Annotated in this window: 118 protein-coding genes, 4 tRNA genes and 1 pseudogene (2 of these 123 cut by a window edge); 60 read left to right on the top strand and 63 right to left on the bottom strand. The window is 68.5% G+C overall.

Going from position 1 to position 110813, the window contains the following annotated elements; genetic code table 11:
- From clgR to pspM, 3 genes are all read left to right on the top strand, one after another.
- A protein-coding gene (clgR, locus tag ACXYX3_RS10025) for a transcriptional regulator ClgR (protein ID WP_241207184.1) crosses the window boundary here: on the top strand, positions 1 to 71 show its 3' portion. It extends 247 nt beyond the left edge of the window; the window shows 71 of its 318 coding nt (coding positions 248-318); the start codon falls outside the window, past its left edge; the stop codon is at positions 69 to 71.
- Between the two features lie 120 nt (positions 72 to 191).
- A complete protein-coding gene (pspA, locus tag ACXYX3_RS10030; protein WP_241207185.1) occupies positions 192 to 1013 on the top strand; it encodes a phage shock protein PspA in 822 nt (273 codons plus the stop codon).
- A gap of 18 nt (positions 1014 to 1031) precedes the next feature.
- Positions 1032 to 1850, top strand: a complete 819-nt coding sequence (gene pspM, locus ACXYX3_RS10035; RefSeq protein ID WP_458611586.1) for a phage shock envelope stress response protein PspM — start codon at positions 1032 to 1034, stop codon at positions 1848 to 1850.
- A gap of 7 nt (positions 1851 to 1857) precedes the next feature.
- Here pspM and ACXYX3_RS10040 read toward each other — a convergent pair whose 3' ends face one another.
- Entirely contained in the window at positions 1858 to 2295 is a 438-nt protein-coding gene (locus ACXYX3_RS10040; RefSeq protein WP_458611587.1) for a limonene-1,2-epoxide hydrolase family protein, read from the bottom strand.
- Between the two features lie 43 nt (positions 2296 to 2338).
- On the opposite strand from ACXYX3_RS10040, the gene ACXYX3_RS10045 reads away from it, so the two are divergent.
- On the top strand, positions 2339 to 3511 hold the full coding sequence (locus tag ACXYX3_RS10045; protein ID WP_458611588.1) for a glycosyltransferase: 1173 nt from the start codon (positions 2339 to 2341) through the stop codon (positions 3509 to 3511).
- Positions 3512 to 3520: 9 nt separating this feature from the next.
- Positions 3521 to 3715, top strand: coding sequence for a DUF3046 domain-containing protein (locus tag ACXYX3_RS10050; RefSeq protein WP_143817609.1), 195 nt, complete (start codon positions 3521 to 3523; stop codon positions 3713 to 3715).
- A gap of 5 nt (positions 3716 to 3720) precedes the next feature.
- Here ACXYX3_RS10050 and ACXYX3_RS10055 read toward each other — a convergent pair whose 3' ends face one another.
- Positions 3721 to 4611, bottom strand: coding sequence for an alpha/beta hydrolase (locus ACXYX3_RS10055; RefSeq protein ID WP_458611589.1), 891 nt, complete (start codon positions 4609 to 4611; stop codon positions 3721 to 3723).
- A gap of 158 nt (positions 4612 to 4769) precedes the next feature.
- On the opposite strand from ACXYX3_RS10055, the gene recA reads away from it, so the two are divergent.
- Together recA and recX are read left to right on the top strand one after the other, a co-directional pair.
- On the top strand, positions 4770 to 5813 hold the full coding sequence (gene recA, locus ACXYX3_RS10060; RefSeq protein WP_143817607.1) for a recombinase RecA: 1044 nt from the start codon (positions 4770 to 4772) through the stop codon (positions 5811 to 5813).
- Positions 5779 to 6309 carry a recombination regulator RecX gene (gene recX, locus ACXYX3_RS10065; protein ID WP_458611590.1) on the top strand — a complete coding sequence of 177 codons (531 nt, stop codon included), beginning with the start codon at positions 5779 to 5781 and terminating at the stop codon, positions 6307 to 6309. Before recA ends, recX begins: the two co-directional genes overlap by 35 nt.
- Here the strand turns inward: recX and ACXYX3_RS10070 are convergent.
- The 6 genes from ACXYX3_RS10070 to ACXYX3_RS10095 all read right to left on the bottom strand — a co-directional run bounded on the left by ACXYX3_RS10070 (position 6306) and on the right by ACXYX3_RS10095 (position 10209).
- The gene (locus tag ACXYX3_RS10070) at positions 6306 to 6569 is read right to left on the bottom strand and encodes a hypothetical protein (RefSeq protein ID WP_241207191.1); all 264 of its coding nucleotides are present in this window, start codon (positions 6567 to 6569) and stop codon (positions 6306 to 6308) included. The two genes, recX and ACXYX3_RS10070, sit on opposite strands and share 4 nt — an antisense overlap.
- Entirely contained in the window at positions 6566 to 6967 is a 402-nt protein-coding gene (locus tag ACXYX3_RS10075) for a DUF1622 domain-containing protein (protein ID WP_241207192.1), read from the bottom strand. The genes ACXYX3_RS10070 and ACXYX3_RS10075 overlap by 4 nt, the downstream gene beginning before the upstream one ends.
- Complete coding sequence (locus tag ACXYX3_RS10080; RefSeq protein WP_458611591.1) at positions 6964 to 7842, bottom strand: amino acid ABC transporter permease; 879 nt, start codon at positions 7840 to 7842, stop codon at positions 6964 to 6966. The genes ACXYX3_RS10075 and ACXYX3_RS10080 overlap by 4 nt, the downstream gene beginning before the upstream one ends.
- A 91-nt stretch (positions 7843 to 7933) precedes the next feature.
- Positions 7934 to 8614: an amino acid ABC transporter permease gene (locus tag ACXYX3_RS10085; RefSeq protein ID WP_458611592.1), complete on the bottom strand. Its 681-nt coding sequence runs from the start codon at positions 8612 to 8614 to the stop codon at positions 7934 to 7936.
- 19 nt (positions 8615 to 8633) lie between these two features.
- The gene (locus ACXYX3_RS10090; protein ID WP_241207195.1) at positions 8634 to 9458 is read right to left on the bottom strand and encodes a glutamate ABC transporter substrate-binding protein; all 825 of its coding nucleotides are present in this window, start codon (positions 9456 to 9458) and stop codon (positions 8634 to 8636) included.
- Between the two features lie 22 nt (positions 9459 to 9480).
- Positions 9481 to 10209: an amino acid ABC transporter ATP-binding protein gene (locus tag ACXYX3_RS10095; RefSeq protein ID WP_458612037.1), complete on the bottom strand. Its 729-nt coding sequence runs from the start codon at positions 10207 to 10209 to the stop codon at positions 9481 to 9483.
- A gap of 122 nt (positions 10210 to 10331) precedes the next feature.
- Here ACXYX3_RS10095 and miaB point away from each other — a divergent pair, with 122 nt between their 5' ends.
- Positions 10332 to 11873 carry a tRNA (N6-isopentenyl adenosine(37)-C2)-methylthiotransferase MiaB gene (gene miaB, locus ACXYX3_RS10100; RefSeq protein ID WP_458611593.1) on the top strand — a complete coding sequence of 514 codons (1542 nt, stop codon included), beginning with the start codon at positions 10332 to 10334 and terminating at the stop codon, positions 11871 to 11873.
- A complete protein-coding gene (locus ACXYX3_RS10105) occupies positions 11870 to 12451 on the top strand; it encodes an Rv2732c family membrane protein (protein ID WP_241207196.1) in 582 nt (193 codons plus the stop codon). Before miaB ends, ACXYX3_RS10105 begins: the two co-directional genes overlap by 4 nt.
- A gap of 3 nt (positions 12452 to 12454) precedes the next feature.
- On the opposite strand, the gene ACXYX3_RS10110 is transcribed toward ACXYX3_RS10105, so the two are convergent.
- A complete protein-coding gene (locus ACXYX3_RS10110; protein ID WP_458611594.1) occupies positions 12455 to 13837 on the bottom strand; it encodes a DUF349 domain-containing protein in 1383 nt (460 codons plus the stop codon).
- A 170-nt stretch (positions 13838 to 14007) separates the two neighbouring features.
- Here ACXYX3_RS10110 and ACXYX3_RS10115 point away from each other — a divergent pair, with 170 nt between their 5' ends.
- Genes ACXYX3_RS10115 through hflX form a run of 5 tightly spaced genes read left to right on the top strand, consistent with a single transcriptional unit; the run spans position 14008 to position 18843 of the window.
- Positions 14008 to 14883: a DMT family transporter gene (locus tag ACXYX3_RS10115; protein ID WP_458611595.1), complete on the top strand. Its 876-nt coding sequence runs from the start codon at positions 14008 to 14010 to the stop codon at positions 14881 to 14883.
- 24 nt (positions 14884 to 14907) lie between these two features.
- Positions 14908 to 15594: a class III extradiol ring-cleavage dioxygenase family protein gene (locus ACXYX3_RS10120; protein WP_458611596.1), complete on the top strand. Its 687-nt coding sequence runs from the start codon at positions 14908 to 14910 to the stop codon at positions 15592 to 15594.
- A complete protein-coding gene (miaA, locus tag ACXYX3_RS10125) occupies positions 15591 to 16505 on the top strand; it encodes a tRNA (adenosine(37)-N6)-dimethylallyltransferase MiaA (protein ID WP_458611597.1) in 915 nt (304 codons plus the stop codon). The genes ACXYX3_RS10120 and miaA overlap by 4 nt, the downstream gene beginning before the upstream one ends.
- Before the next feature lie 4 nt (positions 16506 to 16509).
- Positions 16510 to 17385, top strand: coding sequence for a diaminopimelate epimerase (gene dapF / locus ACXYX3_RS10130; RefSeq protein ID WP_458611598.1), 876 nt, complete (start codon positions 16510 to 16512; stop codon positions 17383 to 17385).
- Between the two features lie 45 nt (positions 17386 to 17430).
- Positions 17431 to 18843 (top strand): GTPase HflX, encoded by a 1413-nt coding sequence (gene hflX, locus ACXYX3_RS10135; RefSeq protein ID WP_241207202.1) that lies wholly within the window; start codon positions 17431 to 17433, stop codon positions 18841 to 18843.
- Here the strand turns inward: hflX and ACXYX3_RS10140 are convergent.
- Entirely contained in the window at positions 18833 to 21112 is a 2280-nt protein-coding gene (locus ACXYX3_RS10140) for a molybdopterin guanine dinucleotide-containing S/N-oxide reductase (protein WP_458611599.1), read from the bottom strand. The two genes, hflX and ACXYX3_RS10140, sit on opposite strands and share 11 nt — an antisense overlap.
- A 129-nt stretch (positions 21113 to 21241) precedes the next feature.
- On the opposite strand from ACXYX3_RS10140, the gene ACXYX3_RS10145 reads away from it, so the two are divergent.
- On the top strand, positions 21242 to 22417 hold the full coding sequence (locus ACXYX3_RS10145) for an acyl-CoA dehydrogenase family protein (RefSeq protein ID WP_221359687.1): 1176 nt from the start codon (positions 21242 to 21244) through the stop codon (positions 22415 to 22417).
- Between the two features lie 137 nt (positions 22418 to 22554).
- On the top strand, positions 22555 to 24636 hold the full coding sequence (locus ACXYX3_RS10150) for an LGFP repeat-containing protein (RefSeq protein WP_458611600.1): 2082 nt from the start codon (positions 22555 to 22557) through the stop codon (positions 24634 to 24636).
- Between the two features lie 19 nt (positions 24637 to 24655).
- Here ACXYX3_RS10150 and lexA read toward each other — a convergent pair whose 3' ends face one another.
- The gene (lexA, locus tag ACXYX3_RS10155; RefSeq protein ID WP_241207205.1) at positions 24656 to 25363 is read right to left on the bottom strand and encodes a transcriptional repressor LexA; all 708 of its coding nucleotides are present in this window, start codon (positions 25361 to 25363) and stop codon (positions 24656 to 24658) included.
- A gap of 208 nt (positions 25364 to 25571) precedes the next feature.
- On the opposite strand from lexA, the gene ACXYX3_RS10160 reads away from it, so the two are divergent.
- Both ACXYX3_RS10160 and nrdR read left to right on the top strand, forming a co-directional pair.
- Complete coding sequence (locus ACXYX3_RS10160) at positions 25572 to 26060, top strand: LysM peptidoglycan-binding domain-containing protein (RefSeq protein ID WP_458611601.1); 489 nt, start codon at positions 25572 to 25574, stop codon at positions 26058 to 26060.
- Positions 26061 to 26217: 157 nt separating this feature from the next.
- Positions 26218 to 26682, top strand: coding sequence for a transcriptional regulator NrdR (nrdR, locus tag ACXYX3_RS10165; RefSeq protein WP_241207222.1), 465 nt, complete (start codon positions 26218 to 26220; stop codon positions 26680 to 26682).
- A 6-nt stretch (positions 26683 to 26688) separates the two neighbouring features.
- Here nrdR and ACXYX3_RS10170 read toward each other — a convergent pair whose 3' ends face one another.
- The 3 genes from ACXYX3_RS10170 to ACXYX3_RS10180 form a co-directional block, all read right to left on the bottom strand.
- Complete coding sequence (locus ACXYX3_RS10170) at positions 26689 to 27381, bottom strand: PhzF family phenazine biosynthesis protein (RefSeq protein WP_241207207.1); 693 nt, start codon at positions 27379 to 27381, stop codon at positions 26689 to 26691.
- Between the two features lie 57 nt (positions 27382 to 27438).
- Positions 27439 to 28461 carry an alpha/beta fold hydrolase gene (locus tag ACXYX3_RS10175; RefSeq protein ID WP_458611602.1) on the bottom strand — a complete coding sequence of 341 codons (1023 nt, stop codon included), beginning with the start codon at positions 28459 to 28461 and terminating at the stop codon, positions 27439 to 27441.
- A gap of 81 nt (positions 28462 to 28542) precedes the next feature.
- A complete protein-coding gene (locus ACXYX3_RS10180) occupies positions 28543 to 29532 on the bottom strand; it encodes a proteasome assembly chaperone family protein (protein WP_458611603.1) in 990 nt (329 codons plus the stop codon).
- Positions 29533 to 29717: 185 nt separating this feature from the next.
- Between ACXYX3_RS10180 and ACXYX3_RS10185 the strand changes: the two genes are divergently transcribed.
- On the top strand, positions 29718 to 30530 hold the full coding sequence (locus ACXYX3_RS10185) for a trypsin-like serine peptidase (RefSeq protein WP_458611604.1): 813 nt from the start codon (positions 29718 to 29720) through the stop codon (positions 30528 to 30530).
- Positions 30531 to 30547: 17 nt separating this feature from the next.
- Here ACXYX3_RS10185 and sthA read toward each other — a convergent pair whose 3' ends face one another.
- Positions 30548 to 31954 carry a Si-specific NAD(P)(+) transhydrogenase gene (sthA, locus tag ACXYX3_RS10190; protein ID WP_458612038.1) on the bottom strand — a complete coding sequence of 469 codons (1407 nt, stop codon included), beginning with the start codon at positions 31952 to 31954 and terminating at the stop codon, positions 30548 to 30550.
- A 170-nt stretch (positions 31955 to 32124) separates the two neighbouring features.
- On the opposite strand from sthA, the gene ACXYX3_RS10195 reads away from it, so the two are divergent.
- A complete protein-coding gene (locus tag ACXYX3_RS10195; protein ID WP_241207211.1) occupies positions 32125 to 33174 on the top strand; it encodes a DUF4192 domain-containing protein in 1050 nt (349 codons plus the stop codon).
- Positions 33175 to 33179: 5 nt separating this feature from the next.
- On the opposite strand, the gene ACXYX3_RS10200 is transcribed toward ACXYX3_RS10195, so the two are convergent.
- From ACXYX3_RS10200 to ACXYX3_RS10210, 3 genes are all read right to left on the bottom strand, one after another.
- The gene (locus tag ACXYX3_RS10200; protein ID WP_241207212.1) at positions 33180 to 33869 is read right to left on the bottom strand and encodes a metal-dependent transcriptional regulator; all 690 of its coding nucleotides are present in this window, start codon (positions 33867 to 33869) and stop codon (positions 33180 to 33182) included.
- A gap of 140 nt (positions 33870 to 34009) precedes the next feature.
- Positions 34010 to 34969: a sigma-70 family RNA polymerase sigma factor SigB gene (sigB, locus tag ACXYX3_RS10205; protein ID WP_241207213.1), complete on the bottom strand. Its 960-nt coding sequence runs from the start codon at positions 34967 to 34969 to the stop codon at positions 34010 to 34012.
- A 147-nt stretch (positions 34970 to 35116) separates the two neighbouring features.
- Complete coding sequence (locus tag ACXYX3_RS10210; RefSeq protein ID WP_458611605.1) at positions 35117 to 35536, bottom strand: DUF3099 domain-containing protein; 420 nt, start codon at positions 35534 to 35536, stop codon at positions 35117 to 35119.
- A gap of 59 nt (positions 35537 to 35595) precedes the next feature.
- On the opposite strand from ACXYX3_RS10210, the gene ACXYX3_RS10215 reads away from it, so the two are divergent.
- Positions 35596 to 35832, top strand: coding sequence for a DUF3039 domain-containing protein (locus tag ACXYX3_RS10215; RefSeq protein WP_241207215.1), 237 nt, complete (start codon positions 35596 to 35598; stop codon positions 35830 to 35832).
- On the opposite strand, the gene ACXYX3_RS10220 is transcribed toward ACXYX3_RS10215, so the two are convergent.
- Positions 35822 to 36838, bottom strand: coding sequence for a YihY/virulence factor BrkB family protein (locus ACXYX3_RS10220; protein ID WP_458611606.1), 1017 nt, complete (start codon positions 36836 to 36838; stop codon positions 35822 to 35824). The two genes, ACXYX3_RS10215 and ACXYX3_RS10220, sit on opposite strands and share 11 nt — an antisense overlap.
- Positions 36839 to 36865: 27 nt before the next feature.
- The gene (locus tag ACXYX3_RS10225; protein ID WP_143817575.1) at positions 36866 to 37057 is read right to left on the bottom strand and encodes a DUF7455 domain-containing protein; all 192 of its coding nucleotides are present in this window, start codon (positions 37055 to 37057) and stop codon (positions 36866 to 36868) included.
- Positions 37058 to 37189: 132 nt separating this feature from the next.
- Between ACXYX3_RS10225 and ACXYX3_RS10230 the strand changes: the two genes are divergently transcribed.
- A complete protein-coding gene (locus ACXYX3_RS10230) occupies positions 37190 to 37561 on the top strand; it encodes a DUF952 domain-containing protein (protein ID WP_241207217.1) in 372 nt (123 codons plus the stop codon).
- Here the strand turns inward: ACXYX3_RS10230 and ACXYX3_RS10235 are convergent.
- Positions 37558 to 37932, bottom strand: coding sequence for a RidA family protein (locus ACXYX3_RS10235; RefSeq protein ID WP_458611607.1), 375 nt, complete (start codon positions 37930 to 37932; stop codon positions 37558 to 37560). The genes ACXYX3_RS10230 and ACXYX3_RS10235 overlap by 4 nt on opposite strands.
- Positions 37933 to 38067: 135 nt before the next feature.
- Between ACXYX3_RS10235 and ACXYX3_RS10240 the strand changes: the two genes are divergently transcribed.
- On the top strand, positions 38068 to 39717 hold the full coding sequence (locus tag ACXYX3_RS10240) for a hypothetical protein (RefSeq protein ID WP_458611608.1): 1650 nt from the start codon (positions 38068 to 38070) through the stop codon (positions 39715 to 39717).
- Here ACXYX3_RS10240 and ACXYX3_RS10245 read toward each other — a convergent pair.
- From ACXYX3_RS10245 to ppgK, 3 genes are all read right to left on the bottom strand, one after another.
- Positions 39714 to 40751, bottom strand: coding sequence for a methyltransferase (locus ACXYX3_RS10245; RefSeq protein ID WP_458612039.1), 1038 nt, complete (start codon positions 40749 to 40751; stop codon positions 39714 to 39716). The two genes, ACXYX3_RS10240 and ACXYX3_RS10245, sit on opposite strands and share 4 nt — an antisense overlap.
- A 106-nt stretch (positions 40752 to 40857) precedes the next feature.
- Positions 40858 to 42321 carry an RNA polymerase sigma factor gene (locus ACXYX3_RS10250; RefSeq protein WP_458611609.1) on the bottom strand — a complete coding sequence of 488 codons (1464 nt, stop codon included), beginning with the start codon at positions 42319 to 42321 and terminating at the stop codon, positions 40858 to 40860.
- Positions 42322 to 42518: 197 nt separating this feature from the next.
- Positions 42519 to 43322, bottom strand: a complete 804-nt coding sequence (gene ppgK / locus ACXYX3_RS10255; RefSeq protein WP_458611610.1) for a polyphosphate--glucose phosphotransferase — start codon at positions 43320 to 43322, stop codon at positions 42519 to 42521.
- Positions 43323 to 43438: 116 nt separating this feature from the next.
- Here ppgK and ACXYX3_RS10260 point away from each other — a divergent pair, with 116 nt between their 5' ends.
- The gene (locus ACXYX3_RS10260) at positions 43439 to 44302 is read left to right on the top strand and encodes an inositol monophosphatase family protein (protein WP_458611611.1); all 864 of its coding nucleotides are present in this window, start codon (positions 43439 to 43441) and stop codon (positions 44300 to 44302) included.
- Positions 44303 to 44304: 2 nt separating this feature from the next.
- Here the strand turns inward: ACXYX3_RS10260 and cei are convergent, their stop codons facing one another.
- On the bottom strand, positions 44305 to 44961 hold the full coding sequence (cei, locus tag ACXYX3_RS10265; protein ID WP_241207842.1) for an envelope integrity protein Cei: 657 nt from the start codon (positions 44959 to 44961) through the stop codon (positions 44305 to 44307).
- A 179-nt stretch (positions 44962 to 45140) separates the two neighbouring features.
- Between cei and ACXYX3_RS10270 the strand changes: the two genes are divergently transcribed.
- Positions 45141 to 45443: a DUF4193 domain-containing protein gene (locus ACXYX3_RS10270; RefSeq protein ID WP_043408120.1), complete on the top strand. Its 303-nt coding sequence runs from the start codon at positions 45141 to 45143 to the stop codon at positions 45441 to 45443.
- Between the two features lie 4 nt (positions 45444 to 45447).
- On the opposite strand, the gene ACXYX3_RS10275 is transcribed toward ACXYX3_RS10270, so the two are convergent.
- Positions 45448 to 45927: a DUF3093 domain-containing protein gene (locus tag ACXYX3_RS10275; protein ID WP_241207843.1), complete on the bottom strand. Its 480-nt coding sequence runs from the start codon at positions 45925 to 45927 to the stop codon at positions 45448 to 45450.
- 25 nt (positions 45928 to 45952) lie between these two features.
- Here ACXYX3_RS10275 and dut point away from each other — a divergent pair, with 25 nt between their 5' ends.
- Positions 45953 to 46417 (top strand): dUTP diphosphatase, encoded by a 465-nt coding sequence (dut, locus tag ACXYX3_RS10280; RefSeq protein WP_458611612.1) that lies wholly within the window; start codon positions 45953 to 45955, stop codon positions 46415 to 46417.
- Positions 46418 to 46419: 2 nt separating this feature from the next.
- Positions 46420 to 47163, top strand: a complete 744-nt coding sequence (locus ACXYX3_RS10285; protein ID WP_241207845.1) for a DUF3710 domain-containing protein — start codon at positions 46420 to 46422, stop codon at positions 47161 to 47163.
- Here the strand turns inward: ACXYX3_RS10285 and ACXYX3_RS10290 are convergent, their stop codons facing one another.
- A complete protein-coding gene (locus tag ACXYX3_RS10290; RefSeq protein ID WP_458611613.1) occupies positions 47164 to 47874 on the bottom strand; it encodes an alpha/beta hydrolase in 711 nt (236 codons plus the stop codon).
- Between the two features lie 136 nt (positions 47875 to 48010).
- On the opposite strand from ACXYX3_RS10290, the gene ACXYX3_RS10295 reads away from it, so the two are divergent.
- Positions 48011 to 48382 (top strand): OB-fold nucleic acid binding domain-containing protein, encoded by a 372-nt coding sequence (locus ACXYX3_RS10295; protein ID WP_221359722.1) that lies wholly within the window; start codon positions 48011 to 48013, stop codon positions 48380 to 48382.
- Positions 48379 to 49080 carry a DUF3159 domain-containing protein gene (locus tag ACXYX3_RS10300; protein WP_458611614.1) on the top strand — a complete coding sequence of 234 codons (702 nt, stop codon included), beginning with the start codon at positions 48379 to 48381 and terminating at the stop codon, positions 49078 to 49080. Before ACXYX3_RS10295 ends, ACXYX3_RS10300 begins: the two co-directional genes overlap by 4 nt.
- Before the next feature lie 6 nt (positions 49081 to 49086).
- On the opposite strand, the gene ACXYX3_RS10305 is transcribed toward ACXYX3_RS10300, so the two are convergent.
- Both ACXYX3_RS10305 and ACXYX3_RS10310 read right to left on the bottom strand, forming a co-directional pair.
- On the bottom strand, positions 49087 to 49752 hold the full coding sequence (locus ACXYX3_RS10305) for a potassium channel family protein (RefSeq protein WP_458611615.1): 666 nt from the start codon (positions 49750 to 49752) through the stop codon (positions 49087 to 49089).
- A complete protein-coding gene (locus ACXYX3_RS10310) occupies positions 49749 to 50420 on the bottom strand; it encodes a potassium channel family protein (protein WP_241207850.1) in 672 nt (223 codons plus the stop codon). Before ACXYX3_RS10310 ends, ACXYX3_RS10305 begins: the two co-directional genes overlap by 4 nt.
- A gap of 119 nt (positions 50421 to 50539) precedes the next feature.
- On the opposite strand from ACXYX3_RS10310, the gene ACXYX3_RS10315 reads away from it, so the two are divergent.
- Positions 50540 to 52534, top strand: coding sequence for an APC family permease (locus tag ACXYX3_RS10315; protein WP_458611616.1), 1995 nt, complete (start codon positions 50540 to 50542; stop codon positions 52532 to 52534).
- Positions 52531 to 53736: a class I SAM-dependent RNA methyltransferase gene (locus tag ACXYX3_RS10320; protein WP_458611617.1), complete on the top strand. Its 1206-nt coding sequence runs from the start codon at positions 52531 to 52533 to the stop codon at positions 53734 to 53736. Before ACXYX3_RS10315 ends, ACXYX3_RS10320 begins: the two co-directional genes overlap by 4 nt.
- On the opposite strand, the gene ACXYX3_RS10325 is transcribed toward ACXYX3_RS10320, so the two are convergent.
- Together ACXYX3_RS10325 and ACXYX3_RS10330 are read right to left on the bottom strand one after the other, a co-directional pair.
- Complete coding sequence (locus ACXYX3_RS10325; RefSeq protein ID WP_241207853.1) at positions 53726 to 55015, bottom strand: ArsB/NhaD family transporter; 1290 nt, start codon at positions 55013 to 55015, stop codon at positions 53726 to 53728. The two genes, ACXYX3_RS10320 and ACXYX3_RS10325, sit on opposite strands and share 11 nt — an antisense overlap.
- 22 nt (positions 55016 to 55037) lie before the next feature.
- Entirely contained in the window at positions 55038 to 55481 is a 444-nt protein-coding gene (locus tag ACXYX3_RS10330; protein ID WP_241207854.1) for a CBS domain-containing protein, read from the bottom strand.
- Positions 55482 to 55712: 231 nt separating this feature from the next.
- Here ACXYX3_RS10330 and nhaA point away from each other — a divergent pair, with 231 nt between their 5' ends.
- The 4 genes from nhaA to ACXYX3_RS10350 all read left to right on the top strand — a co-directional run bounded on the left by nhaA (position 55713) and on the right by ACXYX3_RS10350 (position 60310).
- A complete protein-coding gene (gene nhaA, locus ACXYX3_RS10335; protein WP_458611618.1) occupies positions 55713 to 57020 on the top strand; it encodes a Na+/H+ antiporter NhaA in 1308 nt (435 codons plus the stop codon).
- A 28-nt stretch (positions 57021 to 57048) separates the two neighbouring features.
- Positions 57049 to 58962: a 1-deoxy-D-xylulose-5-phosphate synthase gene (gene dxs / locus ACXYX3_RS10340; RefSeq protein WP_458611619.1), complete on the top strand. Its 1914-nt coding sequence runs from the start codon at positions 57049 to 57051 to the stop codon at positions 58960 to 58962.
- A 116-nt stretch (positions 58963 to 59078) separates the two neighbouring features.
- The gene (locus ACXYX3_RS10345) at positions 59079 to 59846 is read left to right on the top strand and encodes a GntR family transcriptional regulator (protein WP_241207857.1); all 768 of its coding nucleotides are present in this window, start codon (positions 59079 to 59081) and stop codon (positions 59844 to 59846) included.
- Positions 59843 to 60310: a RidA family protein gene (locus tag ACXYX3_RS10350; RefSeq protein ID WP_458611620.1), complete on the top strand. Its 468-nt coding sequence runs from the start codon at positions 59843 to 59845 to the stop codon at positions 60308 to 60310. Before ACXYX3_RS10345 ends, ACXYX3_RS10350 begins: the two co-directional genes overlap by 4 nt.
- On the opposite strand, the gene ACXYX3_RS10355 is transcribed toward ACXYX3_RS10350, so the two are convergent.
- Positions 60288 to 60893, bottom strand: coding sequence for an SRPBCC family protein (locus ACXYX3_RS10355; RefSeq protein WP_458611621.1), 606 nt, complete (start codon positions 60891 to 60893; stop codon positions 60288 to 60290). The two genes, ACXYX3_RS10350 and ACXYX3_RS10355, sit on opposite strands and share 23 nt — an antisense overlap.
- A gap of 97 nt (positions 60894 to 60990) precedes the next feature.
- On the opposite strand from ACXYX3_RS10355, the gene ACXYX3_RS10360 reads away from it, so the two are divergent.
- The 13 genes and pseudogenes from ACXYX3_RS10360 (at position 60991) to ACXYX3_RS10420 (ending at position 76149) form a co-directional block, all read left to right on the top strand.
- Positions 60991 to 61989, top strand: a complete 999-nt coding sequence (locus ACXYX3_RS10360; RefSeq protein WP_241207860.1) for an LLM class flavin-dependent oxidoreductase — start codon at positions 60991 to 60993, stop codon at positions 61987 to 61989.
- A 333-nt stretch (positions 61990 to 62322) separates the two neighbouring features.
- Entirely contained in the window at positions 62323 to 63318 is a 996-nt protein-coding gene (locus ACXYX3_RS10365) for an ABC transporter substrate-binding protein (protein ID WP_241207861.1), read from the top strand.
- Between the two features lie 31 nt (positions 63319 to 63349).
- Complete coding sequence (locus ACXYX3_RS10370; protein WP_241207862.1) at positions 63350 to 64150, top strand: ABC transporter ATP-binding protein; 801 nt, start codon at positions 63350 to 63352, stop codon at positions 64148 to 64150.
- Positions 64147 to 64998: an ABC transporter permease gene (locus ACXYX3_RS10375; RefSeq protein ID WP_241207863.1), complete on the top strand. Its 852-nt coding sequence runs from the start codon at positions 64147 to 64149 to the stop codon at positions 64996 to 64998. Before ACXYX3_RS10370 ends, ACXYX3_RS10375 begins: the two co-directional genes overlap by 4 nt.
- The gene (locus ACXYX3_RS10380; protein WP_458611622.1) at positions 64995 to 65789 is read left to right on the top strand and encodes an ABC transporter permease; all 795 of its coding nucleotides are present in this window, start codon (positions 64995 to 64997) and stop codon (positions 65787 to 65789) included. Before ACXYX3_RS10375 ends, ACXYX3_RS10380 begins: the two co-directional genes overlap by 4 nt.
- Positions 65786 to 68110 (top strand): xanthine dehydrogenase family protein molybdopterin-binding subunit, encoded by a 2325-nt coding sequence (locus ACXYX3_RS10385; protein WP_458611623.1) that lies wholly within the window; start codon positions 65786 to 65788, stop codon positions 68108 to 68110. Before ACXYX3_RS10380 ends, ACXYX3_RS10385 begins: the two co-directional genes overlap by 4 nt.
- The gene (locus ACXYX3_RS10390; RefSeq protein ID WP_458611624.1) at positions 68107 to 68982 is read left to right on the top strand and encodes an FAD binding domain-containing protein; all 876 of its coding nucleotides are present in this window, start codon (positions 68107 to 68109) and stop codon (positions 68980 to 68982) included. Before ACXYX3_RS10385 ends, ACXYX3_RS10390 begins: the two co-directional genes overlap by 4 nt.
- The gene (locus ACXYX3_RS10395; RefSeq protein WP_458611625.1) at positions 68969 to 69484 is read left to right on the top strand and encodes a (2Fe-2S)-binding protein; all 516 of its coding nucleotides are present in this window, start codon (positions 68969 to 68971) and stop codon (positions 69482 to 69484) included. The genes ACXYX3_RS10390 and ACXYX3_RS10395 overlap by 14 nt, the downstream gene beginning before the upstream one ends.
- Positions 69474 to 70589 carry an FUSC family protein gene (locus ACXYX3_RS10400; RefSeq protein ID WP_458611626.1) on the top strand — a complete coding sequence of 372 codons (1116 nt, stop codon included), beginning with the start codon at positions 69474 to 69476 and terminating at the stop codon, positions 70587 to 70589. Before ACXYX3_RS10395 ends, ACXYX3_RS10400 begins: the two co-directional genes overlap by 11 nt.
- Positions 70586 to 71821: an amidohydrolase family protein gene (locus tag ACXYX3_RS10405; protein WP_458611627.1), complete on the top strand. Its 1236-nt coding sequence runs from the start codon at positions 70586 to 70588 to the stop codon at positions 71819 to 71821. The genes ACXYX3_RS10400 and ACXYX3_RS10405 overlap by 4 nt, the downstream gene beginning before the upstream one ends.
- Positions 71822 to 71848: 27 nt before the next feature.
- Positions 71849 to 73042, top strand: a complete 1194-nt coding sequence (locus ACXYX3_RS10410) for an acyl-CoA dehydrogenase family protein (protein ID WP_458611628.1) — start codon at positions 71849 to 71851, stop codon at positions 73040 to 73042.
- A gap of 16 nt (positions 73043 to 73058) precedes the next feature.
- A complete protein-coding gene (locus ACXYX3_RS10415) occupies positions 73059 to 75221 on the top strand; it encodes a thiamine pyrophosphate-dependent enzyme (protein ID WP_458611629.1) in 2163 nt (720 codons plus the stop codon).
- A gap of 21 nt (positions 75222 to 75242) precedes the next feature.
- Positions 75243 to 76149, top strand: a pseudogene (locus ACXYX3_RS10420) (alpha/beta fold hydrolase).
- On the opposite strand, the gene ACXYX3_RS10425 reads toward ACXYX3_RS10420, so the two are convergent.
- Both ACXYX3_RS10425 and ACXYX3_RS10430 read right to left on the bottom strand, forming a co-directional pair.
- A complete protein-coding gene (locus ACXYX3_RS10425; RefSeq protein ID WP_458611630.1) occupies positions 76133 to 77404 on the bottom strand; it encodes an HRDC domain-containing protein in 1272 nt (423 codons plus the stop codon). The pseudogene ACXYX3_RS10420 and the gene ACXYX3_RS10425 sit on opposite strands and share 17 nt — an antisense overlap.
- A gap of 4 nt (positions 77405 to 77408) precedes the next feature.
- Positions 77409 to 77945: a DUF3000 domain-containing protein gene (locus tag ACXYX3_RS10430; protein WP_241207876.1), complete on the bottom strand. Its 537-nt coding sequence runs from the start codon at positions 77943 to 77945 to the stop codon at positions 77409 to 77411.
- 130 nt (positions 77946 to 78075) lie between these two features.
- On the opposite strand from ACXYX3_RS10430, the gene hemE reads away from it, so the two are divergent.
- The 4 genes from hemE (at position 78076) to ACXYX3_RS10450 (ending at position 83151) form a co-directional block, all read left to right on the top strand.
- The gene (gene hemE / locus ACXYX3_RS10435) at positions 78076 to 79140 is read left to right on the top strand and encodes a uroporphyrinogen decarboxylase (protein WP_458611631.1); all 1065 of its coding nucleotides are present in this window, start codon (positions 78076 to 78078) and stop codon (positions 79138 to 79140) included.
- On the top strand, positions 79137 to 80477 hold the full coding sequence (locus ACXYX3_RS10440; protein WP_458611632.1) for a protoporphyrinogen oxidase: 1341 nt from the start codon (positions 79137 to 79139) through the stop codon (positions 80475 to 80477). Before hemE ends, ACXYX3_RS10440 begins: the two co-directional genes overlap by 4 nt.
- Positions 80478 to 80501: 24 nt before the next feature.
- Complete coding sequence (gene hemQ, locus ACXYX3_RS10445) at positions 80502 to 81206, top strand: hydrogen peroxide-dependent heme synthase (protein WP_458611633.1); 705 nt, start codon at positions 80502 to 80504, stop codon at positions 81204 to 81206.
- Between the two features lie 292 nt (positions 81207 to 81498).
- Positions 81499 to 83151, top strand: coding sequence for a putative bifunctional diguanylate cyclase/phosphodiesterase (locus ACXYX3_RS10450; RefSeq protein ID WP_458611634.1), 1653 nt, complete (start codon positions 81499 to 81501; stop codon positions 83149 to 83151).
- Here ACXYX3_RS10450 and msrB read toward each other — a convergent pair.
- The 4 genes from msrB to ACXYX3_RS10470 are packed head-to-tail and all read right to left on the bottom strand — an operon-like array spanning position 83145 to position 87218.
- Positions 83145 to 83555, bottom strand: a complete 411-nt coding sequence (gene msrB / locus ACXYX3_RS10455; protein ID WP_241207745.1) for a peptide-methionine (R)-S-oxide reductase MsrB — start codon at positions 83553 to 83555, stop codon at positions 83145 to 83147. The genes ACXYX3_RS10450 and msrB overlap by 7 nt on opposite strands.
- A gap of 9 nt (positions 83556 to 83564) precedes the next feature.
- Positions 83565 to 84818, bottom strand: a complete 1254-nt coding sequence (gene aftC / locus ACXYX3_RS10460; protein ID WP_458612040.1) for an arabinofuranan 3-O-arabinosyltransferase — start codon at positions 84816 to 84818, stop codon at positions 83565 to 83567.
- A gap of 52 nt (positions 84819 to 84870) precedes the next feature.
- Complete coding sequence (locus ACXYX3_RS10465) at positions 84871 to 86421, bottom strand: alpha/beta fold hydrolase (RefSeq protein ID WP_241207744.1); 1551 nt, start codon at positions 86419 to 86421, stop codon at positions 84871 to 84873.
- Between the two features lie 23 nt (positions 86422 to 86444).
- On the bottom strand, positions 86445 to 87218 hold the full coding sequence (locus tag ACXYX3_RS10470) for a pyrimidine reductase family protein (RefSeq protein ID WP_458611635.1): 774 nt from the start codon (positions 87216 to 87218) through the stop codon (positions 86445 to 86447).
- Between the two features lie 34 nt (positions 87219 to 87252).
- On the opposite strand from ACXYX3_RS10470, the gene zapE reads away from it, so the two are divergent.
- Entirely contained in the window at positions 87253 to 88314 is a 1062-nt protein-coding gene (zapE, locus tag ACXYX3_RS10475; RefSeq protein WP_241207742.1) for a cell division protein ZapE, read from the top strand.
- Here the strand turns inward: zapE and ACXYX3_RS10480 are convergent.
- From ACXYX3_RS10480 to ACXYX3_RS10495, 4 genes are all read right to left on the bottom strand, one after another.
- A complete protein-coding gene (locus tag ACXYX3_RS10480; RefSeq protein ID WP_458611636.1) occupies positions 88290 to 88832 on the bottom strand; it encodes a GNAT family N-acetyltransferase in 543 nt (180 codons plus the stop codon). The genes zapE and ACXYX3_RS10480 overlap by 25 nt on opposite strands.
- Positions 88817 to 89314, bottom strand: a complete 498-nt coding sequence (locus ACXYX3_RS10485) for a hypothetical protein (protein WP_458611637.1) — start codon at positions 89312 to 89314, stop codon at positions 88817 to 88819. Before ACXYX3_RS10485 ends, ACXYX3_RS10480 begins: the two co-directional genes overlap by 16 nt.
- Positions 89315 to 89382: 68 nt before the next feature.
- Positions 89383 to 90111 carry a Clp protease N-terminal domain-containing protein gene (locus ACXYX3_RS10490; RefSeq protein ID WP_458611638.1) on the bottom strand — a complete coding sequence of 243 codons (729 nt, stop codon included), beginning with the start codon at positions 90109 to 90111 and terminating at the stop codon, positions 89383 to 89385.
- Between the two features lie 31 nt (positions 90112 to 90142).
- The gene (locus ACXYX3_RS10495; RefSeq protein ID WP_458611639.1) at positions 90143 to 90628 is read right to left on the bottom strand and encodes an SRPBCC family protein; all 486 of its coding nucleotides are present in this window, start codon (positions 90626 to 90628) and stop codon (positions 90143 to 90145) included.
- A gap of 74 nt (positions 90629 to 90702) precedes the next feature.
- Between ACXYX3_RS10495 and ACXYX3_RS10500 the strand changes: the two genes are divergently transcribed.
- Positions 90703 to 91065, top strand: a complete 363-nt coding sequence (locus ACXYX3_RS10500) for a helix-turn-helix transcriptional regulator (RefSeq protein WP_241207737.1) — start codon at positions 90703 to 90705, stop codon at positions 91063 to 91065.
- Here the strand turns inward: ACXYX3_RS10500 and ACXYX3_RS10505 are convergent.
- The 8 genes from ACXYX3_RS10505 to ACXYX3_RS10540 form a co-directional block, all read right to left on the bottom strand.
- Positions 91058 to 91483, bottom strand: coding sequence for a hypothetical protein (locus ACXYX3_RS10505; RefSeq protein ID WP_458611640.1), 426 nt, complete (start codon positions 91481 to 91483; stop codon positions 91058 to 91060). The two genes, ACXYX3_RS10500 and ACXYX3_RS10505, sit on opposite strands and share 8 nt — an antisense overlap.
- Positions 91484 to 91727: 244 nt before the next feature.
- Positions 91728 to 91928, bottom strand: coding sequence for a three-helix bundle dimerization domain-containing protein (locus ACXYX3_RS10510; protein WP_241207735.1), 201 nt, complete (start codon positions 91926 to 91928; stop codon positions 91728 to 91730).
- Between the two features lie 104 nt (positions 91929 to 92032).
- Positions 92033 to 92332: a hypothetical protein gene (locus ACXYX3_RS10515; protein ID WP_241207734.1), complete on the bottom strand. Its 300-nt coding sequence runs from the start codon at positions 92330 to 92332 to the stop codon at positions 92033 to 92035.
- A 44-nt stretch (positions 92333 to 92376) separates the two neighbouring features.
- Entirely contained in the window at positions 92377 to 92715 is a 339-nt protein-coding gene (locus ACXYX3_RS10520) for a hypothetical protein (protein WP_458611641.1), read from the bottom strand.
- A 106-nt stretch (positions 92716 to 92821) separates the two neighbouring features.
- Positions 92822 to 92896 (bottom strand) — tRNA-Val (locus ACXYX3_RS10525).
- An 11-nt stretch (positions 92897 to 92907) separates the two neighbouring features.
- Positions 92908 to 92981: transfer RNA gene (locus tag ACXYX3_RS10530), tRNA-Cys, on the bottom strand.
- A gap of 28 nt (positions 92982 to 93009) precedes the next feature.
- Positions 93010 to 93082: transfer RNA gene (locus ACXYX3_RS10535), tRNA-Gly, on the bottom strand.
- A 96-nt stretch (positions 93083 to 93178) separates the two neighbouring features.
- Positions 93179 to 93601: a DUF6636 domain-containing protein gene (locus ACXYX3_RS10540; RefSeq protein WP_458611642.1), complete on the bottom strand. Its 423-nt coding sequence runs from the start codon at positions 93599 to 93601 to the stop codon at positions 93179 to 93181.
- Between the two features lie 103 nt (positions 93602 to 93704).
- Here ACXYX3_RS10540 and ACXYX3_RS10545 point away from each other — a divergent pair.
- Together ACXYX3_RS10545 and ACXYX3_RS10550 are read left to right on the top strand one after the other, a co-directional pair.
- Positions 93705 to 93779 (top strand) — tRNA-Val (locus ACXYX3_RS10545).
- A 118-nt stretch (positions 93780 to 93897) separates the two neighbouring features.
- Complete coding sequence (locus ACXYX3_RS10550; RefSeq protein WP_241207715.1) at positions 93898 to 94590, top strand: superoxide dismutase family protein; 693 nt, start codon at positions 93898 to 93900, stop codon at positions 94588 to 94590.
- A gap of 21 nt (positions 94591 to 94611) precedes the next feature.
- On the opposite strand, the gene ACXYX3_RS10555 is transcribed toward ACXYX3_RS10550, so the two are convergent.
- Positions 94612 to 95859 carry a L,D-transpeptidase gene (locus ACXYX3_RS10555; RefSeq protein WP_458612041.1) on the bottom strand — a complete coding sequence of 416 codons (1248 nt, stop codon included), beginning with the start codon at positions 95857 to 95859 and terminating at the stop codon, positions 94612 to 94614.
- Positions 95860 to 96117: 258 nt separating this feature from the next.
- Here ACXYX3_RS10555 and ACXYX3_RS10560 point away from each other — a divergent pair, with 258 nt between their 5' ends.
- The 4 genes from ACXYX3_RS10560 (at position 96118) to ACXYX3_RS10575 (ending at position 98967) form a co-directional block, all read left to right on the top strand.
- Complete coding sequence (locus ACXYX3_RS10560) at positions 96118 to 96363, top strand: hypothetical protein (protein WP_048423115.1); 246 nt, start codon at positions 96118 to 96120, stop codon at positions 96361 to 96363.
- A gap of 9 nt (positions 96364 to 96372) precedes the next feature.
- Positions 96373 to 97575, top strand: coding sequence for a cupin domain-containing protein (locus ACXYX3_RS10565; RefSeq protein WP_458611643.1), 1203 nt, complete (start codon positions 96373 to 96375; stop codon positions 97573 to 97575).
- Between the two features lie 4 nt (positions 97576 to 97579).
- Entirely contained in the window at positions 97580 to 98467 is an 888-nt protein-coding gene (locus ACXYX3_RS10570; RefSeq protein ID WP_458611644.1) for a sucrase ferredoxin, read from the top strand.
- A 116-nt stretch (positions 98468 to 98583) separates the two neighbouring features.
- Positions 98584 to 98967, top strand: a complete 384-nt coding sequence (locus tag ACXYX3_RS10575) for an STAS domain-containing protein (RefSeq protein ID WP_458611645.1) — start codon at positions 98584 to 98586, stop codon at positions 98965 to 98967.
- A gap of 90 nt (positions 98968 to 99057) precedes the next feature.
- Here ACXYX3_RS10575 and ACXYX3_RS10580 read toward each other — a convergent pair whose 3' ends face one another.
- The 12 genes from ACXYX3_RS10580 to ACXYX3_RS10635 form a co-directional block, all read right to left on the bottom strand.
- Complete coding sequence (locus ACXYX3_RS10580; RefSeq protein ID WP_458611646.1) at positions 99058 to 99855, bottom strand: SigB/SigF/SigG family RNA polymerase sigma factor; 798 nt, start codon at positions 99853 to 99855, stop codon at positions 99058 to 99060.
- Positions 99856 to 100207: 352 nt separating this feature from the next.
- Complete coding sequence (locus tag ACXYX3_RS10585; RefSeq protein ID WP_458611647.1) at positions 100208 to 100933, bottom strand: GAF and ANTAR domain-containing protein; 726 nt, start codon at positions 100931 to 100933, stop codon at positions 100208 to 100210.
- A gap of 120 nt (positions 100934 to 101053) precedes the next feature.
- Positions 101054 to 101233, bottom strand: coding sequence for a hypothetical protein (locus ACXYX3_RS10590; RefSeq protein ID WP_458611648.1), 180 nt, complete (start codon positions 101231 to 101233; stop codon positions 101054 to 101056).
- A 3-nt stretch (positions 101234 to 101236) separates the two neighbouring features.
- Entirely contained in the window at positions 101237 to 103540 is a 2304-nt protein-coding gene (locus ACXYX3_RS10595) for a putative bifunctional diguanylate cyclase/phosphodiesterase (protein WP_458611649.1), read from the bottom strand.
- A 100-nt stretch (positions 103541 to 103640) separates the two neighbouring features.
- Positions 103641 to 104741, bottom strand: a complete 1101-nt coding sequence (locus tag ACXYX3_RS10600) for a sulfate/molybdate ABC transporter ATP-binding protein (protein WP_458611650.1) — start codon at positions 104739 to 104741, stop codon at positions 103641 to 103643.
- Positions 104738 to 105553 carry an ABC transporter permease gene (locus ACXYX3_RS10605; RefSeq protein ID WP_241207705.1) on the bottom strand — a complete coding sequence of 272 codons (816 nt, stop codon included), beginning with the start codon at positions 105551 to 105553 and terminating at the stop codon, positions 104738 to 104740. The genes ACXYX3_RS10600 and ACXYX3_RS10605 overlap by 4 nt, the downstream gene beginning before the upstream one ends.
- Positions 105550 to 106296, bottom strand: a complete 747-nt coding sequence (gene modA, locus ACXYX3_RS10610; RefSeq protein ID WP_458611651.1) for a molybdate ABC transporter substrate-binding protein — start codon at positions 106294 to 106296, stop codon at positions 105550 to 105552. The genes ACXYX3_RS10605 and modA overlap by 4 nt, the downstream gene beginning before the upstream one ends.
- Positions 106293 to 106694, bottom strand: coding sequence for a TOBE domain-containing protein (locus ACXYX3_RS10615; RefSeq protein ID WP_458611652.1), 402 nt, complete (start codon positions 106692 to 106694; stop codon positions 106293 to 106295). The genes modA and ACXYX3_RS10615 overlap by 4 nt, the downstream gene beginning before the upstream one ends.
- A gap of 84 nt (positions 106695 to 106778) precedes the next feature.
- The gene (locus tag ACXYX3_RS10620; protein ID WP_241207702.1) at positions 106779 to 108038 is read right to left on the bottom strand and encodes a DUF4032 domain-containing protein; all 1260 of its coding nucleotides are present in this window, start codon (positions 108036 to 108038) and stop codon (positions 106779 to 106781) included.
- Between the two features lie 20 nt (positions 108039 to 108058).
- Positions 108059 to 109258, bottom strand: a complete 1200-nt coding sequence (locus ACXYX3_RS10625; RefSeq protein ID WP_458611653.1) for an ABC transporter ATP-binding protein — start codon at positions 109256 to 109258, stop codon at positions 108059 to 108061.
- Positions 109259 to 109262: 4 nt separating this feature from the next.
- The gene (locus tag ACXYX3_RS10630) at positions 109263 to 110090 is read right to left on the bottom strand and encodes a carbohydrate ABC transporter permease (RefSeq protein WP_458611654.1); all 828 of its coding nucleotides are present in this window, start codon (positions 110088 to 110090) and stop codon (positions 109263 to 109265) included.
- On the bottom strand, positions 110087 to 110813 hold the 3' portion of the coding sequence (locus ACXYX3_RS10635) for a carbohydrate ABC transporter permease (protein ID WP_458611655.1). It continues 206 nt past the right edge of the window; the window shows 727 of its 933 coding nt (coding positions 207-933); its start codon lies off the right edge, out of view; it ends in the stop codon at positions 110087 to 110089. The genes ACXYX3_RS10630 and ACXYX3_RS10635 overlap by 4 nt, the downstream gene beginning before the upstream one ends.

A 110813-nucleotide genomic window follows, 5' to 3' on the forward strand; every position in this document is an offset into this window, starting at 1 on the left:
AGGTCAGCACCTCCCGGATCGACGCCAGCACCAAGGTGGTCATCCCGCAGGCTGTCATGGCGGTCGCCTGACCCGGCAGGGGTGTGGCGAGCTGTCCCGAACCGATAAATTGGGTACCTGCGATGACAGGCGACCCGCGCTGGTGACCCTGTTCCACTGACCCGAGACTTCGAGAAGGCGGAAACGTTCTCATGGCCAATCCGTTCAGCAAGGCGTGGAAGTACCTGATGGCGCTGTTCAGCTCCAAGGTCGACGAGTACGCCGACCCCAAGGTGCAGATCCAGCAGGCGATCGAGGAGGCCCAGCGTCAGCACCAGGCGCTGACCCAGCAGGCGGCCCAGGTGATCGGGAACCAGCGCCAGCTCGAGATGCGGCTCAACCGCCAGCTGGCCGACATCGAGAAGCTCCAGGTCAACGTCCGTCAGGCGCTGACGCTGGCCGATCAGGCCGTCGCCGCCGGGGATGCCGCCAAGGCCACCGAGTACAACAACGCGGCCGAGGCATTCGCCGCGCAGCTGGTGACGGCCGAGCAGAGCGTCGAGGACCTCAAGGGCCTGCACGACCAGGCCCTGCAGGCGGCCGGCCAGGCCAAGAAGGCCGTCGAGCAGAACGCGATGGTGCTGCAGCAGAAGATCGCCGAACGCACCAAGCTGCTCAGCCAGCTCGAGCAGGCCAAGATGCAGGAGCAGGTGAGCGCGTCCCTGCGGTCGATGAGCGAGATCGCCGCGCCGGGCAGCACGCCCAGCCTCGATGAGGTGCGCGACAAGATCGAACGCCGGTACGCCAACGCGATGGGCGCCGCCGAGCTTGCTCAGAACTCGGTGCAGGGCCGCATGATGGAGGTCCAGCAGGCCAGCGTCCAGATGGCCGGCCATTCGCGGCTGGAACAGATCCGGGCCTCCATGCGCGGCGAGCAGCTGCCCGCCGGCTCGGCCCAGACCCCGGCGACCCCGGCGCAGTCGCCGGCGACCCCGGCCGCCAATCCGACACCGGAAAACCCGCTGTCGCAATAACATTCACGGGAGCATGTGGTGAGCACTCGGACCCGACGACCCGACGCCTGGCGTTCACTGGCCCAGCGGGGCATCGACACTGCCGCGGAGTGGTCGGGCGCGCTCGCCGACAAGCTGAACGCCGCCGCCGATCCCCGCGCCAAACTTCTGCGCAAACGTCGCTGGGCGTTGCGCCTCGGCGTGTTCTTCGCGCTGTCGTCGGCGTTCTGGGTGGGCGTGACCGCGCTGCTCGCATCGTGGAACACGCCTGTGTGGGCGTTGTTCATCCCGTCGCCGATCGCGGTCGGCGCCGCGTTCCTCGCGACCTTGGCGTTCCTGCGGTACCGCTGGCTGCGCGGTGAGCCGTTGCCGCCGGCCCGCAGCGGTGGTGTGCGACGCTTGCCGCCGTGGGGATCGGCGGCACGAGCCCCCATGGCGGAGCTGGCGTCATCCGAGCGCGGGCTGGTGTCTCTGCTCGGGGTCATGGAACGCGGTCGCCTGCTGCCCGACGAGGAGCTGCGCGACCTGCGTGCCGCTGCCGAGCGGACCGCCGCCACGATGTCGGCGACCGCCGCCGAAGTGGTGTCGATGGAGCGCACGGTCAGCTCCGCCCCGCAGGCCCGATCCCACCTGACGCCCACCGTCGCGGCGTTCTCCGCGCAGCTCGACCGCGGCGCCCGCCAGTACAGCGACATGGTCTCGGCGGCCGCCCAGCTGGTGTCGGCCGCGAACTCGGGCTCGATGTCGAGCTCGCCGATGGTGCAGCGGCGCTACCGCGACGAGCTCACCTCCGCCACCGACCGGCTGACCGGATGGGCGCAGGCGTTCGACGAGCTGGGCCGGCTGCGCGGCGCCTGACGACGGGTCAGAAGCGCGGCCGCAGGGCCGGGATGATCGCCCCGACCAAGGCCTTCAGCGGTGCCTTGACCATCACGTCGACCATGTCGAAATAGTCCCGCCACAGCCTGATCTGGCCGTCGCGTATCTCGAACGCTCCGCACACCCAGAACTGCAGCCGCACGGGCCCCAGGAGGATCGCATCGGTGCGTTCGGTCAGCACCGTGTCGCCGTCGGCGGCGACACGGTGAAACGTCACCGCGAAGCCCACCTTGCCCTCGCCGCGCCGCAGCAATCCCATGATCCGCGCGCGTCCCCGGATCGACGGCAATCCGACGTTCTGCCACACCAAGTCCGGGGCGGCCAGTGATTCGACGGTGTCGAAGTCCTCATCGGCGAGCGCGAGCAGGAACTTGCGGACCAGCGCGGCGTTGTCGGTGATCGGCAGCAGGGCCTCATCGGTCATACCGATCGACCCTAACGGCAGGTGCTGTGGCAGGGTAGCCCGCATGCGTGTCGCGGTGGTCGCCGGACCGGATCCCGGTCACGCGTTCCCGGCCATTGCACTGTGTCAGCGTTTCCTGGCCGCCGGTGACGAGCCGACGCTGCTGACAGGCACGCGGTGGCTGGACACGGCGCGGGGGGAAGGGTTCGACGCCGTCGAACTCGACGGGCTGCGGGTCATGACCGGTGACGACGACGCCGACGCGGGCGCGAAGATCCACGAACGTGCCGCGCGCATGGCCGTCCTCAACCGTGAGCGCATTCAGGCGCTGAAATCCGATGTGGTGGTGTCCGATTCGATCACCACGTGCGGGGGACTGGTCGCCGATCTGATCGGTGTGCCGTGGATCGAGCTGAACACCCACCCGCTGTACCGGCCATCCGAGGGGTTGCCGCCACTGGGCAGCGGCCTGGCCCCGGGAGTCGGGGTGCGCGGACGCGCGCGCGATGCCGTCCTGCGCTCGCTGAGCGCGCGGTCCTGGAAGGCGGGGCTGCGGCAACGCGCCGCCGTGCGTGTGCAGATCGGCCTGCCCGCCGCCGACCCCGGGCCGCTGCGCCGGTTGATCGCCACCCTGCCGGCGCTGGAGGTGCCGCGGCCCGATTGGCCGGCCGAGGCCGTCGTCGTCGGCCCCCTGCACTACGAGCCGACGACGGCGCTGCTGGACGTGCCGGCCGGGAACGGACCCATGGTGATGGTCGCGCCGTCCACGGCGAGCACCGGCGCCGTCGCGCTCGCCGATCTGGCGCTGCAGACCCTGGTGCCCGGGCAGGTGCTGCCCGGCGGTGCGCGCGTCGCCGTGTCACAACTGCATCCTCCGGAGGAGGAGGTGCCCCCGTGGGCCGTGGTCGGGCTGGGTCGTCAGGACGAACTGCTGTCTCGCGCGGATCTGCTGGTCTGCGGCGCCGGACACGGCATCGTGTCGAAAGCGCTGCTCGCCGGTGTCCCGATGGTGGTGGTCCCCGGTGGCGGCGACCAGTGGGAGATCGCGAATCGGCTTGTCCGCCAGGGCAGTGCGGAACTCGTGCGGCCGCTGAACCCGGACACCTTGAGCGCGGCCACCGCCCAGGTGCTGGGGTCGGCGCGCCATCGAGATGCCGCGGTACGCGCCGGGGCGACCGCCGGGGCAGTCGCCGACCCCGTCGGAGTGTGTCACGAGGCACTCCGGGCGTCCGCGTAGGTTGGGCCTGTGCGGCTGACGGAATTCCACGAACTCGTCGAGCGCCAGTTCGGCGCGGTGCGCGCGTCGTCGATGCTCGTCGACCACGTCCTGACGACGATGGGCGGGCGGACCGCCGCGCAGGCCATCGAGGACGGTGTCGAACCCCGAGATGTGTGGCGCGCGCTGTGCGCGGACTTCGACGTGCCGCGCGACCAGTGGTGAAACGGTTATCGCGGAGCGAGCGCCCGCCCGAGGAACTCCAGTTGGTCGGCCTTGACCTTCGGGTCGTGATAGATGTCGAAGTGGCCGTAGGGGTAGTGCAGTAGTTCCCCGCGCGGGGCGCGCCGCGCCGCCTTGACCGTGGGCCCCGGCGGGGTGACCTTGTCGTCGTCGCAAACGCAGATCAGCAGCGGCATGGCCAGCTGTGCGGTCTTCGCCCCTGGCCTGTAGAGACCCAGCCGTAGCCCGACCCGGGCGCTGAACTCGTTGCGCCACAACGACTTCGCACCGACGATGGCCTCGAAGCCCGGCTGCGCATCCGGGGATGTCATCGCGGCGAAGGCGCCCGGTTTGCCGACAGCTGCCAGCAGGTGGGGTGGGCGGCCGCGCCAGGCGCCGAGCTGATCCCGCAGCCCCGCGACCAATGCCTTCGGGACGAACGCGGGTGGTTGGACCCGCAGCGTCGCGAGCCCGTCGGTGAACGGCGCCTGTGAGACCACCGCAGCGATGCGTGCGTCGGCGGCGGCGACGGCCAGGACGTGCCCGCCGCTGAACGACGAGCCCCACAGCGCGATCCGGTCGGGGTCCACGCCGTCCAACTGACGGGCCCACGCCACGACGGTGTGGTAGTCCGTCTGCTGCATCCCGATGTCGAGCAGCTGCCGGGGCGTGCCGGTGGATGCGCCGAACCCGCGGTAGTCGAACACCACCACGACGTATCCGGCCTGGCAGAAGGCTTCGGCGTACTCGGGAAGGCCGTCGTCGCGGGTGGCGGTGAAGCCATGGGCCATCACGATGCACGGGGCTTGAGCGGTCGGGCCGGAGCCGTCGGGCCGGTACAGGTACGCGGCGAGTTGGTCGGCACCGGCCGGGATGCGAACGTCCTCAGGCGTGGTCACGAACGGAAACGCTAGCCGGTCGGCGTGTCCGCTTGAATCGAACACGTGTTCGTCTACTGTGGGTAGAGTTCGACCCCGGGACTTGTCGGTGCCCTGGCCTAGCGTCACGACCAACCGATCGAGAACCGGTCGACAACGACTACCCGGAGAGGTACATCATGGCGCAGCAAGCCCCCGATCGCGAGAAGGCCCTGGAACTGGCGCTCGCGCAGATCGACAAGAACTTCGGCAAGGGCTCGGTGATGCGGCTGGGCGAAGAGGTCCGCCAGCCGATCTCGGTCATCCCGACCGGCTCGATCTCCCTGGACGTCGCGCTCGGCATCGGCGGTCTGCCGCGCGGGCGCGTCATCGAGATCTACGGCCCGGAGTCCTCCGGTAAGACCACGGTGGCCCTGCACGCCGTCGCCAACGCCCAGGCCGCCGGCGGGATCGCCGCCTTCATCGACGCCGAGCACGCACTGGACCCCGAGTACGCCAAAAAGCTCGGCGTGGACACCGACGCGCTGCTGGTCAGCCAGCCCGACACCGGTGAGCAGGCGCTCGAGATCGCCGACATGCTGGTGCGCTCCGGAGCGCTCGACATCCTGGTCATCGACTCGGTGGCGGCCCTGGTGCCCCGCGCCGAGATCGAGGGCGAGATGGGTGACAGCCACGTCGGCCTGCAGGCCCGCCTGATGAGCCAGGCGCTGCGCAAGATGACCGGCGCGCTGAACAATTCGGGCACCACCGCGATCTTCATCAACCAGCTCCGCGAGAAGATCGGCGTCATGTTCGGTTCGCCCGAGACCACCACCGGCGGTAAGGCGTTGAAGTTCTATGCCTCGGTGCGCTTGGACGTGCGCCGGATCGAGACGCTGAAAGACGGCACCGACGCGGTGGGCAACCGGACCCGGGTCAAGGTCGTCAAGAACAAGGTGTCGCCGCCGTTCAAGCAGGCCGAGTTCGACATCCTCTACGGCAAGGGCATCAGCCGCGAGGGTTCGCTCATCGACATGGGTGTCGAGCACGGCTTCATCCGTAAGTCCGGCTCCTGGTTCACCTACGAGGGTGAGCAGCTGGGGCAGGGCAAGGAGAACGCCCGCAATTTCCTGCTCGAGAACGTCGACGTCGCCAATGAGATCGAGAAGAAGATCAAGGAGAAGCTCGGTATCGGCGCCGTCGTGACGGATGACGATGTCCTCCCCGCTCCCGTCGACTTCTGATCGCGCCGAGCAGGCGCGGGCGGTGTGCCTGCGCCTGCTCACCACGCGAGCGCGCACGCGTGCCGAGCTGGAGACGCAGCTCACCAAGCGCGGCTATGCCGAGGACGTCACCGCCCAGGTGCTCGACCGGCTCACCACGGTCGGCCTGATCGACGACGAGGACTTCGCCGAACAGTGGGTGCGGTCGCGACGACTGCATGCGGGGAAAGGCAAGCGCGCCTTGGCTGCCGAGCTGCGCACCAAGGGCGTCGACAGCGAGGTGATCAGCGCGGCGCTGTCCGGGATCGACGCGGGCGCCGAACGAACTCGTGCCGAGCAGTTGGTCCGCGACCGATTGCGACGGGAGAAGCTCGGTGACCCGGGAGACCGCGACGCCGAGAACAAGGTGGCGCGCCGACTGGTCGGAATGTTGGCACGGCGCGGCTACAGCCAGACGATGGCACTCGACGTCGTCACCGCGGAACTGGCGAACGAGCGGGAGCGGCGCCGGGTCTAGCGTGCCGCGCTCAGGTCGGCGGTCAGGCTGCGGGTGACGACGCGGCGCACGGCGATGAGCGTGACGACGCCGAGAATCGCCGCCCACGACAGGTCGACGCTCAACCGGAGAAGGCCGGCGGCGGTGAACAACTCGATCATCGCGCGCAGCGCGGTCACAGGCTGTCGAAAGACGAGCAGAGCGGCCACGCCGATGGTGATGCCTGCAATGGCCAGACACCACGATGCGTTCACGACGACGCTCGAGACGACGACGCTCATGGCGGGGATGCGGGGCGTCGCTGTGTGAGCGCCTCGATCTCCCGCTGCTCCTGGGCGATCTCTCGGTTGAGGAAGTAGTTGAGCACCGTGCGGATCGCCGCGATCGCTGCGAGCTTTCCGATCTCCGCGAACGACGGGGAGATCGCGGTGCGCAGCACATCGGCGGCGAGCTGGAATTCCAGCCCGAGTACCAGAAACCGCGCGAGCGACAATCGCACCGACGAGAACTGATTGATGTCGCGCCGACCCAGTGCGGCAACGAATTTCACGATCGCCACCAGCGCGCCGATCATGATGACGATCGCGCCGCAGGCCTCGATCAGCCGCACCATGGTGTCGACCAGGGTGCGCAGGGCCGATTCGGGAAGGAGGTCCCACGCCGCGAGTGTGCGGGTCATACGCCGCGGCTGCGTTCGCCGGCCAGCTCCAGCGGCTCGGGTTCCATCGGCGCCGAGCCCTTGCGGGACCGCCGCAGCCGCGCCTCCAACCGGGTGGCCAGCCACGACAGCGTGATGTTCAGACAGACCATCAACAGCGCGATCACGATCAACGCCGGGATGTAGTTGCCGTAGGACGACCCGACATTGGCGCCTTGGCGCACCAGTTCGACGAACGTGATCTGGTAGCCCAGTGCGGTGTCCTTCAAAACGACGACGACCTGGGACACCAACACCGGCAGCATCGAGGTGACCGCCTGGGGGAGCAGGATCGACCGCATCGTCTGCCCTGAGGTCAGCCCGAGCGCCGAAGCTGCCTCGGCCTGCCCCCGCGGCAAAGCGTGGACACCGGCGCGCACGATCTCGGCGATGACGGCGCCGTTGTACAGCGTCAGACCCGTGATGACGCCTGCCAACGCCAGGTACTTCGACGCGAAGACGTCGTAGTTGGCGTAGAGGAAGTAGGCGAAGATCATCATGATCAGAACGGGCACCGCGCGGAAGAACTCGACGATGACCGCCGACACCCAGCGGATTCCGCGGTGCGTCGACAACCGGCCGACCCCCAGCAGGAAGCCCAGCACCAGCGCCAACGCGATCGAGACTGCGGCGGCGGTCAGCGTGCCCTTGACGCCCGGCAGGATGTAGGTGCGCCACAGGTCGGCGGTCAGGAACGGCTCCCACTTCGCGGCGGTCAGCTGCCCCTTCTCGTCCAGCCGGGTGTAGACCAGCCACGCGATCGCGACCACCACGACGACGGTGAGGGCCGACACCAGCCGATTGCGCAGGCGCGCCCTCGGGCCCGGCGCGTCGAAGAGAACCGACGATGCGGTCACGTGAGGTCACCCTCCTTCCGCGAGCAGACGCGAACTCGAGCAATTCGAGCCCAATTCACGCGAGTTCGTGTCTGCTCGCGGAAGAGAACAGTCACCTCGCCACCGCCAGTCGCCGACCCAGCCAGCTGAACAGCAGACCCAGCGGCAGGGTCAGGATCACGAAGCCCAACGCGAAGATCGAGCCCACCACCAACACCGCCGCGGTGTTCTCGATCATCTCCTTCATCAGCAACGCAGCCTCGGCCACCCCGATCGCCGAGGCGATCGTCGTGTTCTTGGTCAGCGCGATCAGGACAGAGCCCAGCGGAGCAATCACGGCACGAAACGCCTGCGGCAACAAGATGATTCGCAGGTTCTGGGAAAACGTCAGCCCGAGTGAGCGTGCCGCCTCGGCCTGCCCGAGGGGGACCGTGTTGACTCCCGAGCGCACCGTCTCACACACGAACGACGCGGTGTAGACGGTGAATCCGAGGACGGCCAGACGGAACCCGCTGTCGGCGATGAACGTCGGCGACGTCCGGTCGGCCAGCGTGATGCCGAGCGTCTGCGCCAGCCCGAACGAGCAGAACAACACGATCAGCGTCAACGGTGTGTTGCGGACGATGTTGACATATGCGGTGCCCAGCCAGTTCAGCATGGGCACCGGCGCCAGCCGCATCGCAGCCAGCGCCGTGCCCAACACGAGCGCGCCGATCGCCGAGAACACCGTCAGCTGAATCGTCGTCCAGAACGCCGCGAAGATCTCGGATCGGTACTCGGTGAAGATGTCCACTTCCGTGCCGGACCGGCGACTACTTGTCGAGCGGCGGCGGCGCGGGCGCCGTGATCCCGGCCGGCCCGAGGTTCTTGTCGAACGCCGCCTTCCAGGCCCCGCTGTCCTCCATCTTCTTCAGCGCGTCGTTGATCTTGGTCTTCAGCTCGTTGTCGTCCTTCTTCAGCCCGATGCCGTAGCGCTCCTCGGAGAACGGCTCACCCACGATCTTGAACGTGCCGGGGCTCTGCGCGGCGTAGCCGGCGAGAATCACCTCGTCGGTGGTGACCGCGTCCACCGCGCCGTTCTTGATCGACTCGATGCACGCCGAATAGGTGTCGAACTGCTGCAGCTGCACCTTCGGGTATTCGTCCTTGATCTTCTGCGCCGGCGTCGACCCCGAGACCGAGCACAGGATCTTGCCCTCCAACGAGGCCTTGCCGGTGATGTCGTTGTTGTCGGCCCGGACGAGCAGGCTCTGACCGGTGATCAGGTACGGGCCCGCGAACGACACTTTCTCCTTGCGCGCGTCGGTGATCGAGTAGGTCGCAGCAATGAATTTCACCTGGCCGTTCTGGATGAGGTTCTCCCGCTGCGACGACGGGGATTCCTTCCACTCGATCTTGTCCGGGGCGTAGCCGAGTTCGCCGGCCACGTAGGTCGCGACGTCGACGTCGAACCCGCTCATCGTGCCGTCGGGGTTCCTCATGCCCAGGCCCGGCTGATCGAACTTGGTGCCGATGACGATGGTGTCGCCACCCCCGCCACCGCCTCCGCCGGTGCCACCACCGCCGCACGCAGTCGCGGCGAACGGCAGGGCGGCGGCCAGCGCGAGTGCGGCTATCGCGCGCGGGGAGAAAGCCATGATCAGGTGTTTCCTTTCGCAATCAGTGATGCAGGATCTTGCCGAGGAAATCTTTGGCGCGCTCCGACGTCGGATTGTCGAAGAACTGCGCGGGTTCGGCGTTCTCGACGATCGCTCCGTCGGCCATGAACACCACACGGTGGGCGGCGCGCCGGGCGAAACCCATCTCGTGGGTGACCACGAGCATCGTCATACCGTCGGCCGCCAGGTCGGTCATCACGGAGAGGACCTCGTTGATCATCTCCGGGTCCAGTGCGCTGGTCGGTTCGTCGAACAGCATCACCTTCGGGTTCATCGCCAGCGACCGTGCGATCGCGACCCGCTGCTGCTGCCCGCCCGAGAGTTGCGCGGGGTACTTGTCGGCCTGGTTGGCCACCCCGACCCGTTCCAGCAGCGACATCGCCGCCGTGCGGGCGTCGCCGCGGCCCTTCTTGCGCACCTTCACCGGGGCGAGCATGACGTTCTCGACGATCGTCTTGTGGGCGAACAGGTTGAACGACTGGAACACCATGCCGACGTCGCTGCGCAGCTGGGCGAGTTTGCGGCCCTCCGCGGGCAGCGTCTGCCCGTCGATCGTGATCGTGCCCGAATCGATCGTCTCGAGCCGATTGATGGTGCGGCACAACGTCGATTTGCCGGACCCCGACGGGCCGATCACGACGATGACCTCACCCTTGCCGACATCGAGATCGATGTCCTGCAGGACGTGCAGGGAGCCGAAGTGCTTGTTGACCGCCTTCATCGAGATCATCGGCACGTCAGGGGACTCCCTGGGGCTCTCCATGGGTGGTGACCTTACCCAGGGAACGCACACATGGCCCCGCAACCGGAGCAATCTGCGCCCGAGCGGGCCACCCAGCGCGCCGCCGTAGGATGGTCGCCGTGACTTCGGTGGTGACCAGGCAGGGCGACGCTTCGGCAGCCGAGCGCCCGGCACGCACTTTCCAGGTCCGCACCTACGGCTGCCAGATGAACGTGCACGACTCCGAGCGCCTGTCCGGCCTGCTCGAAGAGGCCGGCTACCAGCGCGCCGCAGACGACGCGGACCCCGACATCGTGGTGTTCAACACCTGCGCGGTCCGGGAGAACGCGGACAACAAGCTCTACGGCAACCTGAGTCACCTCGCGCCCCGCAAACAGGCCGATCCCGACATGCAGATCGCTGTCGGCGGCTGCCTGGCCCAGAAGGACCGCGACGCGGTGCTGCGCAAGGCGCCGTATGTCGATGTCGTGTTCGGCACCCACAACATCGGCTCTTTACCGGCTCTGCTCGACCGGGCGCGGCACAACCGCACCGCGCAGGTGGAGATCGCCGAAGCGCTGCGCGAGTTCCCGTCCTCGTTACCCGCACGCCGCGAATCCGCCTATGCGGCGTGGGTGTCGATTTCGGTCGGCTGCAACAACACGTGCACGTTCTGCATCGTTCCCTCGCTCCGCGGCAAAGAGGTGGACCGCCGGCCCGCAGATGTGCTGGCCGAGGTGCGGTCACTCGTCGACCAGGGCGTGCTGGAGATCACGCTGCTCGGCCAGAACGTCAACGCCTACGGCGTGTCGTTCGCCGACCTGGATCAGCCCCGCGATCGCGGCGCATTCGCCAAGCTGCTCCGCGCGTGCGGACAGATCGACGGGTTGGAGCGGGTGCGGTTCACCTCGCCGCACCCGGCGGAGTTCACCGACGACGTCATCGAGGCGATGGCCGAGACCCCGAACGTGTGCCCCACCTTGCACATGCCGCTGCAATCCGGTTCGGACCGGGTGCTGCGGGCGATGCGGCGCTCCTACCGGGCGGAGCGATACCTCGGGATCATCGACCGGGTCCGCGCGGCGATCCCGCACGCGGCGATCACGACCGACATCATCGTCGGCTTCCCCGGGGAGACCGAAGAGGATTTCCAGGCCACCCTCGACGTCGTTGCGGCGGCGAGATTCGCCAGCGCGTTCACGTTCCAATACAGCAAGCGACCGGGCACCCCGGCCGCCGAGCTGCCCGATCAGATCTCCAAAGATGTTGTCTCGCAGCGCTATCAGCGACTGATCGAGCTTCAGGAGAAGATCTCGTGGGAGGAGAACTCGGCGCAGATCGGCCGAACCGTCGAGGTGCTCGTCGCCGCGGGGGAGGGCCGCAAGGACACCGCCACCGCCCGCATGTCCGGCCGTGCACGCGACGGCCGGCTCGTGCACTTCGCGCCGGGGCCTGACGCTGCGGCGATCCGTCCCGGCGACGTGGTCGTCACCACGGTCACCGGCGCCGCGCCCCACCACCTGATCGCCGACGCGAGCCTCACCTCCCACCGGCGCACCCGCGCCGGTGACGCACACGAGAGTGGGCAGCGGCCCCGCACCGGAACCGGCCTCGGTATGCCCGGGATCGGCGTGCCCGTCCAGCCCGCCGTCGCGACCGGGTGTGCCCGATGAGCGGCCGCCCCGACGACTTCGACCACCTCCGCGAAGACCTCGAGAAAGCCGAGCGCCGAATCGCCCGGGAGATCGACCCGGGACCCCGCGCGCTGGCCATCGCGATCTTCGTCTTCGCCCTGCTGGCCACGCTCGCGTTGCCGCACGCCGGTGACGCACGCGGTCTGGACGTGCTGGCCGGCTCCGACGCGGCGCACGCCAGCGCCATCGCGTTGCCGCACAAGGTGTTCGCCTGGTTGGCGCTGGTGTTCGGCGGGGGCTTCTCTATTCTCGCGCTGCTGACCCGGCGCTGGGCGCTGGCGTGGATCGCGCTCGCCGGCTGCACCGTGGCGTCGTTCCTCGGACTGCTCGCCGTGTGGTCCCGCCAGACCGCGGCCGCGCCCTATCCCGGTCCGGGCATCGGACTGCTGATCGCCTGGTTCGCGGTCATCCTGCTCGCCTACCACTGGGCCCGCGTGGTGGCGGCGCGAACCGCGCTGCAGCTGGCCACCGAAGAGCACCGTCGCCGGCTGCTCGCCGAACGGGAGAACCGGGGCCTGCTCGACACCTTCGGCGACGACGACCCGCCGGCGACGTGACCGCTAGCGCCTCTTCTCGAGCGCCTCTGCCGCCGCCTCGGCCCACTGCCGCCACTGCTGTGCGCTGGCGCGGGCCTGTTCAGCGTCCTTGACACGACCCGCCGCTTCGGCTTTCTCGGCCTGGCGTTCGAACTGCTCGGCTCGTTCCCGGAACTGGTCCGCGCGTGCCTGCGCCTCCGGATCCACGCCGCCGGTCGGAGCGTCGCGGATCTTCTTCTCCACCGCACGCATCCGGCGCTCCAGCTCGGGCGCACGCTCCCGCGGGACCTTGCCGATGGCATCCCACTTGTCGCCGATGACCCGCAGAGCGGCACGGGCGGCGTCGCGGTCGGAGGGATCGATCCGTTCGGCCTCGGCCAGCAGGGCCTCCTTGGCCTGCGCGTTGGCTGCGAACTCCGCGTCGCGCTCGGCGTTGGCGGCGTTGCGAGCAGAGAAGAACTTGTCCTGCGCGCCCTTGAAACGCTGCCACAGCGCGTCGTCGACGTCTTTGGCGGCGCGGCCCGCCGCTTTCCACTCCGTCAGCAGATCCCGGAACGTCGCCGAGGTGGCGCCCCAGTCGGTGGAGTCACTGAGTTCCTCGGCGCGCACACACAGCGCTTCCTTGGTCTGCCGCGCGCCGGCGCGTTCCCGGTCCAGTTCGGCGAAATGCGAACCGCGGCGCCGGTTGAACGTCTCGCGCGCGGCCGAGTACCGCTTCCACAGCGCGTCGTCGGTCTTGCGGTCGACGCCGCTGATCGTCTTCCACTCGTCGAGGATGGCGCGCAACCGGTCCCCTGCGGCCTTCCACTGCGTCGCGGTGGCGGCCAGCTCCTCGGCCTCGACGGCGAGCGCCTCCTTGCGCGCGGTCTGCTGGGCGCGGAACTCCTCGCGCCTGGCCTTCTCCTCCTGCGAGGCGCTGTCGGCCTGGGTGACGATCGCCGCCAGCCGCTCCGACAACGAATCGACGTCTCCGAGCACGTGAGCCTCGGGCAGGCCCTCCGCCAGCGCCAACGCCGCGGTGCGGATCTTGCGGGCATCGCCCGAACCCGACGCCAGCCGACGCTCGAGGAGCACCACTTCGGTGTGCAGATCGTCGAAGCGGCGGCCGAAGTGCGCGTAGGCGGCTTCGGCATCGCCGGCCTGCCACGACCCGATCTGCCGCTCCCCGGCAGCGGTGATCAGCCACACCGTCCCGTCCGGGTCGACGCGGCCGAAACGGTGGGGATCGCTGGACGGCACCGTCGCGACGACCGGGGCGGCCGCCGGTGTCGCCGGGCGCGGAACGGGACGTGGCGGGCCGGGTTTGGGTCGCGCGCTCGACGGGCCGGGGCGCGGCGGCGAGGCCGTCGCAGAGCCTGTCTCGGGTACACCGGTGTCTGCGGATTCGCCCGGGCCGGTCGTCGTCATGTCATTACCTCGTGTCTCCGCGCGGGTCCCGCGCACCTGCCGCGCAACGCGGCGCCTGAAGATGGTGTGAACGCTATTCAAACAGGTCGCCCGGCGCTGCGCCCACGGCTTCGCCTCCACGGTCTCTAGGCTCGGTGCGAAATCGAATCGGGTGGGTCGGGAGGTGGTCGATGGCGAAGGCGGAGATCGCCGCCGTGCTGGCGTTGGCCGCGGCTCTGTTCATTGCCATCGGCGACGTCATCCACCAGCGCAGCGCCCACGACGTGACCGACGAACCGGTCGGCCACGTCGCTTTGTTCAGCCGGCTGCTCCGCGATGGGCAGTGGTGGCTGGGCAGCGGGGTCGCTGCCGTCGGCTTCGCGCTGCAGGCCGCCGCGCTGGGCCTGGGATCGGTGCTGCTGGTGCAGGCGCTGCTGGTGACCTCGCTGCTGTTCGCGCTGCCGATCAGTGCGCGGCTGGCGGGCCGGCGGGTGACCAACTGGCAGTGGTTGTGGGCGGCCCTGCTGGCCGCAGCGGTGGCCGTGATCGTGACGGTGGGCAATCCGACCGAGGGCGCGTCACGGGCGTCGCTGCACACATGGGTGTGGGTGGTCGCCGTGCTGGGGCCGGTGCTGGCGTTGTGTCTGCTGGTCGCGCAGGTGACCTCACCCACTGTCAGCGCGGTGCTGCTGGCGGTGGTCTCGGGCGCGCTGTGGGGGTTGTTCGCGGTGTTGACCAAGGCGGTGGTGACCCGCCTCGACCTGGGCAGCTGGGCCGGGATCGGCATGCTCGTGCGGACGCCCGAATTGTATGTGTGGGCGGCGGTCGCCATCGCTGGCACCGCGATGCAGCAGGCCTCGTTCCGGTCCGGGGCGTTGACGGCGTCGCTGCCCACGATGACGGTCGCCGAACCGGTGGTGGCCGGCGTGCTGGGCGTCGTCGTGCTCGGTGAGACGCTGCACCCCGGCGAGGCCGGGGTCTTCGTCCTGGTCGTCGCCGTCGTGGTGATGGTCGTCGCGACCGCGGCACTGGCCCGGGGGGAAGCGGCCACACGAGAACCCGGCTGAGCCGCGCCGGTTAGGTTGGTGTCCGTGCTGACCGCCATCGCGATCGTGCCGTCACCGCCGGTCATGGTTCCCGAACTGGCCGGGGCGGCCGCCGCCGAGGTCGCCGATCTGTGCACCGCGGCAGTGACGGCGGCCGGCCGCCTGCCCTCCCGCTGGGTCGCCGTCGGCGTGGCGGCCGAGGACGCCGTATACGGGCCCGACACGACCGGCACCTTCGCCGGGTACGGGGTGGACGTGGCGATCCGGCTGTCCGGCGCGGCGGCCGGCGAACCCGAACCCCTGCCGCTGTGTGCGCTCATCGCGGGGTGGCTACGCGGTCTCGTCGCTGGTTCGGCTTCGGTCGAGGTGCGCACCTGGACCGCGGACACGCCGTCGGCGGCCGCGGTGGCCGCCGGCCGGGAGCTGCGGCGCGAGCTCGACGCCACGCAGGAGGCCGTCGGAGTGCTGCTGGTCGCCGACGGAGCCAACACCCTGACCGCGGCCGCACCCGGCGGGTACGACCCGGACTCCGTGCCGTTGCAGGCCGCTCTCGACGACGCGCTCGCCGGGGGCGACTGCGCAGCGCTGGCCGCTCTGCCCGACGGCATCGTCGGCCGGGTCGCCTACCAGGTGCTCGCCGCCCTCGCCGAACCCGATCCGAGCGCCGCCGAGCAGCTCTACCACGGGGCCCCTTACGGTGTCGGCTACGTCGTGGGCGTCTGGACCCCGTGACCCGGCCGCTGGCGATCATCGGCCCGACCGGCACCGGCAAATCCGCCCTCGCGCTGGCCGTCGCCGACCTGATCGGCCACTCCGTCGAGGTGGTCAACGCCGATGCGATGCAGCTCTACCGCGGAATGGACATCGGCACGGCCAAGCTGCGCCCCGACGAACGCCACGGGATCCCGCACCACCAGCTCGACGTGCTCGAGGTGACCGAGACCGCGACCGTGGCCCGCTACCAGCAAGCCGCATCCGATGACATCGAGGCGATCCTGGCCCGCGGCGCGGTGCCGCTGATCGTCGGCGGCTCGATGCTCTACATCCAGTCCCTGCTCGACGAGTGGTCGTTTCCCGCCACTGATCCGGATGTGCGGGCTCGGTGGGAGGCGCGGTTGGCCGAGGTCGGAGTCGCAGGACTGCACCGGGAGCTCGCGACGGTGGACCCCGCCGCGGCGGCGTCGATTCTGCCCAGCGACGGGCGGCGCATCGTGCGTGCCCTGGAAGTCGTCGAGTTGACGGGCCGGCCGTTCGCGGCGTCGGCGCCCACCATCGGGGCGCCGCGATGGGACACCACGATCGTCGGATTGGATTGGCCCCGCGACGTTCTCGATCACCGCCTGGCGCAGCGTACCGACGCCATGTTCGCCGCGGGCCTGGTCGACGAGGTGCGCGCGCTGACCGAACGTGGTCTGCGGGACGGCGTCACCGCGGCCCGCGCGCTCGGCTACGCACAGGTCCTGGCCGATCTCGACGCCGGCGGCGACGGCACGACCGCGCGAGTTCCCACCTTCGTCGGTACCCGCCGCTACGTCCGCAGGCAGCGGTCGTGGTTCCGCCGCGATCACCGCATCACCTGGCTCGACGGCTCCTCCGCCGATCTCGCCGACAGCGCAGTGCGCATCTGGCGGGACGTATCCTGAGCCAGTGGAGTTCGCCAAAGGTCACGGCACGCAGAACGACTTCGTCGTGCTGCCCGACCTGGCGGCCACGCTGACGCTGGCACCCGCCGCCGTCGCCGCGCTGTGCGACCGCAGACAGGGTCTCGGCGCCGACGGCGTGCTCCGCGTGACCACCGCGGGCGCGGCGCGAGCAGCAGGTGTGTTCGATCGGCTGCCGGAGGGGCTGAGCGACGGCGATTGGTACATGGACTACCGCAACGCCGACGGGTCGATCGCCCAGATGTGCGGTAACGGGGTGCGGGTGTTCGCGCACTACCTGCGGGCGAGCGGGCTCGAAACCCGCGACGAGTTCGTGGTCGGATCGCTCGCGGGGCCGCGCCCGGTGGTGCTGCACGCCGTCGACGCGGTGCGCGCCGACGTCACCGTCGAGATGGGCAAAGCCAATGTGCTCGGCTCGTCCACGGCCACCGTCGGCGGACGGTCGTTCGCCGGCCTCGCCGTCGACGTCGGCAATCCACACCTGGCCTGCGTCGACCCGGGGCTGACCGCAGAGGCGCTGGCCGCCCTGAACGTGGCGGCGCCGGTGAGCTTCGACCGCGAACAGTTCCCCGACGGAGTCAACATCGAGGTGCTCACCGCCCTGGACGCCGATTCCGCCGTCACCATGCGTGTGCACGAGCGCGGCGTGGGGGAGACCCGTTCCTGCGGGACCGGCACCGTCGCCGCCGCGGTCGCCGCGCTGGCCCAGCAGGGCGCGCAGACCGGCGAGGTGAGCGTGCACGTCCCGGGCGGCGCCGTCACTGTCACCGTCACCGACGCGAGCAGTCACCTGCGCGGACCATCGGTCCTGGTCGCCCGTGGCGAGCTCGCCGAGGAATGGTGGGCCGCGCATGGACGTTAAAGCGGGTGCATGAACAGTGTTCTCCGTGCGAACCTTGATTCGCCTATGACGTATCCCGAATTCCGCAACGACACCCCCAGCCTTGGTGAGCTGGCCCTCGAAGAGCGCTCGGCCCTGCGCCGCGTGGCCGGGCTCTCCACCGAACTGGCCGACATCTCCGAGGTCGAATACCGCCAGCTGCGCCTCGAACGCGTGGTCCTGGTCGGCGTCTGGACCGAAGGCTCCGCCGCCGACGCCGACGCCAGCCTCGCCGAACTGGCCGCGCTCGCCGAGACCGCGGGCTCCGAGGTGCTCGAGGGCCTGATCCAACGCCGCGACAAGCCCGACCCCGCCACCTACATCGGTTCCGGCAAGGCGGCCGAGCTGCGCGAGATCGTCGTGGCCACCGGCGCCGACACGGTCATCTGCGACGGTGAGCTGAGCCCGGCCCAGCTCAACGCGCTGGAGAAGGTGGTCAAGGTCAAGGTCATCGACCGCACGGCCTTGATCCTCGACATCTTCGCCCAGCACGCGACCAGCCGGGAGGGCAAGGCGCAGGTCTCGCTCGCACAGATGGAGTACATGCTGCCCCGGCTGCGCGGCTGGGGTGAGTCCATGTCCCGGCAGGCGGGCGGCCGGGCCGGCGGCGCCGGCGGCGGCGTGGGCACCCGCGGCCCCGGTGAGACGAAGATCGAGACCGACCGCCGGCGCATCCGAGAGCGGATGGCCAAGCTGCGTCGTGAGATCAAGGACATGAAGAAGATCCGCGACACCCAGCGCAGCGGGCGCAGGCGCAGCGAGGTGGCGTCGATCGCGATCGTCGGCTACACCAACGCCGGCAAATCCAGTCTGCTCAACGCGCTCACCGGAGCCGGCGTGCTGGTCGAGAACGCATTGTTCGCGACCCTCGAACCCACCACGCGCCGTGGACACTTCGACGACGGACGACCGTTCGTCCTGACCGACACGGTCGGATTCGTGCGGCACCTGCCCACCCAGTTGGTCGAGGCATTCCGCTCGACGCTGGAGGAGGTCGTCGACGCCGAACTGCTGGTGCACGTGGTCGACGGGTCCGATGTGAACCCGCTGGCCCAGATCAACGCTGTGCGCGCAGTGATCAACGACGTGGTCGCCGAGTACGGCATCGCGGCGCCGCGAGAACTGTTGGTGGTCAACAAGACCGACGCTGCCAGTGGACTGATGCTGGCCACGCTGCGCCGGGCGCTACCCGAGGCGGTGTTCGTCTCGGCGCACACCGGCGACGGACTGGACCGGCTGCGGGCCCGGATGGCCGAACTCGTCGAACCCACCGACATGGCCGTCGATGTGACGATTCCCTACGACCGCGGGGACCTGGTCGCGCGGGTGCACTCCGAAGGCCGCATCGACGCCACCGAACACATCGAGGCGGGCACCCGGATCAAGGCCCGGGTGCCGGTCGCGCTCGCCGCCGGACTGAGCGAGTTCGCTACCTTCTGACGATCCGCGGCGGCTGATGTGCGCGCACCGGAGGCGGTGTCGCGGTGTACTTCTCGATGTCGACGAGGACGTGTGCGCCAGTACAGCCATGCGCCAGCGATGACGTGCCGATGTCGTCGGTGAGCACGTTGGGGTTGCCGTGCACGCACATCGCATCGGGATCCGCGGGGTCGATCGGGTCGTACCACGCCCCGGTCGACAGTTGCACGACCCTCGGCCGCACCCGGTCATCGATGAGCACTCCGGCCAGGCACGCGCCGCGGTCGTTGAACACCCGCACCACGTCGCCGGTGTTCAGTCCGCGGGCCTGCGCGTCCGACGGATGCATCCGGACAGGTTCGCGCCCGGCCACTTTCGAGTCCTGGCTCGCCTTTCCTCCGTCGAGTTGGCTGTGCAGCCGGGCTGCGGGCTGGTTGGCCACCAGGTGCAGCGGATAGCGCTGGGCGCGTGGACCGCCGAGCCATTCGGCGGGTTCGAACCACGCCGGATGCCCCGCGCAGTCCGGATACCCGAAGCCGTCGATGTCAGTGGAGAAGATCTCGATCAGCCCGCTGCGCGTGCCCAGCCGGTGCGCGACCGGGTCGGCGCGAAAATCGGACAGCAGGGTCAGGCCGTCCTCGACCGGGAGCTCCAGCCGCCCCGCCGACCAGAATTCGTCGAACGTCGGCACGGTGAAATCCAGTGTCTGTGACCATGTCTCGTAGAGGTGGTGTAGCCACTGCGCCGACGTCCGACCTTCCGTGAAAGCCTCTTCGACATCGAGGGCGGCCGCCAGCGCGGCGAAGGTGTCGTAATCGTCGCGTGCGTCGGCATAGGGCTCGGTCAGCCGCGGCATCGCCATCAGCACCGGATCGTTGCGAGAACCGGAGAAGTCGTCGCGCTCGAGGAACGTCGTCGATGGCACGACGATGTCGGCGTGCCTGGCCATCGCCGTCCAGTACGGCTCGTGCACCACGATGGTGTCGACCCGGCCCAGCGCGCGACGCAGCCGCGGAATGTTCTGGTGATGGTGGAACGGATTGCCGCCTGCCCAGTACACGAGCCGGATGTCGGGATAGGTGAGCCGTAACCCGTTGTAGTCGAACGGCTCTCCCGGGCGCAGCAGCATGTCGCTGATGGCCGCGACGGGGATGAACGACGTGACGGGGTTGAGGCCCTGCGGGAGGCGGGGCAGTGCACAGCGCAGCGGCGGCAGCCCCGGCTCGTTCATCGACCCGTAGCCGTGGCCGAATCCGCCGCCGGGCAGCCCGATCTGCCCCAGCATCGCGGCCAGCGTCAACCCCATCCACGGCGCCTGCTCGCCGAACCTGGTGCGCTGCAACGACCAGCTGACCGTGACGATCGTGCGGTGCGCGGCCATCTGGCGGGCCAGCGCGATCAGGTCCTGGGCGTCGAGGCCACAGAGCGCGGCCGCCCACTGAGGCGATTTGGGTACGCCGTCGTCGCCGCCGAGCAGGTAGTTCTCGAAACGCTCGTACCCCGTGCAGTAGGTGGCGAGGAATCGGCGGTCGGCCAGCGATTCTGTTGCCAGGACGTATGCCAGAGCCAGCATGATCGCCACGTCGGTGCCGGGCACCGGCGCGAACCAGTCGCAGGGTCCGTCGACGTCGTCGCGCAACGGCGAGAACGACACGATCCTGCCGCCACGCGCACGGAAGCGGTGCAGCGCGTCCCGGGCCGGATGTGCCGTCGTCCCACCGTGATTGACGCCGGTGTTCTTCAGCGCCACCCCGCCGAAGCACACCAGCAACTCGGTGTGCTCGACGATGACGTCCCAGGCGGTGGACCGCTTGAACAGATCGTCATGGGTGCCCACCACGCGCGGCATGATCACCCCGGTCGCGCCCAGACTGTAGGAGTGCCGGGAGAACGTGTACCCGCCAAGGCAATTCAGGAAGCGATGAACTTGGCTCTGCGCATGATGGAAGCGGCCGGCGCTGGCCCAGCCGTATGAGCCGCCGTAGAGGGCGGTGTTGCCGTATCGGTCGATGACACGGCGCAGTTCGGCGGCCAGGAGTTCGGCGAGCTCGTCCCAGCTGACGGCGACGAAGTCGTCGGCACCACGGTGGTCGCTCGGTCCGGGGCCGGCCTCGAGCCAACCACGGCGCACCGCGGGGCCGGTGATGCGCGACGAGTGACGGACCGACCCGGGCAGATTGCCCAGCGCGGGCGACGGGTCGGTGTCGCCGGCGATCGGGGCCACCGCGGCGACGTCGCCGGCCTCGACGGTGGCGCGGAATGCGCCCCAGTGGGTGAGGCTGGTGCCCATGGGCCCGAGTGTAGGGCGGGCGTGTGCAGGAAAGCGCGCCGGATTCTCCGCGCCGCCGTGCGACCAACCATCCGGTTGGGTGGGGTAGCGTGGCGGCAACGATTCCGATCACCGACGCGAGGAACCTCCATGGGCTCTGCAGCCGAAAAATCCGTCATCGCCTACGAGCGCACGCTGTTCGAACCGGAGCACGAGATGTTCCGCGACTCCTTCCGCACGTTCCTCGAGCGCCACGTCGCGCCGTTCCACGATCAATGGGAGGCCGACAAACTCGTCGACCGCAGCGTCTGGGTGGAAGCGGGCAAGCAGGGATTCCTCGGCATGGCGGTGCCGGAGGAGTACGGCGGCGGCGGAGTGACCGACTTCCGCTACAACACCGTCATCACCGAAGAGGTCACCGCCGGCCGTTACAGCGGCCTGGGCTTCAGCCTGCACAACGATGTGGTGGCGCCCTACTTCATCCGGCTCGGCACCGAGGAGCAGAAGCAGCGCTGGCTGCCCAAGTTCTGCAGCGGCGAGTACATCAGCGCGATCGCGATGACCGAACCCGGCACGGGCAGTGATCTCCAGGGCATCAAGACCCGGGCCGTGCGCGACGGCGACCACTACGTGCTCAACGGTTCCAAGACCTTCATCACCAACGGCATCCTGTCCGACCTGGTGATCGTCGTCGCCCAGACGGACCCGGACAAGGGCGCGCTCGGCTTCTCGCTGCTGGTCGTGGAGCGCGGTATGGAGGGATTCGAGCGGGGTCGCAAGCTGGACAAGGTGGGCCTGGACGCCCAGGACACGGCCGAGCTGTCGTTCACCGATGTGAAGGTGCCCGTCGAGAACCTGCTCGGCGAGGAAGGCCAGGGGTTCATCTACCTGATGCAGAACCTGCCGCAGGAGCGCATCAGCATCGCGATCATGGCCGCGGCGGCCATGGAAGCCGTGCTCGCCGGCACGCTGCAGTACACCAAGGAGCGCAAGGCGTTCGGCAAGCCGATCGGCAGCCAGCAGAACAGCCGCTTCCTGTTGGCGGAGCTGTCCACCGAAGCCACCGTGGTGCGCCTGATGGTCGACGAGTTCATCCGCCTGCACCTGGAGGACAAACTCACCGTCGAGCAGGCGGCGATGGCCAAGTGGTACAGCACGGAGAAGCAGGTCCACCTCATCGATCGCTGCCTGCAACTCCACGGCGGATACGGCTACATGCGCGAATACGACGTCGCGCGCGCCTATCTCGACGCCAGGGTGCAGACCATCTACGGCGGAACCACCGAGATCATGAAGGAGATCATCGGCCGTAGCCTCGGCGTGTAGCCGCTCAGTGGCATTTTCGGTGCACTGTCGGCGAGGTGACTTGGTAAACGGAGTCCACTGACGCAGAGTGAACGCACGCGGTAATTTCTCGCTGAACCGTGATGGAGTACATCAGTCGCCGACCACGGGGAGGATGAATGACCCGGCAGCCGATGCTGCGTCGACGTGGGTCCAGTCGTTGGGCGCTCGGATTGCTGGGGGTCGCCGCGGCGCTGCTCCTCTCGCCTGTCGCCACCGCACAACCCGACGTCGACGCCGGCAACGCGATCACCGCCACATGGCAGGCCACCGGCGGTGAGACCGGCCCGCTGGGGCCACCCAACGGCGACGTCTACCCGGTCGGGCCGGGTTTCGCCCAGAACTTCGCGTCGGGCAAGGTGTTCTTCACCCCGGCAACCGGTGCGCACTTCATGCAGGGCGCCATCCTGGAGAAGTACGAGTCGCTCGGCGGCGCCGCAGACAGCGATCTCGGGTTTCCGACCATCGACGAGGGGCCCGGACGCGCGCCCGACAGCCGCAACAGCACGTTCAGCGCGCCGGACAACCCGGTCATCTTCTGGACGCCGAACACGGGCGCGCACGTCGTCCGCGGCCCGATCAACGCTGCCTGGGATCAACTCGGAGGCTCGTCGGGAGTCCTGGGTGTCCCCGCCGAGGACGAAACGTACGACGGTGCGGTGGTGACGCAGAAGTTCACCGGTGGCCAGATCTCCTACGACGGACGTACCAAGACCTTCACCACCGACCCGGCCGACCTGGCCGGGCAGCTCACCGATCTCTCCGTGCCGGACGACCCGGTCTCGGCGATCAACGCCGCCCGCCGGGCCGCCGGGGGTCCGCTCGGTCCGTTGGGCGCCAGCGAAGGAGAGCCCTACAAGATCGGTGCCGACGGTCTGGGTCAGGACTTCGTCAACGGCAAGATCTTCTACAGCCCGGCCACGGGCGCGAACGTCGTCACCGGTCAGGTACTCGCCAAGTACGAAAGAGTGGGCGGCCCCGAGGGAGACCTGGGATTCCCGATCACCGGCGAGAAGGACGGCGGAGTCGCTCCGGCGAGCCGCATGAGCAGCTTCGCCGCAGCGGACAAGCCGGTGATCTTCTGGACTCCCGACTACGGTGCCGTGATCGTGCGGGGCGCCATGAACGCCGCGTGGGAGAAGCTCGGCGGGGCCACGGGTGAGCTCGGTGTCCCGGTCGACGATCAGACCCAGAGCGGGGACGAGATCACCCAGAAGTTCAGCGGCGGCGCGATCACCTACGACACCGCCACCAAGCGGTTCAGCACCGAACCGCCGAACCTCGCCCAGCAACTGGCCGGTCTCGAGGTTCCGGGAGAGCAGGCGGCCGAGGCCACCCCCGCGGCGCAGGGGGACTCCGGTTCCGGTTCCGGGGTTCGGTGGACGTGGTGGTGGCTGCTGGCGATCATCCCAATTCTGCTGATACTCGCGGTGGTCGGGCTGGCGGTTGCCCGGCGTCGACGCCGCGAGCACGACGACGCATACGCACTGCCTGCCTACGACCGGGATGATCTGGATGACCGGGATGGCCTGAACGAGGGCCACGACCACGACTACGAGCCCGCGAACTCCGAGGTGGGGGAGGACGCGTTGTTCGGCGACCGCTACGCGCGGGAGGGTCTGGGGTCGGTGACCCCAGCCGGCGGCCATGAACCGAGTGGGCTGAGCCTGTGGGGGCTCGGTGAGTCGACCGCCACCGACCAGTCCGAGCCGACCGATCACGGCGACGATCCCTTCGTCGAGCAGGACGACCCCGATGCGATCGACACCGCTCCGACTCGGGTTCAGTCGGCGCCCGAACACGACTTCGTGCAGCCGGCGGCAGAAGAGTCCCCAGCTGACGAGCAGGTGTACGACGCGCCGGTGACGGTGGACGACCACGATCCTGACCGCGATCACGACGCCGCCACGTCGGCTCTGACCGCCGCCCCGTTGATCGCTCCGATGCTCGAGCGGGACGAGGTCACCGACACCGGCAGGCACGCCCGCATCGACGACGACGACATCGCACCGATGGGCACGGCGCTGCATCTGCCCCTCGACGATCCCGACGCGATTCCCGACGGGTATCCGATCAAGGCCGACACCAGATCAGGTCTGTACTGGAGTCCCGGCAGTGCCGATTACGACGAGGTGCGGGCCGAAATCTGGTTCGCCACAGAGGAGATCGCGCGCACCAACGGGTTCGTCCGCGGAGGCTGACGAACCCCGTCGGTGACGGTCAGATCTTGCGGATGACGGTCACGACCTTGCCGAGAACGGCAGCGTCGTTGCCGGGGATGGGGTCGAACGCCGGGTTGTGCGGCATGAGCCAGACTTGACCCTTGGTTCGTTTGAACGTCTTGACGGTCGCTTCACCGTCGATCATGGCCGCGACGATGTCACCGTTGTCGGCGACGTTCTGCTGCCGCACGACGACCCAGTCGCCGTCGCAGATCGCTGCGTCGACCATCGACTCACCCACGACCTTCAGCAGGAACAGGGAGCCCTCCCCGACGAGCTCCCGGGGTAGCGGGAACACGTCCTCGACGGCCTCCTCCGCGAGGATGGGACCGCCGGCCGCGATGCGTCCGAGCACCGGCACGAACGTGGGCTCCGGCAGCGTGTCCGAGCCGGAGACCTCCGTCGTGATGACCGGAGGCGCCACGACCTCGTCGAGGCCGCGCACGTCGACGGCCCTGGGACGGTTGGGATCCCGACGCAAATAGCCCTTGCGTTCCAGCGTGCGCAGTTGGTGTGCCACCGATGAGGTCGACGTCAGGCCGACGGCGTCGCCGATCTCCCGAATGCTCGGTGGGTAACCGCGGGTGGTCACCGAAGAACGGATGACCTCGAGGATGGTGCGTTGACGTTCGGTCAGGCCTGACCCGCGGTCACGTCGGTTGGCGGAGTCCGGACCGGCCGTGGTGTCGCTGCTGTCGTCGCTCATGGTCACGAATGTAACGCGCGACGCACGCGTAATCAAACATGTGTTCGAGGCGTGTCGTCCGGTACCTGATCGGGAGGATGTGGCCGGATCGACGTGTCGGTGCCCTCCGTTAGCGTTCGCAACAGTTCGATCACGTGTTCTATTCATCGAACACATGATCGAGTAAGGTTCGAACACAAGAGCGAATCCCGGAGCGAAAGGCAGTCAGATGACCGTTCTCCACACGCCCGATGTCCGTCAGTCCGCAGGCCGGTGTGCCCGTCCTGTGCGGATCGGCCCGGCCAGCGCGGCCGCGCTGAACGGGCGGACCGTCAGGGCGCGCCGGCAGCGCCGCCGCCAGCGGCCTGGAGGCGCTCCGCTGCAGTACCGCGGCAGCGGCGTGCTCGTGTCGCGGGCCTCGCATCGCCGCCGTCCCATCACGCCCGCGGCCACGGTTCTGCTGGCGCTCGTGGCCGGGGCGATCACGCTGTGGCTGGGCCTGGTGGCTCAGGCCGGTGGCGTGGTCGGGCCGCAGGCAGAGGTTCCTGGCCGGCTGGCAGTCGTCCAGGTGCACACCGGAGAGTCGTTGCAGCAGGTCGCTCAGCGCGTCGCTCCGCATGCGCCGGTGACCGATGTGGTCGCCCAGATCCGCGAACTCAACCAGCTCGAGACGGTCGCGCTGACCGCCGGTCAGACGTTGATCGCACCGATCGCCTGAGCGCGGACGAGCAGTCTCGCCGGTAGGCAGCGCCGTGGCGATCGTGGACATCTCGGTCTGGAACGCGCCGATGGGTCCTGTGCTGAGCTGCGTGCCGTCGCCGCAGGTACGCTCGAAGGCGTTCGAAGTGGTCCGTCGGTGCGGTGAAGGAGCGGTGGTGCACTGTCCGTTCTGCCGTCACCCGGATTCTCGGGTCGTCGATTCCCGAGAAACCGATGAGGGCCAGGCAATCCGCCGTCGCCGCTCGTGTCCTGAATGCGGGCGCCGGTTCACCACGGTCGAAACCGCTGTGCTGGCGGTGGTGAAGCGCAGCGGCGTCACGGAACCGTTCAGTCGCGAGAAGGTGATCAAGGGTGTGCGGCGGGCCTGCCAGGGACGGCAGGTCGATGACGACGCACTCAATCTGCTGGCGCAGAAGGTGGAGGACGCCGTGCGCGCCACCGGATCTCCCGAGGTGCCGAGTCACGAAGTGGGACTGGCGATCCTGGGTCCCCTGCGCGATCTCGACGAAGTGGCCTACCTGCGATTCGCCTCGGTGTATCGGTCCTTTTCCTCGGCCGAGGATTTCGAGCGCGAGATCGAGGCTCTGCGTGCGCACCGCGAGGTGTCGGCGAACGGCTGAGGCCGCTCAGTCGAGCTCGCGGTGGCCGTCCTCGACCACCCGCCCGGCCACCCGCACCCATCCTTCGGGGCTCCACACCGTGTGGATCACCGAGCCGCGGCCCTGCACGATGGTCAAGTCGCGGCTCAGGTATTCAGTGATACGCACGGCCGCTGCGCCCGTCGCCTCGTCCTCGCGAATGCCGAGCCCCGGGGCGAACATCCGCGACTGAATGGCGCCGGCATCCCGGTCGCGCCAGGTCCACAGGTAGTACTCGTCGGCATCACCGTCGCCATAGTCGTCGGGATCGGCGGCGGCCAATGACTCGAGGTCGTCGATGTCGTAGATCGCGAACTCCGGGGCCCATTCGGCCCGTGCGCTCACCGTGGTCAGGGCATCGCTGTACTCGACCTGGACGAGCCCGGCAGGCACCTGCAACGTCCGGATCGGTGTGCCCCGCTGCTTGAGCCACCATGCCGCACCGACGGTCGGATGCCCGGCGAACGGCAACTCGGTGGTCGGAGTGTGGATATGAGCATGCGCCGTGCGGCTGCCGGACTCGGGCATGGTGACGAAAATCGTTTCGCTGTAGCCCAATTCGGCTGCAATGCGCTGGCGGTCCGCAGGGGACACGGTAGCGGAGTCGATGACGCCCAGCGGGTTACCGAAGTCGCCCTGCTCGTCGGTGAAGACCCGCAGCACAGTCACGTCGATGGCCATGAACCGATGCTACGACGAGGACGCGCCGTGGCGGCGACGCTGAGACGACAGTCCTGCTCAGGTGGCGCTGCGCTCGTCGGCGCCCATCGCATCGAGCACCGCGACGCGGGTGTCCACCGAGCCCGACAGAGCGCTCTCCTCGATCCCGGTTCGCAGCAGCGAGCGCAGATACTCCTGGTCGTACACCGCGGGCTGGGTGCCGTCGATGAACTTCTCGACCACCTCGACGAAGCGGTCCGGATCGTCGTGGAAAGGGAAATGCCCGGAACCGGGGAAGATCTCGAGTTGTGAGCCGGGCATGGCGGTGTGGGCCATCTCGGCATGTCCGACCGGAATCACCGAATCGCCGCTGCCCCAGATCAATTGCACCGGGACAGATTGCGTCAGATAGCAGCGGTCGAGCATCGTGACGACCTGGCCGCGCCAATCCACGACGGCGCGCAACGTCCGTGCGAAAGCCGACGAGGCCGTTGGCTCCGGCAGATCGGCGAGGATCCGCAGCATGTCCGGGATGTCGCGACCCGCGCCGGTCGACCCGAACAGCGCACCGCCGAGCCGACCCGCGAGCTGTAGCGCCGGCAGCACCAACGGCAGGCGCAGCAGCGCAAGAGCTTCGGTACCCAGCGGCAGGGACGCCAGCCGCAGGGCGATGTTGACATCCTTGGTCACCCCGCCGGCGCCGACGAGGATGAGCCGATCGACCAACTGGGGGAACTGGTAGGCGAACTGCATCGCGACGCCACCGCCGAGCGAATGCCCGATCACGGTCGCGCTGTCGATACCGAGCACACTGAGGAGATCCCGCATTCCGTTGGCGTATGCGGCGACAGAGTAATCTGCGCGCGGCTTGTCGGACTTCCCATGGCCGAGGAGATCGGGCGCGATGACCGTGAAGCGCTGCGCCAACGCGGTCTGCACCGTGCTCCACGTCGTGGAGTTGTCACCGATTCCGTGGATCAACAGGATCGCCGGCCCGGAACCGGCGATGCGGTAGGCGCGCCGGTAACCGTGGATCGTGCGGAACTGCAACGTCGGCGTCAGCTCGCGCACCGGACGCAGGTTCGGTGTGCGTTCGGTCATCGCCCGCGATCACATCTCATGTCGCCCACTTCGTCGTCGGGACGGGTCGGACCCTGTGAGGCCCTGACGGACCCGGGACGACTACGAGCTGTCCCGGGGATCGTCCTTGTCTTTGTCCTTCTGGTACTCGCCGGCCTGCTGGGCGAGGAACCGCTCGAATTCGGCGCCGAGTTCGTCGCCGCTGGGCAGTTCCTCGTCGCGCGCAAGGAGGGACCGGTTCTCCTGTGCGGCAACGAACGCATCGTATTGCCTCTCCAGGGCGTCCACCACCTGAGCGACCTCCGCGCTCGCGGCCACCTGCTCGTTCACCTTCTCGGCGACCTCTGCCGCCGCCCTGCTCAGATCGGCGGTCGGGATCTGCAGCGATGCGCTGCGCGCCACCTCGGCCAGCAGCGTCTCCGCCGCGGCCGGATACTCGGTCTGCGCCAGGTAGTGCGGCACGTGGACGCTGAAGCCGACCACTTCGTGACCGTGCTGAGCCATCCGGAATTCCAGCAGATTCGACACGCTGCCGGGCACCGCGACCTCACCGACCCAGGGCTGGTGTTCGGCGATGAGCTCTTTGTCGTTGGCATGCGCGGTCAGCGTGATCGGGCGCGTGTGTGGTACGGCCATCGGGATCGCACCCAAACCGATGACACGTCGCACCGCCAGCTGTTCGGACAGCAGTCGCACGGCGGTGATGAAGCGCTCCCACCGCAGATCCGGCTCGAGCCCGGCCAGCAACAGAAACGGCGTCCCGACGGCGTCGCGGATGGCGTACAGGTTGAGTTCGGGCTCCTCGTAGTTGGTGAAGTGGTCGGTCTTGAACGTCATCAGCGGGCGCCGCGACCGGTAGTCGAGCAGCTCGTCGATCGCGAAGGACGCCACCAGCTCGGTGTCGAGGGTGCTCTCGAGGTGCTCCGCGGCCAGCTTGATGGCCCGGCCCGCGTCCGAGAAGCCCTCCAGGGCGTGGATCAACACCGGTCCGCGCCCGTCGGGGGAAGAAAGCGAAGGCGCGGGGAACTCGAGCTCGTACATGCCCGTCTGCTCGGGCCGGTAGTGCTGACCGGAATCCGTCTCGTCAGCCATGTTCCTCGCCTCCTCTCGATGTCGGGTGTCCCACCAGTGTCTCTCACCGACGATCCTGCGCCCCACCGGAGTCATCACCCAAGTCATCGAACGCTCGTGCCCCGACGTGGCATTCCGCTGCACCCGGGCCCGATCTACCCTCGCTGACCGTCACGAAAACGCCACGAGGAGGATCATCGGAGGGTATGCGCTTGCTCGCCTGCGTTCGGCCTGTCCTGGCGGTGCTCACCACGGCCATGCTGACCGCGTGCGGGGCGGCCCATTCTGCACCGCAATCGGCGATCGCACCGACGACGAGCAGCGTTGACCAGATCCCCGCCGCGCAACCCGTGACGCCGGATCCCCGAGTCGGTGCGCTGTTCCACGGCGCCGACGACCTGCACTTCTGCACCGCCTCGGTCATCCAGTCCGCCGTCGCCGATCTGATCCTCACCGCCGCCCACTGCGTGACCGACGGCGACGACACCACCTTCGTGCCCGCGTTCGCCGGGGCCGCGTCGCCGGATGACTCGTGGCGGCTCGACGCCGTCTACCTTGATCCGCGCTGGACGGCCGACCAGGACCCCGCTGCGGACTTCGCGATCGCACGGGTCAGCCGCAACGACGGTGATTCGTTGCGATTCCTCGCCGGTGGCGGACTACGTCTGGGCATCGCACCCGCGGCCGGGACCGACGTCACTGTCGTCGGCTACAGCAGCGGCGTCGGAGGGGGACCGACCGCATGCTCCGCGGCGACCGCGCCGCCGCGCGACGGATTCCCGGTGGTGCACTGCGACGGCATCGTGGCCGGTTTCTCCGGGGCGCCGTGGATGTCGGGGTCGGCGGTGGTGGGGGTCATCGGCGGACTCGACGGCGGGGGATGCCGCGACGAGGTGTCCTACTCGCCGGCCTTCGGCCCCGCCATCCGCGCGCTCGTGGCCCGCGCGGAAGCGGGCGGGCCATCCGATGACCCGCCGAGCGGATTCGACGACGGCTGCAGCGCGATCCCGGGCGGCTGACCGTCGTGCTGAGGGTCTCAGGCGCGGAACTGCTTCAGCGCACGCAGCTTGTTCATCACGTCCAACGCTGCGACTTTGTACGCCTCGGAGAACGTCGGATAGTTGAACACCGCGTCGACCAGGTACTCGATGGTTCCGCCGCAGCCCATCACCGCTTGTCCGATGTGCACGAGCTCTGTGGCGCTGGTGCCGAAGATGTGCACCCCGAGCAGGGTCAGGTCTTCCGTGGACACCAGCAGTTTGAGCATGCCGTACGAATCGCCGGCGATCTGGCCGCGCGCGAGCTCCCGATAGCGTGAGATGCCCACCTCGTACGGCACGGCGTCGTTGGTCAGCTGCACCTCGGTCGCCCCGACATAGGACACCTCGGGGATGGAGTAGATCCCGATGGGCTGCAGCTCCGTCATGCCGTGGCACGGCTCTCCGAACGCGTGATAGGCCGCCAGCCTGCCCTGGTCCATCGACGTGGCCGCCAGCGCGGGGAATCCGATGACGTCGCCGACGGCGTAGATGTGATCGACTTTGGTGCAGAAATCGTCGTCGACGAAGATCCGGCCGCGATGTTCGGCCTCCAGGCCTGCGTTGTCCAGATCGAGATGCTCGGTCTGGCCCTGCCGGCCCGCGGAGTACATGACCGTCTCGGCGGGGATCTTCTTGCCGCTGGCCAGCGTCGTCACCGTGCCGGTGGAGCCGACGTCGACGGCGGTGACCTCTTCACCGAAGCGGAACGTGACCGCCAGATCCCGCAGATGGAATTTCAGGGACTCGATGATCTCGGGGTCGCAGAAGTCGAGCATGGTGTCGCGCTTCTCGACGACGGTCACCTTCGTGCCCAGTGCTGCGAACATCGACGCGTACTCGATGCCGATCACGCCGGCACCGACGACGACCATCGACGTCGGCAGTGACTTGAGGTCGAGGATGCCGTCGGAGTCGAGCACCCGGTTGTCGTCGAACTCCACGCCCGGCGGCCGCGCGGGTTTCGTGCCCGTCGCCAGCACGATGTAGCGCCCCGTCACCGTGGTGTGCTCCCGGCGCTCGGGATCCTCCACCGTCACGGTGTGCGCGTCGACGAAGCGGCCGTGTCCTGAGATCAGGTCGACGCGGTTACGCATTAACTGGGACCGCACCACGTCCTGTTCCTTGCTGATCACGTGGGTGGTGCGGGCGAGCAGATCGGCCGGGGTGATCTTGTCCTTGACTCGATAACTCGCGCCGTAGAGCTCGCGCTGGTTCATGCCGGTGAGGTAGACGACCGCCTCGCGCAGCGTCTTGGACGGGATGGTTCCGGTGTTGACGCAGACGCCGCCGAGCATGCGCCCCCGCTCGATGACCGCCACGGACTTGCCGAGCTTGGCCGCGGCGATCGCGGCCTTCTGTCCGCCCGGACCCGAACCGATGACCACCAGGTCGTATTCCAGCATCGAAGCCATGCACACAGACTCGCGTGCTTGCCGCCGATACGCATGTCGGCGGAGGTCAACTTCTCGTGAACACTGCCCGGGTTGTCCCCAATGCCGATTTCGTCCCCAGTTCGGCGGGGCCGCGACGGCAACAGCGCCTCGCTGTCGGTGTCAGTTGCCAGGTTGGCGGTATGTCCTCGACACCACGCTCCGACGCCCCCCTCGACCGGCCCGGCGCCCTGATCGCTGCGCTGCCCGCCGTACTGGGCTTCGTGCCCGAGAAATCCATTGTGCTCGTCACCGTCGCCGACGATGAGATGGGCGCGGTCATGCGTGCCGATCTGTCCGAACCACGGGAGACGTGCGTGCCGCATCTGGCCGAACTGGCGGCCGCCTCCGGTGCGGAGGCGGTGATCGCGGTGATCGTCGACGCGGAGGGCGCGAGCTGCCCGATGTGCAAGGACCTCTATCGTGACTGGGCGCGTGACCTCGCCTCCGAGGTCGCGCGGTGGGGCATCGAATTGATGGCCGCGCACGTGGTCGATGCGGTGGCCGCTGGTGGACGGTGGAGTTGCGCGGACGGGTGCGGCGCCACGGGAACGGTCGACGACCCGAGCGCGTCGCCCGTCGCGGCGGCAGCGGTGCTGGACGGCCGGCGGCTCTACGCCCGTCGCGACGAGCTACTCGACGTCGTGTCCGTCAGTGATCCGGCACACAGTGACATGCTGGCGCAGCTGATCGAAGCGGCCGGGCCACTGGAGAGCACCCGCGCGAGTTCTTCGGCGCGCAGCGACATCGAGCACGCGTTGGAGTGCGCCGAACAACTCGCCGCAGGGGAGGCGGTGCGCGACGAGCAGGCCAGCCGGCTGGCGCTGTCGCTGACCGATCCGCGGGTGCGGGACACGTTGTACGCCCTCGCGGTCGGCGACCGTGCGGGCATGGCCGAAGCGCTGTGGGCCGACTTGTCGCGTCGTCTTCCTGCCCCGTGGCGGGTGGAAGCTCTTGTCCTGCTGGCATTCTCGGCCTATGCCCGCGGAGACGGGCCATTGGCCGGGATCTCGCTGGAGGCTGCACTGCGGTGTCAGCCGCTGCACCGGATGGCGGGAATGCTCGATCAGGCCCTTCACTCGGGACTGCGGCCGGAGCAGATCCGCGAGTTGGCGCGCACCGGCTACCGTCTCGCGGCGCAACTCGGCGTCCGGCTACCGCCGCGCCGGACGTTCGGCAGGCGCGCCGGGTGAGACGGTCAGACCTTCTCGACCTTGACGGCGTGCGCCATTTCGTGAGGAAGTTCGACCTGCTCGTGGCCGGGAATCACGATCATCACGCCACCGTGGTCGTTGACCTCGACCGTCACCCGCGCGTTGGGGACCACGCCGGCGTCTTTGAGGCGCGCGATCAAGTCGACGTCGCCCTGGACATGCTCGGTGAGCTGGCGCACCACCACGGCGACGGGCATGCCGGCGGGCATCTCCGTCAGGCGCGCCAGGTTGCGTGTCTCGTCGATCAGGCTGTCCACGCCGAGCTCGGAGAGCCCGGGAATGGGGTTACCGAACGGTGAGGTGGTCGGGTTGTCGAGCACCTGCACCAGCCGACGCTCGACATCCACGCTCATCACGTGCTCCCACCGGCACGCCTCGGCGTGAACTTCTTCCCACGGCAATCCGATGACGTCGACCAGCAGGCGTTCGGCGAGCCGATGCTTGCGCATCACGGCCACGGCGAGCGCGCGGCCCTTGTCGGTGAGTTCGAGGTGCCTGTCGCCGGCCACGCGGAGCAGCCCGTCGCGCTCCATCCGGGACACGGTCTGGCTGACGGTGGGGCCACTCTGTTCGAGACGCTCTGCGATGCGCGCGCGCAGCGGTACCACGCCCTCTTCCTCGAGGTCGTAGATGGTTCGCAGATACATCTCGGTGGTATCGACAAGATCGTTCATTCGCACACCCTCCGTTCGCGCCGAGTCTACCGGCCGCCCGCTGCACAGGCGGCCCTTCCTGCGGCGACGGAAGCCACACCGGGCCAGGACAAGCAGTAGGCCCGCCGGAGGATCTCCGGCGGGCCTACTGGGAAAAGGCGTCAGCTGGCGTACGAGCGCAGCCGGTCGGCGCGCTCACCATTGCGGAGCTTGGCCATCACTTCACGTTCGATCTGACGGACCCGCTCCCGGGAGAGCCCGAAGAGCTTGCCGATCTGGTCGAGTGTGCGCGGCTGCCCGTCGTCGAGGCCGAAGCGAAGCCGGATCACCTGTTGCTCGCGCTCGTCGAGCGTGGCCAGCACGTACCGGATGTCGGTGTGCAGCAGTTCGGAGATCACCGCGTTCTCGGCCGACATCGCCTCGGCGTCTTCGATGAAGTCCCCCAGCGGGGCTTCCTCGTCGCTGCCGACAGGCATGTCCAGACTCACCGGGTCGCGGCTGTGCTCGAGCAGATCGGTGATCTTCTCCACGGGAATGCCCGATTCGGCGGCCAGTTCCTCGTCAGTGGCCTCGCGGCCGAGGTTCTGATGCATCTCGCGCTTGATGCGGGCCAGCTTGTTGACCTGCTCCACCAGGTGCACGGGCAGGCGGATGGTGCGGCTCTGGTCGGCCATGCCGCGGGTGATCGCCTGCCGAATCCACCAGGTGGCGTAGGTGGAGAACTTGAAACCCTTGCTGTAGTCGAACTTCTCCATTGCGCGGATCAGACCGAGGTTGCCCTCCTGGATCAGATCCAGCAGCGGCATCCCGCGGCCGGTGTAGCGCTTCGCGAGCGACACCACAAGGCGCAGGTTCGCCTCGAGCAGATGCCGCCGGGCGGCCTCGCCGTCGCGTACCACCGCCGCGAGATCGCGTTTGCGGTTCTCGCCCAACCGCTTACGGGTCGCGAGGAGATGCTGCGCGTAGAGCCCCGCCTCGATCCGCTTGGCCAGCTCGACCTCGTCGGCGGCGTTGAGCAGAGCCGTCTTCCCGATCCCGTTCAGATACACGCGCACCAAGTCGGCGGCGGGGGACTGAGCGTCGAGGTCTTGGTCCATGCGGCTGGTGGTGGCATTTGCCATGACGGCCTCCTGATCGGGTGGAACTTTCAAGAGCTTCAACGCCCCAGACCCGCTCAGAGTTCCCACGAAGGATCCGCTTCACACCTTCTGATCAGCGGTTATTCGGGCACGACCTGAGAATGTGCTGAGAAATGAGCAAGAACGCGCTCAGCTGCGGTAGCCGTCGCCGAATTCGTCCGGATCAGGTTGCGGTGCCCGCGGACGCCCGACATCGAGAGCCGGACGCTCCGCGGTGGGGAACAGCGGGATGCGCTGCTGGTTCTGGTAGCGCCGCGGTTCTTCGGCGCGCCGCGGCGGCCGGTCATTGGCGATCAGCACAGCCATCCACGGCAGCGGGATGGCCACCACCACGATGGCCAACGAGACCAGACCGTTGTGCCAGATGCCGTAGGCGACGGCGGCAAGGATGAGTGACGGGATACGGAAGGACATCAATGTCAGGTACTTCCGAACCCGCTGACGGTGCTGTTCCTCGTAGGCGGGGGCAGCCCTCGTGATCAGTACGGGCCGGCCCTCGTCGTCGAAACTCAGCTCTTGGCCTTGTTTCATGTCTCCACTGTTCCACATCTCGAGCAGGCCATGCCTGCCGCATTTATTACCGTTTCGTTCCCAGGCAGAATGGCGTCATGCAAACGCAGACGATCGAGCGCCCCGACACCGACGAACGCGTCGACGACGGGACCGATGACGACACCCCGAAGGTCTTCCACTACGTCAAGAAGGACAAGATCGCCGAGAGCGCCGTCATGGGTACGCATGTGGTGGCGCTGTGCGGCGAGGTGTTTCCCGTGACGCGTTCGGCCAAGCCGGGATCGCCGGTCTGCCCGGACTGCAAGCGCATCTACGACCAACTCAAGAAGTAGCCGCGTCGGAGTCCGGCACCGCGGGCGCCGCAGGGGTGCCTGCGGGTGCGGATCCATTCCTGCACGGCACATCCGAGCGCGTCTCCAGCCACTCGCGCACGCGGTTGACGTGTGTGGCGGGCGCCGGCCACTCCTCTTGGATCGCCGCGTTCAGTTCGGCCCCGATCATGATCGCGAAACCGAGGAAGAACGCGAAGAGCAGGAACGCGATCGGTGTGGCGAGCGCGCCGTAGGTGTAGCCGGTGCTGGTGATCCACGTCAGGTACAGCCGAAGACCCCACGTGGCGATGAGGAACACCGTGGTCGCCAGCACCGAGCCCAGAAGCAGTCGGTGCGTCGGCAGCGGCTTGGGAAGCGACACCCGGTAGAGGACGAGCACTCCCAGCGTGATCGCCACGAACAGCACCGGGTAGTAGCCGAGGCGCAGCACCGTGTCCCAGCTGTCGGGGATGAAGGTGGCGAGCTTGCGCGGACCGAGCGCCAAGAACGGCGCGGTGATGATCGCGCCGATCAACATGACGACGTAGAGCCCGAGCGCGTAGAAACGCTGGCGGACGGGGTGTCTCAGCTCGGTCTGGTCGTGTGCTTCGGTAATCGAGTCGACGAACGCCGACACGGCCGACGAGCCCGCCCACAACGAGATCACAAAGCCGATCGACACCACCTCGCCCCTCGCGCCGCGCACGATGTCGCGAACGGTCGGCTCGATGATCTCGCTGACCACGTTCGGCGAGAAGAACCGCCCCGCCGTGCTGATCAGCTGGTTCTCGATCATCGGCAACGTATCGGGCCCGAACAGCGGCGCGATGTAGGCCAGGCTTCCCAGCATGCCGAGGAGCAGAGGGGGCAGCGACAGCGCGCACCAAAAGGCAGCCTGAGCCGACTCGGAGAAAATCGAATCGTCCCAACTCTTGGACAGGGTCCTCAGCGACATCTGCCGGATGTGGTGACGCGAGGGCGACGGACGCGGCGGTCGATCAGCCGGCCGCTCAGACTGGTCACTCATGACCAGCCCAGCATGCCGAATTTCGGTTTACGACTCCACCGGGCTCACTTCGAGCACCGCGGCCAGCTCGACGAGCTTCGCTTCGTGCTCGTTGGCGTGGTGTTGGCAGAACAGCAGCTCAGCTCCCGACGGGAGCTTGGCACGTACCTTGGCCGCCGCTCCACACCGGTCGCAGCGATCAGCCCTGGTCAATTCCGGACTGGTGAGCGTTGCGGTCATGGCACCTCCATAGGGTGTAGCGACGTAGTTCCACTGTGTCAGACGCTCGGGGTTTCGGCCTTGTTCCCCGGGGGTTTACGGGTGTGTCGTGTCTCACGGCCCTGCGGTCGACGACTCTGAAAGGCGGCCGGTGTGTCCCATCCTCGAGACGGTGCCGACTATGTGCACTTGTGCAGTGCCGACGAGTGGGCGGCAGCAGCCGGCTGCGGCGCCCACCGGCCGTCGTCGTTGACAGAGGTCGGATTCGTCCACCTGTCCACGCCGGAGCAGGTCCATCTGCCCGCGAACCGGCTCTACGCCGGTCGCACGGACCTGGTGCTGCTGCACATCGACGGGGCACGGTTGACATCTCCTGTTCGCTGGGAGCCGGGGGTTCCGACCGATCCAGATGGCATGGAGTTCCCACATTTGTATGGAGAACTGCCGGTCACTGCTGTGATCCGCGTCACTCCCTACGTCCCCGGCTTCGACGGTCAGTTCGCTCCGCTGACGACTCCGACCTAGATGTCGCTCTCGACATAGGCATCGACTTCGATCTCGACGAACAGTCCCGGCTCGATGAGCGCAGCGACCTCAACCATGGTGGTGACGGGGCGGACGGCACCGAAGACCTCCGCGTGCACCGCGCCCACCTCCTGCCAGGTGCTGATGTCGGTGACGAACATGCGGGTGCGCACGACGTCGGACAGCGAAGCGCCTACCTCGCCGAGTGCGACAGCGATGCGCCGCAACACTTCTCGAGCCTGTTCCGCTGCATCGGCACCGGGGGCGGTGGTGCCCGCGACCGCGACGAACGGACCCACCCGTACTGCGCGCGAATAGCCGACCGCGTCTTCGAAGGGTGAGTCGGAAGAGACGTTGACGCGCTGGTGCACGGTGCCAACCTAGCGTCCGTCCGGTGGTGCCGCCGTTGCGACCGCGGGCCTGTCACGGCGAGCCTATTGACGGACCTCATGATTTGCCGGTTAGATTCCAGCAATTCATGGACGTCAATCGCGGGGGGATCGAACATGTCCAGAGCGGAGCGTGGCGCGGCGACGGGACGCGGCCGGAAGACGGTGCTGCAGTGGCTCGCGGCAAGCACCGGTGGTGCGGCGATGATCGGGGCCGGCGTCGTCATGACTCTGCCGCCCGGTGCGGGCAATCCCGTCCGCCTCGACGTCGCTCTGGCCTCGACTGAGTCGGCGATGTCCTCGGAAACCGCAGCACTCCAACCGATTTGGTGGCTAGGTCGGTCCGGATCGGTGCACGGTGACACGGGCTCCGCCGCTGTCGGCGTGCGGGCGGCGACTCCACGCGTCCGGATGATCGGGACCGGGGGCTGGCTGATCGGCGATGGTGCCGACGCCCCGGCCGACTGCACCGGCGCGGCCTGCAACGGCCGCAACGGGGGGCTGCTCTGGGGCGACGGCGGCGATGGTGCGAACGGCGGCAAAGGTGGCAACGGCGGACTTCTTGGCGGAAACGGCGGCCGTGGGGGAGACGGTCGATATCCCGGCCAAGACGGGGGTGCCGGCGGCAACGCGGGCCGCTTCGCCGACACCGGAAACGGCGGCGACGGCGGCAACGGCGCAGATGGTGGACCGGGCATGGCCGGCGGGCAGGGCGGTGCCGGTGGTTCCGCCGGACGGCTGCACGGAAACGGCGGCAACGGCGGCAACGGCGGCAAGGGCGGGGTTGGACTCGACGGCGACAATCCCGCTCCCAGCGGCCGCGGCGCCACCGGAAACCCCAGCTATCTCGGGACCTCGGGGTTGCCGTTCACCGGCACCGTCGTCGACGGAGCGATCACCGGGGCCAACGGCGGCCGCGGGGCCGACGGAGCTCCCGGCAGCAACCAGTCCGGCGGACAGGGTGGCACCGGGCAGGGCGCCAGAGGGTTCTTCGGAGGCCGCCACCTGTTCACGGTCAGCGGAAACGGCGGCGACGGCGGTGACGGCGCCGGCGGAGGTATGGGCGGTGACGGCGGGAACGCCGGGCTGGCCCAGCAGAACGCACCCGGTGCCGCCGCGTTCGGCGGCCGCGGCGGCAACGGCGGCACGGGCGGCACCGGTGCCCGGGGCGGCGACGGGGGCGACGGCGGCAACGTCGACATCGGTTCGACGGTGGGCTTCGGCGGCGCGGGTGGCACCGGCGGCGCCGGCGGTACCGGCGCGACAGGTGGCACCGGTGCGGTCGGAGGTGCAGGCGGAGCCGGCGGGCGCGCGGGCCAGTTGACCGGTGCCGGCGGCGCCGGAGGCGCCGGTGGCGCGGGCGGTCAGGGTGGCACCGGCGCGACGGGCGGCACGGGTGGCGACGGCGGCGACGGCGGTGTCGACGTGTCCGATCCGGTGCGCGGCACAGTGACCGCCGGTGACGGTGGCGACGGCGGGGCCGGCGGACGCGGCGGGACCGGCGGTGCGGGCGGCGCGGGTGGTGCCGGTGGCCGCGGCGGCGCAGGCAGCCAACAGGAAGACTCGGCAGGCAGTGACGGCGTCGGTGGAGCGACCGGCGCCGGCGGCGCAGGCGGGCTCGGCGGCCGCGGCGGCAGCGGCGGCTCGCGCGGTGACAACGCCGGAGCGGCGGGATCGTCAGGCGGCGCCGGAGAAGCGGGAAGCGGGACCGCCGGCGGTGTCGGCGGGGACGGCGGCGCCGGCGGAGCGGGCAACCGCGCGGACTAGACGGGCACCGCCTCGATCACCGACAGCGGGCTGACCGTCGGGACCACCTTCGTCAGCCGAAAACCGGTTCGACGCAACAACTCCAAGTATTCCGCCCGGGTGCGTTCCCGGCCGTGCACCATCAGCAGCATCTCGAGGTCGAGCATGTGGCCGATGAAGGACGTGGCGCGTTCGGGAAGCACCATCTCCAGCAGCACGAGCCTGCCGCCGTCGTCGATGCCCGTGCGGATGTTGCGCAGGATCGTGGCTGCGTGCTCGTCGTCCCAGTCGTGGATGATGTTCTTCATCACGTACAGGTCGGCGCCGGCAGGTACCGCGTCGAGAAACGAACCGCTCTCGACGCGTGCGCGGGCCGCTACGCCGGCGTCCTCGAAGACCCGCCCGGCTCCGTCGACGACCGCAGGCAGGTCGAACAGCACCCCGCGCGCCTGCGGCACCTTCTGCAAGATGGTGGCCAGCACCGCGCCGTGCCCACCGCCGACGTCGACGGCGAGTCGACACCCGGTGAAGTCATAGGCGTGTAGCGCAACGTCATTCGACAGCCCACTGGCGGCGGTCATGGCGTTGTTGAACACCCGCGCGAACTCCGGGTCGGTGTCGAGGTAGTCGAAGAACGGCATCCCGCGCAACATGTCCGCGGCCGGCTCACCCGTCTGCACCGAATAATCCAAGCTGCCCCAGTCCGCCCATCGGGCCGGATGTCCGATGAACAGCACCATGTCGCGCATCGAGCCCGGGACGTCCGCGCGCAGCGCCTGCCCCACCGAGGTCAGCGCAAAGCGACCGTCGCGCCGCTCACGCAACGCGCCGCGACTGGTCATGGCTCGCATCAGGCGATGCACTGCACCGGCGTGGGCTCCCACTGCGGCTGCCACGTCTGCGGAATGCCGTGGACCGCCGGCCAACTCGTCGGCGATGCCGAGCTTGGCTGCGACGTAGAGCACCTGGGTCGTCCAGGCTCCGGTGGCCAGCTCGAGCAGGGCCACGTTGCCGGGGGCGGTGCCGCGGTGCCACTGCGCCAGTGCCGCACGCATCCGATCGACTGCCCGGATCACCGCCACCGGCGGAACAGTTCGTCTCACGGCGGTCACGCTAGGCGAACCGCCTTGAACAATTCTTGGACGACGCTTGGTGGTCGACCTAGTCGAGGTAGTCGCGCAGAACCTGCGAGCGGCTGGGGTGGCGCAACTTGCTCATAGTCTTGCTCTCGATCTGCCTGATGCGCTCACGGGTGACCCCGTACACCTGGCCGATCTCGTCCAGCGTGCGCGGCTGACCGTCGGTGAGTCCGAAGCGCAACCGCACCACCCCGGCTTCACGCTCGGAGAGCGTCTCCAGCACGGACTGCAGCTGGTCCTGCAGCAGCGTGAACGACACCGCGTCCACGGCCACGACGGCCTCGCTGTCCTCGATGAAGTCGCCGAGCTGGCTGTCGCCCTCGTCGCCGATGGTCTGATCAAGGGAAATGGGCTCTCGCGCGTACTGCTGGATCTCCAGCACCTTCTCCGGCGTGATGTCCATTTCCTTGGCGAGTTCCTCGGGCGTGGGCTCGCGACCCAGGTCCTGCAGCAGCTCGCGCTGGATGCGGCCGAGCTTGTTGATGACCTCGACCATGTGCACGGGGATGCGGATGGTGCGCGCCTGGTCGGCCATCGCACGGGTGATCGCCTGCCGGATCCACCAGGTGGCGTAGGTGGAGAACTTGTAACCCTTGGTGTAGTCGAACTTCTCGACCGCGCGGATCAGACCCAGGTTTCCCTCCTGGATCAGATCGAGGAACGCCATGCCGCGACCGGTGTAGCGCTTGGCCAGTGACACCACCAGACGCAGGTTGGCCTCGAGCAGGTGGTTCTTCGCGCGGTCGCCGTCGCGGCAGATCCACATCATGTCGCGGCGCTGGGCGGCAGGCAGCTTCTCGCCCTTCTCGGCGAATTCTGCCATGAGCTGCGTGGCGTACAGGCCGGCCTCGATGCGCTTGGCCAGCTCGACCTCTTCCTCGGCGTTGAGCAGCGCGACCTTGCCGATCTGCTTGAGATAGGCACGGACCGAGTCGGCCGAGGCGGTGAGTTCGGCGTCCTTGCGGGCCTGGCGCAGCGCCTCGGATTCCTCTTCGTCCCAGACGAAGTCGCCCGAGGCCTTGTCCTTTTCCGAGGGCTCGGCGATGTCGTCGTCGGCGCCGTCCTTGCCGGCTGCGGCGGCCTTGCCCGACGCTGCCGGGGTCTCGGTCGCATCGTCGGCGGCGGGCTCGTCGGCCTCGTCGTCGCTGTCGTCGTCGCCGTCGCTGTCGTCGTCGCTGTCGACCTCGATGTCGTCGAGTTCGAGATCACCGTCCTCGACGTCGATGTCCTCGCCGGGCTCTGCCTCGAGCTCGTCGTTGGCGTCCAGCTCGTCACCGGTCAGCTCGGTGTCGACGGCTCCCGGCGCGGCCGCCTTCTTGGCGCGGCCGCGTCCCGCGGGGGCGTCGGCGGACTTGGCCGTGCGCTTGGCGGCCTTCGCGGGAGCGCTCTTGGCCGCTCGCTTCGCGGGCGCCTTCTTCGCGGGAGTCTTGGCTGCGGTGTGCTTCACCGGCTCATCGGTTGCCGGGCTTGCCTTTGTCGCTGCCACGTACACCCTTCCAATCGTGCGGGTTTCGGCGCGCACGCATGCGCCGCCGAAAAGTGTCGGTTATCTCGAATGTCGGCGACGATCTCTAGTGAGGATGCTCCGCCGCTCTCGGTGTAGGCGGCCGCCGTCGACCATTGTAACGACAGTGTGGGTGCGTACCGTCCCGAGCGGCAAATTTGACGGCCGCGGCGCGTCGGTTACTTGTGAGTAGCCGTGACGTCGAGCTCGGAGGCCATCGCGGCGCCCACGATGCCCGCACTGTTCTGCAACGCTGCTGCGACGACCGGGGTGCGGTTCTCCAGCAGCGGAATCCATTTGTCGGCCTTGCGGCTGATGCCGCCGCCTGCGATGAACAAGTCCGGCCAGATCGCGTTCTCGATGGCCACCAGCACCTTGGTGACCTCCTTGGTCCAGCGCTCGTAGCTCCAGTCCTTGCGCTCCTTGACCGAGCTGGCGGCGCGGTGCTCGGCCTCCTTGCCCTCGACCTCGATGTGCCCGAACTCGGTGTTCGGCAGCAGCGCACCGTTGTGGATCACCGCTGAACCGATACCGGTGCCGAACGTCAGCAGCACGATGACGCCGCTGTGCCCGCGGCCGGCCCCGAATTTCTCCTCGGCGAGACCGGCGGCGTCGGCGTCGTTGAGCACGGTCACCTGCTGGCCGCCCAGCGCCCCGCTGATGACCTCGCGTGCGTTGGCACCGATCCACGACTTGTCGACGTTGGCCGCCGTCCGCACGATCCCCTCGGACACGACGCCGGGGTATGTGACGCCCAGCGGGCCGTCCCAGCCGAAGTGCTTCACCACCTCCGCGATCGTGGCGGCGACGGCGTCCGGGGTGGCCGGCTGAGGGGTGAGCAGCTTGTAGCGGTCGCCGATCAGCGTGCCGGTCTCGAGGTTGACGATGCCGCCCTTGACGCCGCTACCGCCGACGTCGATGCCGAAACCGCGGCGCGCAGACCCATTCTGGGAAGCGGTGGCAGGTGAGTCGGTGGCAGTCATGCAGGCTCCTCTGCGCAGGTGGGCGGCCCCGGTCGTGCCCACCCTATCGGCTGGCCGTTCGCGCTGGGCGGCAGTCCGCCATCCCGGGCCGCCCCAGCGGGCGTCGGTGTGCTGCGATGGTCGATGTGAGCGAGATCGACACCGAGCCACTGGCCGTCGCAGCAGTCGCCCAGCAGTTGGCCGCCGAGGCGGCCGCATTCGTCAGGCGACGCCGCGCCGAGGTGTTCGACCGAGCGAGTCAGGCCGACGCCGATGCCGCGATCCGGTCCAAGAGCACGCCGACCGACCCGGTCACCGTCGTCGACACCGAGACCGAGCGCCTGCTGCGGGAGCGGCTGGCGCAACTGCGCCCGGGGGAGCCGATCCTCGGCGAGGAGGAGGGCGGACCCGACAGCGGGCAGGACGAGCGGCTCACGTGGGTGCTCGACCCGATCGACGGCACGGTGAACTTCGTCTACGGCATCGAGGCGTTCGCGGTGTCGATCGGTGTGCAATGCAGCGGCGTGTCGGTTGCCGGCGCGGTCGCCGACGTCGCGCACGGAGCCGTCTACGCCGCCGCGATCGGGCACGGGGCCTGGGTGGTTCGGGACGGGCAGACGACCCGGCTGCAGTGCAGCAGCGCGTCGTCGTTGTCGATGGCACTCGTCGGCACCGGCTTCTCCTATCAGCCCGACGACCGCCGGCGCCAGGGCGCGGTGGTGGCCCGATTGCTGCCCGAGATTCGCGATCTGCGGCGGATCGGGTCCTGCGCCCTGGATCTGTGCATGGTGGCCGCGGGCCGGCTCGACGCGTACTTCGAAGACGGCGTGCACGTGTGGGATTGGGCAGCCGGTGGGTTGATCGCGGCGGAGGCGGGTGCGGTGGTACGGGCACCCGAGGCCGCGGGGGCGGGCCTGATGGTGGCGGCCGCACCCGGGGTGGCCGCCGACCTCGACGACGCGCTACGGCGCTGCGGGGTGGACCTCGACGCGGACCGTTGAGCTCAACAGGTCTGCGTGTGGATCTTGGTCAGCAGTGACGAGTCGGCCGGTGCGGTGGCGTCGGGCAGCAGGCTGGCCAACACCGCGTCGATGTCGTCACTGTGCGCAAGCTCGGTGAAATCGGTGCCGATCGCGAGATCGACGGTGTCGTCCTGGCGCTGGTCCTGGAACAACTCGGTGCACGGCGCCACCAGCCAGAGCGATGCCGCGGCGGCACGGCCGGCGGGGCCGAAGCGGATCTGCCCCTGGCACTGCAGACGGCCGTTGGCGTAGACGGGATCGTTGGCGGCTTCGGGCTCGTTGAACCCCAGGTCACGCAGCGCACCGGCCACTTCGGCCGCCTGGCCGCCCTGCCCGCTGGCATTGAGCACCCTGATCCGCGTGTCGGCGAGCTTGGCGGGGGTGACATCGGTCATCGCCGAGCGCGACACCTGCTCCCCGAGCGTGGGGGTTGGCGCGTTGGGATCGGCCGGGGCCGGGGGAGGGTTGCACGTCGCGACCTCTTGCACGTCCGGCGGTTGGGACAGCGCGATCACCCAGACCAGCATCGCGGCCACCGCCAGGGCGGCGAACATCAGGGCTCCCGGCAGGAAGTTCCGCCGCCGGAACGGGCGCCCGTGCTTGTCGAACGCGGTGCCCTCGGTGATTTGCGCGACCACGGCACAGACTCTAGAGCCCTTTCGAGCGAGCCTCCGACCGGCACTGACAGCACAACCCTCCCTGATGTGATGCAAATCACATTAGATCAGGGCTCATTCCGGGCACGAATCATTTGGTGGAAGCGTTCGACGCTGGTACAAAACCAACGCTGCAACGAGCTTCACGGAGGGGACAGGCCATGGCTACCGATTACGACGCCCCACGGCGCACAGAGACCGATGACGTTTCCGAGGATTCCCTCGAGGAACTGAAGGCACGCCGCAACGAAGCTCAGTCTGCTGTCGTCGACGTCGACGAATCCGAGACCGCCGAATCGTTCGAACTGCCCGGCGCGGATCTGTCCGGCGAGGAACTCTCGGTACGGGTGATACCGAAACAAGCCGACGAATTCACGTGTTCGAGCTGCTTCCTGGTGCATCACCGCAGTCGGCTGGCCAGTGAGAAGAACGGCATGATGATCTGCTCGGACTGCGCGGCTTAGAGCCTCAGGAGTTCAGCGCGGCGAGCACCCGATCGGGACGCCGGGCACTGATCAGCCAGTACGGCGTCGGGTCTTCCGGGTCCTCCAGCACGAGCAGCACCAGCGGTCCCACCCATGCGCGGTGGACGACGTAGGCGGCCGGGTCGAGCTGTCGGCCGAGCGCCGCCGACTTCGCTGATTTGGGCACGGTCGCCGAGCGGGTGATCACCGTGGCGGGAAGGTGGGCGCGTCCCACCCACAGCTCGGCGGTTCCCGTGCCCGGGTCGACCACCGACACCTCCACCCGGCCCAGCCACAGCAGGGCAACGGCGGCGACAGGGAGTAGCAGCGCATACGGCAACCACACCGGCAGCGCCGGAACGCCCTGGTTGATCTCGAGGCCGATCAGTGCGGCCAGTCCCAGTCCCGGCAGCCACCACCACCACGGCACCCAGAGCCGTTCGCGGTAACGAACGCTGCGGGCGGTGGTGTGCGTGTCGGACACGCGGCCAAGAGTAATCTCTGACGCCGTGCCCACCTCCCTGCCGGTCGTTCGCCTCGATCCGGAACTCCCGATGCCCGCACGGGCCCATGACGGAGACGCTGGGGTGGACCTGTTCAGTGCGGCCGACGTCGAACTGGGGCCCGGTCAGCGAGCGCTGGTCGGCACCGGCATCGCCGTCGCGATTCCGCACGGCATGGTCGGCTTGATCCACCCGCGATCGGGACTGGCTGCGCGCGTTGGCCTTTCGATCGTCAACAGCCCGGGAACGATCGACGCCGGGTATCGCGGTGAGATCAAGGTGTCGTTGATCAACCTGGACCCGCAGACGCCTGTCGTCGTGCACCGGGGTGATCGCATCGCCCAGCTGCTGGTCCAGCGGGTGGAGTTGCCGGAGCTGGTGGAAGTCACCTCCTTCGACGAAGCGGGGCTGGCCGACACGACCCGCGGCTCGGGTGGGCACGGATCTTCCGGCGGGCATGCCAGTCTGTGACGATGGCCTCCAGAGACGAACCGACAGACCCTGAGGTGGTAGCAGTGGAAGCCGACGAGGAACTCGAAGGCCCGTTCGACATCGACGATTTCGACGACCCGGAGCAGGCGACCATCGCACGGCTGGACCTTGGCTCGGTGCTGGTCCCGATGCCCGAGGCGGGTCAGGTGCAGGTCGAGATCAACGAGGCCGGGGTGCCCAGCGCGGTCTGGGTGGTGACGCCGCACGGCCGCTTCACCATCGCTGCCTACGCCGCGCCGAAATCGACCGGCCTGTGGCGCGAAGTGGCCTCCGAGCTGGCCGAGTCGCTGCGCAAGGACGTGCCCAAGGTGAGCATCGAGGACGGCCCGTGGGGCCGCGAAGTGGTCGGCTCGGGCGGTCCCGCCGTCGTCCGCTTCATCGGCGTCGACGGCTACCGCTGGATGATCCGCTGCGTGGTCAACGGTCCGGAGGAGAGCATCCGCGCGTTGGCCGAGCAGGCGCGCGAGGCGCTCGCCGACACGGTGGTCCGCCGCGGTGACACGCCGTTGCCGGTGCGGACGCCGCTGCCGGTGGCCTTGCCCGAGCAGATGGCCGAGCAGCTGCGCGCCGCCACCGAGCAGGCAGCTGCCGCGCAGCAGCAGCAGGCGCCGGCGCCACCTCAGGAACAGCAGCCCGAGCCGCCGCAGCCGCCCGCCGACCCAGCGGCGCGGCGTGCCGCCCAGGGATCGGCGATGCAACAACTGCGCACCATCACCGGCGGCTGACTAGCGCTGCGCCGCCGCCAACGCAGCCACAGACGCCGTACCCAGCACCGACGGGTCGGCGCCGATGTCGGCCAACGTCACCGTGCGCAGTGCTGCCCGTGGCGCGGCCGCGACCCATTCAAGTCCCACCTCGAGCGGATGGACCGCGTCGTCGGTGGCCGACACCACCCCCATCGGCGCGGCGAGCCCCTCGAACTCGCCGACGGTTGGCGCGACGTAGCGGGAGGCGATGTCCATCGCGTCCGGCAGGGCCGGCCACTGGCCGGCCCACGACCGGGTCAGCTCCTGCGCCAGCCACGCCGGGCTCGACTGCTGCATCGTCATGGTCGTCGCGGCGAGGCCGTCGCGGCGCAGCAGCGCGGCCGACGACCGGGCCGCCTGGGCGGCGGGCGCCGTGTCCGGCTCACCCGTCCACGCCGGCAGTGCGGCCAACACTGCGAGCACGCTCTGCGGATGTGACAGTGCCCACGCCGCTGCGACGGCGGCGCCGATCGACACCCCGCCCACCGCGATCGGCCCACCCGCCGCGCGGGCGGCGTCGTCGAGGGCGTGGAGATATCCGTCGATGAGCCGGTGCGGCTGCGGGGCCGGGGTCACCACCACCGCCCCGACCTGGTGTAATGCCGGGGAAAACGCCCGGTCGACGAAGTCGTCGTCGGAGCCGGTGCCGGGTAGCAGCACGGTCGTGACACCGCGCAGATCGACCGTCATGTTTCGATCGTGCCTGGTCGTGGAACCAGCTTTCCGCACGACCCGCCGCGGCGTTCGCATCTGGGAACCAACAGGTCTACCGTGGCGTTCGGTTGGAGTACGCACAGCAAGACGTGTTATGAGGTCAGGAGAAGCCATGGCCACGGCCGAGGGTTACCTGCGACGGCTCACTCGTCGGTTGACCGAAGACCCCGAGCAGCTCGACGTCGAGGAACTCAGCGACGACGTGGAGAGCACCGGGGCGCAGAAGGCGATCGACTGCCAGCGCGGTCAAGAGGTGACCATGATCGGGACGCTGCGCAGCGTCGAGTGCAACGGCAAGGGATGCGCGGGCGGGGTGAAGGCCGAACTGTTCGACGGAACCGATTCGGTGGTGCTCGTCTGGCTGGGTCAGCGCCGCATCCCCGGTATCGAGCAGGGCCGCACCCTGAAGGTGCACGGGCGCGTCGGCAAGCTCGACAACGGCGCCAAGGCGATCTACAACCCCCTCTACGAGATCCAGAAGTGAGCGCACCCGGCGACGAACCGGGCAGCGAGGCCACACCAGCGACCACACCGGCACGCGGCGCTGCCGTGCTGGAACAGATGGGCGGCATCAGCGGCCTGATCTACTCCTCGCTGCCGGTCCTGGTCTTCGTTCCGGTGTCCACCGCGTTCGGCCTGCTGCCCGCGATCGGGGCGGCGCTCGGCGTCGCGACACTGATCCTGATCTGGCGGTTGCTCCGCCGCGAATCCGTACAGCCGGCGATCTCCGGCTTCTTCGGCGTCGGCATCAGCGCGTTGATCGCCTACATCGTCGGCGCCTCCAAGGGTTATTTTCTGCTGGGCATCTGGACATCGCTGCTCTGGGCGGTGGTGTTCGCGGTGTCCGTGCTGATCCGCCGGCCCGTCGTCGGGTACATCTGGGGCTGGGTGCAGGCCCAGGATCGCGGCTGGCGTGACGTGCGGCGCGCCGTGTACGCCTTCGACATCGCCACGCTCGTCTGGGTCGCGGTGTTCGCCTCGCGGTTCCTGGTGCAGCAGCACCTCTACGAAGAGGACCAGACCGGCTGGCTGGGCGTGGCTCGCATCGCGATGGGCTGGCCGCTTACCGCAGTGGCCGCGCTGATCACCTACGGCGCCATCCGCGCAGCCCGACGGGAAGTGCGGGCGAAGGCCGGTGCCGACAGCGACGACAGCGACGACACGGTGGCCGAGCCGCGCTGATCGCGCTCAGCGCTGCGCAGGGCGCAGCAGCAGCTCGCGCAGTTGGTCCTCGACCTCGGCCACAGCCACGAACAGCAGCTCGTCGCCGCCTTCGAGGGGCTCGTCGCGTTCGGGCACGATCACCCGCGGCCCGCGCAGGATCGTCACCAGCGTGGCGTCGCGCGGCAACTCGAGGCGCTTGACCGGCTTGCCGCCCCACGGCGTGTCGTCGGGCAGCGTGATCTCCACCAGATTGGCCTGGCCCTTGCGGAACTCCATCAGCCGCACCAGATCACCGACCGAGACGGCCTCCTCCACCAGCGAGGCCAGCATGCGCGGCGTGGATACCGCCACGTCGACACCCCAGGACTCGTCGAACAGCCACTCGTTGCGCGGATCGTTGACCCGGGCGACCACCCGGGGCACCGCGAACTCGGTCTTCGACAACAGGCTCAACACCACGTTGGCCTTGTCGTCGCCCGTCGCCGCGATCACGACGTCGAACTCCTCGAGCTTCACCGACTCCAGCAGGCTCAGCTCGCACGCGTCGCCGAGGCGCCAGTGCGCCGCCGGAATGGCCTCCACGTCGATGTGGTCGGAATCGCGCTCGAGCAGCGTGACGTCGTGAGCTGCCACCAACTCCCGGGCGATCGACCGCCCGACCGCACCCGCTCCGGCAATCGCTACTTTCATTGGTCCGCTTCCTCGCTCGGCGGCAGCGCCGCGATCGCCAACGCTTCGGCGACGTGACCCGAGATCGCGGCGAGGTACACCTGGTCGCCCGCCTGGATCACGGTCTTGGGATCGGGCAGCAAGCCCGCGCCGAAGCGGATGATGAACGCGGCTCGGCCCGACGTCGCTGCTTCCAGGTCCGTGAGACGACGCCCCGCCCAGCCCTCGTGCAGCGCCAGTTCGGTGACGCCGACGTTGCCGCTGGGATCGCGCCATTTCGTGGTCTCGGTCTCGCGGGTCAGCACGTTGAGCAGGCGGTCGGTGGTCCACGGCACCGTCGCGACCGTCGGAATCCCCAGGCGCTCGTAGACCGCGGCGCGCTTGGCGTCGTAGATGCGCGCCACCACCCGCTGAACGCCGAACGTCTCGCGGGCGACACGCGCGGAGATGATGTTGGAATTGTCACCCGAGGACACCGCTGCGAACGCCGCCGCGTTCTCGATGCCCGCCCGGATCAGCACGTCGCGGTCGAAACCCATGCCGAGCACGCGTTGGCCGGGGAACGAGGGGGACAGGCGGTGAAAGGCCGTGCCATCACGGTCGATGACGGAGACGTCGTGACCGATCCTGGCCAGACTGTCGGCCAGCGACGCGCCGACGCGGCCGCATCCCATCACCACTACACGCACTGCGAGTCCTTTCCGGCGGGGCCGAACGTGGCGTCTGGCAGAGCTGTCACCACCCGGGCACTGAGGAACGCTACCGCTTTGGGACGCCCCACGACCGACGGGCTTTAGTCTTGGGACTCGTGTCCAAGCTTTCGACGGCCGCCCGACGGCTGGTACTGGGCCGGCCGTTCCGCAGCGACAAGCTCGCGCATACCCTGCTGCCGAAACGGATCGCGCTCCCGGTCTTCGCCTCTGACGCGCTGTCCTCGGTGGCCTACGCCCCGGAAGAGATCTTCCTGGTGCTGTCGGTCGCCGGCCTGTCGGCGTATTCGATGGCGCCCTGGATCGGGCTGGTGGTCGCCGCGGTCATGCTGATCGTGATCGCGAGTTATCGCCAGAACGTGCACGCATACCCGTCCGGCGGCGGCGACTACGAGGTGGTGACCACCAACCTCGGCCCGACGGCGGGGCTGACCGTAGCCAGCGCGCTGCTGGTCGACTACGTGCTGACCGTGGCCGTGTCGATGTCGTCGGCGATGTCGAACATCGGGTCGGCGATACCGTTCGTCGATCACCACAAGGTGTGGTTCGCGGTCGCCGCGATCCTGGTGCTGGCGTCTCTGAACCTGCGCGGTATCCGCGAGTCGGGCACCGCGTTCGCGATACCCACCTACGCGTTCATGGTGGGCATGTTCGTGATGCTGGGCTGGGGCTTCTTTCAGATCTACGTGCTGGGTCACGAGCTGCGCGCCGAGTCGGCGGGTTTCGAGATGCATTCCGAGCACGGCGACGTCCTGGGGTTCGCGCTGGTGTTCCTGATCGCCCGTGCGTTCTCGTCCGGCAGCGCGGCGCTGACCGGTGTCGAGGCGATCAGCAACGGCGTGCCGGCCTTCCGGAAACCGAAGTCCCGCAATGCGGCGACGACGCTTCTGCTGCTCGGCGGCATCGCCATCACGCTGTTCATGGGCATGATCATGCTGGCGCGCGCCACGGGCGCGCAGATCGCCGAGAGACCGCTGGAGCAACTGGGCGGAGCTCCGCCGGACTACCAGCAGAAGACGCTGATCGCCCAACTGGCCGCGGCGGTGTTCCACGATTTCCCGGTCGGGCTCTACCTCATCGCGGGGGTGACCGCGCTCATCCTGGTGCTCGCCGCGAACACCGCGTTCAACGGCTTCCCGGTGCTGGGCTCCATCTTGGCGCAGGACCGCTTCCTGCCCCGGCAGCTGCACACCCGCGGTGACCGGCTGGCGTTCTCCAACGGCATCCTGTTCCTGGCCTTCGGCGCCATCGCGTTCATCGTCGCGTTCCAGGCACAGGTGACCGCGCTGATCCAGCTCTACATCGTCGGGGTGTTCGTGTCGTTCACCCTGAGCCAGATCGGCATGGTGCGGCACTGGACCCGGCTGCTGCGTACCGAGACCGACAATGCGGCGCGGGCGCGGATGATGCGGTCGCGGGTCATCAACACCATCGGTTTCCTGTGCACCGGAACGGTGCTGATCATCGTCGTGCTCACCAAGTTCCTGGTGGGTGCGTGGATCGCGATCCTCGCGATGGGTGCGCTGTTCTTCATCATGAAGCTCATCCACCGCCACTACGCGTCGGTGAGCCGCGAACTCGAGGCTCGCGCGGCCGAGATGGAAGACATCGTGCTGCCCAGCCGCAACCACGCCTTCGTGCTGGTGTCCAACGTGCATCTGCCCACCCTGCGCGCGCTGGCCTATGCCCGCGCCACCCGCCCCGACGTTCTGGAGGCGATCACGGTCAGCGTCGACGACGCGGAGACCCGCGAGCTGGTGCACAAGTGGGAGTCCAGCGACATCAGCGTGCCGCTCAAGGTCATCGCCTCGCCGTATCGCGAGATCACCCGCCCCGTGCTCGAGTACGTCAAGCGGGTCAGCCGCGAATCGCCCCGCACGGTGGTGACGGTGTTCATCCCCGAGTACGTGGTCGGGCACTGGTGGGAGCAGGTGCTGCACAACCAGAGTGCTTTGCGGCTCAAGGGCAGACTGCTGTTCGAGCCCAATGTCATGGTGACGTCGGTGCCGTGGCAGCTGTCGTCCTCGGAGCGGCTGAAGAAATTGGCGCCGCAGTCGGCGCCGGGCGACGCGCGCAAGGGGTTCCTCGATTGACCGGTGCGGTGCCGGAGGAACTGGTCCTGACCACGGGCCGCCCGGCCAACGGCGGCAGCGTCGTCGCCCGGCACGACGGCCGCGTGGTGTTCGTGCGCTACGCCCTGCCCGGGGAGACCGTACGGGCCCGCGTCGTCGGTGCCGGTTCGACGCGGGAGAAGTACTGGAACGCCGAAGCGGTCGAAGTGATCGAGCCGTCGCCGGATCGCGTGGAGTCCTGGTGCCCGATCGCCGGTGTGGGCGGATCGGGATGCTGTGATCTGGCGTTCGCCGAGCCCGCGGCGGCGCGTCGGGTCAAGGGTGCCGTGGTCGCCAATCAGCTTGCGCGGCTGGGCAATCACCATTGGCGGGCCGAGGACGAGGCAACGGCGGAAGCGGTCGGTGAGGCCGGCCACACCGGTTGGCGCACGCGGGTGCGTCTCGACGTGTCGACCGACGGACGCGCCGGCTTCCACCGCTACCACAGCGCCGATCTGGTGCACCGACTCGACTGTGCCCAGGTGCCCGAGGGTCTGCTGTCCGGCGTGGCGGAGCAGCGGTGGCCGCCGGACGCCGCGGTTCACGTGGCCGTCGACGACGACGGGCGCCGCCACGTCGTGGTGTCGGCCAGGGGCCGGAAGACCGAGGTGCGTGAAGGTGACTACGAGGGCGTGCAGCGGGTCTCCGGGCGCACGTGGCGGGTGCCGGTGACGGCGTTCTGGCAGGCGCATCGGGACGCCCCCGCGCTCTACAGCTCCCTGGTGTCGCAGTGGGCGCAGCTCTCGCCGGGTATGACCGCGTGGGATCTCTACGGGGGAGCGGGTGTGTTCGCCGCGGCGTTGGCGGCCGCCATGGGAGACACCGGACGGGTGCTCACCGTCGACACCTCGCGCGGGGCCGCCCGCGCTGCCCGGGCTGCTCTGAAAGACCTCAGCTCAGTCGACGTCGTCACCGATTCGGTGCGCCGCGCGCTGGCCGCGCAGACGACCCGCGCCGACGTCGCTGTGCTCGACCCGCCGCGCACCGGGGCGGGCCGCGACGTGATCGCCGCTCTGTCGGCCGCCGAGGTGCCACGGGTCGTGCACATCGGTTGCGAGGCAGCGTCTTTCGCGCGCGACATCGGCTTGTACCGCGAGAACGGATATCAGGTCGAGGATCTTCGGGTGTTCGATTCGTTCCCGTTGACCCACCACGTGGAATGCGTGGCGGTGCTCACCCGATGACGAAGTAGCGCACCCAGAGGTAGACGGCGGACACGGCGACCGACATCACCGTCACCGCGATGCCCTTGCGGGTGAACTCCCAGAACGAGATCGGGCGGTCGGCGCGCCGCGCGATGCCCAGCATCACGACGTTGGCGCTCGCTCCGACCGCCGTCATGTTGCCGCCGAGGTCGGCGCCGAGGGCCAGCGCCCACCACAGTGCCTCGGAGTGGGTGGGGTCGGACAGTTCGGCGGCCAGTTCGCTGACGATCGGCGTCATGGTCGCCACGTACGGAATGTTGTCGATGATGCCCGACACCGGTGCTGACACCCCGAGCACAAGCATGACCGCTGTCAGCGGGTCACCGCCTGTCGCCTCGACGGCAGACTCGGCGAGCTCGGCGACGACACCGGTTTTGACCAGCGCCCCCACCATCACGAAGAGGCCCGCGAAGAACAGCAGGGTCTCCCACTCCACGCTGTGCAGGTAGTCGGACCTGTCCAACCGCGAGATGACGATCAGAATGCCGGCGCCCAGCAGCGCGACGATCGACGGCTCGATGTGCAACACGGGGTGCGCGATGAACGCCGTGAAGACGAGGACGAGCACCACCCCGGCCTTGACCAGCAGCCGCGGATCCTGGATCGCTTCGCGTTCCTGAAGTGACATCACATCGGCGACCCGCTCGGATCGCACCTCGAAGGAGCCGCGGAACAACCAGGGGAGCATGGCGATGAACAGCCCGAGGATCACCACGACGATGGGCAGCATGCCCACGAGGAAGTCGTTGAACGTGAGCCCCGAGCGGCTCGCGATGATGATGTTGGGCGGATCGCCGACCAGCGTGGCGGCGCCGCCGATGTTGGAGGCGAAGACCTCGGCCATCAGGAAAGGCACCGGGTTGATGGCGAGCCGGTCACACACCAGCAGCGTCACCGGGGCGATCAGGAGAACGGTGGTGACGTTGTCGAGCAGCGCCGACGCCGCGGCGGTGACCAGGACGAGCAGGATCATGATGCGCAGGGGAGACCCGCCTGCGCGTTTGACGGCCCAGATCGCGACATACTCGAAGACGCCGGTCTGCCGCAGCACGCTGACGATGATCATCATCCCGAACAGCAGGAAGATGACATCCCAGTCGATTCCGGTCTCCCGCGAGAAGAACGCGTCCTCGGAGCCGAGCAGGCCGACGGCGAGGACGATCGCCGCGCCCCCGAGTGCGGCCAGCGTCTTGTTGATGCGGTCGCTGGCGATCAGTGCGTAGGCGACGACGAAGACCGCGATCGCCACGACGGTCATCGCGACGCCTTGTGTCGGGAGGTCAATGTTTCAGGGCCGCTTCCAACAGGCGTGACGCGGTGATGACACCGGTGAGCTCGCCGTCCTTCATCACCGCCACCAGCGGGCTCCTGCACCGCGCCATCTTGGCGGCCACCTCGATGATGGTGTCATCGGCGCGTGCCGCCGGGACGTCGAGCAGGTGGTCCGGCAACACCTCCCGCACCGTCTTGCTGGCGAGCTTGTCGGCGGCGCTGTCGGCCATCGTCTCGTCCAGTACCCCGGCCAGCGACGGATCGTCCTGCACGTACCGCGGGATGATGAACCGCACCACCTGGGAGGCGGGCAGCACGGCGAAGCGCTTCCCCGGACGATCGGTGACGACGATGCCGGGCAATCGGTGCTCGGCGAGCATGCGGGCCGCGTCGAGGGCATTGGAGTCCATGCTCACGACCGGGAATTCCTCGGCGATGTCCTCGGCGTGCATGTCGGAAACGATACGACGAGGGGGGCGGCCCCGTCTCGGCTGGTGTGCCGGTGCGGACCGGTATAGATTGGGCGCAGGTGCGCCGGGAAGACGGGTCGGCAAGTGTGTTCGACGACCCGTGAAAGGTTTCCCCTTGTCTGCCATCGCATTTCTGCCAATTGTGTTTCCTCCTCTGTCGAAACCGTTGTCGCGCAACGGTGTTGCGCGCCGTTTCGGGCCGGGGCCCGCGTCGTGACCGAACCCGGCGCCACGGCGCCCGCCAAGCGGAGGCTGCTCAGTCGAGGGTCATGGGTCGAGGCGCAACGATTCGCCGAGATCCTGCGTCGGGAGACCGTCGGCGGTGTCTTGCTGCTGTTCGCCGCGGGACTGGCGCTCGGCTGGGCGAATTCACCGTGGTCCGCGTCGTATCACGCGCTGTCGGAACACCTGATCGGCCCGGAGTCACTGCATCTTCAGCTCAGTGTGGCCAGCTGGGCCGCCGATGGATTGCTCGCGATCTTCTTCTTCGTGGTCGGGGTCGAGCTCAAGCGTGAGTTCGTCGCCGGTGACCTCCGTGACCCGGCCCGCGCCGCTCTGCCCATCGCCGCGGCCATCGGGGGGATGCTCGTACCGGCGGGCATCTTCGTCGCGGTCAATCTCGCAGCCGGTCGCCCCGAGAATCTCGGCGGCTGGGCGGTTCCGATCGCGACCGACATCGCCTTCGCCCTCGCCGTGCTCGCAGTTCTGTCGACCCACTTGCCGACGGCGCTGCGTACGTTCCTCCTGACCCTCGCCGTCGTCGACGATCTTCTGGCCATCACCGTGATCGCGGTGTTCTACACCGACCATCTCGCCCTGGGGCCCCTTGGTCTGGCGGTGCTCCCGGCAGGTCTGTTCGTGCTGGCAGTGCAGCGCGGATGGCGGCACTGGTGGCTCTTGGTGCCGCTTGCGGTGCTCACGTGGGCGCTGGTGCACGCCAGCGGCGTGCACGCCACGGTCGCCGGGGTCGTGCTCGGGTTCGCTGTACCCGTGCTGGGCCGGCACGCGTCGGCCGACCACTTCGAACACGTCCTGCGCCCGGTCTCGGCCGGTGTGGCCGTGCCGGTGTTCGCGTTCTTCGCCGCAGGAGTCACCGTCGGCGGCTGGTCGGGACTGGGCGATTCGCTGCTGCATCCGGTGACTCTCGGCGTGATGGCCGGTCTGGTGATCGGCAAGCCCCTCGGCGTGTGGCTGACGGCCTATTTGCTGGCCAGGTTCACCCACGCGAGTCTGGACGACGACCTCGAGTGGCGCGACGTGCTCGGTGTGTCACTGCTGGCCGGTATCGGCTTCACCGTCTCGCTGCTCATCGGTGAGCTGGCGTTCGATTACGGATCGATGACCAGTGCCGACGTGAAGATCGGGGTGCTGTGCGGCTCGGTCGTCGCCGGCGTGTTCGCCGCAGTGGTCCTGCTCAGCCGCAACGCCGCCTACCGGCGGATTCATCTCGCGGAGACGGTCGACCGCGACGCCGACGGCGTTCCCGACATCTACGAGACGCAGCCCTCTCGAGACGACTGATCCGGTTACCGGTGCGTAGACTGGCCGAATGCTTGAACAGATCCGCGGTCCCGCTGATCTGCAGCACCTGTCGCAGGCACAGGTGGATGCGTTGGCCGGGGAAATCCGCCACTTCCTGATCCACAAGGTCGCGGCAACCGGCGGTCACCTGGGACCTAACCTCGGTGTCGTCGAGCTGACATTGGCGCTGCATCGCGTCTTCGACTCGCCGCACGACCCGATCCTGTTCGACACCGGGCATCAGGCCTACGTGCACAAGATGCTCACGGGCCGCAGCCAGGACTTCGAGACGCTGCGCAAGAAGGACGGCCTGTCGGGCTATCCGTCGCGCGAGGAGAGCGTGCACGACTGGGTCGAGTCCAGCCACGCCAGCTCGGCGCTGTCCTACGCCGACGGCCTGGCCAAGGCCTTCGAGCTCAGCGGGCACCGCAACCGCCACGTCGTCGCCGTCGTCGGTGACGGCGCCCTGACCGGCGGCATGTGCTGGGAGGCGATGAACAACATCGCGGCCTCCAAGCGCCCGGTCGTGATCGTCGTCAACGACAACGGCCGCAGCTACGCCCCGACCATCGGTGGCTTCGCCGAGCATCTGGCACGTCTGCGCCTGCAGCCCGGGTACGAGCGCGTGCTCGAAGAGGGCCGCAAGGCCGTGCGGGGCGTGCCGATGATCGGCGAGTTCTGCTACCAGTGCATGCACAGCATCAAGGCCGGCATCAAAGACGCGCTGTCCCCGCAGGTCATGTTCACCGACTTGGGACTCAAGTACGTCGGCCCCATCGACGGTCACGACGAACACGCCGTGGAAAGCGCGCTGCGGCATGCCCGTGCGTTCAACGCGCCGGTGGTCGTGCACGTCGTCACCCGCAAGGGCATGGGGTATGCGCCCGCGGAGAACGACGAAGACGACCAGATGCACGCATGCGGCGTGATCGACCCCGAGACCGGCTTGGCGACCACGATCCCCGGCCCCGGGTGGACGTCGGCGTTCTCCGAGTCGCTGATCTCGCTGGCCGCCAAGCGGCGCGACGTCGTCGCGATCACCGCCGCGATGCCGGGCCCGACCGGGCTCAGCGCGTTCCGGCTGCGCTATCCCGACCGGTTCTTCGACGTCGGCATCGCCGAGCAGCACGCGATCACCTCGGCTGCGGGGTTGGCGATGGGCGGCATGCATCCTGTTGTCGCGGTGTACTCCACGTTCCTGAACCGGGCATTCGACCAGGTGATGATGGACGTCGCGCTGCACAAGCTGCCGGTGACCATCGTGTTGGACCGCGCCGGAGTCACCGGTCCCGACGGGGCCAGCCACAACGGCATGTGGGACCTGTCGATCCTCGGCGTCGTCCCCGGCATGCGGGTGGCGGCGCCCCGCGACGGCGCCCGGCTGCGGGAAGAGCTGGCCGAGGCCCTCGACGTCAACGACGGCCCCACCGCCATTCGGTTCCCGAAAGGCGATGTGGGACAAGACATCACGGCACTCGAACGGCGCGACGGGGTGGACATCCTGGCGGTTCCCGCCGACGGCCTTTCCGATGACGTCCTGGTGATCGCCGTCGGACCGTTCGCGACGATGGCGTTGGCGGTGGCCGAGCGGCTGCGCAATCAGGGCATCGGCGTCACCGTCGTCGATCCCCGGTGGGTGCTGCCGGTGCCCGAGGTGCTCGCCACGCTTGCCGCGCAGCACAAGCTCGTGGTCACGCTCGAGGACAACGGGGTGCACGGCGGCGTGGGGTCGGCGGTCTCGACGGCGTTGCGCCGCGCGGAGATCGACGTGCCGTGCCGCGATGCCGCGCTGCCGCAGGAGTTCTTCGCGCACGCCTCCCGCGGCGAGGTGCTCGCCCAGGTCGGACTGACCGAACGCAACCTCGCGCGGCAGATCACCGGCTGGGTCGCCGCTCTCGGCGCCGGCGTGGCCGAGAAGGAAGTCAGCCAGCACCTCGACTGACGTACCCCGGTGCTGCGGTTGCGTTGAGGGATTGCCCGTAGAACGCGATGCGCACCAGCATGGTTGACGCTCGACGCAGGGGATCGCATAGTGTATCCAATATCGTCGAAAGCGAGATGCCGATGCCGCCGCGCGCTGCTGCCAATCCCACCCGCTCCAAGGGTGTGGGACGGGGTGCCCCCAAGGGCGACCCGAAAGACGCTGCCGACCGTCAGCGTCCCGACTTCGTCCGGCCCAAGACCGCCCAGCAGGCAGTCGCCGAGGCGCTGCGCCACGACATCACCACCGGCAAGCTCGCCCCCGGCAGCTGGATCGTCCAAGAGGCTCTGGCTGAGCAGTTCGGTATGTCGCGCATTCCGATTCGAGAGGCGCTGAAGACACTCGAGGCGGAGGAGTACATCACCTACGTTCCGCACAGCGGATACCGCGTGGCGAAGCTGGGGCTCGACGATCTGCTCGAGGTCTTCACGTTGCGGGCCATCTTGGAGGAGGCGCTCATTCGTGACGCCGTGCCCAGCATCACCGACGAGATCGTCGACGAGATGCGCAGGTGCAACGCCGCGATGGATGACGCTGCGACCGCGGGCGATCTGATCGCGGTCGGGATGTACAACCGGCAGTTCCACTTCTTGACGTTCCATCAGAGCCGGATGGGACGCACCAAGCGCATCGTCACTCAGCTGTGGAACACGGCCGACGCCTACCGGCCGCTGTACTCGCCGCTGCTGGACATGCCGACGGTGTGCCATGAACACCTCGCGATGATCGAGGCCATGGCCGATCGCGATGTGGATCGCATGGTGGCGCTCAATCACCAACACCGAGCGCATGCCATCGAACCGATCCACCGGATGTTCGCCGTGGAGTCCGAAGAATCGGCATGACCGTCGCCGAACGCCTTCGCGAGTTGGGCCTGTCCGTCCCGCCGGCGCCGCCGCCCAAGGGTTCGTATTCGCCGAGTCGCCGCTGGGGCGACCAGCTGTGGATCTCGGGTGCGACCGCCCGCCGTGGCGCAGCCCCGGCTCTGCGCGGCATCGTCGGCGCTGATGTCACCGTCGAACAGGCCCGCGACCAGGCCGCAACGGCCGCGATGAATCTTCTCGGCGCGGTCGATGCCGCGGTTGGGCTCGACGCGGTGGCCGCAGTGGTCCATCTGCGCGGGTATGTCAGAGCCGTAAGCGAATTCGAGGCCCACCCGGCGGTCATCGACGGTGCGTCGCGCGTACTTCTCGACGCGTTCGGCGAGCACCGGGGCGCACACGCGCGCACCGCCATCGGTGTCGCATCGCTCCCCGGCGGAGCGTGCGTCGAACTGGAACTCGTCGTCAGCGTCGCGGCGACAGGCTGACACGATCGGCCCATCGCCCCAGTGCCAGGCCGAGTGCGACGCCCGCCGCTGCGGTCAGCGCCACGACGGCCCACTCAGTGGCACTCTCACGGACCCGCACGGATTCTGCGGTCTCGCGTGCGGTGTCCGTCGGGGCCCCGTCGCCGGCGATGACGGCGTCGAGACGGCCGACGAACTGCCCGATGATCCGATTGCTCACCTGCTCGATGACCCCTGTGCCGAATTGGGCGATACGCCCGCTCAGTTCGACATCGGTGGTCACCGTGACCACGCAGCGGTCGGCCTCCTCGCGTGCGGTGATGCGTACGGCGGCCTCGGTGGAACCATTGCCTTTGCGGTCTCGCGCGCTCCCGACGACGAGCATCTCTTTGCCGATGTCATCGCGACTCATCAGACGTGCCGTACCCGCCAACGTCACGCCGACCGGTCCCACCTTCACGGCGACGTGGGCGTGATAGTCGTCGCCGTCGGCGCGGTCGAGGCCGGCGCCCGGAACGCAGCCGATGACTGTGGGGATGTCGGTCAGCACCGACCAAGCGGTCTGCAACGGTGCCTGAACCTCGAATTCATGAACGAGTTGCATCTCGTGTCCCTTCTCGGCGGCCAGCGGTTGTCGAACCGGCGGACATCACCCTACGATTGGATACGATATCCAACAAGCGAGCCGAGGAGGCCCCCAGATGTTGAGCAAGGGCGTGGGACTGTTCCCGACCGAACCGACGGGAGTCATGTGTTCCTACGTCCGCCTCTGTGAGGATCTCGGCTACGACAACGTGTGGTTCGGGGACTCCCAGAACATCTGGCGAGAATCGTCGACGGTGATGGGCGCTGCGGCGGTCGGCACAGAGCGCATCGTGTTCGGCACGGGGGTGACCAATGCCGTGACCCGGCATCCCTCCCTGCTCGCGTCGACGTGGGCGACCCTGGCCGAGTTCACCGGGGGACGTGTGGCTCTCGGTATCGGCACCGGTGACTCGTCGCTGCGCACGATGGGTCTCAAACCTCTCAAGCTCGCCGAGTTGGAGCGCTCGATAGTCGATCTGCGCGCTCTGTTCCGTGGTGAGAACGTCGCCGAACCCTCCAGCGGCGCGGAGTACCACTTGAACTACCTGCCCGGCCCGATCGACGTCCCGATCTACATTGCGGCGTCCGCTCCGAAGATCCTGGAGATGTCCGGCCGCATCGCCGACGGTGTCATCGTATTGGTGGGAACCGCGCCCCATTTCATCGAGGCGGCCCTGCGCACCATCGAGCGGGGAGCCGCACAGAGCGGACGGTCGCTCGACGATCTGCACATCGTGCTCTGGACGCCGACGGCGATCGGCGCCGACAGCGTGCAAGCGCGAGACTTGGTGCGCGCCCACGTCTCCCGGGTGGCGATCCGTCCATTGCCCGCGGCGGTGGACCCTGCGCTCGAGAAGGCCATCGAGCGGATACGGGAGAACTACAACTACTACGAGCACATGAATCCCGACGCCGCGCACGCCGATCTGGTGCCGGATGAACTCGTCGACCTGTTCGCCCTCGCCGGCACACCCGATGAATGCGCGCAGCGGCTCAAGGAGATCGAAACCCTTGGGGTGGACCAGGTGTCGATCGTCCCGTTCGTCCCGTCCGGCGAGAGTCGCGAGGGCACGATCCGAGCCTTCGCCGAGATCGTCGGCACCCCGCGAGCCTGACGTGACTCGTCCCGGTTCCGATCCCGCTCCCGGCAGCCCGGTGCCCGGAGCTCCGCCGGCTTTGAAGCGTGCGCTCACCCCTGCCGACGGGGTGCTCGCCGCGCCTGTGCGCTCCGAATCACCGACCAGAAGTACTGTGCCGCACCAGCAGTCGTGGAACGACTCGCGATCTGACGCCTCGCGATGGACCGTGGCGGCCGCCATGTTCGGCATTGCCGCCGGGTTGGAACTCGCGGGCGCCATGACGAGAAAAAGATCCCGCTAAGTGTTGCCGGGTCGCACAGGCCTTCGTATAGTGTATCCAATATTCATCGACTCTCGGAGGCCCTTCTGATGCCACGGATTTCGAAGCTCACCGGTGCGATCCTCGCCGTGTCCGCCTTGCTCGTCGGCGCCACCGCATGTGCGAACGAATCCGAGGGTCCCTCGGGAGGCGGCAGCGCGACCGACACTCTCAGTATCTCTGCGACCGGTGTCGACAGCCTTCCCTTCATGGCCATCCTGCAGGCGGGCATCGACAAGAAGTGGTTCGAGGAGGAGGGTCTCAAGGTCGATCTGTATTCCGGTGGCGGAGGCGGAAACACGCTGCGCGTGGTCACCAGCGGCGACGCGGACATGGCGATCGCCGGCAACACCTCGGTGATTCTCGCTGCGCAGCAGCCCAACTCGAACCTCACCGTGATCGCGCCCTGGTTCCAGGTCAACGATTTCTCGTGGATCAGCCCGCCCGGACGCAGCATCCAAGGTGCCACGCTGGGCTTCAGCTCCGCCGGATCGTCGACCGAGCTGCTGGTCAAAGGCTTGGAGCGGAAACTGGGACAGGGTGTGAAGGCGCAGGCCGTCGGCGCGATGGGGGACAACTGGACCGCGGCGAAGGCCAATCAGATCACCGCCGGATGGGCGATGCAGCCGTTCATCGCGGACAAGCAGGCCTCCGACAACGCCGAGATCCTGGTCAACTCCCGCGAGGTCCTCGGTGACCTACCCGCCGATCTGGTCGCAGTGAACTCGCAGTACGCGCAAGCCAATCCGGAGAACGTCAAGACCTTCTTCAAGGTCGCCAACCGCCTCAACGAATGGGTGGTCGCCAATCCCGACGAGGCAGCAGGAGAGCTGGCGCCACTGGTGGGTGTCTCGCCCGAGATCATGAAGTCGGCGTTCAAGAACAGCCCCGACCTCGCGAAGGGCTACTCGCTGAAGGTCGACCCCGAGGGCCTGACGAACCTCTCGGAGCTGATGGTCGCGGCCGGGCAGATCACGGCACCCGTCGACTGGGCCTCGGTGCTCGACCAGCAGTACCTGCCGGAGGATGCTCGAGCCGAACTCTGACCGTCCCTCGACCGATCGCAGAGGTAGCGCCATGAATTCTTCAGGCATCGAGATGAACGGTGTGTCGGTGGTGTTCGACACGCCTGCGCGCCGGGTCACCGCCGTCACCGACATCAACCAGAGCGTGCCGCACTCGAGCTTCGTCTCCATCGTCGGACCGAGCGGATGCGGTAAGTCCACGTTGCTCGCGGTGGTGGCCGGCCTGCAGAAGGCGACCACAGGAACGGTCAGCGTTGGCGGACGGCAGGTCACCGGTCCCGACCCCAAGATCGGCGTGGTGTTCCAGGAGGACTCCACACTGCCGTGGCGCACCGTCGAGGAGAACGTCAGGTTCGCAATGGAGATGATCGGCACGCCCAAGGACGCTCGGCGCAAGCGAGCGGCCGAGGCGATTGCCCTGGTCGGGCTCAGCGGGTTCGAGAAGTCCTATCCTGCAACATTGTCCGGGGGTATGCGGCAGCGGGTGGCGCTGGCCCGCACGCTCGCGGTGCAGCCCGAGGTCGTGCTGATGGACGAGCCGTTCGCCGCGCTGGACCAGCAGACCCGGCTGTTCCTCGGCGCTGAAGTACGTCAGATCTGGGCGCGAACCAAACAGACGATCATGTTCGTCACGCACGACATCGCCGAGGCGATCCTGCTCTCCCAACAGGTCTGGGTGATGTCCTACCGCCCCGGCACGATTCTCGACGTCGTCGACATCGACCTGCCCGCAGAGCGGGATGCGGGCATGGTGTCGACCCCCCGGTTCAACGAACTGCAGAACCGGATCTGGACCTCCCTGCAGGCCGAGTCGATGCGCGGGTTCAAGCAACAAGAGGCGGCGGCCACGTGACGGCATCGTTCACCGCGACCGACGACCTGCCGACCGACAGCATGCCCACCCACGGCACGCCGGCCACCTCGACCTCGGGTCGCCGACGCCTACCGCGATGGGCCCTCAGCTCACTGTCGACGCTCGGTCTCGTCCTCGTGTTCGTCGTCGGAACCGAGGTCGGTTCACGCGCGGGCTGGTGGAACGATCACGTGTTGCCCGCCCCGTCAGTGATTTTCGGCGCGCTGGCCGAGCTGCTGACCGAACAGCAATTCTGGGTCGACGCTCAGCGCACCGGGTTCGAGGTCGCGGTGTCGATCGTGTTCGGGTGTCTGCTGGGTTTCGGCGCCGGACTCCTGTTCTGGAAGGTGCCGCTGCTCGGCCGGGTCTTCGAGCCCTATCTGGTGTCGTTCTACGCGGTGCCGCTGGTGCTGTTCTACCCGGTGATGATCGTGCTGGTCGGCATCAACGCGATGTCGGTGGTCATCTTGGCCACGATCATGGCCGCCATCCCCATGGCACTCAACACCGCCGTCGGCCTGAACCAGATGCCGGCGGTGTATCTGAAGCTGGCCCGCTCGCTCAAGGCGTCGCCGCGCCAGACGCTGTTCGCCATCGCCGTGCCCGCCGCCGGCCCCTACATCGTCGCCGGGCTCCGGCTGGCCGTGGTGTACGCGTTGATCGGCACCATCGCGATGGAGTTCACCACCGCGCAGGCCGGGCTGGGTTACCGGATCCGCTACCTGTACGAGATCTTCGACAACACCGGCATGTACGCCTACATCGTGATGGTCCTGCTGCTGTCGTGTCTGCTGACGATCCTGCTCGCCGCTGCCGAGCGGCTGCTGCTGCGCGGGAGGAACGCATGACGGCCACCCTGCCCGCTCGCGAGGCTGACGCGAAAGTGCCCGCCACCCCAGGGTTCTCGCTTCGCGCGCTGCTGACCAATCAGTTCGTCGGGGCCAGCCTGGTCGCGGTGTTCATCGCGGTCGCGTGGCAGGTCATGTCGGGGTTGACGTTCGTGATCCCGTCCCCGCTGCACACGCTGCGCGTCGCTGCCGCGAACCTCTCCGATCCGGCGTACCTGTTCGATCTGCAGGTCACCGCGCAGTCGGTGGCGCTGGCCTTCGTGATCGGCACGGCGATCGGCGGCGGAACGGGCCTGCTGCTGGGGCTGTCGGCGCGGTTGCGGACCGCGTTCGAACCGCTGTTGATCATGCTCAACGGCATTCCCAAGATCGTGCTGTATCCGGTGCTGTTGCCGATCTTCAGCCTGTCGGGCTCCAAGGTCGTGATGGGGGTGTTGTTCGCGCTGTTCCCGGTGCTCATCAACGTGTCCACCGGGGTGCAGGAGATCCCCCGCGTGTATTGGAAGCTGGCGCGATCGGTGCAGGCCAATCCCTGGCAGATGCTGGTGCACATCATCTTTCCGGCGATCCGCCGTCCCCTGCTGACCGGTATCCGGCTCGCGGTCAGTCTTGCTGTCGTCGGCGTCGTGCTCTCGGAGTTCTTCGCGACGAAGCGGGGACTGGGCCGGGTGGTGCTCCAGGCGTACAGCCATGGCGACTATCCATCGATGGTCGCCACCATCATGCTGCTGATCACCATCTCGTTCGTGATCTCGATTGCGCTGTGGCAGTGGGAGAAGCGAATCCATTGAGTTCTGCACGGTCTGAGCGGGGGTACATCGGCGACTCGGTGCGCCGTCGGGAAGACGACCGCATGCTCGGCGGTAAGGGACGTTTCCTCGCCGATCGTGCCGCGGGTGCCCAGCACGTGGTCTTCGTCCGATCGAACCAGGCCCATGCGAGGATCACCGGCGTCGATGTCGCCGCCGCGGCCGCGATGCCCGGTGTGCACGGCGTGTTCCTCGCTGCCGATCTCGGTCTGGCGGGCGCCGCGATCCCGGCACTGACCACACCCGACCCCGACTTCACCGCGGCGACATCGCTGCGACTCGCCGAACAGCGCCTGGCGATCCTGGCCGACCAGCGGGTTCACTATGTCGGTCAGCCCATCGCGGTCGTCGTCGCCGACGACCGTTACCAGGCCGAAGATGCCGCCGAGTGTGTCGAGGTGGGCTACGACCCGCTGCCCGTTGTCGTCGATGCCGAAAGCGCATTGCAGGCAACGAGTCCTGTGCTGTTCGAGCACCTCTGCGGTAACGAGGCGGCTCGCCTGGAGTACTCGTTCGGCGATCCGGAGCACGCGTTCGCGACCGCGCATCGCGTCGTCGAGGGCGAGTACCGGATGGAGCGGCACGGGGCGGTGCCGCTCGAGTGCCGGGGCGTGCTGGCGTATGTCGACCCACAGCGGCGCCGTGTCGAGGTGGCCACCTCCACGCAGGTGCCGCACATGGTGCGCAACGCGATCTGCGCGGTCACCGGTTGGGATCGCACGCAGGTGGTCGTGTCGGTGCCCGATGTCGGCGGCGGCTTCGGCACCAAGGCCAACGTGTACGGCGAGGAGATCGTGATGGCCGTCCTCGCCGAGCGGACCGGTCGGCGGGTGATCTGGGTCGAGGACCGCGCGGAGCACCTGGTCGCCAGTGCCCAGGCCCGCGACCAGGTTCACCGGACGCGCCTGGCCGTGGACGCCGAGGGCCGAATCCTCGCGTGGGAGGCCGACTTCGTCGTCGACATCGGTGCCGGAAGTCTGTGGGTGGCCGGCATCGTCGCCAATACGGCCGTCCACCTGCTGGGGCCCTACCGAATCCCAGCGGCCCACATCAGCGGGAGGGCGGCGCTGACGAACAAGACGCTCGTCGCGCAGTACCGCGGCGCGGGGCGGCCCGAGGCGACCTTCTCCCTCGAGCGCAGTCTCGACGCGGCCGCCGCCGCCCTGGGCCTCTCCATCGCCGAGATCCGCCGGCGCAACCTGCTGACCGCCGCCGACATGCCCTACCCCCGGCCGATCCCGTACCGCGACGGCGTACCGATCGCCTACGACGGCGGGGATTACGCGGTTTGCCTGGAATCGGTGCTCGACGCGCTGCCGCAAGCCGAGATGAGCGTGTGCGCCGCGGCCCATCCCGACCACCGCATCGGGTTCGGGTTGTCCTGCTATCTGGAGGCGACCGGGCGGGGCCCGCACGAGACGGCTCGGGTCCGGTTGCTGCCCAGCGGCGACTTCGAAGTGACCGCGGGCGCGGCATCGGCCGGCCAAGGCCACGAGACGGTGTTCGCTCAGGTGGCCGCGGACGCTCTGGAGGTGCCGCTGTCGCAGGTGAGATACGTGGGCTGCGACACCGAACGCCTCCACGACGGTGTGGGAACCTTCGCCAGCCGGTCGGCCGTCCTGGCCGGATCGGCGGTACACCAGGCCTGCCGCGAGCTGATTGAGACGTCGCAGCGACGCGCGGCCGACGTCCTCGGTGTGCCGCGTGCGGAGTACGCGCGAGGCCGATTCGTCGCCGGCACCGACGTGGTGGGTTGGGATGAACTCGCCGGCGCGGCAGCGATCGGGGGCGCTGCCGAGGGGGCCGTTCCGCTCGACGTCACCACGGTGTACCGGGTGCCCACGGTCACGTGGACCATGGGTGTGCATGCGGTGATCGTCGGTGTCCACCGGCGTACCGGAATCGTGAAGGTGTTGCGCTACGCCGTGTCCCACGAAGGCGGCCGCGAGATCAACCCCCGGATCGTCGAGGGTCAGATCCTGGGGGGAGTCGCGCAGGGCATCGGCGGGACGCTGTTCGAGTCCTGGCGGTACGCACCGTCGGGTGAGCCGACGTCGACCACGTTCGCCGCCTACCATCTGCCGTTGACGACGGATGTACCTCCGGTTCAGGTCAGGCACCTGCACGTGGAGACACCGAGCAACCCTCTCGGCGTCCGCGGGGCGGGGGAGAGCGGCACGATCGCGGTGTACGCGGCGGTCGCCGCGGCCGTCGATGCCGCGGTGGGCGGCGAGCACCGGGTCACGACGACGCCGATCAGCAGCGCCGACCTGTGCCGCGCGCTTGCGGGAGCGGCGTCGTGAAGCCGGCCGAATTCGTCTATCACCGGCCCGATTCGGTGTCCGAGGCGTTGGAGTTGATGGCCGCCGATCCCGAGGCGAAGCTGCTCGCGGGGGGCCAGTCACTGCTGACGTTGATGAACCTGCGCTTGGCTCGTCCGTCGGCCGTGATCGACATCGGCCGGCTCACGGAGCTGAGTCGGGTGTTCGACGACACCGACGACCTCGTCCTGGGTGCGTTGGTCACCCACCGAACCGTGGAGACGGACCCGTTGATCAAGGCGCGAACTCCGCTGCTGGCCGATGCCGCGCGCTACATCGGGCACATCGGCATCCGCAATCGTGGCACCGTGGGGGGTTCGGTGGCCCACGCCGATCCCGCCGCCGAGATGCCCTTGGCCACCGTGGTTCTCGGCGCCACCTTCCACGTGGACTCCGTGCGGGGACGCCGCCGGGTGCCCGCCGAGAACATGTTCGTGTCGTTCTACACGAGCGCGTTGGAACCCGACGAGATGATCACCTGGGTCTCGATCCCGGCCGATCGGCCCACTCAGGGTTGGGGATTCGTCGAATACGCGCGTCAGCACGGCGATTACGGTCTGGCCGGCGCCGGATGCGTGATGAGTCTGGGAGCGGACGGCCGCATCGACTCGCTTCGGGCGGGCGTGCTCAGTGTCGCCGACCGGCCGGTGCTGTTCACCGCACCCGAGGCCGTCGGCCACCGGCCGACCGACGCGGTGTACCACCAGCTGGCGCAGCAGTGGGCGGCCGACACGGAATTCGTCACCGACGACGCCGACTATGCGCGCCGGCTGTGCACGGCGGCGCTCACCGAGGCGATGGGCACGGCAGCGCGACGGGCGGCGGAAAAGGTGCAGGCTCATGGCGGGGAATGACGCGACGTCGCCGGTCACGATCTCGCTGACGGTCAACGGCAGGCTGGTGCGGCGCGCGGTGCCCTCGCGGCTCACCTTGGCAGACTTCCTGCGTGACGAATTGTCCTTGACAGGAACACATCTGGGGTGTGAGCACGGTGTCTGCGGCGCGTGCTCGGTGTTCATCGACGGTCGCTCGGCCCGCGCCTGCTTGACGTTGGCGGTGCAGGTGGACGGCCAACGGGTGGACACGGTCGAAGGGCTCGACCAGTTCGAGGAAGCCGCGCGGCTACGTGAGGCGTTCTGCGCCCGCGGCGGTCTGCAGTGCGGGTTCTGCACCCCCGGCTTCCTGGTGAGCGCGGTGGAACTGCTGCGGGATCCCGATGCGGAGAAGCCGCTGACAGCCGATGCGGTCCGCGAGGCGTTGTCGGGCAACATCTGTCGATGCACCGGATACCAGGGCATCGTGTCGGCCGTGCTGGATGCCGCCGAGTCGGCGGATTGTCCTGACCGTGCGGACTGACAACCACGCTCCCACGCCGGCGCGGGCCCGCCGGTCCTACGTCGCCGAGATGTTCCAGCCGGTCGGGTCCAGCCGATGGGGGATGGCCGTGTCGCTGGCCGCCGCGCTCGGCGCGGTCCTCGCGGTGACCGCCGCGACAGGACACCCGGAACGCGGTTCGGCCGTCGCGCTCGGCGTAGTGTTGACCGCCGTTCCCTTTCTGCCGGTGAGCTGGCGAGAAGCATTGCAAATATTGGTGATCCGCGCTTCCGCGATGACCGTCGGGGCGGTGTTCGCGGTCGCCACCGTGGGCCACCCGGCCGCTTACGGACTCGCCGTCGTGATGTGCGCGACCGGCGGTGCGCTCCTGGCGCGGGTCGGCCCGACCGCCGGGCTGGCGGTCGTGCTCATCGCTGCGGACAGACCCCACGCCGGGGGCGTCACCGTCGACGCTGTGCTGCCGTATCTGACGGGGGCGGCGGTCGTGGCCGCGGCCTGGGCGGCATGGTTCGTGTGCACCGAACTCGTGAGGATCGTTCGCGGGCGCGATCGGATGCTTCCAACAGGTGCGGCGCGGGTGACGTGGCGGGAGCGGTTGCCCCATGCGGTCCGGGTCGCCGTCGCCGTGCTGATCGCCGTGTCGCTCGCCGGCCTGCTACCTGACGAGCTGGTGGGTGGACACTGGCTGGTCACCAGTGTCCTGCTCACGGTTCAGCCGGCTGCTGCCGACACCGGAATGCGGTTGGCGCAACGGCTCTCCGGGAACACCGCGGGCGCTCTCATCGCGGCTGTCGTGCTGGGGTCGCACCCGTCGCTGTCGGTGATCGCAGTGGTCGCGGTGGTGCTCTTCACTCTGGCGATGGCCCTGCGGCCGGTCAACTACACGTGGTGGGCGGTGACCGGTCCGCCGGTGCTGCTGATGGTCAGCGAATATCCGCGGCTGTTCCCGTGGTACGAGGGTGGCGTCCGGCTGGCGATGAACGTCGCCGGGGCATTGATCGTGATCATGGTGGTCTTCGGTCTTCCTGCGTTGCGACGCAACGGTTCTCGGATGACAGCTCCGGATTTCCCCGGACCTCCGGAGTCGGATACTGTATACGAAAGGCGATCGAGGAGGATGCGGTGACGACATTGCTCGTGGAGGACATCGGCCTCCTGGTTCATGGTGAGCGCACCGTCACGCCGATACGTGACACCACCCTGCTCATCGAGGACGGCACCATCGCGGGTATCGGGGTCAGTGCGGTTGCGCCCGATCAGGTGCTCAGTGCCGGCGGTCTGACGGTGATGCCCGGCCTGGTCGACGGACACGTTCACCCGACGTTCGGGGAGTGGACCCCCGCGCAGGACGCCGTCGGCTGGATCCACAACTATCTGCACGGCGGCACGACATCGATGGTGTCCGCGGGTGAGCTCCACATCCCAGGGCTCGCGTTCGACGCGCTGACCCCGGAACTCGTGCTGAGCATCGCGATCACCTCCAAGCACACCACGGGCCGCATGCGTCCATCGGGCGTCAAGGTCAACGCAGGCACGGTGCTGCTCGTGCCCGGCATGACGGAGGAACATTTCGACCGAGCTGCCCGCGAAGGCATCGACCAACTGAAGTTCATCTTCTACGACTGGAATCGTCTGGGCGACGGCGAAGCTCAGCGGTACGTGCAATGGGCGCACGAGCGGGGGATGACCGTCAAACTGCACTCGGGCGGCGTCTCCCGGTCGGGTTCGAGCCGGGTGGCAGGGGCCGACGTGGTGATGGCGGTCGGACCCGACGTGGTCGGCCACATCTCGGGCGGGCCGATCCCACCTCCGGACGCCGACATCACCGCGATCATCGGCGGCCTTCCCGACACGCACGTGGAAGTGTGCAGTTCCAACAACTATCGCGCCACCACGGTGGTCACCGGTGAGCTCACCCGGCTCGGCCGGCTGGACCGTCTCACACTCGGCACCGACACGCCGGGTGGGACGGGTGTGATCCCGCGCGGCATGCTGCGCAACATCTGCTATCTCGCCTCGGTGTGTGGTGTCGACCCGCTCTCGGCCGTCGCAGCCGCCACCGGCCAGACCGCGCGCGCACACGGATTGGACACCGGCGTCATCGCCGAGGGAATGCCCGCCGACCTCGTCGTGCTGGGCCCGATCACCGGTTCGACGGCCACCGATGCGCTCGAGTCCTTCGCGCTCGGCGACCTGCCCGGCATCGCCACCGTGCTCGTCGACGGCATCCCACTGGTCTCGACCCGCAGTGAGCAGACACCGCCGCCGAGTCGTTCGGTGACATGGCACGGTGCGGCGCCGCGGCGTGAGTCCGTCCGGCCGGCCCCCGTCGGGGCGCACGCGTCCGGCTGCTGCTGAACCCCACGACGATCCCGAGGAGACACCATGACCCGACCGCCCACCGTCGACGCCGGTCCCACGACACCCGACGTCCTGCTCCGCGTCGACGGCCTGCTCGACGACGAGGAACGCCAGATCCGCGATAGCGTGCGCGCCCTGGTGAAGAGCCGGATAGCCCCCGAGATCGCGACCTGGTACGAGGAGGGAGAGCTTCCGGTCCGCGAACTCGCCGTGGAGCTCGGCGACCTCGGTCTGCTCGGCATGCACCTGCAGGGCTACGGGTGCGCGGGCACCTCGGCGGTCGCCTACGGACTCGCGTGCCTCGAGCTCGAAGCCGGCGATTCAGGCATCCGATCCCTGGTCAGCGTCCAGGGCTCGCTGGCGATGTTCGCGCTGCACGCGTTCGGAAGCGACGAGCAGAAGCAGCAGTGGTTGCCCGACATGGCGGCCGGACGTGCGATCGGCTGTTTCGGGTTGACCGAACCCGACTTCGGCTCCAACCCCGCCGGAATGCGCACCCGCGCGGTCCGATCGGGTGGGGACTGGGTGCTCGACGGCACCAAGATGTGGATCACCAACGGCTCGGTGGCCGATGTCGCGATCGTGTGGGCGCGCACCGAGGACGGTGTGCGCGGATTCGCCGTGCCCACCGACACGCCGGGTTTCACCGCGCACACCATCAAGTCCAAGATGTCGTTGCGGGCGTCGGTGACCAGCGAGTTGGTGCTCGAGGGGGTGCGACTGCCCGACAGTGCGCGGCTGCCGGAGGCCACCAGCCTGCGGGCCCCGCTGAGCTGCCTGAACGAGGCTCGCTTCGGGATCGTGTTCGGGGCGATCGGCGCGGCCAGGGATTGTCTCGAGGCGGCGCTGACCTACGCCCAGTCCCGGATGCAGTTCGACCGCCCCATCGGCGGGTTCCAGTTGACTCAGCAGAAACTCGCGGACATGACACTCGAATACGGCAAGGGGTTCCTGCTCGCCCTGCATCTCGGACGCGCCAAGGACGCCACCGGGCTGCGTCCCGAGGAGGTCAGCCTGGGCAAGCTGAACAACGTGCGGGAAGCCATCGCGATCGCCCGCACGGCGCGCACCGTGCTGGGCGCCAGCGGCATCACCGGCGAGTACCCGGTGATGCGCCACGCCAACAATCTGGAGTCCGTGCTGACCTATGAGGGCACCAGCGAGATGCATACTCTGATGATCGGGCAGGCCCTCACCGGTACCGCCGCGTTCCGCTGAGGGTCCGGGAGTCGCAGTGGCTGAACCCATCGACGAACACTTCACCACCGCCGTCTCGGCCCTGACCGCGCCGGAGACCGCGAACCCCGTTGTGCTGCAGGGTGTTCCACCAGAACTCTACCTGGCCGTGTTCGACGCGCAGCTCGGCAGCAGGCACCTCGACCTCGCTGCCCGCTGGCTGCGTTCCCAAGGCAGGGGCTTCTACACGATCGGGTCGGCGGGGCACGAGAGCAATGCCGCCGTAGCCGCGGCGTTGCGTCCGAGCGATCCAGCGCTGCTGCACTACCGCTCGGGCGGTTTCTTCCTGTCCCGCGCCGGCCAGGTCGACGGCAGCGATCCACTGCGCGACGTGCTGCTCGGCCTGGTCGCCGCGACCGAGGAGCCGATCTCCGGCGGGCGGCACAAGGTGTTCGGCCGCTACGACCTCCATGTCATACCGCAGACCTCCACCATCGCCTCACATCTGCCGCGCGCACTGGGTGTGGCGTTCTCGGTGGCCCGCGCCCGGAAGCTGGGGGTCGGGAGTCGATGGCCCGCCGACGCCGTGGCGGTGTGCAGCTTCGGGGATGCCTCGGCGAACCACTCCACGGCGGTCGGCGCGATCAATGCCGCGATGCACACCGCCTATCAGGGCGTCCCGCTGCCGCTGCTGTTCGTGTGCGAGGACAACGGGATCGGTATCAGCGTCAAGACGCCACAGGGTTGGATCGCCCGGACCTACCGTGACCGCCCCGACCTGCGCTACTTCAGCGCTGACGGAGCCGATCTGGCGGAGGTGCTGACCGTCACCGCGCAGGCAGCGGACTACGTGCGGACACAACGGCGTCCGGCGTTTCTCCATCTGCGCACGGTGCGCTTGATGGGTCATGCGGGGTCGGACTACGAGCCCGGCTATCGCCGACCCGACGAGATCTCCGCGGACTACGCGCGCGACCCCGTGCTGTGTGCGGCCCGCGCATTGATCGATGCGGGAATCCTCACCCCGCAGCAGGTTCTGGACTCCTATGAGGCCAAGCGGGCAACGGTGCTCTCCCTGGCCGCCGAGGTCGCCGAGCTTCCGCAGCTGGACAGCGCCGCCGCGGTGATGGCACCGTTGCGCACCGCTCTCGACGACGCGGTGACGGCGACGCGGGCCGCCGGGGAGAAGAGTCACGAGCCGGGCGAGACGCCGCTGACGGTGGCGCAGGCGATCAACCGTGCGCTCAAGGGCGTGCTCGTCGAGCATCCGGAGGCGGTGGTTTTCGGTGAGGACGTCGGGCGCAAGGGCGGTGTCTACGGCGTGACCCGAGGCCTGCAGGCCGCCGCCGGTCGGGCGCGGGTGTTCGACACGCTGCTCGACGAGCAGTCGATCCTCGGCTTGGCGCTGGGCGCCGGGGTTTCGGGCCTGATGCCCATTCCGGAGATCCAATACCTGGCGTATCTACACAACGCCGCGGACCAGATCCGGGGCGAGGGCGCGACACTGCAGTTCTTCTCCGACCGGCAATACCGCAACCCGATGGTGGTGCGGATCGCCGGCTACGGCTATCAGAAGGGCTTCGGCGGGCACTTCCACAACGACGACTCGATCACCGCGATCCGGGACCTGCCCGGTGTGGTGATCGCCTCTCCGGCGCGGCCCGACGACGCGGCGGCGATGCTGCGGTCCTGCGTCACCGCCGCGCGGGCCGCAGGCGTGGTGTGTCTGTTCCTCGAGCCGATCGCCCTCTATCACACCCGTGATCTGTACGAGGACGGCGACGACCTCTGGCTGGCGCCCGACCACGGTGCCGTCACACCGATCGGCGAGGCCCGCACCTACGGTGACGGGGACGACCTGACCATCCTGACGTTCGGCAACGGGGTCCCGATGAGCCTGCGGGTGGCCCGCCGGTTGGCTGCGCGCGACATCGCGGTGCGCGTGGTCGATCTGCGGTGGTTGGCGCCACTTCCGTTGGCCGACATGCTCGCGGCGGCGGAGGCGACCGGCCGGGTGCTCGTGGTGGACGAGACACGCCGCAGTGGCGGCGTGAGCGAGGGCGTCGTCACCGCGCTCGTCGACCACGGCTACACCGGGGCGCTGGCCCGGGTCGCCAGTCACGACAGCTTCATTCCACTCGGTGATGCCGCGCTGCATGTGCTCCTCGACGAGGACACGATCGAGGCAGCGGCGCTTCGTGTCGCCGAAAGTCCCCGCTAGCGGCCTCGTTACGCTGGACGGGTGAACGCAGACCTTGCGCAGTGGCGAGCACGAGGAAAGTTCTTCGACTACCTCGGCTTCGACGTGTTCTACCGCTGCGAGGGACAGGGACCCACGCTGCTGCTGGTACACGGCTACCCGTTCAACAGCTATGACTGGGCCGCACTCTGGCCCGCGCTGACGGCGCGGTTCCGCGTCGTCGCGCCGGACATGATGGGCATGGGTTTCTCCGCCAAGCCGTCGGCCTATCGCTACTCGGTGCACGACCACGCCGACATGCACGAGGCGCTGCTGGCCGATCTCGGCGTGCGGTCGGCTCACGTCTTGGCCCATGACCTGGGCGACTCGGTGGCCCAGGAGTTGTTGGCGCGCAACGTGTTCGACGAGCAGGCCGACGGCGCCTGGACCATCGAGTCGATCACCTGGCTGAACGGCGGACTGTTCGCCGAGGCCTACACACCCCGCGTGATGCAGAAGCTGATGTCGGGAACGCCGCTCGGCGACTTGATGAGTCCGCTCCAGGGCAGTGCGCTCTCGCGCCGCATCCTGGAGCCGACCATCAACGAGATGTTCGGACCGAACACCACACCGACGCGCGAGATGATGCAGACCTTCCATCAGATCCTGGAGTACAACGACGGCAAGCGGGTGCTGCACAAGGTCGGCGGGTTCCTCGACGACCGCCGCACACACCGGCAACCGCTGGGTGCGCGCGATGCGAGAGACCTCGGTGCCGATGCGATTGATCGACGGACCCGTCGATCCGAACTCCGGCGCGCACATGGCCCGTCGCTACGCCGAGGTCGTCCCCGACGCCGACGTGGTGATGCTCGCCGACGACATCGGACACTGGCCGCAGATCGAGGCACCCGAGGCGGTGCTGCGGCATTTCCTCGACCACGTCGAGGGCGTCATGGCGAGTCGGTAGGCGCGTTCGTCAACGCCGCGGTCAGCACCGGCACCGTCAGCTCGCGCTGCCAGGGTCGGGCGGCCGTCGACTCGAGGAACGTTTCCACCGCGGCCGCCGTCTCGTCCGCGTCTCCCATGGCGACCCAGTCCCAGCAGAGCCGTCGCACGATGTCAGGGGAGAGCAGGTTCTCCGGTGGCACGGAAACCCGTTGAGCCAGTTCGGTCATGGCGGCGCGCGCCGCCTCGAGACGGGCCGCGGCCTCGGGTTTGCGGCGGGCCCATCGTGACGCGGGTGGCGGGCCGTTGGAGGGCTCCTGCGACGACGGCGGATCGGCGCTGCGGGCCCGTGCCAACGCATCGAGCCAGACGCCGGCGTTGCGCCGCTGCCGGGCCCCGCCGAAGATCGGGAGCGCAGTGAGCTTCTCGACCGTGTCGGGGTCGGCGGTGGCCGCATTGACGATCGCGCTGTCGGGCAGGATGCGGCCCGGGGCGATGTCACGGCGGCGGGCGATCTGGTCGCGGGTCAGCCACAGTTCGCGCACCGCGGCCAGTGCCCGCGGATCGCGGACCTTGTGGATTCCGGAGGTGCGCCGCCAGCGGTCGCGTCGGGTCGGTGCGCTCTCGGCTGTCCGCAGATACTCGAACTCCTGCCTGGCCCAGTCGTCTTTGCCGTGCGCGGTGAGCTGCTCGTCGATCGCGTCGCGCAACTCGATCAACACCTCGACGTCGAGGGCGGCGTAGTTCAACCAGTCGTCGGGCAGTGGCCGCTTCGACCAGTCCGCGGCGCCGTGCCCCTTGGTCAGGGCCAGGCCGAGCAGTTGCTGCACCATCGAGGCGAGGTTCACCCGCTCGAGGTTGGCCAGCCGCCCCGCGAGTTCCGTGTCGTACAGCGACGGGGGCTGCAATCCGATCTCGGCCAGGCAGGGCAGATCCTGATCGGCGGCATGCAGGATCCACTGGTCCTCGGAGAGCACCTGTGCCACCGGGGCGAGCACGTCGACCGAATCCCCGCCGTGGCTGACGGGATCGATCAGCACCGTGCCCGCGCCCGCGCGCCGGATCTGCACCAGATACGCGCGGTTGGAGTACCGGAAGCCCGACGCACGCTCGGCATCGACGGCAAACGCGCCGGAGCCGGATGCGAGAAGGTCTGCGGCGCGGGCGATTTCGCTGCGGCTGGCGGAGACGTCCGGGACTCCCTCGCGGGGGCTCAGCAGCGGTGTGGCAGACGCTTCGGTGTCCGGCGGGAGGTCGCCGGTGTCGGGTTCGGCCATCGAATCAGGCGCGAGTGCGCGAACCCAGGTCGGTCACCCCGGCCGGCGGCAGGCCTGCGGCGTGTTCGAGCACCTCGCAGAACGCCTCGACGTGCGGCCCCAGCTCCAGGTTGGTGGCGGTCCACGAGGCGCGCAGCTCCAGTTGGTGGGCCCGCGGTGGCCCGGAGATGTCGCCGTACCGCACCGACGTCGTCGCGGTGACGGTGCCGCCGAGAGCGGTGTACTCATCAGCTCGCTCGGCGAGTGCCTCCACCAGCCAGCTCCACGCCACCTCGGGCAGCAGCGGGTCGACGGCCTCGGTGGAATCCAGGTCGGCCTGGATGTAGGCGACCAGCCGCATCGTGCCGTCCCATGCGTCGGCGCCCTCGGGATCGTGCAGCAGAATGAGCCGGCCGAAGGCGTCGCCGTCGGAGCGCTCCGGGATGACCGCCGCGTCGGCGTGCTTGACCTCGGCGCCCAGGGCGTAGCTGAAGGGGGCGAGGCGCTGCGGAGGCCGGATCGGGCCCAGCTCGATCTCCTGCCGCACGGTGGTGGCGTTCATCGCCGCCACCGCTTCACGGAATTGAGCCGGTTCGGCGGAGGTCACGCCGATCGACGCTAGTCCATTTTCACAGGTCTGTGGTCATGGCGCGCCGATTCGGGGCGCACCGGGCATGGCAGCATGGGCAGCGATGAACACGCGCCGCGAGCTGCCCGAATCGCCCTACCTGGCTGCCGTCGCCGGCCGCAAACCTCACCGCACGCCGGTGTGGATGATGCGGCAGGCCGGTCGATCGCTGCCCGAATACCGGGCTCTGCGGGCCAAGAACACCATGATGGATGCCTGCTTCGACGCCGACCTGATCACCGAGATCACCCTGCAGCCGGTGCGGCGTCACGACGTCGACGCGGCAATCCTGTTCTCCGACATCGTCGTCCCGCTGCGCGCGGCAGGTATCGGACTCGACATCGTGCCCGACGTGGGCCCGGTGATCGAGCGCCCGATCCGCACCCGGGCCGACGTCGGGACCATCACCGCTCTGGACGCCGATCAGGTGGCGCCGGTGGCGACCGCGGTGGGTCGGTTGACCGGCGAACTGGGGGAGGTGCCGCTGATCGGGTTCGCCGGAGCCCCGTTCACTCTGGCGTCCTATCTCGTCGAAGGCGGTCCGAGCCGCAACCACGAGCACACCAAGGCGATGATGCTCGGTGAGACCGGCACCTGGCACGCTCTGATGGAAGCCCTCACCGAGGTCACGATCGCGTTCCTGCGCACCCAGATCGAGGCCGGGGTGGATGCGATCCAGGTCTTCGACTCATGGGCGGGCACGCTGTCGCTCGTCGACTACCGCACCTACGTGCTGCCCCACAGCGCCCGCGTCTTCGCGGCGCTGGCGGCCTACGGGGTGCCGATGACGCACTTCGGCGTCGGTACGGCCGAACTGCTCGGCGCCATGTCGGAGGCCGTCGTCGGACACGGTGTGCCCGCGGTCGTGGGGGTGGACTGGCGAACCTCGCTCGCCGATGCCGCTGCTCGGGTGCAGCGGGGTGTCGCACTGCAGGGCAACCTCGATCCGGTGGTGCTGCTGGCCGGCAGGCCGGTGGTGGAGCGTGCGGTGCGTGCGGTGATCGACGACGGACGTCGCGCGGTCGACGCCGGCGCCGTCGGGCACGTCTTCAACCTCGGGCACGGGGTGTTGCCTGCCACCGACCCCGACGTCATCACCGAGGCCGTGGCGCTGGTGCACCAGCTGTGACAACGTATTGCGTTGTCGGGGGCGGCATTTCGGGCTTGGTCGCGGCCTATCGGCTGCGTGTGGCGGCCGGCCCGGATGCGTCGATCACGGTGCTGGACCCGGCGGACCGGCTCGGTGGCGTGCTGCGCACCGAACGCATCGGCGGTCAGCTGATCGACGTCGGGGCGGAAGCTTTCGTGACCCGCCGCCCCGAGGTCCCCGCACTACTGGGGGAGCTGGGCCTGTCGGGCAGGCAGCTGACCACCACCGGGGTCCGTCCGCTGATCTACAGCGAAGGCCGACTGCACCCCCTGCCGCAGCACACCGTCAACGGCATCCCGACACGACCGGCCTCGCTGACCGGGCTGGTCGACGATGCCACGATCCGGTGGATGCTCGACGAGCCCCGCCGTCCGCTGTCCTGGACCCCCGGCGCCGACCCGACCGTCGCTGACCTGGTCGGCGACCGCTTCGGGGAGCAGGTGGTGGTGCGGTCGGTCGACCCTCTGCTCGGCGGGGTCTATTCCGGCTCGGCCGCGACGATCGGGTTGCGTACGGCCGCCCCGACGGTGGCGACGGCCCTGGACCGCGGCGCACGCAGCCTGACCGAGGCCGTCACTGCCGCGCTGCCGCCACCGCAGCCGGGATCGGTGTTCGGCGCGATCGACGGCGGCTATGCCGTGTTGATCGACGAACTGGTGCGCCGGTCACGCATCACCTGGGCGCAGGTGGCGGTCCGCGGTGTCCGGCCGGCGACCGCGGGCTGGGAGGTGCTCGACGACGAGGGGACGCGCTGGCCGGCCGAGGCGGTGGTGCTGGCGGTGCCCGCGCCACGAGTGCCTGCCCTGCTCGGTGACGTCGCGCCGCGCACCGTCGCGGCGGCCCGCCGCATCGAGGTGGCCTCGGCGGCGGTGGTCGCGCTCGCGCTGCCGGGCGGTACGCCGCTGCCGGAGCAGTCCGGTGTGCTGGTCGCCGGTCGCAGCCGTCTGCACACCAAGGCGGTGACGCTGTCGTCGCGCAAGTGGGGCCGGCGCGGCAGCGTCGAGATGGTGCGGCTGTCCTACGGCCGGTTCGGTGACGATCTGGCCCGGCGGGCCGGCGACGAGGAGTTGCTCACGTGGGCCGAGCAGGACCTGGCGACCCTGTTCGGCATCACCGTGACCCCGGAGGACAGCAAGGTGGTGCGGTGGCTCGACGCGATGCCGCAGTACGGACCGCGGCACGCCGACCTGGTCGCCGAGTTGCGTGCCGGGTTGCCCCCGGGGCTCGTTGTGGCCGGTGCTTATCTCGACGGGATCGGGGTGCCGGCCTGCGTGGCAGCGGCGACCAGGGCGGTCGCTGCCATCGCAGCACGGTAGAGACCCCGTGGCACGATAGATGACATGGCCAAGCTCGACTTCGACGCGATCAACTCCACCCTCCGCTACCTGATGTTCTCCGTGTACGCCGTCACGCCCGGGGTGCTGGCCGACGGTGACGACGCGCGGGCGGCCGTCGTGGACGAGACCGAGGCGTTCCTCAAGCAGCAGCAGGACAACGGCGTCGTCGTGCGGGGGATCTACGACGTCGCCGGCATGCGGGCCGACGCCGACTTCATGATGTGGACGCACGCCGACAACGTGGAAGCGCTGCAGGCCACCTACTCCGACTTCCGTCGCACCACCACACTGGGCCGGGCCTCGACGCCTGTGTGGAGCAATGTCGCGCTGCACCGGCCGGCGGAGTTCAACAAGAGCCACGTTCCGGCCTTCATGGCCGGAGAAGAACCGGGCGCCTACATCTGCGTCTATCCGTTCGTCAGGTCTCTGGAGTGGTATCTGCTGCCCGACGAGGAGCGTCGCCGCATGCTCGCCGAGCACGGCATGGCCGCCCGCGGCTACAAGGACGTGCGGGCCAACACGGTGCCGGCCTTCGCGTTGGGTGACTACGAGTGGCTGTTGGCTTTCGAGGCCCCGGAGTTGCACCGCATCGTCGACCTGATGCGTGACCTGCGGGCCACCGACGCTCGTCGCCACGTCCGGGAGGAGACCCCGTTCTACACCGGGCCCCGTGTGTCGGTCGAGCGCCTTGTCAATTCTTTGCCGTGATTGTTGCTGGCGATGAAAAATTCGCACGAAGCCACATGAATTCTGCAAATTATTGACATCAGCGTCGGTCGACGTCGAAGGGCCATAAGACCTTTATTTGTCGGGAAAGTGCCGTGTCAGCAAACGACTGTTGGCCCCGCTGATCTTGTTTTGCCACAGACCGCCGATTGCTAGTATCCCTTCATGCCGAAAACGAGGGGGTGGCGGCGGGCGCTCTGATCGCCGGTGCCCCTACGGCGCATGGTTGTGGTCCGGGTGGGGCGGCACGACCCTCATCCGCATCGTCGACGACGTGGGTCTCGCGGTGTTCGCTGCGATCGCCGCCGGCTGCGCCGCATGGGCCGCGATCTCCCTGCGTGGTTCCGACCGCGCGGCGTGGGCGTTCATGGCGGCCGGTCTGACCGGGTGGGCCGCCGGTGAAGTGGTGTGGTCGTATTTCGACCTCGTCGTCGGTACCGATTCCTCACCGTCCTGGGCAGATGCGGGGTATCTGTCGTTCCTGGCCGGTGCGGGGTTGTGTCTGATCGCGATGCTGACCGCGGCGCCACCGAGCGCCCAGCTGCGGGTGGTCATCGACGGGGTCATCGTCGCGGCCGCGATCTTCGGTGCCGTCTGGGTGATCTGGCTGGGGACGGTCTACGCCGCGCAGCGCAATGATGTCCCGGCCGTCGCCGTGGCCCTGTCCTACCCGGTGACCGACATAGCACTCGTGACCATCGCAGGAGTGATGCTGCTGCGGGCACCCGCGGTGCGCCGCGGACAGATGGCCCTGCTGACCGCGGGCCTGGTCGGTATCTCGTTCTCCGATGTGGCGTTCGCCTATCTGACCGCGACGGACTCCTACAGCGGGCAGCACCATCTGTCGTCCGGCTGGGCGACGGGTTTCCTGCTGATCGCCGCCGCAGCGCTGCGCGCCCGGCAGGTCGGCTCCGAGGGGTCGAGCGCACAGCCGCCGGCGGTGTCGGGCTGGCTGCCGTACGTACCGGTGCTGCTGTCGGCGGTGCTGTGCACCCCGGTGCTGATCGCCGGGATGGGGCCGGTGTTCGTGGCGGTCGCCGTGATCGTGATCGCGGTGACCGTCCGGCAGTTCGTCATCCTCGGGGAGAACCGAAGGCTGCGCGCCGACCTCGCCGGCAGGCGCGACGCCGGCCCACCACCGATTCTGGGTGAGCTGCAGCGTGCGATCGACCACGGCGAACTCCGTGTCGTGTACCAGCCGCAGTACGACCTGTTCACCGGAGAGATCATCGGCGCCGAGGCGCTCGTCCGCTGGCCGCATCCGCGCCGAGGGCTGCTCAACCCCGACCAGTTCCTGCCGCTGGTGAATCAATGCGATCTGATGATCTCGCTGACCACGGCGGTGCTGGAGCTGGCCCTCGGAGACGCGGCGATGTGGCACCGCAGGGGCTTCCGAATCCCGGTCGCGGTGAACGTGTTCGCACCTGTCATCAGCGATCCCGCGCTGAGTGCGGGCATCGCCGACGCGCTGCGCCGGCACCGGCTCTCACCGGATGCGCTCACCGTGGAGATCACCGAGGACAGGTTGCTGGCCGACATGCCGGGCACACGGTCGGCTCTCAATCGACTGCGCGCCAGCGGCGTTGAGGTCGCGCTCGACGATTTCGGCAGCGGATACTCGGCGCTGTGGTACCTGCGTGACTTTCCCGTCGACCAGGTCAAGCTGGACCGGGAGTTCATCGCACCGATCCTGACGCACGGGCCGTCGGCGACCATCGTGCGCGCGGTGATAGAGATGACGCATGCGCTCGGCCACACCCCGGTGGCCGAGGGAGTGGAAAGCGCCGAGATCGCAGACCGGTTACGGCAGTACGGTTGCCGGGTGGCGCAGGGGTTCTACTTCAGCCGGCCGATGCCGGGCGACGAGATGCTGGCGTTGCTCGAGGCGCAGCGCCGCGAACCGACGCTGACGCCAGAACCTCACTGAGCGGTGGGCACCAGCCTCAGCGAGATCGAATTGATGCAGTACCGCTGATCGGTCGGGGTCGGGTACCCCTCGCCCTCGAACACGTGCCCGAGATGGCTGTGGCAGTTGGCGCACAGCACCTCGACGCGGTGCATGCCCAGCGAATCGTCGGACCGCAGGATCACCGCGTCGGAATCGGCGGGGTCGAAGAACGACGGCCAGCCGCAATGGGATTCGAACTTCTCGGTGCTGCGGAACAGTTCGGCGCCGCAGGCCCGGCACTGGTAGACCCCTTCGGTCTTCGTGTCGGTGTACTCGCCGGTGAACGGACGCTCGGTGCCGGCACGGCGCAGCACGGCGAACTCGTCGGCGCTCAGCCGCTCGCGCCACTGGTCGTCGGTCAGCTGCAGCTTGGGACCTGTCATGACGCCAGGCTACTCGGCGGCACGGCTGACGGGTCGGCCGTCGCCGGCCATCCAGGGCGGGTCGATCCCGTCGGCCAGCCGGCCCTCGCGGCGGGCGTCGAGGTAGCGGAACAGCAACACGCAGAACACCACGATCACCATCAGCGACCAGCCGTAGGTGATCTTGAGGTACTCCAGGGCGCGTCCGGTCGACGGGAGCTGCCACAGCAGCCAGCGGTCCATGGTCAAGAACCCGTACGTGGCCAGCCAGGCGACCCAGTTGCGCAGCACCGAGTTCGGCAGCACGACCGTCATCAAGAACGGGAACAGCGCGATCGAGTAGTAGCCCTGACCGAGCGAGAGCACCAGCCACGAGGTGACCAGCAGGACGCCCGAGGACGTCAGCATCCAGAAGAACTGGTCCCGGGTGCGGTAGTACCGGTACAGCAGCCACAGCGCCGCCGCGCCGAGTGCGGCGAACACGATGCGCAGCGCCAAGATCAGCCACGTCGGCAGACCGAAGTAGAGACCGTTACCCAAAATGGAGCTGTTGAAATAGTCGCGGGTGGAGAAGATGTAGGGCACCGTGCGGGTGATGAAGCTCATCGGGTCCGAGATCAGCGGCCAGGCAGCGAGATTGAACACCACCGGCACAGCGATCGCGGTCACCAGGACCCGCCACTGCCGGTTGAGCACCGGCAGCAGCAGCAACGGGGCGAGCAGGGGTTTGACCACCAGCGTGAGCCCGATGCTCACCCCGGCCCACCACTCGTGGCTGCGGTTGCCGTCCAGCAGCCAGCGGAAGAACAGCACCTCGAGCAGCAGCATGACGCCGTTGATGTTCCCGAACACCAGGGTGTTGGTCACGGACTCGGTGCAGAACATCGCCAGCAGCAGCGCGGGTGCGGCGACCGAGCTCAACGTGAAGCCGAACAGGCGCAGCAGGAAATAGCCGGCCAGGATGATGGCCACGGTGTTGAAGAAGATGAACCAGTTGCGCGAGGCCACCTCGGGCAGATAGCCGAAGGGCGCCATGATCAGCGTGCCGCCGGGCGGGTACAGGTAGTGCGGATCGACGTAGTCGAAGTGCTCGTTGTAGATGTCCCAGCCGAACTTGAAGTTGATGACGGCGCGGTAGACCGGGGCGAAATCGTCGGTGATGTAGCGGTTGAACACCAGCACGTAGCTGCGATGGATGACCGACAGGATCGCCAGCGGCCACAGGACCGAACGCACGACGGCGGCGGTGGTGGGCGGGGAGGTGCGGGGCCTGAACGCTTTCATCACAAGATCACGCACGTCAGGCACCGTACCGTAGCGGCAGGTAGCCGAGTCGTCAGGCCGGGCAGTACGTGTCGGTGGCGGGTAGCGCGCCGCTGTCGAGATAACCGAGCACCGGGGGCAGCGCACACGCCGAATAGATCGTCGCGCCGTGGCCGACGCCCTGCCACATGACCCGCTTGTTCGTCGACCCGGCGTTGATCGCGGTCGCCGCGACGGCGGCGACGCCCTCGTTGCCGACGATGGGGTCGTTCTGCACTCCCAGCAGCAGCGTCGGCGTGGTCAGACCCTGCGGTTCCTTGGGCGCGGTGCCACTGGGCCAGTTCAGGCACTTGACCATGTCCAGCGCGCCGACGGTGCCGAACTGCGGGTAGCGCTTGCCCCATTCGACGACGAGTTCGCGGACCCGGTCGGGGGTGGGACGGTTCAACGCGTCGCTGCAGGAGTTGACGAACTGTCCGTCGGTCTGGCGCAGCGTCTCGGCGGTGTTGATCAGGTTGTTGATCCGGTTGGTGTCGCCGGCGTTGGCGTCGGCGATCGCCTGCGCGAGGTCCCGGCCCGCGTCCACGCGATTGCCCTGCGGGAAGGCCAACGCGGTGGAGATCGCGGCGGCGACCGCGGCCACCGACGCCCCTCCCGGCCCGTTCCCGGCACGCGCCGCGTCCAACAGGGTGTCGACGGCGCTCTTGGGATCGGGCAGCGGGCAGTCACTGGCCGCACACTGGGCGGCCCACGCGTCCAGCGCGGCCTGCTCGCCCTTGACGCGCTGTTCGGTCGCGGCTTCGGCGCCGATGCCCAGCGGCAGGGGCGAATCCAGGATCAGGCGGGCGACCTTGTTGGGATGCGAACCGGCGTAGGCGAGTGCGACCTGCGCGCCGTTGCCGACGCCGAGGAGGGCGAGCGCGGGCACGTCCCACGTGGTGCGCAGGCGCTCGAGGTCCTCGGCGGCGTGGGCGTTGTCGTAGGCCGAATCGCCGGGGGCGATCGTGTCGGTGCAGCTGGTGGTCGCGGTCATCGTGATCGCGCCGAGGTTGGCGACCGGGTCATCGCCCGACTGGAACTGGGCCTGCTCGAACATCTCCTGGCGGTCGAACACGTCCCGGCAGTCCAGGGCGCCCGACATGCCGATGCCGCGCCGGTCGACCGCGACGACGGGGTGTTTGGCCAGCACGTCGGTGCCCGCGCCTGCCAGCCACGCCGGCAGTTGCACCGAGGACGGCAGATCGGAGCCGGTCGTCATCACCAGCGGACCCGCATCGGCGGGCGTCTGCGCCGAACGGGCGCGCACCACGCCGATGCTGACCGAACCGGTGGCCCCGGCGATCGGGTCGAGGTCGGCGTCGTAGCTCGCGCAGTCCAGCGTCACACCGGCCGGCGGTGCGACCGCGGCGGCGCTGAACACCCGCGACGTGCAGTCCCGCCACGACAGCTCGTTCTTGGGCACCTCGATGGCGGGCGGCCCGGACGGCTTCTCGCTGGTCGTGACGGCCCCCTGCGGGCGGGCACCGGAATCGGTGGCGTACCGCGGGTTGGCGGCCAGCCCGGGGGAGCACGCGGTGAGCAACGACACCGTCACCGCAAGAACTGCCGGCACCGATCGACGCATGCCGACCACAGTACTGATGGCGCTCACCGGTCCCGGGTTGCGCGGGCGTACCGCAGGAACAGGTACCCGTCGTCGTCGCCGAGCACCTGCTGCAGGCGCAACCGGGTCCGGTCGTCGTCCTCTCCGGTGACGATGCGCCCCGCCGCGCCGCCGACGAGCACGGGTGCGACGGTCAGACACAACTCGTCGAGCAGGTCGTCGGAGATCAGCCGCCCGAGGATCCCGGGTCCGCCTTCGGCGAGCACCCGGCCCAGTCCGCGGTCGGCCAGCACGCTCACCGCCCGCGCCAGCTCCAGAGATTCCGGATCCGGGCCGGACACGTCGATCACCTCGGCCTTGTCACCGAGCGCGCGCCGCGTCTCGGGTGCGGCGGCTGCGCTGGTGAACACGATGGGCGGCACCTCGGTGTGACCGAACACGGCCGCGTCGGGGTCGACCGAGCCGGATCGGGTGAGCATGGCGATCGGCGGGACGGCGGCCTGCCCGCGGGCTTCCCGGGCGGCGCGCTGCTCGGTGGTGGGTGAGGCCCCGGAATAGTCCTCGGCACGCACCGTCGCCGCGCCGACGAGGATCACGTCGGCCAGCTCGCGCAGCACCGAGAACAGGGCCTTGTCACCGTCGCCGCCGAGGCCCCCGGACTTTCCCGCGGTGGTGGCTCCGCCGTCGGCGGAGGCGATCATGTTGGCTCGCACCCATCGTTCGGCGGGGTAGGCGTACCGGTCGCTCAGCTGCGCACGGTCGATCGTCTCGGCCGTGCCGAGCACTGTGAACTGCGTCCCGTCCGCGTGGTCGCCCATACGCAGAATCTCAACACGCCGATAGGGTGCCTGCATGCACGGGTCCAGCATCAGGTCCAACCTCGAATCCGGTGAGGTCGCGCACCTGACCGATCGGCGTCCCAGCGTCACCCCGGAGAGGTTGGTCGCTCAGCTGGTCCCGCCGCCCACGTTCGCCGATGTCAGCTTCGACACGTATCGGCCTGATCCGAGCGAGCCGACGCAGGCGGCCGCGGTGCAGACCTGCCGTCAGTTCTGCGAGCAGGCGGTGCAGCGGCGTGCGGGCAAGAAGAAGCTGTTCGGCAAGCGGGAGGTGCTCCCCGGCGTGGGCGTGTATCTCGACGGCGGCTTCGGCGTCGGCAAGACCCACCTGCTGGCGTCGTCGTACTACGCGGTCGAGGGGCAGAAGGCCTTCGCGACGTTCGGCGAGTTGACCCAGCTTGCAGGGGTTTTCGGGTTCGTCGAATGCATCGATCTGCTCGCCGACTACACCCTGCTGTGCATCGACGAGTTCGAGCTCGACGATCCGGGCAACACCACGCTGATCTCTCGGCTGCTCTCCGCGCTGGTCGAGAAAGGGGTGTCGGTGGCGGCGACATCGAACACGCTGCCCGAGCAGCTCGGCGAGGGACGGTTCGCCGCGCAGGACTTCCTGCGCGAAATCAACACGCTCGCAGCGATGTTCACGACGGTGCGGATCGAGGGCCCGGACTACCGGCACCGCGATCTGCCGCCTGCACCCGAGCCGCCCGGCGACGCGGAGGTGGCGGAGCGCGCCGCGGCGGTGCCGGGTGCGACGCTCGACGACTTCGATGCGCTGTGCGCGCATCTGGCGACCATGCATCCCTCGCGCTACCTGACGCTGATCGAGGGCGTGACCGAGGTGTTCCTGACGGGCGTGCATCCGTTGGACGACCAGAACGTGGCGCTGCGGTTGGTGTCGCTGACCGACCGCCTGTACGACGCCGGGGTTCCGGTGGTCGCATCCGGGGCCAAGCTCGACACCGTGTTCAGCGAGGAGATGCTGGCCGGCGGTTTCCGCAAGAAGTACCTGCGCGCGACGTCGCGGCTGCTCGCGCTGACCGCGGCGGGTCAGACGGGGCGCACCATCACGTAGTCCTCTTCGAGGTGTCCGCCCACCCGGAACGTCTTCGTACCGGTGACCTCGAAACCGTGCTTTCGGTAGAAGCGTTGTGCGCGAACATTCTTCTGATTGACGCCGAGCCACACCGAGGCCGCGGACACGGTGGCGGCGTGCTGCAGCGCGGCCGACATCAGCGCCGCCGACGCACCGGCGCCATGCGCGTCGGGCAGCACGTACATCTTCGACAGTTCCACCGTGGGGCGGGCGGTCACCGCGGCGGCCACATCGGGATCCTCGGGCAACCCGGCGATCAGCATCGCGTAGCCGATCATCTGGTCGCCCTCGAGCGCGGTGAACACCACGCGGTCGGGGTCGCGCAGGTAGCCGGCGAATCGGTCGGCGGTCAGGTTCTCGGCGACGAAGGCGGCCACGTCATCCGGTGTGCACGACGGGGGACAGGCGAGGGGAAAGGTGCGCGCTGCGACGTCGGCGAGTTCGTCGACCCGGGCGGCGTCGGCGGGCGTTATCCGAAGGCTCAGCTGACGTTCCACTGAGCCAGGCGGACGCCGGTGATCCTGTCGATCAGCACGACGTTGGACACCAGGTCGCGGTAGCAGTCCCACCACACGCCGCCGGTGAAGGTGCGACCGACCTGGGCGTCCTGCATACCGTACTGCAGCGCGTCGGGGGCGTCGCTGTTGCGGGGCTCATACGCGTCACCGGTCGGGGTCACCCCGCGGAATCCGTAGGTGATGGCCATCGCGTAGGGCGTGGGCAGCTTGACCGGGGTGATCGTGACGTCGGCCCGGTACACCTGGTAGCGCGGGGCGCGCGGCGGATAACCGAATCCCGGCGGCACCGGAGAGGGGTTGATCCCGAGGACGGCGACATCGGCGACCAGGCCCTTGAACTCGACGCGCAGCGTTTCACCCAGCCGGCCGATCGGGATCACGGCGGCACCCGCGGGCGGCGCGAGGACGCCTCCCAGCATGGCCATGGTGGCGGCGAGCACGATGACGAGCCAGCGTCGCATGTCCGGTCCCCTCGTAGACGTCCTGGCATGATCGCACACCGGCCGAGGCCGTCGGCCGGATACGCCGCTCACTGCTGAGTGAACGCCTCCAGCGCCGCGCGCAGGTCACCCTCGAACCGCCCGATGTCGACGCCGAGACGGTGCAGCACGCCGTCGTCGTCCTCCTCGTCGTAGAGCGCGAGCAGGAGGTGTTCGGTGCCGATGTAGTTGTGGCCGAGGCGCAGTGCCTGCCGGAACGTGAGCTCGAGCGCCTTCCTGGCGCGGGCGTCGAACGGGATCAGCGCCGGCACCGCGTCGACGGATGCGGGCAGGGTGATCGCCGTGGCGGCCGTCTCGCCGTCGACCCCCTGGTCGGCGAGGAGGCGGGCCGCGAGCCCGGTCCGGTCGGCGAAGAGGCCGAGGACGAGGTGTGCGGGACCGATCTCGGCATTGCGGGCGGAGTGCGCACGGTTCTGCGCTTCGACGATCACGGCGCGGGCGCGCGGGGTGAAGCGCTGGAAGCCGGCGTTCGGGTCCATCGCCGCGGCGTCGGTCGGCGTCTTGGGCACGAACCGCTTCTGCGCAGCCTGCTTGGTCACGCCCATGCATTTGCCGATGTCCGTCCAGGAGGCACCCGACCGGCGCGCCTGGTCCACGAAGTGACCGATCAGATGGTCGGCGACCTCGCCGAGCGCCTCGGCGGCGAGCACCGCGTCGGTCAGCTGATCGAGCGGCTGATCGTGGACACGAGTGATCGCGTCGATGAGGTCGTCGAGGCGGACGGGGTGGGTGATGCGGGCAGTGGGCGCGTCGGGCATGCGTCAACCCTAGGTTGACGAGCGGGATGCGTCAACCCTGGGTTGACCGTGGGTATCCGCGCCGGACGGTGCGGTCGAGGATGCCGAGCGTGCCCCGCAGCGCCAGCTCCGACACCACGGGGAAGATCCCGGCCTCGCGCCACTGCTGATCGATCCCCGACCAGTCGTAGAACGAGGTGACCAGCGTGTCCGGCCCGCTCGGCTCCAACCGATAGCCGTAGACATGGCCGATCTGGGGGCGGATCTGACCGAGGATGGTCCAGGCGATGAGCCTGTCCTGCTCGTACTCGGTGATCTCCACGGTGACGTCGTAGCGGCCCATGGGGAAGTCGTTGAGCGCCTCCCGGTCCATGTGGACGACGAAGGAGTCGCCGACGGCCCGCACGGGTTCGCCGTCCGCGTCCTGCAGCATTCCGGTGGCATCGATGGCCACGTGGCCTTGAGGGTCACACAGCACGGCGAAAACGGCGTCGGGAGCTGCGGCGATGGTGCGGGTCACTTCGATGCGATCGGTCATGGGTCGATCGTGGCATGCAGTGGTGTGAATCACTGAGAAGTTTCGTTTCAGCGGAAGTCCGGGAAACCGAACGGATGCGCCCTGATGAGAAGACCAAGACCCAGCACCCGCGGATGCTGCGCCGTGCGCTGGACTTCATCCACGAGAACGCGCAGTACGACATCACCATCCGCGACATCTCGGCGGCAGCCGATGTGACTCCGCGAGCGATCCAGTACGCGTTCCGCGAGCATGTGGGCGTCACGCCGCTGGAGTACCTGCGCAGGATTCGTCTGGAACGGGCGCACCTGGAGCTCAAATCCGCCGATCCGGCGCGCGACACCGTCACCTCGATCGCCGGCCGGTGCGGCTTCACCCATCCCGGCCGATTCAGCAGCGCCTACAAAGAGATCTTCGGCACCGAGCCGAGTCGCACGCTGCGCAGCTCCGCTAGTTGATCGGGGTGAAACCTTCACGGTTGTAGATGCCGGCCTGCCACCCCTGGTCGCCCATGCACACCAGTGGGCGCCCATCGGGTGCTTGAGCGGCCGATTGCGGGTTGGGGCACGGCGCGCCGATGTCCTGCACACCCTTGAGGTCATAGGTGATCTGCCAGAAACCGGTGTAGACCGGCGGCCATTGATTCGGTATCCACCGGCACTGCAGCGCTTCGCCGCCGGGGCCGCGCCCGAAGGTGAACCGTTCCATGTTCGTGCACGGCGCGGTCAGGTGGGCGTCGTAGAGCATGCCTGGAACGTCGTTGGCGTAATGACCCGGTTCATCGAAGTAGATGGGGCCGGGTTCGGCTGCGGCCACAGGAGCCATGCCCACCGCGGCCAGGCCGATCAGCGTCGACGCCGCCATCTCGCGAATCATGTCCCACCCTCTGGTCGCCGGTTCGTTGCTGGAGCGCCAACCTTAGCCGGTGGCGCCGCGACGACGCGGGGTTTCGCACTGCCCCGACATGATCTCGGCCCGCCACCTGAGGGGGGTTGGTGGCGGGCCGAGCGTATCGGGGATGTCTTGTCGCAACGTGTTGGTTTCGACGGTAAGAGCCGAACCTGAGAGCGACCTAATAGCAAGGTAGATCTCTGCTACAAAATCGATAACGATCAGGGTGTCAGGAGCCGAGACGGCTCAGTTCCGCATGGGCGTTGCGTTCGACGAACAGCGGGATGAAATCCCGGATGGGGCGGCCCGTGAACCGCGCGTACTCCTGGTGCACCACTGCGGCCACGCGGTCGGGTGCCACGGAGGCGTGGGCATCGGCCAGGCGCTGAGCCAGCTGGTCGATGATCTGCTGCTCACTCAACTCGATCACGAGCCCAGCTTCGTCGGGCGGATAGCTCGTCGTCAATCGGCCGGTGCCACTCTCCGGTGGCTGTGCAGGGACAACGGCGCGAACATGTGGTGAACGTCAAAGAGCTACTTCATCTTCAGCACCCAGGCGGGCACCCAGTGGGTCACGGCCTGCTTGTCTCCGCCGAAGCTCACGTCGTAGGACACCAGCCCCCACCAGCCGCCCTGTTCGCCGAGGCCCCAGCAGGACAGCCGGCCTTCGACGATGGTATCCATCTGTAATCCGTGCGGGTGGTAGCGGCCGGCGCTGTGGGGTTCGCGGGGGAACATCGCGACGAGGTCGACCAAAACGGCGATCGGCGGGTGCACCCTGCGGAACACCGTCCGCAGGGGCTGCCCGCCGTGGCCGATCTGTTGGAGACCCACTGTTCGATCATATGTTCGAACTGCGGGTCGGAAGAAGGGGGCGCTCAGCCCTCGTTGTTGGACTTCGTGATGCCCGGCGTGAAGTTGGGGCCGCACGGCATCTTGATGCCGTGCTGGCTGCACAGGGCGACGCCGCCTTGGATGCCGTCGTAGCTGCTGGGTTTGGGATACGTGCCCTGCTGGTCGACGCCGCTGGAGGCTTGGGAGATGGCGGCACCGCTCAGCGAGGCGGTGAGCATGGCGGCTCCGGTGAGCAGTCCGGCGGTTGCGGTGATGAGGCGGTTGGACATGTCGATCTCCTGGGGTGGTGTCAGCCGGGAGACGGAGACCCGGCGGGTGTGGCGTCGATGATGAGGAGCCAACTTGCGGAGAACCACCCGCATCTGCTGTTGATCGACTGACCGCCGGAACGGGCTTTGGGAAGTTCACAGCGGGGTGTCAGAAATGGCCGGCAGAGTGCCGAGCCGGCGTGAAGCCGACGACGAAATGTGGTGCGCGATACTGGGATTGAACCAGTGACCTCTTCCGTGTCAGGGAAGCGCTCTCCCGCTGAGCTAATCGCGCCGGGAACACCTTGGAGGTGGAGACGGGAATCGAACCCGTGTGCACGGCTTTGCAGGCCGTTGCCTCACCACTCGGCCACTCCACCGCTGGGCTTTGATGCCAGTGCACCTTCGAGCGGATGACGGGATTCGAACCCGCGACCCTCACCTTGGCAAGGTGATGCGCTACCAACTGCGCTACATCCGCGCGCTACGGCCGAGTTCGTCGCCCGTTGCGATGCACGACGATAGTCCACGCAGTTGGGCGTACACAAATCCCCTCCCGTTCCACGCGCGTCCGGGCTCAGAACAGCGTGTATGCCTGGCGGGACAACGTGAATCCGTGCCCGTCGGAGTTCGAGCACCGCATGCCGGACGGTTCGCTCCGGCAACTCATCCCGCCGCCGGCCTGGAACTGGCCGTAGGGGAGGGCGGCGCCACCGCCGAACGTGGTGTCGCCCGCGCAGACGAAGGACGCCGATCCGGTCGCGCGCATCGAGATGCCCTGGCCGTAGCCGGTCATGTCGGGGCAGTCGGCCGGTCGCGACGGAGGAGACCAGTCCCGCGTCTGGATGTCGCAGCGCAGCAGATCGTCGACGATCATGCAGGCGATGTTGCCGCTGGGGGAGCTGAACGACACGTCGTCGGCTGCGGCGGTCGGCGCCAGGGGCACAGCTGTCGTGCTGACGGCGGCGGTCGTCAGCAGAACCCGTCCCCACGACGTCATGCGGCGACACTACCTGTGAACTACCTGGCAGAAGGCCCGAATTCCGGAAGGGGAGGGTGTGCGTGTAATCTTCTGCCTCGTCCGACTCCGTCGGAAAACTCCCGGTCTCGTAGCTCAGTGGGAGAGCGTCCGCCTCACACGCGGAAGGTCGCTGGTTCGAACCCAGCCGGGACCACCACCTTCATTCGTTCGGGCCGATGCCTCGTGCGTCGGGTTTGCGTGACACCTCCTCGGGTAGCGCCCTCATGTCATCCGTTGACAGAAGGGTGGCTCGACATCCGATACGAGGAGCATTCATGCACCACAAAGCACTGTTCGCCGCCTGCGCCGCAGCGGCACTGCCACTGGCCGGCGCGTCCCCTGCCGCGGCCCAGCCCCCGCCGCCGCCGGTTCCCACGGTCATCCCGGTGCTGCCGCTCAACGGCACCGCTGCCACCGGTACCGTCACCCTGACCCCGAACGCCGATGGCAGCCTTCGGATGCAGGTCAACGTGTCCGGGCTCATTCCGAATCAGCCGCACGCTCAACACATCCACGGTGACGCGAGCGGGCGCGATTTCGTGTGCCCCGGCCCGGCGGCCGATGTCGCCCCTGACACGAACGGCGACGGCTTGCTGTCGGCGGTCGAGGCAAAGCCGGCCTACGGTCCCATCTTCATCGCGCTGACGACCTCCGGCGCCACCGACGCGGGCAGTGGTCTCGCACTCGATCGCTTCCCGGTGGCCGACCAGTCGGGCCGGGTGGTCTACGACCGCACCCTGTCGGCACAGGAACTGCCCGAGGGCACGATCGCGCATCTGGCGGATCTGACGTTCGTCGAACATGGCATCGACGTCGACGGCAACGGCAAGTACAACCTGGACACCCGTATCGGTGAGTCACCCTTCGCTCAGGCACAGGGCGTACAGGGAGTGCCCGCCGAAGCCACGTATCCGGCGGGCTGCGGCGCCACCGCGGGGGCGACGAACCCCGCGCCGGCCTCGCGCTGACCGGACCGCGGCGGGTCGCCGCTACTGCTCGAGCGCGCTGCCTTTCATCCACTCGGACCACGGCAGCGTCCAGTCGCCGTTCTGCTCGAGCTTCAGCGGCGGCCCGCCGGTGTGGCGCACCTCGACCACGTCGCCGGGCCGGGAGAACTCGTAGAACCACTGCGCGTTGTCGCTGTTGAGGTTCAGGCAGCCGTGACTGGTGTCGGTGTTGCCCTGCGCCCACACCGTCGAATTCAGCTGGTGCAGATAGATCCCGTCCGAGCTGATCTTCGTCGCCCACGGAATCGTCTCGCGGTAGCCCAGCCGGCTGTTGACCGGCAGCCCGAACGTCGAGGAGTCCATGATCACCGGGTTGGCCTTGTCGATCACCGTGTAGACCCCCGGCGGCGTCCAGAACGACAGCGTGTTGCCGCCGATGGTCTCGGTGCCGCCCATCCCCATCGATGTCGGCATGGTGCGCACCAGCTTGCCGTTGTCGTACACGCTGACCTGTTTGGTGGTGTCGTCGGCGATCGAGACGTGCGCGTCGCCGATCACGAACCCGACCTTCTGATCCTCGGCGCCGTAGAGGTCGTCGCCGAGCTCGTCGCCGTAGATGTTCGCCTCGACGCTGACCTTTGTGCCGGGCGCGTAATAGTGCTGCGGGCGCCAGTGCGCGGTCTGGTCGTCCACCCAGTACCAGCTGCCCTGCACGGGCGGATCGGTGCGTACGCGGAGCTGCCGCTCAGCGGCGGCCTTGTCGACACTCTCGTCGAAGTGGGCGACGATCACCATCCCGACCCCGTAGGTCCCGCCGTCCTGGATCGGCGCGTAGCCCACGGTGTTCAGGTACACCGAGGTCTGCTCACTCGGTTCCACCGTGGTGAAGCTGGACGTCTGCCGCGTCGGCATGCCGCCGGGCCCGTGCCCGCTGATCGTCATCGTGTACGTGCGGCCGTAGCCGAGCTGCACCGTCGGCTTCCACGCCTTCGCATCCGGGGTCAGCACGCCCGGAATCTCGCGATCCGCGTCGTTGACCATCGTGACGTTCTCGAGCGTTCCGCTGACCGCCGCCACGAGCACCCGGGCATCCGGCTTGACGTCCTCGGCGCCGGCGCCCGGCGTCACGATCAGCCGCGCCGGCTCGGTCGGCGACGGGGGAGCGGGCGGTGCGAACGCCGACGAGCGGCCGGCGGCCAATGCCTGGCACCCGTCACTGCAGCGCTGCGAGCTCGACGAGACGACGCCCAAGGCCGCGACGACCGCGAGGAGGGTCGCCAAGCAGGCGATGCGGGCACGACGATCAGACCTCAAGCGTTCTCCAGTGTGTATATCGGCGAATGGCCAGGCGATCCCACGTCGGATCGATGGCCCGATCCTACTGGGCCAGCGGCGCTTTGCGCGCAGCGCGCCCCGATCGTTACCCCCTGTGCCGCGCTCTGTGATCTCCGGTCTCGGAACCGGGTGTTTGGCTGCCGATCAGGGCGGGCACCTCTGCCTCGCGCGGTAGGCTGCGGCTGATCGCAGCAGCGCGGAAAGGTGACGACAATGGCACTCGATGACGACGACATCACGACTGAGTCCGGTGGCGAGGGTCCGGCCGACGGTGGCTCGAATCCCGGTGGTCACGACGGCGGCGCCGATGGCACCGCGGGCGGCGAAGGTCCGGCCGACGGTGGCTCGAACCCCGGTGGTCACGACGGCGGCGCCGATGGCACCGCGGGCGGCGAAGGTCCGGCCGACGGCGGCTCGAACCCCGGCGGTCACGACGGCGGCGCGGACGGCACCGCCTAGGACGTTTGCGTGCTGACTCGCTGCGTAGCAGTCGACACCGACGTCTTCGCGGCGCAGTACTGGGGGCGACGGCCCCTGCTGAGTCGGTCCGACGCGCTACCCCGTGACTTCACCGACCTGCTGTCTCCAGCGGCGGTCGACGAGCTCATCACCAGTCGCGGGGTACGCGCGCCGTTCCTCCGGATGGCCAAGGAAGGCTCCCTGCTCGCGCGGGAGTGCTACGTCGATGCGGCGGGTTTCGGCGCCGAGATGCCCGACCAGGTCGACTCAGCCCGGGTACTCGGGCAGCTCGCGGCCGGTGCCACCCTGGTGCTCCAGGGACTGCACCGCCTGTGGCCGCCGCTGATCGACTTCGTCCGCGACGCCGTGGACGATCTCGGCCACGCCGTGCAGGCCAACGCGTACATCACCCCGCCCGGCAACCGCGGCTTCGACGCTCACTACGACGTGCACGACGTGTTCGTGCTTCAGGTCAGCGGGGCCAAACGCTGGATCGTCCACGAGCCGGTCCACGCAGATCCGCTGCCGAGCCAACCGTGGACCGATCACCGCGAGGCCATCGCCGCCCGCGTGAAAGACGCCCCGGTGATGGACACGACGCTGACCGCCGGAGATGCGTTGTACCTCCCGCGCGGCTGGCTGCACTCCGCGGTGTCCGAGGACGCCACATCGATCCACCTGACGATCGGGGTGTCGGCGACGACGGGCGTCGACGTGCTCAGAGCCCTGATCGACACCCTGGCCGACAGCGCCGAGTTCCGTGCTTCGCTGCCGATGGGCGTGCACACTGCCGACCCCGACGAGACGGCCGCGCTGGCGGCCAAGGTGCTGGCCGCGCTCACGGCCACAGTCGGGGATCGCGCCGAGGAACTCAGCGACGGAGTCGCCACTCGGTTGACCCGTCGGCACGCCGACCGCACCCGACCGGTGGCGGTCCCTCCGCTGGCCACACTGGAGGCGACGCAGGCCGCGGACACCACACCGGTGCGATGGCGCCGCGGATTGTGGGCCACACTCGCCGAGGTCGACGGGCGGGTGCGGTTGCGATTGCCTGACCGGACGATGTCTTTCCCCGCGTTCTGCCGGCCGGCGCTCGAGGCGGCCATGTCCGGGACAGTGCTCGACGCGAGCACACTGCCCGGACTCGACGCCCACGACGGAACGGTGCTGGTGCGCAGGTTGCTGCGCGAGGCCATCGTCGTTGTCGCCTGACCCGATGACCCCGGCCAAACGGGTGCCGTGCAGCGACCAGTCCCTGGTGCGCGGTGACCCCATGTACGCAACGGCGAGCGCGGGCCACGCCTGGGCGCTGTTGGAGCTCAGCGGTGGGTGGGGTCCGTCGGCGTTCCTGAACTCGCCGTCGATCATCGACCCCGCACTCGGCCGCGCCGTGGCCCGTCGCTTCGAGGCGGCCGGCATGCGAGTCGCCGCGATCCGCAAGCCGGGCCGACGTGTCTCGCCGCCGCGGTGGCGCTGGTATCTGGCCTTTTCCGACGAGGGTGCCGAAAAGCTGTACCAAGGTGAGGTCACCGACCCCAGCGGTTATCTCGATCTCGCGCTCGACGGTGGTGACGGCACGCGGTGCGCCGAGCCCGTCGTCGTGGTGTGCGCGCACGGCCGCCACGACCAGTGCTGCGCCGTACGCGGCCGCAGTGCAGTCGCGGCGATTGCCGCCCGCTACCCGGAGATCACCTGGGAGTGTTCGCATCTCGGCGGCGACCGGTTCGCGGCAACGATGTTGGTGCTACCCGAAGGGCTGTGCTACGGCCGCATCGATCAGACCGACGCCGCCGGTCTCATCGACCGGTACTACGCCGGCACCCTGGACCACAGGTTCCTGCGCGGCCGCACCTCGCTACCGCACGCGGTGCAGGCCGCACAGCATTTCGCCCGGGCCACCTTCGGTGACGAGCGCATCCGGGCGCTGTCGCCGGTGTCGGTCGACCATCGAGACGCCTCGATCCGGGTGGTACTCGACGGGGAGACGGAGCCCATCGAGGTGGTGCTGATCGAGGAACTCTCCGAACCACTGATGTCGATGTGCCGGTCCACGGTGGCCGGTCGGGTCCGCACGTTCGCGCTCCAATCGATCAGCTCCCCGTGACCGTCACCCGAATCGCGTGAACGCGTATACACTGATCATGACGCGCCCCATCGTTTTGGTTCAGATTCAGCAGCCCGTGAGACGCAGCGCTTCAGCACCAGCGATCGGGAGTTGCCATGTCGTCCATTCCAGCCATGCCGGATCCGGCGCAGTCGCCGTCTCCGTGCATCGTCACCGATTCCTGGCACGATTCGGTCGTAGTGATCCGCTGCGTCGGTGACCTCGACATGCTGACCGTCGGCACGCTCGAACGTCAGATCGACACCGCTTTGAAGAAGAAGCCGTCGGCGATGATCATCGACCTCGCTGCGCTGGACTTCCTCGCCTCGGTCGGCATGGGTCTGCTGGTCGACGCGCACGACAGATGCGGCGACACAACACAATTCATGGTCGTTGCCGACGGGCCCGCCACGAGCAGGCCGATGCGGCTGATCGGGCTGAGCGAACTGTTCACGTTGCACGCCACCCTCGAGGACGCTGTCGACGCGGTCAAGCGCTGACGGGGCTTCCGCGAAAGCGGTTGACCGGCAACCTATTCGAGACGGAAATCGGTGACCTGCTGCCGCGTTCGCGGCAGCAGGTCACCGCTGTCAGCTGGCTTTCTCGCGGATGCTCGACAATGCGCGCGAGAGCAGTCGCGACACGTGCATCTGGGAGACGCCGATCTCGTCGGCGATCTGCGACTGCGTCTTGTTGTCGAAGAACCGCATCTTCAGCACGAGGCGGTCGCGCTCCGGCAGGCCGGCGATGAGCGGGCGCACCGTGTTGATGTCGACCACCTTCTGCAGGTTGGGGTCTGGTCCGCCAAGGGTTTCCATCATCGTCAACCCGTCGCCGTCGGAGGTGATCTCCTGCTCGGTCGAGCGGGTCGAATACGCGTCGGCGGCGATCAGCCCCTCGATGACCTGTTCACGGTCGAGGCCCAGATGCTCGGCCAGCTCGCTGGGTGACGGCGCGCGATTGAGGTCGTGGGTCAATTCCGCCCGCGCGTTCTTGAGTCGGATGTTGAGTTCCTTGAGTCGACGCGGAACCTTCAGCGCCCACCCGTGGTCGCGGAAGTAGCGGCGTACTTCGCCCATCATCGTCGGCACGGCGAAGGCGAGGAAATCGTCAGCCGTGTCGATATCGAATCGGTTCACCGCATTGAGCAAGCCGACCCGGGCCACCTGGACCAGATCGTCGTGCGTTTCGCCACGCCCGCGGAATCGGCGGGCGATGTGGTCGGCCAGTGGTAGGCAACGCTCGATGATCGCCTCGCGGTGGCGTTGGTAGACAGCGGAGCCCTCGTCGAGGAGGGCCAATTCTCGGAACATGTCCGCGACGTCGGCATAACCGCCGGATTCGGTCGTCTTGCGGCTGGGGGCAAAAGTCTTTTCGAGAGTAGGCATGAGCAATCACGCCTTTCCTTCATGACGGGACGCGTCCGGTGTCCGGGAACAACTCGCTGGCTTCTTCAGGGGAGCTGAGAACCCAGGACACCGGCGTCAGGTCTTGCGGACCGCCGGCAAGCGATTGGCACAGGACCAATTAGGTCACGCCGGATTCTCGACATGCGCTTACTGCGGTAGGTACGTCACCGCGGCGCCAGTTTGCTTCCGGCTGTACTACTGTCTGCGGTGACATCACACGTTTAGCACGTACGTACGACAATACGGCGCGAGTGCAGAACTGCAAGCCCATTCGTCTGAGAATGTCCGTTAGAAAAGCTCAAGGGCAGCTCACGAGGTTGTGACGCCGGTGTCAGGACTCGCCGACACCCGCATCGATCACCCGCTGCGCGATGTCGACGAGCTTGGTGTTGCCCTCCTGGGACAGTCGGCGCAGCAACTCGAAGGCCCGGACGGCGTCGATGGCGAAGCGTTCCATCAGGATGCCCTTCGCTTGGCCGATGAGGTCGCGGGTGGCCAGGGCGTTGCGGAACTGTTGCTGACGGCGCAACAGGTTCCACGTGACGGTGGTATGAGCGGCGAAAATCAACGCTTGCTCGAGCGATTCGTCGTCGAAGACGCCGGGGGAGGGCGCGTAGAGATTGAGCGCGGCCAGCCGATTGCCGTCGTTGTGCAGCCGGATCGACAGAATGGAGCGCACCGGCGAGAGTTCGCACGCGCTGCGTTGATAGCGAGGCCAGCGGGTCTCTGCGGCCAAGTCGTCGACGTGGATGGTGTCGCTGGTCCACGCCGCCGAGAGGCAGGGACCCTCGCCGTGCTCGTTCTGGATCTCGTCCAGCAACGTGGCGTCATCACTGGTCGCCCCGAGGGTGCTGACGTGTCGATCGTCGTCGACCAGGGACAATCCGGCCGCGTGGGCTCCGGGCACGGCAGTCACGGTAGCCACGTTGACCTCGCGCAACACGGCGTCGATCTCTCCACCGCCGCTGCGCTGGACATCATCGAGTTGGTTCAGGAACTCATAGATCCGCTGCCGGTCCGGCGAGAGCTTGGCGTTCGAGCCTTCGGATGAAACCACTGAGCTCCTCCGCTCCGGGGACAAGATCTCTTCAGGCGTACCCGATCAGTGGCGACCCATCGCTGCGGGACGGAGAGCACTTCGTTTTCCGGCTCCGCGGGCCGTTGTACGAAGGGCGGCTCAGCCGACCGCGTCGTGAGGCGCGATGCTGAATCTCAGCCCGTCATCGGTTTCCTCGGGTTCCACCGGCGTCTCCCGCCCGCAGACCGGACAGGTCGCCGCCTGAGCGGAGGGTTGATCGTCGGGCACGTACCGGCCCGTTCCTTCGCATGCGCTCACCGCGTGCGAGTACCCGCTCATCGGTCAGGCATGTGTGCCGGATGCGGCCCTGGCAGCGATGGCGGCCGCCCCGACGGGCCTGCCGAACAGATAGCCCTGACCGATGTCGCACGCGTGTTCGCGCAGCCACTCCGCGGTCTGCTCGTCCTCGATGCCCTCGGCGACCACGGTGATGCCGAGGTCGTGCGTCAGGTCGATCACCGCGCGGACGACGGCGGCCGCCCGGGCGTCGGTGGTCACCGGCGCGACGAAGTGACGATCGAGCTTCACCTCGTCGATCGGGAGGTCACGCAGGTACGACAGCGACGAGTAACCGCTGCCGAAGTCGTCGATCGCCACGCGGATGCCGTGGGCGCGCAGGCGCCGCAGCACCGCGGTCACCGTTTTCATGTCGCTGAGCACGACGTCTTCGGTGATCTCGACGGTCAGCAGGTCGGCGGGCAGTCCGCGGCCGTCCAGCGCTTCGCAGAAGAGTTCGGGAAGGTCTGTCTCGCGCAGACAGGGGGCGAACAGGTTGACCGCGATCGGCATGCGCAGCCCGTTGGCGTGCCAGCGCGCCGCGTCGTCGAGGGCAAGGTCCACCACGATCCGGGTCACGCGCTGGATCAGTCCGCGCTCCCGGACGAGGGCGATGAACGCGTCCGGCAACAGCATGCCCAACCGGGGATGCGGCCACCGCAGCAGCGCCTCCACCCCGACCATCTCGCCCGTCGGCAGGGCGAACTTGGGCTGGTAGACGACCCCGAGCCCGTTGTGGTCGATAGCGTTGCGCAGTTCGCCGAGCAATTGGAGTTCCGCGGCGCCGCCCGTGCCCTGGCGGCGCTCGGCCAGCTGTTCGACCAAGTCACCGTCAGCGGCCAGCATGTCGGCAGTGAAAGTGTGCACCTCACGCGAACGCGCGCGCTTGGCCGCCTGCATGGCGATGACCGCGCGCCTCTGCACGGTGTCGGCCACCAGGTCGGGCTCTGTCATCGAGGCGACCGTGACCCCGATGCTGGGGCGCAGCAGGATGTCCTGGCCGTCCACGGTGAACGGGACGTCGAATGCGGCGCTGACCTTCTGGGCCACCTCGGCGGACGCGTCGTACGGACCTTCGAGCAGGATCGCGAACTCGTCGCCGGCGATGCGGGCCACGGTGTCGCCCGGGCGCACGGCGGCGGTGAGTCGCCGGCCCACGTCCACCAGCAACCTGTCGGCGGTGTCGTGGCCGAGGTTCTCGTTGATCAAGCGGAAGTCATCGAGATCGAGGGCCAGCACGGCGACCGAGCGGTCGATACGCGCCCGCAGCAGCATCGCGTGGGCCAGCCGTTCGCCGAACATCGTCGGGTTGGCCAGGCCGGTCAGCGGGTCCTGAAGCGCGTGGTCCACCGCGGCCGTTATCAGCCGGCGGTTCTCCCAGGCGGCGATGGACTGGCGCACGCACACCGCCGCCACGATGGCCGGCACCAAAACGCGCTCGAGACCCGACATGATGAGCATCGGCCCGATCGTTCCGGCCAACAGCAGCGGGATGAAGGGCAGCCAGACAGACGCCTTCGACGGCGACGGCAGGCCCGGTGCCCGGGCGGACGGCGCGGCACGGCTGATCACCGCCGCCGCCGCGAACAGAGCCGCGGCCCACGCCCACGCGGCATCGATCAGGTCACCGGATCGGTAGGTGTCCTGGGCCACCATGCCGGCGTAGGCGCTGTCGGCGACCGCCATCACGGTGATGGCTGCGGCGAGAAGGCTGATCGCGACGCGCTGGCCCCCGGTCGTGCGCATCAGGGTCACCACCGCGATGGTCAGCATCACGATGTCGGCGGCGGGGTAGAGGAACGCCACGATGATGGCGGCCCGGTCCTCCCGGTAGGCGCTGTAGACGTCGTCGAGCACGAGAATCCACGCCAACAGGAACAGGCACAGCGTCACCGTGATGCTGTCGAGCACGATGCGCAGTCGCGATTGCCGCAGCGGTTCGGCCACGAACTGCGTCATCGCGACAGTGGCCAGCGCGGCGAAGACCACGTAGAAGCCGTCGGCGAGCGAGGGTACGGGCACCTCCTGGCGCAGGATGACCTCGTAGACGAACCAGGTCGCGTCGCCCAGCGTCCACGCCGCCAGGGCTGCGGTCATCAGGCTCCAGGCCCGGCGGAGGCGCCCCGACGCAGAGCGGGCGGCAAGACCTGCGCAGGCGGCCGCATACACCAGCAGCGCCAAATTGATCAGGTCGTCGGCGACCCGTGCACCTGGCAGGTCGGCTCCCACGACGAGTAGCGCCGTGAGGATGAGAACCCCCACCAGCGGCGCGATGACCAGCGCGATTACCCGCCGGGAGTAGCGGCCCATGTCCACAACGCTCCCATACTGCCTACTATCGCGTGCTCGACGGGCTTTGTCAGCAAATGTCGACGTGCCGAGCGCGGGATTTGACGCTAGCGCATACTCCTCACCGGCCGGCCGGGGCCGGAGGTGTGCGATGCGGGGCGGGGTGTAGCCCGACCTCCTGCGCTTTCACGGCGAAGAAGACCTCCCGTCCGGGTTCCAGACCGAGATCCATCACGGCGGCCGGCGTGACGTCGGCGGCCAGCCCGGGGCTGCCGTCGGGCAGGTCGGCTCCCCGGATGCGCACTGCGTGACCACGCAACACCACGTCGACGATGGTGGTCGGGATGACGTTGCGTGGGCTGGCCTGTGGCGATTCGGTGTGCACGGCGACCGCGGCCGGCGAGAACAGGGCGACCGCAGCCGAACCGGGTTCCACCTCGCCTACGCCTGCGAGCTCGAGACCCCACGGCGTACGCAGCGCTCCAGCGCCGGCGACCCCGGACACCAGATTCATGCCCGCGATGCCTGCGGCGAAATCGCTGCGAGGAGCGGTCAACACAGATCGGACGGGACCCTGTTCGACGACGTGGCCGCCGTCGATGACCACCGCCGTGTCCGCGAGCGCCAACGCGTCGAGGATGTCGTGGGTGACGATGAGCGCGGTGCGGGCGTGCAGGCGTAGTTGAGCGCGGACCGTGCGTCGCAGCGCCGCCGCGGCCCCGACATCGAGGGCCGCGAACGGCTCGTCGAGCAATAAAACCCGGGGTTCGGCGGCCAGGGCGCGGGCCAGCGCGATGCGCTGAGCCTGCCCGCCCGACAGCTGCGCGGGACGGCGCTCGGCCAGCGGTTCTGCGTCGACGGCGGCGAGCCAGTGGCGTGCTCGTTCGCGCGCGGCCCGGCGGGACAGGCCGCGACAGCGCGGCGCGTAGGCGACGTTGGCGGCGGCGTCCAGATGGGGGAACAGCAGAGGTCGCTGGGCCAACAGCGCGACCCCGCGCCGATGTGCGGGCACGAAGGCGTCGGCCTGCACGTCGGTGACGACGTCGTCGCCGATCCGGACGTGACCACTGTCCGGCCGCACGAGGCCGGCGATCGCGTGCAGGAGGGTGGATTTCCCCGCCCCGTTCGGACCGAGCACGGCCACCACCTCGCCGTCGGCGACCGAGAAGTTCAGGTCTATCCCGCGCTGTGCGAGCACGATGCGGGCCTGCACCCCGCTCACGGCAGGGACCCTGCCGTCGGGCGACCGGCGGTGACCACGACGATCCCCGCCGCGACGGCGATGAGCAGCAGCGAGAGTGCCACCGCGGCATCGGCATCGGTTTCGCGCTGCAGGTAGATCTCCAACGGCAGGGTCCGGGTGACTCCCTGCAGAGACCCCGCGAACGTCAGCGTCGCGCCGAACTCGCCCAGCGACCGCGCGAACGCGAGCACCGCCCCCGAGATCAGACCGGGCCACACCAACGGCCCCGTGACGGTGCGTAACACCCGGGTGGGGCCGGCACCCAGAGTCGCTGCCACCTGTTCGTAACCCTGTCCTGCAGTGCGAAGCGCGCCCTCGAGACTGAGGACCAGGAACGGCAGCGAGACGAAGGTCTGTGCCAGGACCACCGCGGTGGTGGAGAACGCCACCTGCACCCCGAGCAGTTCCAGGTGATGACCCAGCAGACCCTGTCTGCCGAAGGTGTAGAGCAGCGCGAGTCCGCCGACCACCGGTGGCAGCACCAGCGGCAGCAGGATCAGAGCGCGCACCACCGATCGGCCGGGCAGGCGGCTGCGCGCCAGCGTGAGAGCCATCGGCGCGCCCAGGAGCACACACAGTGCCGTGCTGGCCGCGGCAGTCTGGATGCTCAACAGCAATGCTGCGCGGGCGGAGTCCGAGGTGATCAGGGGGATGAAGTGCGCCCAGTCGACCCGTGTGACGATCGCCAGCAGCGGGACGACCAAGAACGCGGCGCCCACCGAAGCCGGGAGATAGATCCAGCCGGGGAGATCCACGGGCACCGCGCCCCCGACCCGTGCTCGCGCGGTCACGGTGCTGCGAAGCCGGCGGCCGCCAATGTCTCGCGGCCACGTGGACCGGTGACCAGATCGACGAATTGTCGTGCCGCGCCGGCGTTTTCCGCGGTGGTCAGAACGGCGATCGGGTAGGTGTTGACGGCGCGGGCGGAGTCGGGGATGGCGATCGCGTCGACTCCGGCGCCGGCCGACCGCGCGTCGGTGGTGTACACCAAACCCGCGTCGGCCTGCCCTGAGGTGACCTTGCCGAGGACGTCGGTGACCGACGATTCCTCACTCACCGGCGTCAGCGACACGCCGGTGATCTGCTCGAGCCGCTGCGTGGCCGCGCCGCAGGGGACCTGCGGCGCGCACACCACCACCTGCGTTCCCGGCCGGGCCAGATCAGCGAAAGAGCCGATCCGGGAGGGATTTCCGGGCGGGGTCACGATGATCAACTGATTGGTCGCGAAGTCCACCGGCTCGCCCGACACCAACCCCGCGGACACCGCCTTGGTCATGTTGGCGGTGTCGGCGGAGGCGAACACCTCGGCTCTGGCTCCCTGTGTCAGCTGGGTCACCAGAGCAGACGAGCCGGCGAAGTTGAACGTCACGGTGGTGCCGGGATGGTCCTTCTCGAATTCTGTGCCCAGTTCGGTGAACACCGCCGTCAGGGAGGCGGCGGCGAACACGGTGATGCCCGCGCCCTCCGGTGGCGACGAGCAACCGGAACCAGCGACCACCGTCGCGAGCACCGCGGCCGTCAACGCTTTTCTCATCGATCGCCCGCCGTCTCGACGATCACCGTGGTGGCCTTCACCGCGGCGACCGCGACCACGCCCGGCTCCAGGCCCAGCTGGGTGACCGATTCCGTGCTCATCAAAGACACCACCGTGAACGGTCCGCACTGCAGCTGGACCTCGCTCATCACCCGGTCGGAGGTCACCTTGGTCACCAGCCCGACGAAGCGGTTACGCGCCGAGCTGGCGACACCGACGGGATCAGGAGGCGGTGCGGCGTGGCGGACGGCGAAGGCTGCCAGGTCTGCGCCGGCGATGACCTTGCGCCCGACCTCGTCGGTGGTTGCCGCCAGCGCACCGCTGTCGACCCATCGCCGTACCGTGTCGTCGCTGACACCGAGGAGGGTCGCGGCCTCTTTGATCCGGATCGCCGGCATCGGCTCGCCCCTTCGCAGATGCGGACAGATTCGGTGTATTGAACCATATCTGCGGATCAAATGCAGCCGCTGGGGCCGCACGAGCTAATCGTCGTCGAGCACGGAGAACGGCTCGGTCGGAACCTCCACCACCGCCAACTGCGCCGCAGACTCCGACGGCACGACCTTGCCGGCCAAGGCCTGCAACGCCCGCTCCGTGCCGACGTCGTGGCCGGCCCGCTCGGACAGCAGCCAGCGCACTTCGAGCAGATCGCAGTACGCCTGGATCGGGGTGCCGGTGCGGCCGACGGCGGCGTGCGCGCGGTGCATCGTCGGCGTGGCCACCTCCATGACCCAGAGTTGACCCGCGGTGCGCTCGTCGACGTCGTGGCCGGCTTCCTGGCACAGCTGCCCCTGATAAGCGTGCAGATCACCGAGCAGGATGCGGGCCTGTCCCTCGCCGACATCCAGGCCGGTGAGGCGCTGCAGCTGCGTGGCGTGGTAGCGACGGTCGCCGACGGCGACGTGCAGGCGCAGCTCGTCGGCGCCGGAGGTGACCGGCTGCAGCGACACCTCATCGACGGCGAAGCCGAGCTCGTTGAGCTTGCGGATCGTGCCTTCCACCCGGTAGCGGTCGGCGAAGCCGAATGTCGGTGCGGCATGGAGCAATTCCCACAACTGCTCGTACCGCTCGCGGATCGCCAGCGCCTCGGCGATGAAGCCCGGCTCCAGTTCCGGTCGACCCAGCCACGCGGCGACGTCGAGCAAACCCGCGGCGACGTTCTCGACAGTGATGTCGATGTCCTGCGCGCGTTGGCCGTTCGACAGAGTCGGATGGATCTCGCTGGTCTCGGCGTCGACCAGGAAGGCTTGCAGCACCTGCCCGTCACGGGAGAACAGCGTGTTCGCCAGTGAACAGTCACCCCAGAACACGCCGTGGCGGTGCAGTTCCACCAGGAGCGTGGCCATCGCGTCGAACAGCCGGGCCCGGTGTTTGGGGGCGTCAGGCGGTAGCCGCATGAACATGCGGCGGTACTGCCACGATCCGGTGAGGTAGCGGGTCAGCAGGATCGCGGTGTCGAAATCGGGCTGGAACACCAGCCCGGCGGGCCGAACGGCGTTGAGCCCCATGTCTTCCAGTTCCCGCAACGCGTCGTACTCGCGCCCCGCGATCCGTGGGGGCAACTCCTTGAGCGCCCACAGCTCACCGTCGCACTCGACGAAGCGAACCAGGTGCCGGCTGGGTCCGACCGGCAGTTCGCGCAGCGGGATCTGCGGCGCGGCCCAGTCGGCCAATGGCCGCTCCCACGGCAGCGCCAGTAGCTCCGCGCGAGCGGCGCGCAGCCGCAGCTCAGGAGCGGCCATGAGCGGGTGGACTCGTCGGCTCAGCCGGCGGACGCCGCGTGCCGACCACTGGATTGGCTTGACCGCGTGAGGTTCTCACCACTCTGCGGATCGAACAGATGCAACCGCTCGGCGTCCAGCCACAGCGTTGCCTTGTCCCCGGTGCGGACCCGACTCAGCGGATCGAGTTCCACACACAGTTGGGTACGCAACTGCTCGGTGTCCAGGTCCTTGGCCAACTCCGACAGCTGGTCCTTGATCTCCGGGGTCGCATCGAACGGCACGAAGGCGTATTGCTCGTTGCCCAGCCATTCGACCATGTCCACGGTGACGTCGAAGGTGACCCCGCGGGAGCGCTTGTCGTCGTCGACGAACTCGGCGTCCTCGAACGCGCCGGGGCGGATCCCGGCGATGTAGAGCGTGCCGTCGGAGACCGCGCCGCGCCACTGCTCACGCAGCGGGATCGTCACGAACGGCAACTCGAGCTGATCGCCTCGAACCCGCGCGGGCACGAAGTTCATCGGCGGGGAACCGATGAAGCCGGCGACGAAGAGATTCACCGGCTGGTCGTAGAGCTCCCGTGGGCTGGCGACCTGCTGCAGTACACCCTTCTTCAGCACCGCCACCCGGTCACCGAGAGTCATGGCCTCGGTCTGGTCGTGCGTCACATAGACCGTCGTGACGCCGAGTTTGCGCTGCAGCCGCAGGATCTCGGAACGCATCTGACCGCGCAACTTCGCATCGAGGTTCGACAGCGGCTCGTCGAACAGGAACGCGTCGGCTTCCCGCACGATCGCCCGGCCCATCGCGACGCGCTGCCGCTGACCACCCGACAGATTGGCCGGCTTGCGCTCCAGGTGCTCACCCAGTTCCAGCGTGTTGGCGGCCTCGTTGACCCGATTGCGGATCTCGTCGTCGGAGAGCTTGCCGGACAACCGCAGGGGGAAGGCGATGTTCTCGAACACCGTCAGGTGCGGGTAGAGCGCGTAGTTCTGGAACACCATCGACAGGTTGCGGTCCCGTGGCGCCTTGTCGTTGACCCGCGTGTCGCCGATCATCATGTCGCCCGACGAGATGTCCTCGAGGCCGACGATCATCCGCAGCAGGGTGGACTTGCCGCACCCCGATGGGCCCACCAGGATCATGAACTCGCCGTCGGCGATGTCGAGGCTGACGTCGTTGACGGCCGGATATCCGTCGCCGTACTTCTTGACGATGTTGCGCATCGTGATTGCTGCCATGGGGTTATCCCTTCACTGCTCCGGAGGTCAGGCCGGCGACGATGCGCCGCTGGAAGATGAGAACGAGGATGACGACGGGGATCGTCACGATCACCGACGCGGCCATGATGTAGGGGACCGGCGATTCGAAGTACGAGGCACCCTGGAAGAACGCCAGCGCCGCGGGCACCGTGCGTGCGCTGTCGGTCGACGTCAGCGAGATCGCGAACAGGAAGTCGTTCCAGCAGAAGAAGAACGTCAGGATCGCGGTGGTGAACACCCCCGGCGCGGCCAGCGGCACGATCACCTTCCGAAACGCCTGCCATTGCGTGGCACCGTCGACCTGCGCGGCATGCTCCATCTCCCACGGGATCTGGCGGAAGAACGCCGACATCGTCCAGATGGACAGCGGCAGCGCGAACGTCAGGTAGGGGATGATCAGGCCCAGCCAGGTGTCGTAGATGCCCAGCCCGCGCCACATGTCGAACAGGGGCCCCACCAAGGCGGCCTGCGGGAACATCGCGATGCCCAGCGCAAGGGACAGCAGCAACTTCTTACCCGGGAACTCCAGGCGCGCAATGGCATACGCGGCGAACATGGCGATGATCACCGAGATGATCGTCGCGACGACCGCGATGCCGATCGAGTTGATCAGCGCCCGCGTGAACAACTGGTTGCTGAAGATCTGCGCGAAATTGTCCAGCGTGAACGAACTGGGCAGGAACGTCGGATTGCCCGAGACGATGTCGGACGGCGGTTTGAACGCCAGGCTGATCATCCACAGCATCGGCACGAAGCTGTAGATCACGATGACGATCCCGGCGATCGTCCACCACTTGGTGCTCTTGGTCACTGGTCACCCCTGACTTGCGACAGGTCGGTTTTGAAGACCTTGATGAAGATCCACGCGATCGCCACCACGGACAGGAACAACAGCACCGACACCGCCGACCCCATACCGAGGTTCACCAGCGTCACGTTCTGCCGGTAGGCCAGGAACGAGATCGTCTCGGTGTTGTTGGCGCCCGCCGTCATCACGTAGGGGTTGTCGAAGATGCGCCACGCGTCGAGTGTGCGGAACAGCAGCGCGACCATGATCGCGGCTTTCATGTTGGGAAGCGTCACCTTCCATAGTCGTTGCCAGGCAGTCGCACCGTCGACCTTGGCGGCTTCCTGCATGTCCTCGGGCACCTGCACCAGCCCGGCGAGCAGCAGCAGCGAGATGAACGGGGTCGTCTTCCAGATCTCCGACAGGCAGATGACGAAAATGGCGGACCAGCGATCGCCGAACCAGTCGAAATCGGTGAGGTTCAGCCATTGGTTGACGAAGCCCGAGTCGATGGCGAACGCGTAGCGCCAGATGAACGCCGACACCACGGTGACGATGCCGTAGGGGATGAGGATCGCCGTGCGCAGCGGTCCGCGCCCGCGCACGATGCGCAGCATCACGAAGGCGAACCAGAAGCCGAGCACCAATTCGACCGCCACGGTGACGACGGTGATCGCCAGCGTGGTGACGAAGTCGTTCCACCACACCGGATCGGTGAGGATGACGCCGTAGTTGCTCAGTCCGACG

The organism is Mycobacterium sp. Panama NTM2 (assembly GCF_054355555.1).

Bases quoted from the DNA above. Each gene is read 5' to 3' on its own strand.
- ACXYX3_RS10245 (WP_458612039.1), bottom strand. From the start codon at position 40,751: ATGCGTGCGGCACTGGCGCAGTGGCACCGCGGCACCGCCCCCGGCAAC.
- ACXYX3_RS10110 (WP_458611594.1), bottom strand. From the start codon at position 13,837: ATGACGACGACCGGCCCGGGCGAATCCGCAGACACCGGTGTACCCGAG.
- ACXYX3_RS10090 (WP_241207195.1), bottom strand. From the start codon at position 9,458: ATGGCTTTCTCCCCGCGCGCGATAGCCGCACTCGCGCTGGCCGCCGCC.
- ACXYX3_RS10505 (WP_458611640.1), bottom strand. From the start codon at position 91,483: ATGATTCGCGAGATGGCGGCGTCGACGCTGATCGGCCTGGCCGCGGTG.
- ACXYX3_RS10170 (WP_241207207.1), bottom strand. From the start codon at position 27,381: ATGGCCATCGACGTGACTGTGCTGCGGGTCTTCACCGACGAGCAGGGC.
- sthA (WP_458612038.1), bottom strand. From the start codon at position 31,954: ATGCTGGAATACGACCTGGTGGTCATCGGTTCGGGTCCGGGCGGACAG.
- ACXYX3_RS10095 (WP_458612037.1), bottom strand. From the start codon at position 10,209: ATGATCTCGATGAAGGCGGTCAACAAGCACTTCGGCTCCCTGCACGTC.
- ACXYX3_RS10305 (WP_458611615.1), bottom strand. From the start codon at position 49,752: ATGAAAGTAGCGATTGCCGGAGCGGGTGCGGTCGGGCGGTCGATCGCC.
- ACXYX3_RS10550 (WP_241207715.1), top strand. From the start codon at position 93,898: ATGCACCACAAAGCACTGTTCGCCGCCTGCGCCGCAGCGGCACTGCCA.
- ACXYX3_RS10240 (WP_458611608.1), top strand. From the start codon at position 38,068: ATGTCCAGAGCGGAGCGTGGCGCGGCGACGGGACGCGGCCGGAAGACG.
- hemE (WP_458611631.1), top strand. From the start codon at position 78,076: ATGAACACGCGCCGCGAGCTGCCCGAATCGCCCTACCTGGCTGCCGTC.
- ACXYX3_RS10580 (WP_458611646.1), bottom strand. From the start codon at position 99,855: ATGCCTACTCTCGAAAAGACTTTTGCCCCCAGCCGCAAGACGACCGAA.
- ACXYX3_RS10570 (WP_458611644.1), top strand. From the start codon at position 97,580: ATGACCCCGGCCAAACGGGTGCCGTGCAGCGACCAGTCCCTGGTGCGC.
- ACXYX3_RS10430 (WP_241207876.1), bottom strand. From the start codon at position 77,945: ATGAACGCCACCACCGTGCGGCAGGAGATCGAGCTGGGCCCGATCCGG.
- ACXYX3_RS10360 (WP_241207860.1), top strand. From the start codon at position 60,991: ATGTTGAGCAAGGGCGTGGGACTGTTCCCGACCGAACCGACGGGAGTC.
- ACXYX3_RS10485 (WP_458611637.1), bottom strand. From the start codon at position 89,314: ATGCGACGCTGGCTCGTCATCGTGCTCGCCGCCACCATGGCCATGCTG.
- ACXYX3_RS10495 (WP_458611639.1), bottom strand. From the start codon at position 90,628: ATGACCGATCGCATCGAAGTGACCCGCACCATCGCCGCAGCTCCCGAC.
- pspA (WP_241207185.1), top strand. From the start codon at position 192: ATGGCCAATCCGTTCAGCAAGGCGTGGAAGTACCTGATGGCGCTGTTC.
- ACXYX3_RS10195 (WP_241207211.1), top strand. From the start codon at position 32,125: ATGTCCTCGACACCACGCTCCGACGCCCCCCTCGACCGGCCCGGCGCC.
- recA (WP_143817607.1), top strand. From the start codon at position 4,770: ATGGCGCAGCAAGCCCCCGATCGCGAGAAGGCCCTGGAACTGGCGCTC.
- ACXYX3_RS10325 (WP_241207853.1), bottom strand. From the start codon at position 55,015: ATGACCGTCGTGGCGATCGCGGTCTTCGTCGTCGCCTACGCACTGATC.
- ACXYX3_RS10615 (WP_458611652.1), bottom strand. From the start codon at position 106,694: ATGCCGGCGATCCGGATCAAAGAGGCCGCGACCCTCCTCGGTGTCAGC.
- ACXYX3_RS10185 (WP_458611604.1), top strand. From the start codon at position 29,718: ATGCGCTTGCTCGCCTGCGTTCGGCCTGTCCTGGCGGTGCTCACCACG.
- ACXYX3_RS10180 (WP_458611603.1), bottom strand. From the start codon at position 29,532: ATGGCTGACGAGACGGATTCCGGTCAGCACTACCGGCCCGAGCAGACG.
- ACXYX3_RS10145 (WP_221359687.1), top strand. From the start codon at position 21,242: ATGGGCTCTGCAGCCGAAAAATCCGTCATCGCCTACGAGCGCACGCTG.
- ACXYX3_RS10140 (WP_458611599.1), bottom strand. From the start codon at position 21,112: ATGGGCACCAGCCTCACCCACTGGGGCGCATTCCGCGCCACCGTCGAG.
- ACXYX3_RS10365 (WP_241207861.1), top strand. From the start codon at position 62,323: ATGCCACGGATTTCGAAGCTCACCGGTGCGATCCTCGCCGTGTCCGCC.
- ACXYX3_RS10115 (WP_458611595.1), top strand. From the start codon at position 14,008: ATGGCGAAGGCGGAGATCGCCGCCGTGCTGGCGTTGGCCGCGGCTCTG.
- ACXYX3_RS10175 (WP_458611602.1), bottom strand. From the start codon at position 28,461: ATGACCGAACGCACACCGAACCTGCGTCCGGTGCGCGAGCTGACGCCG.
- ACXYX3_RS10370 (WP_241207862.1), top strand. From the start codon at position 63,350: ATGAATTCTTCAGGCATCGAGATGAACGGTGTGTCGGTGGTGTTCGAC.
- ACXYX3_RS10295 (WP_221359722.1), top strand. From the start codon at position 48,011: ATGGCCACGGCCGAGGGTTACCTGCGACGGCTCACTCGTCGGTTGACC.
- ACXYX3_RS10270 (WP_043408120.1), top strand. From the start codon at position 45,141: ATGGCTACCGATTACGACGCCCCACGGCGCACAGAGACCGATGACGTT.
- ACXYX3_RS10355 (WP_458611621.1), bottom strand. From the start codon at position 60,893: ATGCAACTCGTTCATGAATTCGAGGTTCAGGCACCGTTGCAGACCGCT.
- hemQ (WP_458611633.1), top strand. From the start codon at position 80,502: ATGGCCAAGCTCGACTTCGACGCGATCAACTCCACCCTCCGCTACCTG.
- ACXYX3_RS10500 (WP_241207737.1), top strand. From the start codon at position 90,703: ATGCGCCCTGATGAGAAGACCAAGACCCAGCACCCGCGGATGCTGCGC.
- msrB (WP_241207745.1), bottom strand. From the start codon at position 83,555: ATGACAGGTCCCAAGCTGCAGCTGACCGACGACCAGTGGCGCGAGCGG.
- ACXYX3_RS10225 (WP_143817575.1), bottom strand. From the start codon at position 37,057: ATGACCGCAACGCTCACCAGTCCGGAATTGACCAGGGCTGATCGCTGC.
- ACXYX3_RS10465 (WP_241207744.1), bottom strand. From the start codon at position 86,421: ATGCGTCGATCGGTGCCGGCAGTTCTTGCGGTGACGGTGTCGTTGCTC.
- ACXYX3_RS10105 (WP_241207196.1), top strand. From the start codon at position 11,870: ATGAGCGGCCGCCCCGACGACTTCGACCACCTCCGCGAAGACCTCGAG.
- miaB (WP_458611593.1), top strand. From the start codon at position 10,332: ATGGTCGCCGTGACTTCGGTGGTGACCAGGCAGGGCGACGCTTCGGCA.
- ACXYX3_RS10520 (WP_458611641.1), bottom strand. From the start codon at position 92,715: ATGCGGGTGGTTCTCCGCAAGTTGGCTCCTCATCATCGACGCCACACC.
- ACXYX3_RS10220 (WP_458611606.1), bottom strand. From the start codon at position 36,838: ATGAGTGACCAGTCTGAGCGGCCGGCTGATCGACCGCCGCGTCCGTCG.
- dxs (WP_458611619.1), top strand. From the start codon at position 57,049: ATGCTTGAACAGATCCGCGGTCCCGCTGATCTGCAGCACCTGTCGCAG.
- ACXYX3_RS10560 (WP_048423115.1), top strand. From the start codon at position 96,118: ATGGCACTCGATGACGACGACATCACGACTGAGTCCGGTGGCGAGGGT.
- ACXYX3_RS10575 (WP_458611645.1), top strand. From the start codon at position 98,584: ATGTCGTCCATTCCAGCCATGCCGGATCCGGCGCAGTCGCCGTCTCCG.
- hflX (WP_241207202.1), top strand. From the start codon at position 17,431: ATGACGTATCCCGAATTCCGCAACGACACCCCCAGCCTTGGTGAGCTG.
- ACXYX3_RS10425 (WP_458611630.1), bottom strand. From the start codon at position 77,404: ATGGCCGAACCCGACACCGGCGACCTCCCGCCGGACACCGAAGCGTCT.
- ACXYX3_RS10200 (WP_241207212.1), bottom strand. From the start codon at position 33,869: ATGAACGATCTTGTCGATACCACCGAGATGTATCTGCGAACCATCTAC.
- modA (WP_458611651.1), bottom strand. From the start codon at position 106,296: ATGAGAAAAGCGTTGACGGCCGCGGTGCTCGCGACGGTGGTCGCTGGT.
- ACXYX3_RS10070 (WP_241207191.1), bottom strand. From the start codon at position 6,569: ATGAGCGTCGTCGTCTCGAGCGTCGTCGTGAACGCATCGTGGTGTCTG.
- ACXYX3_RS10045 (WP_458611588.1), top strand. From the start codon at position 2,339: ATGCGTGTCGCGGTGGTCGCCGGACCGGATCCCGGTCACGCGTTCCCG.
- ACXYX3_RS10330 (WP_241207854.1), bottom strand. From the start codon at position 55,481: ATGCACGCCGAGGACATCGCCGAGGAATTCCCGGTCGTGAGCATGGAC.
- ppgK (WP_458611610.1), bottom strand. From the start codon at position 43,322: ATGACTGCCACCGACTCACCTGCCACCGCTTCCCAGAATGGGTCTGCG.
- ACXYX3_RS10260 (WP_458611611.1), top strand. From the start codon at position 43,439: ATGGTCGATGTGAGCGAGATCGACACCGAGCCACTGGCCGTCGCAGCA.
- aftC (WP_458612040.1), bottom strand. From the start codon at position 84,818: ATGAAAGCGTTCAGGCCCCGCACCTCCCCGCCCACCACCGCCGCCGTC.
- ACXYX3_RS10345 (WP_241207857.1), top strand. From the start codon at position 59,079: ATGCCGATGCCGCCGCGCGCTGCTGCCAATCCCACCCGCTCCAAGGGT.
- ACXYX3_RS10590 (WP_458611648.1), bottom strand. From the start codon at position 101,233: ATGAGCGGGTACTCGCACGCGGTGAGCGCATGCGAAGGAACGGGCCGG.
- ACXYX3_RS10540 (WP_458611642.1), bottom strand. From the start codon at position 93,601: ATGACGTCGTGGGGACGGGTTCTGCTGACGACCGCCGCCGTCAGCACG.
- ACXYX3_RS10075 (WP_241207192.1), bottom strand. From the start codon at position 6,967: ATGACCCGCACACTCGCGGCGTGGGACCTCCTTCCCGAATCGGCCCTG.
- ACXYX3_RS10160 (WP_458611601.1), top strand. From the start codon at position 25,572: ATGACCGTTCTCCACACGCCCGATGTCCGTCAGTCCGCAGGCCGGTGT.
- ACXYX3_RS10040 (WP_458611587.1), bottom strand. From the start codon at position 2,295: ATGACCGATGAGGCCCTGCTGCCGATCACCGACAACGCCGCGCTGGTC.
- sigB (WP_241207213.1), bottom strand. From the start codon at position 34,969: ATGGCAAATGCCACCACCAGCCGCATGGACCAAGACCTCGACGCTCAG.
- ACXYX3_RS10395 (WP_458611625.1), top strand. From the start codon at position 68,969: ATGGCGGGGAATGACGCGACGTCGCCGGTCACGATCTCGCTGACGGTC.
- ACXYX3_RS10210 (WP_458611605.1), bottom strand. From the start codon at position 35,536: ATGTGGAACAGTGGAGACATGAAACAAGGCCAAGAGCTGAGTTTCGAC.
- ACXYX3_RS10620 (WP_241207702.1), bottom strand. From the start codon at position 108,038: ATGGCCGCTCCTGAGCTGCGGCTGCGCGCCGCTCGCGCGGAGCTACTG.
- ACXYX3_RS10285 (WP_241207845.1), top strand. From the start codon at position 46,420: ATGGCCTCCAGAGACGAACCGACAGACCCTGAGGTGGTAGCAGTGGAA.
- ACXYX3_RS10150 (WP_458611600.1), top strand. From the start codon at position 22,555: ATGACCCGGCAGCCGATGCTGCGTCGACGTGGGTCCAGTCGTTGGGCG.
- ACXYX3_RS10290 (WP_458611613.1), bottom strand. From the start codon at position 47,874: ATGACGGTCGATCTGCGCGGTGTCACGACCGTGCTGCTACCCGGCACC.
- ACXYX3_RS10380 (WP_458611622.1), top strand. From the start codon at position 64,995: ATGACGGCCACCCTGCCCGCTCGCGAGGCTGACGCGAAAGTGCCCGCC.
- zapE (WP_241207742.1), top strand. From the start codon at position 87,253: ATGCACGGGTCCAGCATCAGGTCCAACCTCGAATCCGGTGAGGTCGCG.
- ACXYX3_RS10215 (WP_241207215.1), top strand. From the start codon at position 35,596: ATGCAAACGCAGACGATCGAGCGCCCCGACACCGACGAACGCGTCGAC.
- ACXYX3_RS10470 (WP_458611635.1), bottom strand. From the start codon at position 87,218: ATGGGCGACCACGCGGACGGGACGCAGTTCACAGTGCTCGGCACGGCC.
- recX (WP_458611590.1), top strand. From the start codon at position 5,779: ATGACGATGTCCTCCCCGCTCCCGTCGACTTCTGATCGCGCCGAGCAG.
- ACXYX3_RS10595 (WP_458611649.1), bottom strand. From the start codon at position 103,540: ATGGGCCGCTACTCCCGGCGGGTAATCGCGCTGGTCATCGCGCCGCTG.
- ACXYX3_RS10625 (WP_458611653.1), bottom strand. From the start codon at position 109,258: ATGGCAGCAATCACGATGCGCAACATCGTCAAGAAGTACGGCGACGGA.
- ACXYX3_RS10350 (WP_458611620.1), top strand. From the start codon at position 59,843: ATGACCGTCGCCGAACGCCTTCGCGAGTTGGGCCTGTCCGTCCCGCCG.
- ACXYX3_RS10410 (WP_458611628.1), top strand. From the start codon at position 71,849: ATGACCCGACCGCCCACCGTCGACGCCGGTCCCACGACACCCGACGTC.
- ACXYX3_RS10490 (WP_458611638.1), bottom strand. From the start codon at position 90,111: ATGCCCGACGCGCCCACTGCCCGCATCACCCACCCCGTCCGCCTCGAC.
- lexA (WP_241207205.1), bottom strand. From the start codon at position 25,363: ATGAGCGACGACAGCAGCGACACCACGGCCGGTCCGGACTCCGCCAAC.